At 41.9% G+C, this 113,933-nt stretch carries 103 protein-coding genes, 1 other RNA gene, 1 pseudogene and 1 riboswitch; of the genes and pseudogenes, 94 read left to right on the top strand and 11 right to left on the bottom strand.

Translation table 11 applies throughout. From position 1 onward, the window contains the following. On the bottom strand, window positions 1–728 hold a 728-nt coding region (locus A8805_RS22110; protein ID WP_330405915.1), incomplete at its 3' end, for a hypothetical protein. A gap of 243 nt (window positions 729–971) precedes the next feature. On the opposite strand from A8805_RS22110, the gene tadA reads away from it, so the two are divergent. Continuing rightward, window positions 972–1,445, top strand: a complete 474-nt coding sequence (gene tadA / locus A8805_RS10205) for a tRNA adenosine(34) deaminase TadA (RefSeq protein ID WP_109710746.1) — start codon at window positions 972–974, stop codon at window positions 1,443–1,445. 4 nt (window positions 1,446–1,449) lie between these two features. Here the strand turns inward: tadA and ffs are convergent. Continuing rightward, an RNA gene (gene ffs / locus A8805_RS10200) (signal recognition particle sRNA large type) lies at window positions 1,450–1,712 on the bottom strand. 98 nt (window positions 1,713–1,810) lie between these two features. Here ffs and A8805_RS10195 point away from each other — a divergent pair. The 16 genes from A8805_RS10195 to A8805_RS10120 all read left to right on the top strand — a co-directional run bounded on the left by A8805_RS10195 (window position 1,811) and on the right by A8805_RS10120 (window position 18,449). Further along, window positions 1,811–3,517, top strand: coding sequence for a B12-binding domain-containing radical SAM protein (locus A8805_RS10195; protein ID WP_109710744.1), 1,707 nt, complete (start codon window positions 1,811–1,813; stop codon window positions 3,515–3,517). Between the two features lie 19 nt (window positions 3,518–3,536). Next, window positions 3,537–4,241: an endonuclease III gene (gene nth, locus A8805_RS10190; RefSeq protein ID WP_109710741.1), complete on the top strand. Its 705-nt coding sequence runs from the start codon at window positions 3,537–3,539 to the stop codon at window positions 4,239–4,241. A gap of 98 nt (window positions 4,242–4,339) precedes the next feature. After that, a complete protein-coding gene (locus tag A8805_RS10185) occupies window positions 4,340–5,857 on the top strand; it encodes a VanW family protein (protein ID WP_109710739.1) in 1,518 nt (505 codons plus the stop codon). Window positions 5,858–5,887: 30 nt separating this feature from the next. After that, complete coding sequence (locus A8805_RS10180) at window positions 5,888–6,859, top strand: AIR synthase-related protein (RefSeq protein ID WP_109710737.1); 972 nt, start codon at window positions 5,888–5,890, stop codon at window positions 6,857–6,859. A gap of 52 nt (window positions 6,860–6,911) precedes the next feature. Further along, complete coding sequence (locus A8805_RS10175; protein ID WP_109710735.1) at window positions 6,912–7,403, top strand: Lrp/AsnC family transcriptional regulator; 492 nt, start codon at window positions 6,912–6,914, stop codon at window positions 7,401–7,403. Then, window positions 7,403–8,572: an aminotransferase class I/II-fold pyridoxal phosphate-dependent enzyme gene (locus A8805_RS10170; protein WP_109710733.1), complete on the top strand. Its 1,170-nt coding sequence runs from the start codon at window positions 7,403–7,405 to the stop codon at window positions 8,570–8,572. The genes A8805_RS10175 and A8805_RS10170 overlap by 1 nt, the downstream gene beginning before the upstream one ends. Before the next feature lie 5 nt (window positions 8,573–8,577). Beyond that, complete coding sequence (locus A8805_RS10165) at window positions 8,578–9,078, top strand: tRNA (cytidine(34)-2'-O)-methyltransferase (RefSeq protein ID WP_109710731.1); 501 nt, start codon at window positions 8,578–8,580, stop codon at window positions 9,076–9,078. 315 nt (window positions 9,079–9,393) lie between these two features. Then, window positions 9,394–9,702, top strand: a complete 309-nt coding sequence (locus A8805_RS10160) for an ATPase (RefSeq protein WP_109710729.1) — start codon at window positions 9,394–9,396, stop codon at window positions 9,700–9,702. A gap of 28 nt (window positions 9,703–9,730) precedes the next feature. Beyond that, entirely contained in the window at window positions 9,731–11,749 is a 2,019-nt protein-coding gene (locus A8805_RS10155) for a V-type ATP synthase subunit I (protein ID WP_109710727.1), read from the top strand. Further along, window positions 11,746–12,222 carry a V-type ATP synthase subunit K gene (locus tag A8805_RS10150; protein WP_109710725.1) on the top strand — a complete coding sequence of 159 codons (477 nt, stop codon included), beginning with the start codon at window positions 11,746–11,748 and terminating at the stop codon, window positions 12,220–12,222. Before A8805_RS10155 ends, A8805_RS10150 begins: the two co-directional genes overlap by 4 nt. 68 nt (window positions 12,223–12,290) lie before the next feature. Continuing rightward, window positions 12,291–12,881, top strand: a complete 591-nt coding sequence (locus A8805_RS10145; protein ID WP_109710723.1) for a V-type ATP synthase subunit E — start codon at window positions 12,291–12,293, stop codon at window positions 12,879–12,881. 56 nt (window positions 12,882–12,937) lie between these two features. Continuing rightward, the gene (locus A8805_RS10140; RefSeq protein ID WP_109710721.1) at window positions 12,938–13,909 is read left to right on the top strand and encodes a V0D/AC39 family V-type ATPase subunit; all 972 of its coding nucleotides are present in this window, start codon (window positions 12,938–12,940) and stop codon (window positions 13,907–13,909) included. Next, on the top strand, window positions 13,902–14,222 hold the full coding sequence (locus A8805_RS10135) for a V-type ATP synthase subunit F (RefSeq protein ID WP_109710719.1): 321 nt from the start codon (window positions 13,902–13,904) through the stop codon (window positions 14,220–14,222). The genes A8805_RS10140 and A8805_RS10135 overlap by 8 nt, the downstream gene beginning before the upstream one ends. A 259-nt stretch (window positions 14,223–14,481) precedes the next feature. Next, window positions 14,482–16,248, top strand: a complete 1,767-nt coding sequence (locus A8805_RS10130) for a V-type ATP synthase subunit A (protein ID WP_109710717.1) — start codon at window positions 14,482–14,484, stop codon at window positions 16,246–16,248. Continuing rightward, complete coding sequence (locus A8805_RS10125) at window positions 16,249–17,625, top strand: V-type ATP synthase subunit B (protein WP_109710715.1); 1,377 nt, start codon at window positions 16,249–16,251, stop codon at window positions 17,623–17,625. A 164-nt stretch (window positions 17,626–17,789) separates the two neighbouring features. Then, complete coding sequence (locus tag A8805_RS10120; protein WP_109710713.1) at window positions 17,790–18,449, top strand: V-type ATP synthase subunit D; 660 nt, start codon at window positions 17,790–17,792, stop codon at window positions 18,447–18,449. 116 nt (window positions 18,450–18,565) lie between these two features. Here the strand turns inward: A8805_RS10120 and A8805_RS10115 are convergent, their stop codons facing one another. From A8805_RS10115 to A8805_RS10090, 6 genes are all read right to left on the bottom strand, one after another. Then, window positions 18,566–20,056 (bottom strand): ABC transporter ATP-binding protein, encoded by a 1,491-nt coding sequence (locus tag A8805_RS10115; RefSeq protein ID WP_109710711.1) that lies wholly within the window; start codon window positions 20,054–20,056, stop codon window positions 18,566–18,568. Between the two features lie 13 nt (window positions 20,057–20,069). Next, window positions 20,070–20,783 (bottom strand): energy-coupling factor transporter transmembrane component T, encoded by a 714-nt coding sequence (locus A8805_RS10110; protein ID WP_109710709.1) that lies wholly within the window; start codon window positions 20,781–20,783, stop codon window positions 20,070–20,072. After that, the gene (locus tag A8805_RS10105; RefSeq protein WP_109710707.1) at window positions 20,783–21,367 is read right to left on the bottom strand and encodes an MptD family putative ECF transporter S component; all 585 of its coding nucleotides are present in this window, start codon (window positions 21,365–21,367) and stop codon (window positions 20,783–20,785) included. The genes A8805_RS10110 and A8805_RS10105 overlap by 1 nt, the downstream gene beginning before the upstream one ends. A gap of 62 nt (window positions 21,368–21,429) precedes the next feature. Next, window positions 21,430–23,169, bottom strand: coding sequence for an ABC transporter ATP-binding protein (locus A8805_RS10100; protein ID WP_109710705.1), 1,740 nt, complete (start codon window positions 23,167–23,169; stop codon window positions 21,430–21,432). A 14-nt stretch (window positions 23,170–23,183) separates the two neighbouring features. Beyond that, the gene (locus A8805_RS10095; protein WP_330405913.1) at window positions 23,184–24,929 is read right to left on the bottom strand and encodes an ABC transporter ATP-binding protein; all 1,746 of its coding nucleotides are present in this window, start codon (window positions 24,927–24,929) and stop codon (window positions 23,184–23,186) included. 111 nt (window positions 24,930–25,040) lie between these two features. Then, on the bottom strand, window positions 25,041–25,670 hold the full coding sequence (locus A8805_RS10090) for a TetR/AcrR family transcriptional regulator (protein WP_109710702.1): 630 nt from the start codon (window positions 25,668–25,670) through the stop codon (window positions 25,041–25,043). Between the two features lie 186 nt (window positions 25,671–25,856). Here A8805_RS10090 and A8805_RS23120 point away from each other — a divergent pair, with 186 nt between their 5' ends. The 52 genes from A8805_RS23120 (at window position 25,857) to A8805_RS09820 (ending at window position 87,814) form a co-directional block, all read left to right on the top strand. Then, on the top strand, window positions 25,857–26,438 hold the full coding sequence (locus A8805_RS23120; protein WP_109710701.1) for a hypothetical protein: 582 nt from the start codon (window positions 25,857–25,859) through the stop codon (window positions 26,436–26,438). 58 nt (window positions 26,439–26,496) lie between these two features. Beyond that, on the top strand, window positions 26,497–27,006 hold the full coding sequence (locus A8805_RS10080) for a shikimate kinase (protein WP_109710699.1): 510 nt from the start codon (window positions 26,497–26,499) through the stop codon (window positions 27,004–27,006). Between the two features lie 146 nt (window positions 27,007–27,152). Then, window positions 27,153–28,445, top strand: a complete 1,293-nt coding sequence (locus tag A8805_RS10075; protein ID WP_109710697.1) for a UDP-N-acetylglucosamine 1-carboxyvinyltransferase — start codon at window positions 27,153–27,155, stop codon at window positions 28,443–28,445. Between the two features lie 240 nt (window positions 28,446–28,685). Then, entirely contained in the window at window positions 28,686–30,800 is a 2,115-nt protein-coding gene (locus A8805_RS10070; protein ID WP_181392797.1) for an NAD-dependent epimerase/dehydratase family protein, read from the top strand. 15 nt (window positions 30,801–30,815) lie between these two features. After that, a complete protein-coding gene (locus A8805_RS10065) occupies window positions 30,816–31,709 on the top strand; it encodes a hypothetical protein (RefSeq protein ID WP_109710693.1) in 894 nt (297 codons plus the stop codon). A 1-nt stretch (window position 31,710) separates the two neighbouring features. Then, window positions 31,711–33,423 carry a DUF2194 domain-containing protein gene (locus A8805_RS10060; protein ID WP_109710690.1) on the top strand — a complete coding sequence of 571 codons (1,713 nt, stop codon included), beginning with the start codon at window positions 31,711–31,713 and terminating at the stop codon, window positions 33,421–33,423. Continuing rightward, window positions 33,423–34,841 carry a GT4 family glycosyltransferase PelF gene (gene pelF / locus A8805_RS10055; protein WP_109710688.1) on the top strand — a complete coding sequence of 473 codons (1,419 nt, stop codon included), beginning with the start codon at window positions 33,423–33,425 and terminating at the stop codon, window positions 34,839–34,841. The genes A8805_RS10060 and pelF overlap by 1 nt, the downstream gene beginning before the upstream one ends. Further along, window positions 34,841–36,220: an exopolysaccharide Pel transporter PelG gene (pelG, locus tag A8805_RS10050; protein WP_109710686.1), complete on the top strand. Its 1,380-nt coding sequence runs from the start codon at window positions 34,841–34,843 to the stop codon at window positions 36,218–36,220. Before pelF ends, pelG begins: the two co-directional genes overlap by 1 nt. Before the next feature lie 17 nt (window positions 36,221–36,237). Beyond that, complete coding sequence (locus A8805_RS10045; RefSeq protein ID WP_109710684.1) at window positions 36,238–37,986, top strand: CotH kinase family protein; 1,749 nt, start codon at window positions 36,238–36,240, stop codon at window positions 37,984–37,986. Window positions 37,987–37,996: 10 nt separating this feature from the next. Further along, window positions 37,997–38,707, top strand: coding sequence for a polyphosphate polymerase domain-containing protein (locus A8805_RS10040; RefSeq protein ID WP_109710682.1), 711 nt, complete (start codon window positions 37,997–37,999; stop codon window positions 38,705–38,707). Next, window positions 38,704–39,381, top strand: a complete 678-nt coding sequence (locus A8805_RS10035; protein WP_109710680.1) for a DUF4956 domain-containing protein — start codon at window positions 38,704–38,706, stop codon at window positions 39,379–39,381. The genes A8805_RS10040 and A8805_RS10035 overlap by 4 nt, the downstream gene beginning before the upstream one ends. A 73-nt stretch (window positions 39,382–39,454) precedes the next feature. Further along, window positions 39,455–40,750: a DUF4874 domain-containing protein gene (locus A8805_RS10030; RefSeq protein WP_146199440.1), complete on the top strand. Its 1,296-nt coding sequence runs from the start codon at window positions 39,455–39,457 to the stop codon at window positions 40,748–40,750. 229 nt (window positions 40,751–40,979) lie between these two features. Beyond that, window positions 40,980–42,491 (top strand): CapA family protein, encoded by a 1,512-nt coding sequence (locus tag A8805_RS10025; RefSeq protein ID WP_242992331.1) that lies wholly within the window; start codon window positions 40,980–40,982, stop codon window positions 42,489–42,491. A 4-nt stretch (window positions 42,492–42,495) separates the two neighbouring features. Next, window positions 42,496–43,065, top strand: a complete 570-nt coding sequence (locus A8805_RS10020; protein ID WP_109710676.1) for a GNAT family N-acetyltransferase — start codon at window positions 42,496–42,498, stop codon at window positions 43,063–43,065. Between the two features lie 90 nt (window positions 43,066–43,155). Next, a riboswitch (SAM riboswitch) is annotated at window positions 43,156–43,253 on the top strand. A gap of 148 nt (window positions 43,254–43,401) precedes the next feature. Continuing rightward, a complete protein-coding gene (gene metK, locus A8805_RS10015; protein ID WP_109710674.1) occupies window positions 43,402–44,589 on the top strand; it encodes a methionine adenosyltransferase in 1,188 nt (395 codons plus the stop codon). A 224-nt stretch (window positions 44,590–44,813) separates the two neighbouring features. Beyond that, window positions 44,814–45,869 (top strand): sensor histidine kinase, encoded by a 1,056-nt coding sequence (locus A8805_RS10010; RefSeq protein WP_109710672.1) that lies wholly within the window; start codon window positions 44,814–44,816, stop codon window positions 45,867–45,869. Next, complete coding sequence (locus A8805_RS10005) at window positions 45,862–46,554, top strand: response regulator transcription factor (RefSeq protein ID WP_109710670.1); 693 nt, start codon at window positions 45,862–45,864, stop codon at window positions 46,552–46,554. Before A8805_RS10010 ends, A8805_RS10005 begins: the two co-directional genes overlap by 8 nt. 25 nt (window positions 46,555–46,579) lie before the next feature. Then, window positions 46,580–47,356, top strand: coding sequence for a TrmH family RNA methyltransferase (locus A8805_RS10000; RefSeq protein WP_109710668.1), 777 nt, complete (start codon window positions 46,580–46,582; stop codon window positions 47,354–47,356). Window positions 47,357–47,542: 186 nt separating this feature from the next. Next, on the top strand, window positions 47,543–49,636 hold the full coding sequence (argF, locus tag A8805_RS22985; protein WP_109710665.1) for an ornithine carbamoyltransferase: 2,094 nt from the start codon (window positions 47,543–47,545) through the stop codon (window positions 49,634–49,636). Window positions 49,637–49,706: 70 nt separating this feature from the next. Continuing rightward, window positions 49,707–50,687 carry a biotin--[acetyl-CoA-carboxylase] ligase gene (locus tag A8805_RS09990; RefSeq protein ID WP_109710663.1) on the top strand — a complete coding sequence of 327 codons (981 nt, stop codon included), beginning with the start codon at window positions 49,707–49,709 and terminating at the stop codon, window positions 50,685–50,687. A gap of 139 nt (window positions 50,688–50,826) precedes the next feature. Then, complete coding sequence (locus tag A8805_RS09985; RefSeq protein WP_109710660.1) at window positions 50,827–51,168, top strand: DUF6145 family protein; 342 nt, start codon at window positions 50,827–50,829, stop codon at window positions 51,166–51,168. Next, complete coding sequence (locus A8805_RS09980; RefSeq protein WP_109710658.1) at window positions 51,152–51,922, top strand: type III pantothenate kinase; 771 nt, start codon at window positions 51,152–51,154, stop codon at window positions 51,920–51,922. Before A8805_RS09985 ends, A8805_RS09980 begins: the two co-directional genes overlap by 17 nt. Window positions 51,923–51,935: 13 nt before the next feature. Then, entirely contained in the window at window positions 51,936–52,895 is a 960-nt protein-coding gene (gene dusB / locus A8805_RS09975; RefSeq protein WP_109710655.1) for a tRNA dihydrouridine synthase DusB, read from the top strand. 156 nt (window positions 52,896–53,051) lie between these two features. Next, entirely contained in the window at window positions 53,052–53,537 is a 486-nt protein-coding gene (greA, locus tag A8805_RS09970) for a transcription elongation factor GreA (protein ID WP_109710653.1), read from the top strand. 127 nt (window positions 53,538–53,664) lie between these two features. After that, window positions 53,665–55,623 carry a lysine--tRNA ligase gene (gene lysS, locus A8805_RS09965; RefSeq protein WP_109711061.1) on the top strand — a complete coding sequence of 653 codons (1,959 nt, stop codon included), beginning with the start codon at window positions 53,665–53,667 and terminating at the stop codon, window positions 55,621–55,623. A gap of 507 nt (window positions 55,624–56,130) precedes the next feature. Beyond that, entirely contained in the window at window positions 56,131–56,847 is a 717-nt protein-coding gene (locus A8805_RS09950; RefSeq protein WP_109710650.1) for an AAA family ATPase, read from the top strand. Between the two features lie 159 nt (window positions 56,848–57,006). Further along, a complete protein-coding gene (locus A8805_RS09940) occupies window positions 57,007–58,392 on the top strand; it encodes a zinc-ribbon domain-containing protein (protein ID WP_109710646.1) in 1,386 nt (461 codons plus the stop codon). Continuing rightward, a complete protein-coding gene (locus A8805_RS09935; protein ID WP_002594660.1) occupies window positions 58,389–58,568 on the top strand; it encodes a hypothetical protein in 180 nt (59 codons plus the stop codon). Before A8805_RS09940 ends, A8805_RS09935 begins: the two co-directional genes overlap by 4 nt. A 535-nt stretch (window positions 58,569–59,103) precedes the next feature. Beyond that, on the top strand, window positions 59,104–59,928 hold the full coding sequence (locus A8805_RS09930) for a ParA family protein (RefSeq protein WP_109710644.1): 825 nt from the start codon (window positions 59,104–59,106) through the stop codon (window positions 59,926–59,928). After that, entirely contained in the window at window positions 59,885–60,832 is a 948-nt protein-coding gene (locus A8805_RS09925; RefSeq protein ID WP_055215103.1) for a ParB/RepB/Spo0J family partition protein, read from the top strand. The genes A8805_RS09930 and A8805_RS09925 overlap by 44 nt, the downstream gene beginning before the upstream one ends. Window positions 60,833–61,117: 285 nt before the next feature. After that, window positions 61,118–65,368, top strand: coding sequence for a SpaA isopeptide-forming pilin-related protein (locus A8805_RS09920; protein ID WP_109710641.1), 4,251 nt, complete (start codon window positions 61,118–61,120; stop codon window positions 65,366–65,368). Between the two features lie 160 nt (window positions 65,369–65,528). Beyond that, the gene (locus A8805_RS09915) at window positions 65,529–65,825 is read left to right on the top strand and encodes a hypothetical protein (protein WP_044682078.1); all 297 of its coding nucleotides are present in this window, start codon (window positions 65,529–65,531) and stop codon (window positions 65,823–65,825) included. Window positions 65,826–65,837: 12 nt separating this feature from the next. Beyond that, entirely contained in the window at window positions 65,838–66,098 is a 261-nt protein-coding gene (locus A8805_RS09910) for a hypothetical protein (protein ID WP_023920501.1), read from the top strand. Beyond that, window positions 66,079–66,378: a hypothetical protein gene (locus tag A8805_RS09905; protein ID WP_109710640.1), complete on the top strand. Its 300-nt coding sequence runs from the start codon at window positions 66,079–66,081 to the stop codon at window positions 66,376–66,378. Before A8805_RS09910 ends, A8805_RS09905 begins: the two co-directional genes overlap by 20 nt. A gap of 799 nt (window positions 66,379–67,177) precedes the next feature. Beyond that, complete coding sequence (locus A8805_RS22980; protein ID WP_308170312.1) at window positions 67,178–67,576, top strand: TnpV protein; 399 nt, start codon at window positions 67,178–67,180, stop codon at window positions 67,574–67,576. After that, the gene (locus A8805_RS22855; protein WP_334294049.1) at window positions 67,504–73,713 is read left to right on the top strand and encodes an N-6 DNA methylase; all 6,210 of its coding nucleotides are present in this window, start codon (window positions 67,504–67,506) and stop codon (window positions 73,711–73,713) included. The genes A8805_RS22980 and A8805_RS22855 overlap by 73 nt, the downstream gene beginning before the upstream one ends. A gap of 20 nt (window positions 73,714–73,733) precedes the next feature. Next, window positions 73,734–74,696, top strand: coding sequence for a DUF3991 and toprim domain-containing protein (locus tag A8805_RS09895; RefSeq protein WP_109710634.1), 963 nt, complete (start codon window positions 73,734–73,736; stop codon window positions 74,694–74,696). Then, window positions 74,693–75,112: a DUF3846 domain-containing protein gene (locus A8805_RS09890; protein WP_109710631.1), complete on the top strand. Its 420-nt coding sequence runs from the start codon at window positions 74,693–74,695 to the stop codon at window positions 75,110–75,112. The genes A8805_RS09895 and A8805_RS09890 overlap by 4 nt, the downstream gene beginning before the upstream one ends. A 135-nt stretch (window positions 75,113–75,247) precedes the next feature. After that, window positions 75,248–75,406, top strand: a complete 159-nt coding sequence (locus A8805_RS09885) for a DUF3789 domain-containing protein (RefSeq protein ID WP_109710627.1) — start codon at window positions 75,248–75,250, stop codon at window positions 75,404–75,406. Further along, window positions 75,369–75,710 carry a plasmid mobilization protein gene (locus A8805_RS09880; RefSeq protein ID WP_002594670.1) on the top strand — a complete coding sequence of 114 codons (342 nt, stop codon included), beginning with the start codon at window positions 75,369–75,371 and terminating at the stop codon, window positions 75,708–75,710. Before A8805_RS09885 ends, A8805_RS09880 begins: the two co-directional genes overlap by 38 nt. Beyond that, window positions 75,701–77,086, top strand: a complete 1,386-nt coding sequence (locus A8805_RS09875; protein WP_109710625.1) for a relaxase/mobilization nuclease domain-containing protein — start codon at window positions 75,701–75,703, stop codon at window positions 77,084–77,086. Before A8805_RS09880 ends, A8805_RS09875 begins: the two co-directional genes overlap by 10 nt. Next, window positions 77,070–77,864, top strand: coding sequence for a PcfB family protein (locus A8805_RS09870; protein ID WP_109710623.1), 795 nt, complete (start codon window positions 77,070–77,072; stop codon window positions 77,862–77,864). The genes A8805_RS09875 and A8805_RS09870 overlap by 17 nt, the downstream gene beginning before the upstream one ends. A gap of 6 nt (window positions 77,865–77,870) precedes the next feature. Continuing rightward, window positions 77,871–78,755, top strand: a complete 885-nt coding sequence (locus A8805_RS09865; RefSeq protein ID WP_109710621.1) for an LtrC-like protein — start codon at window positions 77,871–77,873, stop codon at window positions 78,753–78,755. A gap of 12 nt (window positions 78,756–78,767) precedes the next feature. Further along, the gene (locus A8805_RS09860; protein WP_008789327.1) at window positions 78,768–78,971 is read left to right on the top strand and encodes a hypothetical protein; all 204 of its coding nucleotides are present in this window, start codon (window positions 78,768–78,770) and stop codon (window positions 78,969–78,971) included. Beyond that, on the top strand, window positions 78,958–80,766 hold the full coding sequence (locus tag A8805_RS09855; protein WP_109710618.1) for a VirD4-like conjugal transfer protein, CD1115 family: 1,809 nt from the start codon (window positions 78,958–78,960) through the stop codon (window positions 80,764–80,766). Before A8805_RS09860 ends, A8805_RS09855 begins: the two co-directional genes overlap by 14 nt. Window positions 80,767–80,785: 19 nt before the next feature. Then, window positions 80,786–81,148, top strand: coding sequence for a glutamyl-tRNA amidotransferase (locus A8805_RS09850; protein ID WP_109710615.1), 363 nt, complete (start codon window positions 80,786–80,788; stop codon window positions 81,146–81,148). Window positions 81,149–81,221: 73 nt separating this feature from the next. Continuing rightward, the gene (locus A8805_RS09845) at window positions 81,222–82,058 is read left to right on the top strand and encodes a hypothetical protein (RefSeq protein ID WP_002594677.1); all 837 of its coding nucleotides are present in this window, start codon (window positions 81,222–81,224) and stop codon (window positions 82,056–82,058) included. A 135-nt stretch (window positions 82,059–82,193) separates the two neighbouring features. After that, the gene (locus A8805_RS09840; protein WP_109710612.1) at window positions 82,194–82,559 is read left to right on the top strand and encodes a PrgI family protein; all 366 of its coding nucleotides are present in this window, start codon (window positions 82,194–82,196) and stop codon (window positions 82,557–82,559) included. Next, window positions 82,552–84,882 carry a VirB4-like conjugal transfer ATPase, CD1110 family gene (locus tag A8805_RS09835; protein WP_055062744.1) on the top strand — a complete coding sequence of 777 codons (2,331 nt, stop codon included), beginning with the start codon at window positions 82,552–82,554 and terminating at the stop codon, window positions 84,880–84,882. Before A8805_RS09840 ends, A8805_RS09835 begins: the two co-directional genes overlap by 8 nt. Before the next feature lie 13 nt (window positions 84,883–84,895). Next, window positions 84,896–85,297 (top strand): DUF6075 family protein, encoded by a 402-nt coding sequence (locus A8805_RS09830; RefSeq protein WP_002594682.1) that lies wholly within the window; start codon window positions 84,896–84,898, stop codon window positions 85,295–85,297. Window positions 85,298–85,303: 6 nt separating this feature from the next. Next, a complete protein-coding gene (gene srtB, locus A8805_RS09825; RefSeq protein ID WP_109710610.1) occupies window positions 85,304–86,071 on the top strand; it encodes a class B sortase in 768 nt (255 codons plus the stop codon). Between the two features lie 39 nt (window positions 86,072–86,110). Continuing rightward, entirely contained in the window at window positions 86,111–87,814 is a 1,704-nt protein-coding gene (locus tag A8805_RS09820; RefSeq protein WP_109710607.1) for a lysozyme family protein, read from the top strand. A gap of 64 nt (window positions 87,815–87,878) precedes the next feature. Here A8805_RS09820 and A8805_RS09815 read toward each other — a convergent pair whose 3' ends face one another. Further along, on the bottom strand, window positions 87,879–88,331 hold the full coding sequence (locus A8805_RS09815; protein ID WP_109710604.1) for a hypothetical protein: 453 nt from the start codon (window positions 88,329–88,331) through the stop codon (window positions 87,879–87,881). Between the two features lie 226 nt (window positions 88,332–88,557). Between A8805_RS09815 and A8805_RS09810 the strand changes: the two genes are divergently transcribed. From A8805_RS09810 to A8805_RS09705, 22 genes are all read left to right on the top strand, one after another. Beyond that, complete coding sequence (locus tag A8805_RS09810; RefSeq protein ID WP_002594686.1) at window positions 88,558–88,893, top strand: helix-turn-helix domain-containing protein; 336 nt, start codon at window positions 88,558–88,560, stop codon at window positions 88,891–88,893. 155 nt (window positions 88,894–89,048) lie between these two features. Beyond that, window positions 89,049–89,264: a hypothetical protein gene (locus A8805_RS09805; RefSeq protein ID WP_002594687.1), complete on the top strand. Its 216-nt coding sequence runs from the start codon at window positions 89,049–89,051 to the stop codon at window positions 89,262–89,264. Between the two features lie 186 nt (window positions 89,265–89,450). After that, the gene (locus A8805_RS09800; protein ID WP_109710600.1) at window positions 89,451–89,657 is read left to right on the top strand and encodes a helix-turn-helix domain-containing protein; all 207 of its coding nucleotides are present in this window, start codon (window positions 89,451–89,453) and stop codon (window positions 89,655–89,657) included. 43 nt (window positions 89,658–89,700) lie between these two features. Continuing rightward, window positions 89,701–92,940: a helicase-related protein gene (locus A8805_RS09795; protein WP_109710598.1), complete on the top strand. Its 3,240-nt coding sequence runs from the start codon at window positions 89,701–89,703 to the stop codon at window positions 92,938–92,940. A 12-nt stretch (window positions 92,941–92,952) separates the two neighbouring features. Continuing rightward, on the top strand, window positions 92,953–93,564 hold the full coding sequence (locus tag A8805_RS09790) for a DUF4391 domain-containing protein (RefSeq protein WP_109710594.1): 612 nt from the start codon (window positions 92,953–92,955) through the stop codon (window positions 93,562–93,564). 2 nt (window positions 93,565–93,566) lie between these two features. After that, window positions 93,567–94,439, top strand: coding sequence for a toll/interleukin-1 receptor domain-containing protein (locus tag A8805_RS09785; RefSeq protein WP_109710590.1), 873 nt, complete (start codon window positions 93,567–93,569; stop codon window positions 94,437–94,439). Window positions 94,440–94,463: 24 nt separating this feature from the next. Next, window positions 94,464–96,416 carry a site-specific DNA-methyltransferase gene (locus tag A8805_RS09780; protein WP_109710588.1) on the top strand — a complete coding sequence of 651 codons (1,953 nt, stop codon included), beginning with the start codon at window positions 94,464–94,466 and terminating at the stop codon, window positions 96,414–96,416. Next, a complete protein-coding gene (locus tag A8805_RS09775; RefSeq protein WP_109710586.1) occupies window positions 96,416–96,772 on the top strand; it encodes a hypothetical protein in 357 nt (118 codons plus the stop codon). Before A8805_RS09780 ends, A8805_RS09775 begins: the two co-directional genes overlap by 1 nt. A gap of 16 nt (window positions 96,773–96,788) precedes the next feature. Continuing rightward, window positions 96,789–99,902 carry a type III restriction-modification system endonuclease gene (locus tag A8805_RS09770; protein WP_109710584.1) on the top strand — a complete coding sequence of 1,038 codons (3,114 nt, stop codon included), beginning with the start codon at window positions 96,789–96,791 and terminating at the stop codon, window positions 99,900–99,902. A 55-nt stretch (window positions 99,903–99,957) separates the two neighbouring features. Continuing rightward, the gene (locus tag A8805_RS09765; protein ID WP_109711059.1) at window positions 99,958–101,484 is read left to right on the top strand and encodes a DNA methylase; all 1,527 of its coding nucleotides are present in this window, start codon (window positions 99,958–99,960) and stop codon (window positions 101,482–101,484) included. A gap of 32 nt (window positions 101,485–101,516) precedes the next feature. Then, complete coding sequence (locus A8805_RS09760; protein ID WP_109710582.1) at window positions 101,517–101,726, top strand: hypothetical protein; 210 nt, start codon at window positions 101,517–101,519, stop codon at window positions 101,724–101,726. A gap of 12 nt (window positions 101,727–101,738) precedes the next feature. Continuing rightward, window positions 101,739–102,173: a hypothetical protein gene (locus A8805_RS09755; protein WP_109710579.1), complete on the top strand. Its 435-nt coding sequence runs from the start codon at window positions 101,739–101,741 to the stop codon at window positions 102,171–102,173. A gap of 18 nt (window positions 102,174–102,191) precedes the next feature. Then, entirely contained in the window at window positions 102,192–103,175 is a 984-nt protein-coding gene (locus tag A8805_RS09750; RefSeq protein ID WP_109710577.1) for a helix-turn-helix transcriptional regulator, read from the top strand. Window positions 103,176–103,364: 189 nt separating this feature from the next. Beyond that, entirely contained in the window at window positions 103,365–103,964 is a 600-nt protein-coding gene (lexA, locus tag A8805_RS09745; RefSeq protein ID WP_109710575.1) for a transcriptional repressor LexA, read from the top strand. 130 nt (window positions 103,965–104,094) lie between these two features. Next, window positions 104,095–104,820: an ImmA/IrrE family metallo-endopeptidase gene (locus A8805_RS09740; RefSeq protein ID WP_055057003.1), complete on the top strand. Its 726-nt coding sequence runs from the start codon at window positions 104,095–104,097 to the stop codon at window positions 104,818–104,820. Beyond that, window positions 104,817–105,065: a hypothetical protein gene (locus tag A8805_RS09735; RefSeq protein ID WP_109710573.1), complete on the top strand. Its 249-nt coding sequence runs from the start codon at window positions 104,817–104,819 to the stop codon at window positions 105,063–105,065. Before A8805_RS09740 ends, A8805_RS09735 begins: the two co-directional genes overlap by 4 nt. A 315-nt stretch (window positions 105,066–105,380) precedes the next feature. Further along, complete coding sequence (locus A8805_RS09730; RefSeq protein ID WP_109710571.1) at window positions 105,381–105,968, top strand: chromatin SPT2; 588 nt, start codon at window positions 105,381–105,383, stop codon at window positions 105,966–105,968. A 105-nt stretch (window positions 105,969–106,073) separates the two neighbouring features. Next, window positions 106,074–106,640 carry a type II toxin-antitoxin system PemK/MazF family toxin gene (locus tag A8805_RS09725; RefSeq protein WP_109710569.1) on the top strand — a complete coding sequence of 189 codons (567 nt, stop codon included), beginning with the start codon at window positions 106,074–106,076 and terminating at the stop codon, window positions 106,638–106,640. Beyond that, the gene (locus A8805_RS09720) at window positions 106,627–106,833 is read left to right on the top strand and encodes an excisionase (RefSeq protein WP_109710567.1); all 207 of its coding nucleotides are present in this window, start codon (window positions 106,627–106,629) and stop codon (window positions 106,831–106,833) included. The genes A8805_RS09725 and A8805_RS09720 overlap by 14 nt, the downstream gene beginning before the upstream one ends. Before the next feature lie 98 nt (window positions 106,834–106,931). Continuing rightward, window positions 106,932–107,159 (top strand): excisionase, encoded by a 228-nt coding sequence (locus tag A8805_RS09715; protein WP_109710564.1) that lies wholly within the window; start codon window positions 106,932–106,934, stop codon window positions 107,157–107,159. Beyond that, window positions 107,125–107,406: an excisionase gene (locus A8805_RS09710; RefSeq protein WP_109710562.1), complete on the top strand. Its 282-nt coding sequence runs from the start codon at window positions 107,125–107,127 to the stop codon at window positions 107,404–107,406. Before A8805_RS09715 ends, A8805_RS09710 begins: the two co-directional genes overlap by 35 nt. Before the next feature lie 9 nt (window positions 107,407–107,415). After that, complete coding sequence (locus tag A8805_RS09705; RefSeq protein WP_109710558.1) at window positions 107,416–108,645, top strand: site-specific integrase; 1,230 nt, start codon at window positions 107,416–107,418, stop codon at window positions 108,643–108,645. A gap of 810 nt (window positions 108,646–109,455) precedes the next feature. On the opposite strand, the gene A8805_RS09695 is transcribed toward A8805_RS09705, so the two are convergent. Continuing rightward, the gene (locus tag A8805_RS09695; RefSeq protein WP_109710555.1) at window positions 109,456–110,031 is read right to left on the bottom strand and encodes a TetR/AcrR family transcriptional regulator C-terminal domain-containing protein; all 576 of its coding nucleotides are present in this window, start codon (window positions 110,029–110,031) and stop codon (window positions 109,456–109,458) included. 185 nt (window positions 110,032–110,216) lie between these two features. Here A8805_RS09695 and A8805_RS09690 point away from each other — a divergent pair, with 185 nt between their 5' ends. Genes A8805_RS09690 through A8805_RS09680 form a run of 3 tightly spaced genes read left to right on the top strand, consistent with a single transcriptional unit; the run spans window position 110,217 to window position 113,572 of the window. Further along, window positions 110,217–110,549 carry a hypothetical protein gene (locus tag A8805_RS09690; RefSeq protein ID WP_109710554.1) on the top strand — a complete coding sequence of 111 codons (333 nt, stop codon included), beginning with the start codon at window positions 110,217–110,219 and terminating at the stop codon, window positions 110,547–110,549. Further along, window positions 110,533–112,611 carry an efflux RND transporter permease subunit gene (locus A8805_RS09685; protein ID WP_109710551.1) on the top strand — a complete coding sequence of 693 codons (2,079 nt, stop codon included), beginning with the start codon at window positions 110,533–110,535 and terminating at the stop codon, window positions 112,609–112,611. The genes A8805_RS09690 and A8805_RS09685 overlap by 17 nt, the downstream gene beginning before the upstream one ends. Window positions 112,612–112,624: 13 nt before the next feature. Further along, window positions 112,625–113,572, top strand: coding sequence for a hypothetical protein (locus A8805_RS09680; protein WP_109710549.1), 948 nt, complete (start codon window positions 112,625–112,627; stop codon window positions 113,570–113,572). A gap of 171 nt (window positions 113,573–113,743) precedes the next feature. On the opposite strand, the pseudogene A8805_RS09675 reads toward A8805_RS09680, so the two are convergent. Next, window positions 113,744–113,933, bottom strand: a pseudogene (locus A8805_RS09675) (IS256 family transposase); the annotation flags it as partial.

The raw sequence follows: 113,933 nt of genomic DNA, 5'->3' as shown, positions 1-113,933 counted from the left end.
GTGACCGGTGACACCCGATTGTTCATGGTAGGAGGAGCTCCGGTTCCAGGCGCTGATGACCTGCGATTGTTCATAGCCGGTGAAGCTCCGGTTCCAGGCGCTGATGACCTGCGATTGTTCATAGCCGGTGAAGCTCCGGTTCCAGTGGCTGGTGACCTTCGATTGTTCATGGTCGGCGAAGCTCCAGCTCCAGTAGCTGGTGGCATTTCATTGTCCGTGCCGGGCTGCTCCCCGGTTTCCGTTTCGGGCGGTATTTCAATTACCATGTGCTGGTGCCCTCTGTTTCTCGTTAGTGGATGGATGTCAGTTTCCATGTCAAATTCCATGCCGAACTCCTCGTCTGCTTCGGTGACATGCTGCCCCCAGGTTTCCGGAGCTGGCGGCATTCCAGTCTCCAGGGGCGGCTCGAATTCTGTGTCTATCGCAGGTTCAGTTTCCAGTTCTGTACCTAGTTCATTTTCTGTTTCTATACCGGTCTGCTCCGGTTCCTCCCAATTTCTTATTCTTCTTGTGTCAAAATTGGCTTCATTTGAAACTGCCCCATAAAATTGACCATCGCCCGTACGAAGGAAAAATCCGTCCATTGCCTCCAGTGTTTTACCTTCGGGAAACATGGAATCTGATACAGAAAGATTTACAGCAAAGTTTTCATCTTCAAAGGGGATTTCAGCTATTTCCCGGGAAACACTATCAGAATCCTCCCCATAAAACACAAAAAGTTTAATCATACCGTCTGATGGAATGGGAATTCTGCGGGCATTAATTTTTAGAGCATAAGTGTGATAGTGCTGTGTGATTTTAATGAAACCAACATTTCTCAACCTTTGTTCATTTTTATATTCATATAAATAATAGATGCCGGGGATCATGATATACCTCTGACCTTGTCTCTCTTTAATTCTAATCTATTCAGAGAATTTTTGAAAAAGAACAACATTTGTGGTAAATTAATAGGGAGGGGGGAGAGAAAGATGGATTTAGATATAAAATTTATGAAAGAAGCAATCAAACAGGCAAAGAAAGCATACGCCCTGGAGGAAGTACCAATAGGTTGTGTTATTACCTATCAGAATAAAATCATTGGAAGGGGATATAACAGGAGGACCACAGACAGGAATCCGCTGGCCCATGCCGAACTTCTGGCAATCAAGAAAGCCAGCAAAAAGATGAATGACTGGCGCCTTGAAGATTGTACGATGTATGTAACGCTGGAGCCATGTCAGATGTGTTCTGGAGCGATTATCCAGTCCAGGATAAAAAGAGTGGTAGTAGGCTGTATGAATCCGAAAGCGGGCTGTGCAGGTTCTATTTTAAATATGCTGGAAATGAAAGAGTTCAATCATCAGGCAGAGCTTACGACGGGAGTAGTGGAAGAAGAGTGCAGTATTATGATGAAGCAGTTTTTTAAAGAACTGCGGGAAAAGCAAAAGAAGAAAAAAGAATAATTTTATGTGCATTACGCTTCGAATGCATCTCCACAAACGTTACCTTGGTAGTTAGCTCAACCCAGGCACCCTTACGGCACCCGGAAGATTCTGCTTAGTGCTGCTTCGTTCCCGACCTGACACGATTCACAGATTTCCGTCGCGTAAGACCCGAATCTCAACGCCACTTTCCAAGGGCAGCTTTGCAAATCAGCACCCTCTGCGTAATATCACCCCTGCTATAGCGGATTGCAGGTACAAGGTACCGCTAGCACCCCGGCTGCACAGATATTAATTTTACATTGTTTTTATCCAAATGTCAACGGATAGAGGGAGTTTTTATTTACTATAAAGGAAAGTTATAGTAAAATTATGAAAGGAAACTTATGAAGGTTTTATTAATAGCAGTTAATGCAAAATATATACATTCTAATTTAGCAGTTTATAGCTTGAAAAGTTATGCATCAGCCTATGAACAGAATATCAGTATTGCAGAATATACCATAAACCAGGGAATAGACGATATCTTAGCTGATATATACAGACAAACCCCTGAGGTTTTGTGTTTTTCCAGTTATGTGTGGAATATTGTTTATGTAAAACAGTTAATCACCGAGGTAAAGAAGATTTTGCCTCACGTTCATATCTGGCTTGGAGGACCGGAAGTTTCCTATAATGCAGTGGAATTTTTAGAAAACTGTCCCCAGGCGGAAGGCATTATGCGGGGGGAAGGTGAGGAAACATTTCTGGAGCTGATGAATTACTACAGCGGAACATTACACGGCCTGGAAAATATAAAAGGAATTGTATACCGCAGAAGAGGATCTTCTGGTGGTTTGTCATCCATCGCTGAGAATCCATGGAGGCCGGCGGCTGATATGAACAAAATTCCCTTTGTGTATCATGATATGGAAAAGTTTCAAAATAAGATTATTTATTATGAATCCAGCAGAGGATGCCCGTTCTCATGCAGCTATTGTCTTTCCTCCATTGACAGGAGCCTGCGTTTCAGGGATTTGGAATTAGTAAAGAAAGAACTGCAGATTTTTATAGATGCGGAAGTTCCCCAGGTGAAGTTTGTGGACAGAACGTTTAACTGCAGACATGAGCATGCCATAGGAATATGGTCTTATATTGCCGAACATGACAAAGGGAAAACAAATTTTCATTTTGAAGTAGCAGCGGATTTGCTGAATGAGGAAGAAATGCGTCTGATGGAATCCATGCGTCCGGGACTGATTCAACTGGAAATAGGAGTGCAGTCCACAAACCCGGATACTATAAAAGAGATCCGCCGGGTTATGGAATTTGATGAAGTAAGAAAATGTGTAAGCCGTATCCGGGCAGGCGGGAATATACATCAGCACCTGGATTTAATAGCCGGACTCCCCTATGAGGGGTATGAAAGTTTCCGCCGGTCCTTCAACCATGTATATGCCCTGCAGCCTGAACAGCTTCAATTGGGATTTCTGAAAGTACTCAAAGGCTCTTATATGTATGAAAAGGCCGGGGAATATCAGCTTCAATACCAGGACAGGCCGCCTTTTGAGGTTCTGTCTACAAAATGGCTGTCCTACGGTGACATTATCCGTCTAAAAGGGATAGAGGAAATGGTGGAGGTATATTATAACAGCGGTCAGTTCACTAATACGTTACAGTTATTAGAAAAGGCATTTACGGATGCATTTTCTATGTATGAGGAGCTTGGCCGGTATTATGAAAAAAATGATTTGAATATGATAAGCCATTCCCGGATTACCAGATATGAAGTGCTGTTTGACTTTGCGGCAGAGTGGGATGATAAAAATAAAGAAGAATATAGAAAGCTGCTGATTGTAGACTTGTATTTGAGGGATAATGTGAAAAACAGGCCTGCCTTTGCAGGTGAGCCAGCCATAACAAAAGAAGAGTCAGCGCAATTTTACGATAAAGAAGCCGCCGGGTATTATTACCTGAAAGGATATGAGGAATACAATAAGCGGCAGATACGCAAGATGACACATTTGGAGAAGATTGGAGAAAAACTGGTACTGTTTGATTATAAAAACAGGGATGTACTGACAAATCAGGCAAATGTGTTTTATATAGACTGAAAGTGATTGGTGAGATTTTATGAAGAAACGCACGAAAGAGATTCTTTCAATTTTAGATGATCAATATGGACGGGAATATGTCTGTTATCTGGACTACGAGGCTCCCTGGCAGTTGCTGATTGCTACGATACTCAGTGCACAGTGTACGGATGCAAGGGTAAATATTGTAACCAAAGATTTGTTTCAGAAGTATGACACCGTGGAGAAGCTTGCCAATGCGGATTTGAAGGAGCTGGAGAAAGATATTAAATCTACCGGGTTCTATCACAATAAGGCAAAGAATATTATTTCCTGTGCGAAGGCACTAGTCACACAGTTTGACGGGGAGGTTCCCCGCAGTCTGGAAGAGTTGACTACTTTGGCCGGAGTAGGACGTAAGACGGCAAATGTAATCCGGGGAAACATTTACCACGAGCCAAGTATCGTGGTGGATACACATGTGAAACGTATTTCCAGGCGTCTTGGATTCACGAAAAGTGGGAATCCGGACAGGATAGAACAGGATTTGATGAAAGAACTTCCCAAAGACCACTGGATTTTGTATAATATACAGATTATTACTTTTGGGCGCTCCCTTTGTACAGCCCGCAGCCCTAAATGTGAGGAGTGCTTCTTGCAAAAATATTGCAAAGAGTATAAAATTACAGAAAGTGGGCCTGTCTCTAAGAGAAAGGAAAGCAGGAGCAAAATAAGCAGAAAGGCGAAAAAGAATGAATTTTTATAATAAAAAGGTGAGAAGAATTATTTCTATTGTAATTATGGTAATTATTTTAGCCATGGTTGCAACTATGATAATTCCATATATTGCGTAAGAGGAAGATTATGGGGAACAAAAGAAGAAAAGCCAGAAAAATAGGGCGGTCAGAGGGAAAAGTACTTCTGGGAGCTGCTTTTACTGTATTGTGTGCAGCAGCGGTGATTTTCGGTGTGCACATTTTCCTTAGGAGCTATATCAGGAAGTTTGACAGCCATATAATTATACAGGGGGTTTCCATTGGAACCACAGATGTATCTGGATTAACTAAGAAAAAGGCAAAAGAGAAGGTGGAGACAGAATTGTCCGCCTATGCAGGTGAGAAGGTCCTGCTTACTTTAGAGGATGGAAGAAAAAGTGAAGCATCCTTAGGCGATATGGGGCTTTCTGTAAAGAGTCTGGATGGTGTGATAAGGGATGCCCTTGACTATGGAAAAAAAGGAAGTGCGGTATCCTGTTATAAAATTCTTAAGAAGGCAGAAAAGAACCAAAATGAAAAAGTATTCCCGGTAAATTATGAAGTAGCGGAGGGACTTGCATCAGAAGTGCTGGAGAAAGCACTGGCAGGTGTGCTGAACATTCCTGAGAATGCCAGGGTAACACAGTCTGATTCCGGGGTAACCATCGTGAATGGAAAGCCAGGAGAAGTTTTGGATGTGAAAAAGACTATAAAGAGTGTTAACAGGCTGCTTGGCAGCGGCTGGGACGGAAAGAGTGTCAGCGTCAGGGCCGATGTGACATATGTGGAGCCCCAGGTGACTGAGGGAGATTTAGCAGAGGTTACAGATTTGCTGGGAAGTTACAGTACATTTTATGGAAGTGATGGTTCCGGACGGTCACAGAATATTGAGAGAGGGACACAGCTTATCAATGGAACATTTATGAAGCCAGGTGAGGAATATTCTGCTAATGCTGTCATGGAGCCTTATACAGAGGAAAATGGCTTTACAGAGGCGGCATCTTATGAGGATGATAAGGTAGTGCAGTCTATGGGCGGCGGCATTTGCCAGATATCTACAACACTGTATAATGCTGTGCTGTATGCAGAATTGGAAATAACAGAACGCTCTCCCCATACTATGCTGGTATCCTATGTTCAGCCATCTATGGACGCAGCAATTGCAGATGACGTAAAGGATTTAAAATTTCAGAATAACCAGAAGACACCTATTTATATAGAAGGAGTATTTGCAGAGGGGAGTCTTACTTTTAATATATATGGAAAAGAAACCCGGGATGCGGACAGGACCCTGGATTTTGTCAGTGAGACAACGGACGAGACAATTCCTGAGGGGAAACGATTTGTGGCAACAGAGGATTACATCGGCAGCTATTATGTGCTCAGCTATGCGGAGCCGGGAATATCGGCACAGTTGTGGAAGGTGATATATTTAAACGGTGAGGAACAAAGCCGGGATATTATAAATTACAGCCAGTATGTTCCCTCAAAGGAGACAATTGCAGTAGGCACAGCATCAGAAAATCGGGAATATGCAGATAAAATCAATAACGCGGTCCAGACGCAGGATGAGGCCAGGATTATGAAAGCAATTCAGGAGGCCACAGGGGCGGCTGAGCCTGAATAATTATAGAAACATCGGAGAAGGCGGAGAAGTATGAAAATCGGGAATCTATCGCAGACCGTCTGGAAGAGGTCGGTGCTTGGACAATTACATAACGTACAGGATAAGGCGCTCTTTTCTCCATCTATGGAAGAGATATATACCGACGCAGTTGTCTTTGGTGAAGCGAGAGATGCAGGGCGATTTGCTGTTGCAAGGGTGTTGAATGACTTAGCTGTCTGCGGCGCCGGTCCCGTAAATGTATCTCTTCAAATTCTTCTCACACCATCTGTTTCTGAGTCGGGGCTGAAAGAAATGATTGGATACATGGATGAGGTGTGCAGGACTGCAGGGGCTCAAATCACAAGGGTAAAGGCGGAAGTAAGTCCCTGTATAACTTATCCGGTTGTTTTTGCCTGTGCAGCAGGAGGTATACAGGAAGAAAATGGACCTTGCCCTTCCCGGGCGGTTCCAGGTCAGGACATCGTATTATGTGGATATGTGGGGCTGGAGGGTACCCTCAGAATTTTGTCAGAACGTAAAGAAGAGCTTGGCAGGCGTTTTGTTCCGGCATTTCTCAGACAGATGAAAGAACTTGAGAGCCAAATGCTGGCGGCGGATGCAATTGCAGCGGGCAGACGTGCAGGAGTGACATTCATGCACCAGATTGGCGGAGGCGGTGTATTTGCCGGATTATGGGAACTGGCGGAAGCTTCCGGCGTTGGTCTGGAGGTGGACAGAACAAAGATGCCTGTGAAACAGGAAACTATAGAAGTATGTGAATATTATGGTCTGAATCCTTATCAGATGACATCAGCCGGATGTATCCTTATGACAGCGGAAGATGGGGATGCTCTGGTCAGAGCCTTGGAGGGGGTGGGGGCTCGAGCCGCCAAGCTTGGGGTTGCCACGGAAAAGAATGCCAGGGTAATCGCAAGCGGAGAAGAAAAGCGGTATTTAGACAGGCCGGCACCGGATGAACTGATGCTCTGGTGGGAGCAGGGCGGGAGGCCCAGGCCGCGTTGACATTAATTAGAATACGAGATTAACAGAGCAGATGATATAAGGAGGAACAGAGATGGATGGATTAAGGATCGAAATATTAAAATACCTGGAAAAGAACAGCAGGGTAGACCTTGCAGAACTCGGAGTTCTGATGGGAGTGGATGAAGTAACGGTAGCAAATGAAATTGCCGATATGGAGAAGAAAAAAATCATCTGTGGATACCATACTCTGATTGATTGGGACAAGGCCGGAGTGGAGGCAGTGACTGCTCTGATTGAAGTGAAAGTGACCCCCCAGCGTAATCAGGGATTTGACAGGATTGCAGAGCGTATTTACAACTACGATGAAGTACGTTCCGTTTACCTGATATCCGGCGGCTATGATTTACTTGTAACACTGGAGGGAAAGACGTTAAAAGAGGTGTCTCATTTTGTGTCGGAAAGGTTATCCACCATTCAGGATGTAGTAGGCACGGCAACCTATTTTATTCTCAAGAAATATAAGGACCACGGGACAATCATGGTGCGCGGGAGAGAGGAAGAAAGGATATTGGTGACGCCATAATGAGAAATCCATTATCTAAAAAAATAGTAGAAATAGAGCCGTCCGGCATACGAAAATTTTTTGATTTGGTAAGCGAGATGAAAGATGCGATATCTCTTGGCGTGGGAGAACCTGACTTTGATACTCCGTGGAGAATACGGGAGGAAGGAATTTATTCCCTGGAAAAGGGACGTACTTTTTACACCTCAAATGCTGGATTGCAGGAATTGAGAGTAGAAATCTGTAAGTATCTGGATAGGAAAATACATGTAAAATATAACCCAGGTACAGAAACACTGGTTACTGTCGGCGGCAGCGAGGCGATAGATGTGGCTCTTCGCTGTATGCTGGATCCGGGAGATGAGGTACTGATACCGCAGCCCAGCTATGTGTCCTATCTTCCCTGTGCAGTTATGGCGGACGGAATTCCGGTTGTGATACCGCTTCAGCATGAAAATGAATTCAAATTGACTGTAGAAGAGCTGGAAAGATATACTTCCCCGAAAACAAAAATTTTAATCATGCCGTTTCCCAATAATCCAACAGGTTCTATCATGACGAAAGAGGAGCTGGAACCGGTGGCAGAATTTATAAAGGAGCACGACCTGTATGTTCTTTCAGATGAAATTTACTCTGAACTGACTTATAACGCAGAGCATGTTTCTATTGCAAGCCTGCCGGGAATGCGGGAAAGAACAATCGTTATCAATGGATTTTCCAAGGGGTTTGCCATGACGGGGTGGCGCCTGGGATATTGCTGCGGACCTGAGGCCATCATTGAGCAGATGATAAAGCTGCATCAATTTGCAATTATGTGTGCACCTACAAATAGCCAGTATGCAGCCATCCAGGGGTTAAAGAACTGTGATGAGGAAGTACAGGAAATGCGGAAGTCCTATAATCAGAGAAGACGTTTCCTGATGCATGAATTTTCCCGTATGGGATTAGAATGTTTCGAGCCGTTTGGAGCATTTTACGTGTTTCCAAGTATCCAGGAATTTAATATGACATCAGAGGAATTTGCCAACCGCCTGCTGCAGGAGGAGAAGGTGGCTGTAGTTCCGGGAACAGCGTTCGGGACGTGCGGAGAAGGTTTTTTAAGAATTTCTTATGCATATTCCCTGGAAAATCTGAAGGAAGCATTGGAGCGTATAGGACGCTTTATACAGAGACTGAGAAATGAGAGGTAGGACAAGTGTTGAACATTGTACTGTATGAACCGGAAATTCCGGCGAATACCGGAAATATCGGGCGTACTTGTGTAGCCACAAATACACGTCTTCACCTGATTGAACCATTGGGATTTAAGCTGAATGAAAAGGCATTAAGACGCGCCGGGATGGATTACTGGTCTGATCTGGATGTGGCAACTTACATTGATTTTCAGGATTTCCTGGAAAAAAATCCTGAAGCCAAGATTTATATGGCTACGACCAAGGCGGCAAAAGTCTATACGGAAGTTCAGTATGAGCCGGATTGTTATATCATGTTTGGAAAAGAAAGTGCCGGGATACCGGAGGAAATCCTGGTGGGGCATAAAGAGAATTGTGTCCGGATACCTATGGTAGGGGACATACGCTCCCTGAATCTGGGCAATTCTGTGTCAGTTATTCTGTATGAAGCATTGAGACAGAACCAGTTTGCAGGTATGAGTCTGGAAGGGCATCTGCATCATTTAAATTGGAATGAATTATAAGGGGGAAGGGCATTTTTTGCCCTTCCATTTTTATACAATAAAGAGCCTGGAGATAATTATAGCTGCTTAAAGGTTAAAAAGTATACAATATATACGTACATATTTGATATCTTATTGTAGACTATTGCCAATATATATGATAAGCTAAGATTGTGTTAAAATTTTACCCTGTAGGATTATGAAGTTTCCCCTAGGATAAAATCCCCGGAGGAGTGCAGAGGTGTGAGGATCTATTATGTCATGTAAACTATAACTCATGCCGCTTAGCAAGTACACCAGGGCATACTTTAAGTTAAGAAAGGCGGTGACTAACGTATGGTAGAAAAAACGATTCAAGTAATTCGAGAAACAGAGGCAAATGCCGGGGCTATCGTGAAGGATGCGGATGTACAGTGTAAGAAGATACTGGAGGATGCTGAAAGCGAGGCAAAACGGTTAAAGGCGGATCAAAGGGATGCAGTTCATAAAAAGGCGGAAGCCATATTGGAGGCTGCAAAGAAACAAGGAGAACAATCTCAGCGGGAGGCAATGTCTGATATCGAGAATGAAATTAAATCGTTGAAGGAAGCTGCATCAAAAAGAGAAGAAGAAACGGTAAATATTATAGTATCACAGTTAGTTTAGATTAGAAGCAGGAAAGGAGGGGAAGAATATGGCGGTATTGCAGATGCAGCGAATGAGTATCTGCGCATTGAAGAAAGACCGGAAAGCAATTTTGGAGAAATTGCAGAGTATGGGGGTCATGGAGATTAACCACATATTAGAGGAAGATGAAGATTTCCACAGGATGGATACGGCAAATGTAAGAAGCAGCTTCGAGAAAGCGGCAGTCTCAGCCGACCAGGCCTTGGACCTTCTGCAGCAGTACGCTCCGGTAAAGCAATCCATGCTGTCTTCTTTAGAAGGAAAAGCTCTTGTAGACAAGAGTAAGTACGATTCTGTGATAGAGGACAGAGATAATCTGCTAAAAGCTGCGGGAAGAATTCGGGCGCTGGATAAGGAAAGGGCAGAAAAAAGGGCCAATATCCTTAAGATTGAGAACAGCATTGAAAGCCTGACACCTTGGCTCCCCCTGGGAGTACCTCTCAATTTTGAAGGTACAGTACATGTAGCCATGATTCCGGGAATGATGTCCGGGATGCTCACATTGGACAGTATATACGGTATGGTGGCGGAACAAGCGCCGGATTTGGATGTAGATATTCATATTATTTCTACAGAACAGGACACGACTTATGTGATTGTATTCTGTCTTAAAGAAGCGGCAAAACAAGTGGAAGAAACACTCAGGAGCATTGGATTTGCCAGGCCATCTTATATAATAGACAAGGTCCCGGCAATTGCAAAATCAGAACTGGAGAAGGAGATTTCGGAAATCCAGTCCCGGATTGCCGAAATTGAGAAAGAAGTATCGGACCTGGCAGTATACCGGGAAGGTCTGGGATACCTATCTGATTACTACCGAGTTCGTGCAGATAAGTATGAGGTACTCGGGCAATTGCCCCAGTCGGAGAACACATTCCTGGTAAGCGGCTATGTGCCGGAACGGGAAGCGGAAAAGGTACAAAAGGCTTTGGCTGGTAAGTATCATTGTGTTGTAGACGTGGAAGGCTTGCAGGACGAAGAGGAAGCACCTGTACTCTTGAAAAATAATAAGTTTTCATCTGGTGCCGAGGGAATCCTGGAAGCATTTGGACTGCCTTCCAAAGGTGAGGTAGATCCGACGATGATTATGTCAGTTTTCTATGTATTCTTGTTTGGTATGATGCTTTCTGATGCGGCATATGGAGTGATTGTCTCTGCCGTATGCATGACCCTGTTACTGAAGTTCCCTAGAATGGGCAAGGACATAAAAAAATCCCTTCAGTTGTTCTTCTGGTGTGGTATTTCAACTTTGTTCTGGGGCATTATGTTCAGCGGATACTTCGGTGATGCGATTAATGTGATCTCAAGGACGTTTTTTGGACACGAGGTAGGCATACCTGCATTGTGGTTTGTTCCGTTAAATGACCCTATGAAACTGCTGATGTATTCCATGCTGTTTGGTGTAATTCATCTTTTTATGGGTCTGGGAATCAAAGGATATATGTGTCTGAGAGACAAAAAATACATGGATTTCTTTTGTGATGTGGTTTTGTGGTTTATGCTCTTGGTGGGACTGCTGATTATGCTGCTGCCGAGTGATATGTTCACATCCATTGCCCAGTTGTCGATTAATTTTGCCCCGGCAATAAGCGCGCTTGGCAAATGGCTGGCAATCCTGGGTGCAGTAGGAATCCTGGTGATGTCGGGGCGTGGGAACAAGAATATTGCACTGCGGCTTGCACTTGGAGCCTATGACCTTTACAACATTAGTGGATGGCTCAGTGATGTCTTATCTTATTCCAGACTGCTGGCACTTGGACTGGCCACTGGAGTAATTGCATCTGTAGTTAATCAGATGGGAAGTATGGGCGGCAAGAGCGTACTCGGTGTGATTATATTTATTATTGCCTTTGTAGTAGGTCACACATTTAATTTAGCAATTAACCTTTTGGGATCTTATGTACACACAAACCGTCTGCAGTTCGTGGAATTTTTTGGAAAATTTTATGACGGCGGCGGACGTGCATTTAATCCATTTCAACAAAATACAAAATATGCAGATGTTAAGGAGGAAACAGAATTATGAGCGAGTTAGGAATTGTTTATGCGCTTCTCGGCGCAGCAGCAGCAGTGTTTTTGTCAGGTGCAGGTTCAGCACTGGGAGTAGGGATTGCAGGTCAGGCTGCATCAGGAGTTGTATCAGAGGACCCGAGTAAATTTGCAAAAGTATTGATTCTTCAGCTTCTTCCTGGTACACAGGGATTGTATGGATTGATTATCGGTTTCGTTGCACTTTCTAAGATTGGTCTTTTGGGCGGGGGAGCTGTTGATGTTTCCGTGATGACAGGTCTTCTGATACTGGCGGCATGCCTCCCGGTTGGAATAGTAGGATTGATTTCAGGAAAATCACAGGGAATGACATCCGCAGCAGCAATCGGAATTATTGCAAAAAAACCGGAACAGTTTGGTAAAGCCATGCTTTTCCCTGCAATGGTTGAGACTTATGCAATTCTTGCACTTCTGATTTCATTCCTGGCAGTCAGTGCAATTCAGGTTTAATCAAGAAGATAAAAGTAATTGGAAACCAGTTGTAAAATTGCATTTACCAAGAAAGGGAGAGTTTATAAATGAGTGGATTGGACAAAATGAAAAGTCAAATTCTGGATGAGGCGAACCACTCAGCGGACAAGAAAATAGCGGAGGCCAAAGCAAAAGCAGAAAAGATTTTAAAAGAGGCAGAAGCAGAGGCTGCAGCGCAAGCTGAGATAATCTCCAATAAGGCTCAGGCAGATGCTGAAAATTATAAACAGCGGATTGAATCTTCCTGTGAGATGCAGCGCAAGCAGGCAATTCTGCGTGCAAAGCAGGATGTGATAGCAGCCGTACTGGATAAGGCATATAATAAAATTTTGAACCTGGAAACAGGAGAATACTTTGATATGATTCGCCGGATGTTGGATAAATATGTGCTTCCCGAGGAGGGTATGATTTGTTTTTCGGCAGAGGATTTGAAGCGTATGCCCGCAGGGTTTGAAGCGGAAATTCAAAAAACAGCCGTATCTAAGGGCGGTGCCCTAGAGCTTTCCAGAGAGGCAAAGGAGATGGAGGGCGGTTTTGTCCTGGTTTATGGCGGGATTGAAGAAAACTGTACGGTGAAAGCATTATTTGATGCCAAGAGGGATGAATTATCCGATAAGGTGCAGGGGCTATTATTTTAAGGTTTGAAAGAACCAACCCTGAGTCGATAGGATGTATAGCAGCAGGAGGGTTTGTTTTGAATGATTTAGAATATACTTATGCGGTTGCGCGTATACGTGCTTTGGAGAACTCTCTGTTTTCTAATTCTGAGATTGAGCGTTTGCTGGCGTGTCCGGATGAGGAACAGTGCCTGCAGCTTCTGAGTGAAAGAGGCTGGGGAGACGGAACTGGATCTATGGATGTTTCAGCAATGTTAAAAAGAGAAGAGGAAAAGACCTGGGAAGTGATCAGGGAGCTTGCACCGGATATGTCGGTGTTTGACGTACTTTCATATCCTAAGCTGTATCATAATTTGAAAGCAGCGGTTAAGCAGGTTTGCACCGAGGTAGAAAGTGAGAATATTTTCTATGAAGATTGCTCCATTCCAGGCCGGGAGATGCTTCAGATTGTGAAAAACAAGGAGTGGGCACGTCTTCCGGGAAATATGGGAGAGACGGCGGCAGAGGCTTATGATACACTGCTCCACACAAGAGACGGACAGTTGTGTGACGTGATTGTGGACCGGGCGGCGCTTGATGCGATTTATGAGGCAGGCAGGAGAGCAGAAGATGAGATTATCCAAAACTATGCTGAGTCTACTGTGGCAATTGCCAATATTAAAATTGCAGTGCGCTCACAGAAAACCGCAAAATCAGTTGATTTTATGAAACGTGCAATGGCTCCGTGCCAGAGCGTTAATGTAGAACAGTTAGCCAGGGCAGCAGCCGGAGGCATGGATGCAATCCGGGATTACCTTTCCGGGACGGCTTATGCCGAAGGGGCGAAAGCATTAGAGGAATCTTCATCTGCATTTGAACGATGGTGTGATAATCGTATGATGGAAACAATAAGACCGCAGAAATACAATTCTTTTTCTGTAGGTCCTCTGGTAGCCTATGTGCTGGCCAGAGAAAGTGAAATAAAGACGGTTCGGATTATTATAACCGGGAAACAGAATGGCTTTCCGGAGGAGTCAATCCGGGAAAGGATAAGGGAGATGTATGTATAAGATAGCAATAATCGGTGATTACGACAGTATTTATGGCTTCGCTACGCTGGGTCTTAGTATTTGTCCCGTCCGGACCCGTGAGGAGGCAAGTCAGAAGCTGCGGCAGCTTGCCCGGGGAAAGTATGGAATTATCTATATTACAGAAGCATTTGCTGCAGAGCTGGCTGATGTAATTGAAGAGTATAAGGAGCACACATTGCCCGCAATTATCCAGATACCGGGAGTGTCCGGTAATACTGGAGCAGGGGTGGAGAATGTGAAAAAGACCGTGGAACAGGCAGTCGGGTCAGATATTTTGTTTTCGCAAAAATAAGGTTCGAAAGGACTGAACCTAAGAAATGTAAATATGAAACAACCATGCTGCTAAGTTCGAAAGAACCTCACTAAGCCAGCAGGTTGTACTTCGCTACTAAGGTTCGAAAAGACCGAACCTAAGAAGCATAAGCAGGGAAACATCCATGTTACTAAGACGTGAAAGGATCCCGCCTAAGTCAACAGGATGTACTTTGCTACTAAGGTTCGAAAGGACCGAACCTAAGAAGCATAAGTAAGCAGGAGGTGGATTAATCAGAATGAGCACAGGCATAGTTAAGAAAGTAGCAGGCCCTCTGGTTATTGCAGAGGGAATGCGTGATGCGAACATGTTTGACGTAGTTCGTGTAAGTAACCAAAGATTGATTGGTGAAATTTTAGAGATACATGGGGACGAGGCTTCTATACAGGTTTATGAGGAGACATCCGGACTGGGACCAGGGGAACCGGTGGAGTCCATGAATGTGCCGATGTCCGTGGAGTTAGGGCCGGGACTTATTTCCAGTATCTATGATGGAATCCAGAGACCGCTGGACGATATCATGAAGATTTCGGGGAATAACCTGAAACGAGGGGTGGAGGTTCCATCTTTAAAAAGGGACATGAAATGGGAATTTGTTCCCACAGCCTCTGTTGGAGATGAAGTGGAGGCAGGGGATATCATTGGAACAGTTCAGGAAACCCCTGTTGTTCAGCAGAAAATTATGGTGCCATATGGTACAAAAGGCAAGATCAAAGAAATAAAGGCGGGAGAGTTTACCGTAGAAGAAACAATTGCGGTTGTGGAAACGGCCCAGGGAGACCAGAACCTTACAATGATGCAGAGATGGCCGGTCCGCAGGGGACGCCCGTATCAAAAGAAGCTTCCTCCTAAAATGCCCCTTATAACCGGACAGAGGGTTGTCGATACCTTCTTTCCGATTGCAAAAGGCGGCGTGGCGGCAGTTCCAGGCCCCTTCGGAAGTGGGAAGACGGTTATACAGCATCAGTTAGCCAAGTGGGCGGAGGCTGATATTGTTGTCTATATCGGATGCGGCGAGCGTGGAAATGAAATGACGGACGTTCTAAATGAATTTCCGGAATTGAAGGACCCAAAAACAGGCCAGTCACTGATGCAGAGAACGGTATTGATTGCAAATACATCGGATATGCCTGTTGCGGCCCGTGAGGCATCTATCTACACGGGTATTACAATTGCAGAGTATTTCCGTGATATGGGATATTCGGTTGCATTAATGGCAGACTCCACATCCCGCTGGGCAGAGGCTCTTAGAGAAATGTCAGGACGTTTGGAAGAGATGCCTGGTGAAGAAGGTTACCCTGCATACCTGGGGAGCCGTCTGGCACAGTTCTACGAGCGTGCAGGACAGGTGATTTCCCTTGGAAAAGAGGGGAGAGAAGGAGCATTGTCGGTAATCGGCGCGGTTTCCCCTCCGGGAGGAGATATTTCCGAACCGGTATCACAGGCTACCCTGCGTATCGTAAAGGTATTCTGGGGACTGGATTCTGCACTTGCTTATAAAAGACATTTTCCGGCTATTAACTGGCTGAACAGTTATTCTTTGTATCTGGACGACATGAAGAAATGGTTCAATGAAAAGGTTGCTTCTGACTGGATGGAAAACCGCCAGAAGATGATGAGCCTTTTACAGGAAGAGGCAGAACTGGAAGAAATCGTAAAAATGGTTGGTATGGATGCCCTTTCCGCGGGTGACAGGCTGAAGATGGAAGCAGCACGTTCTATCAGGGAAGATTTCCTGCATCAGAACTCTTTCCATGAAGTTGATACCTATACCTCATTGAAAAAACAGTATATGATGATGAACCTGGTTATGGCATTTTACGAGCAGGCAGTGGAAGCGCTGGGAGAAGGTGCATCCCTGCAGAAGCTGATAAGTATGCCTGTCCGGGAGCAGATTGGACGTTTTAAATATACGCTGGAAGACAATCTGGATGAAGCGTATGAAGAAGTAAAGAAAGAACTAAGTGTAGAGGTTGCAAATACACTGGGGAAGGAGGACTTCTAAATGCCAAAAGAGTATAGAACCATACAGGAAGTAGCCGGCCCTTTGATGTTAGTGCGCGGTGTTGAAAATGTTTCCTATGACGAGTTGGGAGAGATAGAGCTTGCAAGCGGTGAAATCCGCCGCTGTAAGGTACTGGAGATTGATGGTGGTGACGCTCTGGTACAGTTGTTTGAAAGTGCAACGGGGGTGAATCTTTCCAATAGTAAAGTACGTTTCCTGGGCCGAAGCATGGAGCTTGGTGTATCTGAAGATATGCTGGGCCGCGTTTTTGACGGTCTGGGACGTCCCATAGATGAGGGTCCGGAAATATTGCCGGATGCACGCATGGATACCAATGGACTGCCTATGAATCCGGCCGCAAGGAGTTATCCGGAAGAATTTATCCAGACAGGTGTTTCTGCCATCGATGGACTGAATACACTGGTCCGCGGACAGAAGCTGCCTATTTTCTCTGCATCAGGTCTGCCTCATGCACAGTTGGCGGCACAAATTGCAAGACAGGCAAAAGTATTAGGCAGTGGTGAGAACTTTGCCGTTGTGTTTGCGGCAATGGGAATTACATTTGAGGAGTCTAACTTCTTTATTGAAAGTTTCAAGGAAACAGGAGCTATCGACAGAACTGTCCTGTTTGTAAACCTGGCAAATGACCCTGCCATTGAGCGTATTGCAACGCCCCGTATGGCTTTGACAGCAGCAGAATATCTGGCGTTTGAAAAGGATATGCACGTTCTGGTTATTCTGACAGACATTACAAACTATGCGGATGCACTGCGTGAGGTTTCCGCAGCCCGAAAAGAAGTTCCGGGACGCCGTGGCTATCCGGGCTATATGTACACGGATCTTGCTTCACTGTATGAGAGAGCCGGACGCCAGAGGGGCAAGGCGGGAAGTATCACTATGATACCAATCCTGAGTATGCCTGAGGATGATAAGACGCATCCGATTCCTGATTTGACGGGATATATTACAGAGGGACAGATTATTCTGAGCCGTGATTTATACCGGAAGGGAGTTACTCCTCCTATTGATGTGCTTCCGTCCCTGTCGCGTCTTAAGGATAAAGGTATCGGTGCAGGAAAGACCCGTGAGGATCATTCTAACACCATGAACCAGCTATTCGCGGCATATGCGCGGGGGAAAGATGCGAAGGAACTGATGGTGATTCTTGGAGAAGCAGCATTGACAGAGATTGACTTGCTGTATGCGAAATTTGCAGATGCATTTGAGGCAGAATATGTGTCTCAGGGGTATACCTCAGACCGTAGTATACAAGAAACACTGGATATTGGATGGAAATTACTCTCCATGCTGCCAAGAGCGGAACTGAAACGTATTGACGACAAGTTCCTGGATATATACTACGGAAAGAAAGACTGAATCTAAGAAGCTAAGGTTCGAAAGGACCGGACCTAAGAAGCATAAGCGAGGAAACAACCATGCTGCTAAGTTCGAAAGGACCTCACTAAGCCAGCAGGTTGTACTTTGCTGCTAAGGTTCGAAAAGACCGAACCTAAGAAGCATAAGCAGGGAGGTGATGATATTTGGCATCAACACAGGTAAACCCCACCCGTATGGAACTGACCCGGCTGAAAAAGAAACGCATCACAGCAATCCGCGGCCATAAGCTGCTGAAAGACAAACGTGATGAGCTGATGCGCCAGTATCTGGATCTGGTCCGGGAAAACATGGAAGTACGTCTAAGGGTAGAGGCAGGGATTCTTTCTGCCAATAAGAACTTTGTCATTGCCAAAGCAGGCATGTCGGAGGCAGCACTTAATACTGCCCTTATGGCGCCAAAACAGGAAGTCAACTTGTCTGCCGGCAAGAAGAATGTTATGAGTGTAAATATACCGGCTTTCGATTATGAAACTAGGACTGCAGACGAGAACGATATCTATTCCTACGGTTTTGCGTTTACTTCCAGTGATCTGGATGGAGCCGTTAAGTCTCTGGCAGATGTCCTGCCGGATATGATAAGGCTTGCGGAGTGCGAAAAGGCATGTCAGCTTATGGCAGCAGAGATTGAAAAGACAAGAAGGCGCGTAAATGCGCTGGAGCATGTCATCATTCCGGAGACAGAGAAGAATATCAAGTATATTACCATGAAATTAGATGAAAATGAGAGAAGTACTCAGGTTCGTCTGATGAAGGTAAAAGATATGATGTTGGAAGAGACCTATCATTATAAAGAACAGGCCTGAGAGAAGAAACAAACAAAAAGGCATTTTTCATTAACAGTCCTCCAATAAGGATGTTTACAAAGACCATAGTTGTTGAGCGCATAGCCAAACAGCTGCTGGTGAATTGTAAAGAATCTTTATTGGAGGATTTTATTATTTGCAGGTACATGACCAAAGAATGATTTGAGCTTTTCACAGCCTTCAGAATTAAGGGGATAGTTCCCGATTGCTTCTCCATTTTCAAAATGTAACACATGGGTACAGCATTCCATAACAACCTCCAGGTCATGTGTAATCAGAAATACTGTTTTCCCCTGTGTTTTCAGGAGTTCTATATTTTGTGCGACCTCTTTCATGTGATATAGGTCGAGGCCACTTGTAGGCTCATCAAAAATAATAATGTTCCGCTGACTGGCAACAGCTCCGGCAATGGCTACCCTTTGCTTCTGCCCGCCGGAAAGCGACATGGGGTGCAGATCTTTCAAAGGAAGCAGATCGAGGCTGTCAAGAATCTGCCCGGCTGCTGCCTCCTCTGGGTTTTCCATACTAAGCAGTACTTCATCCAATACGCTCTCAGTAAAAAGCTGATGATTTACATCCTGCATGACCATATAAGATTTTTTAAGCAGCTGCCTTGTCCGCAGCGTTTGATTTCCCTTTTCTACTGCGCCGCCGAATTTTTTCTCCAACCCGCACAGACACCGGGCAAAAGTGGATTTTCCTGCTCCGTTTTTTCCGACAATGGCAATAACAGCGTTTCTGGGGATTGAAAAATTCTTCATATTGAGTGTAGGCCCGGCAGCATTCTTGTAAGTATAAGAAAACCCCGAAAGAGCCATAGCCTCGTTTGATTCAGGTAGTGTGCCGTGCTTTTTTTCGATGTCCGAAAGGGACAGCGGGCGCAGCCCCATCTCCGTGAGAACATCCGGTGAGAGAGATTGGAATGTCTCAGCGGTATATTCTCTGGCGATGATACCATCTTTCATATAAATCACCCGGTCAATTAACTCCCGAAGGTAATACAGCCGGTGTTCAGCGATGATGATGGTTTTGCCTTTCTTTTTCCACATTTCAATGAGCCTGCGCAAATCCTCCACCACATTTGTGTCCAGATTAGAAGATGGCTCATCCAGCACAAGAATTGGAGGATTGGACGCCGCAACGGATGCACAGGCGATTTTCTGCTTTTCGCCACCGGAGAGTTTAAAGATGCTCCGATTCATCAGGCTTTCGATATTGAACTCACGCACCGTTTGATCGAGCCGTGCAAAAATTTCAGGAACAGTCAGTGCCATGTTTTCACAGCCGAAGGCAATTTCGCTGGTAGTGCTGACGTTAAAGAATTGGGAACGAGGATTTTGAAAAACTGAACCCACCAGCCGGGATGTCTTATTCAGTGGCAGCTCATGGATTTTTTGTTCACCGATCAGAACCTCGCCGCTCATCTGCCCCTCGTAGTAATGGGGGATGAGGCCATTTATCAGCCGGGTCACCGTTGTTTTGCCGCAGCCGGACTCACCGCACAGCAGTACGACCTCACCTTCGCCGACGGCCAGATTAATATTTTTTATTCCACTCTCCCGTTCACTTCCCGCATAGGAAAAGGATACATCTTTCAGATTAATCATGGGAATACCCCCTTTATAGAATGAAAAACAGGATTGCGGCCGCCGTTGCCCAGAGGCCAAACACAGCATCCTGTACACCAAATCCGATTTTATATATATTAGTGCGCTCTCCTGTGATGCTTAAACCTCTTGTAAGTGCCGCAGCCGACAGCTCGTTGCCGATCCTGGCAATCGACATCATCAGGGGAACGAGACGGTATTCCAGCATAGCCAGTGGACTTCCCCGAAAACCAATGCCGCGCATGCGCATGGCGTCATTGATGGCGTGGTATTCCTCCCCAATGGTTGGGAAAAAGCGAAATATAACTGCAAGAGGGATAACGATTTTCCGTGTAATATGCATCCGTTCCATTGCTGCAATAAATGCGCTGACTTCCATCGTCCTGATTAAATAATAGGCCATGATGACGATTGGAACAAGCCTGTTAAGCATCTGCGCGGTAAAGCGCATCAGAAGTCCCCACAGTCCGGCGGCATATGCGGTAAGATAAGTTTCAGCCAATTGTCCCACCACATATAAAACGGCGTAGATAAAACTTTGTTTCCATTTCCCGGCACTGCACAGCAATGCAAAGGGGATGGCTGCCAGTGCTCCTTTTGCTATCAGCTGGAAGCCGCTGGGATTTGTAGCGAATATAACAATATTTATGAGCAGCAGAAGGTATACCGTGGTTCGCGGGTCAAGCTGTATACCTTCCGCTGTTTTAATTAGCAACCTCTCTGGCATTATGCAATCCCTGCCCTTACAAAGTGCCTTTTGAGCACAGCTTTGCCTAAATACGCTCCAATGACGGCTGCAACTGCCGTCAGAACGATAAGCAATATCAGCATCCAGCCCGTGATCAGAGACTCCAGAGATTCGGCGAAAGCGGCGCCCTGCATATCACGCATCATTTCAAAATAACTGTCTTTCATAATCCACATGGGGAGCATCGAGCCGATTACCCATTGGCTGAACATGCAAAAGCACACAACCATATACTTCCAGTTTTTATACTCTCCGGCCTTACATATCAGGTCGGCAAGCAGACCGCAGAGAAGGCCGGTGACAATTGCATACCATCCCTGTCCAAAGGCAAAGGTCAGAATACCCAAAAGCACGCCCATAATGGTAATCATGCCAAAGGTCTTTGTCTTAGTTAAAAAGAGAACAAATGGAATCCCGCAGAGAAGCGCAACCACAAGCGGAAACAGCACTGAGAAGATGGGAATGTACCCCAAAAAGCCAGCTGCGACCAGTAAGATATAATAAATTGCAGTGAAGATGCCTACATTAATCAAATCCTTGACATCCAGTTTTTTCTTACTCATTTCAATAACCTCCAATCTAAAAATTAGTAACAGTTCAGCCATAAGCCCGATTATGCACAGCTTTATTCGCTGGCGATTTTCCAGCCCACGGCCTTTTCGCGGACATGAATAAAGTCTGCGTAGAGCCCCTTTTCTGCGAACAACTTATCGTGTGTACCTGTTTGCACGATTTTCCCTGCATCCAGCACGATGATCTGGTCGGCATTTCGTACTGTTTTGAGACGGTGCGCAATCATAATAACAGTCTTGTCTCTGGTCAGGGACCCGATTGCCTGCTGCAGAGCATTCTCGTTTTCAGGATCTACATTGGCAGTTGCCTCATCAAATATAATGATGGGTGCATCCTTCAAAAGTGCACGTGCAATGGAGATGCGCTGCTTTTCCCCGCCAGAAAGCGTAGCACCGCCTTCGCCGATGACCGTGTCATAGCCTTTGGGCAGCAGGCTTATAAAATCATGGCAGCAGGCTTTTTTTGCGGCTTCTCTGACTTCTTCCGGGGTCGCCTCAGGCTTTCCCAGCCGGATATTATTGGCGATGGTATCATTGAACAAATATACCTGCTGAAAGACCATACTGATATTTTGCAGGAGGCCGTCCAGCTTGTATTGCCGGACATCTGTACCGCCCAGGGTAATACTGCCTTGGTCCACATCCCAGAAACGGGCGATCAAGCTGCACAGCGTGGTCTTTCCGCTGCCGGATGGCCCGACAATGGCTGTGGTGGTTTTTGCAGGTATCTTAAGGCTGACATGGTTGATAATGATTTTTTCGCCATAGGAGAAGGATACATCATTGAAAACAATATCCATACTTCCAGGGGGGTGCTGCGTTCCTTCAAGGTCCATGACAGGTGTTTTCTGTATTTCATTTACCCGGTCAATGGAGGCGTCAATCAGACGCAGGAAAGCTGACATACTGCCGCCGCTTTCCAGCTCACTGAACACAATGAAGCCGGAGAGAAGCATCAGCAGGCAGATGGAAAGATCCATGACCCCATAAAGATACAGTACTACCGACAGAGTGATTATAATTGTGCTGATAACGCGCAGGACAAGCTGCTGCACAGTCATAAAAGGGATGGTCTTTTTTTCGAGACCAATGTTCATGCGCTCGCTGTCGGCGATTGCCCGGCGGATTTTCTGTCCCGCCGATGCTTCGATTCCGAAGGATTTTACAACACTCATACCCTGTATGTATTCCAGTACCGCATCCACCAGCTCGGCCTGGGCCTCCTGCCTGATCTGTGATGCCTTGTGTGCGCGCTTGTGAAGCAATATATTAATGAGCAAAAACAATACCAGCCCAGTAATTGCAATCAGCCCAATCCGCCACTCAAAAATGGTCAGTGCAAGGGTCATGACAAATCCGTGGATTAGACCGTTGAGATAGTTAACGATAATACGGGGTGCGGTGTTTTCAATATCCTCCATAGTAGAGGTCGCCGCAGCAGTAATGTTGCCCAGACTGCGGCTGTTAAAATACCCCATAGGCATAAGCTTCAGGCGGTCACCAATATGTATGCGCTTATCCCCGCTCATGATATAGCATCCGGAAGACTGGCTGCTTTGGGCCAAATGCCGCATTACAATGGTGCCAACGACACTTACCAGCATGATTCCCAGAGCTGCCAGCGCTGTTGTGTGGGTCACGGAATCCGTTGCAACCCCACGCAGTACAATGGCAATGGCAAGAAGCTCAATAGATGCAAAAACGGACTTGAACAGGGTAAGGACAATGCTTTTCACCCATTTTGACTTCTGGCTGTCCGCGAACCGGAAGAACTTTTTCAAGATGTCAATCAAAGATATTCCTCCCCTCAAGATGCGTCGGCCGCTTCCATGTGTGCTGTAAACATACGGTGGTACAGTTTACATTCCTCCAGAAGCACGTTATGGGTTCCCTCCGCCAGAACCCTGCCGTTTTCAATGACTACAATTTTATCAGAATCGGTGATGGTGGACAGCCGGTGGGCAATGACTATCAGCGTTTTTCCGAGAATGAGCCTGGATACGGCCTCCTGGATTACAGCTTCATTTTCCGGGTCGGTGTAGGCGGTTGCCTCATCAAAAATAATAATGTTTGCGTCCTTGAGCATGGACCGGGCAATCGCAATTCGCTGCCGCTCTCCACCAGAAAGGTGGCCTCCGGCCCCACCGGCAATGGTCTCGTAGCCGTGTTCCAGCTTCATAATAAAGTCTTGACATCCGGACGCTTTCGCAGCAGCTTCGACCTCCTCGTCCGAGGCGCCTGGTTTTCCCATTCGGATATTGTTGCGGATGGTATCGTTAAATAAGTAGTTATCCTGGGACACATAGGAAATCTCGTTCATAATCTGTTCCAGTGGTATATCACGGACATCTATGCCGCCCAGAGTAATGCGCCCTTTGTTTACATCCCAGAAAGAGGCGATGAGTTTTGCAATGGTGGATTTTCCTCCCCCGGATGGCCCGACAAAGGCTGTAATGGAACCCTCCTTGATTTCCAGATTCACGTCCGATAGTATCTCTTCTTTCCCGTAGGAAAATCCGATATGTTCAAGAACAATATTCCGGTTCTCAAACTTTTTGTTTTCCTTCGGCCGGTTTAGTTCCGGCAAATCCAGCACCTGTCCCACTTCTGCTACAACAGCACCAATTTTTGCGATATCATCCGTATAAATCATGGCGGATAGAATTGGCGCGGAGATGCCAAGAGAAAGGATTGTAATTGTGATAAATTCCCCGCCCCCCAATGAGCCGTTTATGTAAAACAGGCACCCGACAGGCAGTACTCCCAGCAGCACAGCCGGCCAGACTCCCTGGGAAATGGCAGAATATACTTGTGTGGAGCGAATCCAGTCCAAAACTACGTTCACATTAGTTTTTACTGAATCTGTGAACTTCGCATAAGAATTTGCAGACTGATTAAAGGCTTTGATGACTTCAATACCGTTTATGTATTCCACCATGGTTCCGCTCATGTGCTTGCCTGCCCTCATAACGCTATCGTACTTTTCGCGGTAATCTCTCATCATCATCACGTAGAAGATAAACCCAATTGGAAGTGTGATAAGCGAGACTAACGCCATACGCCAGTCCAAAATAAACATGTACACGATAATACCCAGCGGAATCAAAAGATTGGAGGTCATTTCCGGCAGCACATGTGCCAGTGGCGTCTCCAGACTGTCTGCCTTTTCCACAATGATGTTCTTGAATTGGCCGGATGGCGTTTCAAGTACGCACCCCATGGGGACGCGGGCCAGTTTCCGGACCAGTTTGGTACGTACTTCCGCGATAACTGAAAATGTTGCCTCGTGGGACAGGGCAGTCGACCAGTTCATGCAAAGTGTTTTGATGATAAGGCCAACGCCTGAAATGCCACACCACATTAAATAAAATCCCACATCCTTTCTTGTCTCTGCCAGCAGGTTGATGATAATCTGGGACACGCCTGCATAGGGGACCAGTCCCCCGGAAACACCAATAACTGCGAGAAGCACCGAGGCAGCATATTTTCCCTTATGGTACGATGCAAAATCCATGAGCCTTTTCAATGGTTTTTTCTTTTTTTCTTTTTCCAAATGTGCTTACCCCTTTTCTTTTTAGCGAACAATTTTGGTTAGCGTTAACTAACTCATAAAATACAAAAATTCAGGGACGAATCCCCGAAGTTTTATCTTATTAGTTCAGTTTTAAACAATGCCTTCCATACCGAATGCCTTTATCCAGCCAGGATATAAAAAACTCATCAGCGTTTTAACATGTGTAATGGCTTTTTCACGTGGATAGTCATGAATGACTACTTCAAATATAGAAGTTACATAGCCGCTTATGAGCATATGAAGCTCATCCTGGGAAATATCTTTCACTGAAAAACCTCTGTTCCTCAGTTCGTCCATAAGTCGGGTCATTTCCTTGACTTCCATCTCAGAGACCTGGTGAACAAAGTTCTGGTACTTTGTACCATCTGAACGGGTTAGCAGGAGCTTGAATTCCTCAAAATGGTCGTAGATAAAGTTTACATACTGCAGGCCTTCCTCCTCGGAGATTACCCAGAATTTTTTGATTTCTTCCGTATCCAGAAGCGCATAGTTGCGCTGCATGGATTCCTCATAGTTGCGGAAATATGTATCCACGAGAGGAGCAACCAGTGCATCGAACATTGCTTCCTTACTTTCAAAATGACGATATAATCCTGCCGCGGACATGCCGGCATCAGCAGCAATCGTTCGGAGAGAAGCGCGTTCAAACCCCTTATCTAAAAATTCCTTTTTGGCGCACGGAATTATTTTTTCCAGCGTCAGGCTTTTATCCCTTGGCATTATTTCATCACTCCTGTTTGTAAACACTGTTAGCTAACGGTGTTTATGGTAACATATGGATTTCTGTTTGTCAAGAGAGTGAATGTTTATTTGTTCTAAAATTACATCAGGATACTGCGATTATTAACGATTATCCCCCCTTTGCATATATTAACCATATAATGTCTTGAAATGGAAGTGTGAATTATGAACCCAAAATTGCCGTATTACATGGCATATCCTATGCCGCTCGCGTATGATGATGAGAAGCTTGAACGCAGAGATTTTGAGTATATGAAGAGTCTATATTCAGATGTAGCAAAGAAAATCCTGCCGCATGTGGAAGGGGAATGTGACAGGATGGAGTACGACAACAGTATGATGTACGATGAGTATCCGGATAAGCTCCAGCTTAGAATTCTGAGCAGCAGGGTTTATGAGAGTGTGCAGAAAGATAAAAGACTTTTCTTCGGACTGCTGGAAGAATATGAGATGGAGGAAGAGGCTGCGGCAGAAGAGAACTCAGAGGAGCAGCAGGCAATGCAGGCTTCAAATTGTCCACCCCAGGTGCCGGATCGTCCGCTGCAGGCTACAAACTATCCCCAGCACTCCACAAACCGCCCGTTGTGGGGACAGGAGCGTTTCAGGCCTGAAAAGCGCCCTCATAACAGGAAGCCGAGAAGAAACCAAAATCCAGATTGGCTGCGCGAACTGATTGATGTAATGCTGTATCAGGAACTGTTCAAACGCAGATGTGATAACCGCCGCTGCAGGCGCAGATTTTACTAATTTAAAAAAGTATGATATAATACACACTATGAGTTAAGATAAAAGGGTGGATATACATATGAAAAGTAATCTTATTTTTATAGGCATGCCTGCAGTAGGAAAAAGTACGGTAGGCGTTGTCGTCGCGAAGCAGCTTGGGATGCAGTTTATTGATACGGACCTGCTGATTCAGAAACAGGAGAAGCGGCATCTGCGAGAGATTATTGCGGATGTTGGAGAAGAAGGTTTTTTGAAAATAGAAAATCAGGTGAACCAGGAGGTTGATGCGGAAAATGCAGTGATTTCACCTGGCGGAAGTATTGTTTACTGTGAAGAAGCAATGAAGCATTTTAAAGAAATCGGAACAGTTGTATATTTAAAGGCCTCTTACCAAACAATAAAAAAGCGGATTCGAAGTCCCAAGAAGCGGGGGGTTGTCTTGAAAGAAGGGCAGTCATTCCGTGACCTGTATAATGAGAGAGTAAAGCTTTTCGAGAAGTATGCGGATATAACCGTTTGTGAAGACGGCTGTGAGATTGAACAGACAATCGAGAATGTTCTGTCGGCAGTCAGGAAATATAACAAATAAGCGGGTTTACCATGGCATGTGAAAAAATGATTTTACAAATGCTAGTTTTATGGTATAATGTCTTAGCATATTGAAAATTAGACTTGAGGATGTAACAGGGGAATAATAAGGGATACGATAATAATATCGGATAATCGAGGTGCAATATGGAGCAATATATTATTAAAGGCGGCAGTCCGCTTGTAGGGGAAGTTGAGATAGGCGGAGCGAAGAATGCCGCGCTTGCTATTCTGGCAGCAGCGATTATGACGGACGAGACTGTCCTGATTGACAATCTGCCGGATGTGAATGATATCAATGTGATGTTGGAAGCCATAGCCGGAATTGGTGCCATGGTGCAGAGAATTGACAGGCATACAGTAAAGATTAACGGAAGCACAGTTGGTGATTTTAGTATAGAATATGATTATATTAAAAAAATTAGAGCGTCTTATTATCTGTTAGGAGCTCTTCTTGGGAAATATAAAAAATCAGAGGTGGCCCTTCCGGGCGGATGCAATATCGGCAGCCGGCCGATTGACCAGCATTTAAAAGGATTTCGTGCTCTTGGAGCCGATGTAGACATTGAACATGGCAAGATTGTGGCGGAGGCTGAGGTGCTCAAGGGAACGCATCTCTATTTTGACGTGGTCACAGTGGGGGCTACCATTAATGTCATGATGGCTGCGGCTATGGCAGAAGGTTTGACAATTATGGAAAATGTGGCAAAAGAGCCTCATGTAGTTGACATGGCTAATTTCCTGAACAGTATGGGTGCAAACATCAAAGGCGCCGGAACCGATGTTATCAAAATCCGCGGGGTAAAATCTCTTCATAAGACGGAATATTCCATCATTCCTGACCAGATTGAGGCAGGAACTTTTATGTTTGCAGCAGCAGCGACAAGAGGAGACGTAACGGTATTAAATGTCATACCAAAGCACTTGGATGCGACCATTTCCAAACTGGTAGATATTGGATGTGAGGTAGAGGAATTTGATGATGCAGTGCGCGTAGTGGCAAAAGGCAGGCTGAGTTCCACCCAGGTTAAGACACTGCCTTATCCCGGATATCCCACAGACATGCAGCCGCAGATAGGAGTGACTCTGGCACTGGCGAAAGGAACAAGTACGATTACAGAAAGTATTTTTGAAAATCGTTTTAAATACTTAGATGAGCTGGCAAGAATGGGTGCGGTGATTAAAGTAGAGGGAAATTCCGCAACAATCGAAGGTGTAGAGAAATTATCGGGCGCAAGAGTAAGTGCCCCTGATTTACGTGCAGGCGCAGCTCTTTGTATTGCCGGGCTGGCAACAGACGGAATCACCATTATTGATGATATTGTTTATATCCAGAGAGGATATGAGAGATTTGAGGATAAACTCCGTTCTTTGGGCGGCATGATTGAAAAGGTGTCCAGTGAAAAGGAGATACAGAAATTTAAGCTGAAGGTCGGTTGAAGTTCTTAAAATTAAAAACGGTTGTTAAACTAGAATCCTAGTTTAACAACCGTTTTTTTATTAAGAAATCTGATTCTTTTAAAAAGTCTTATAAAGAAATGTATTGACAATTCAATATACGGATTTTATAATAAATTATCTATATATTATAATATATAATATAAATAGACAGAATAGTGTTAAATGCTAATCAATTTAAACAAATTCGAATATGAGAGCGAATGGGAAGGAGGAGGGACCATGAAGATTTTATATATAGGAAGTGGCGATTACCTTGCGGCTGGTATTATGGAAAAGCTGGCAAAGGAAGAGCATGAGTTGTTTTTAATGTCTGATGAAGATATTAAAACAGAGGGAAGAAGGGCCTATCAGCACAAGTTTTTTAAGATTTCAGATAATCCTAAAATTATAGATGATATTTTTGCATCTGCTAACCCGGATGTGGCAGTGTTTACCGGGTTGACCTACATAGATAAGGACTGGAATCAAGGAAAGGGAGATTATTATTCTCTGTTATCTACTGTTTTAGAGTCAAGTGCTAAATTTGAAGTAGGACAATTTGTATATTTTTCATCTTTGGATGTTTATGGTAATCAGGCAGCCGATGATGACTCAGGAGCCTGCGGATTGTCCCCCCGGACAAAAAGAGGATTCTATCATGCTCAGGGAGAAGTTATGGTCGAGATGTACCGGGTCAAATATTCGATGTGTTGTACCATTCTCCGGTGTGCTGATGTTTTCTCAAATAAGCATATAATTGGCTCGGGAGAATTTCTGGGATGCATGGCAGAAGAAGTGAGGGAACAGGAACACATTGTTGTAAAAAAGGATAAGTTTCTGCAGCCGCTCTATATTGCAGACGTAGCAGAGGCGTTAAAACGGGTTCTCGATACAAAGGTTAATGCAGTATATCATTTATGCAGTTCATATGCATTTAAAAAATCTGAGATTTATGAAAGGCTTGCCCGTTCCCAGGGACTTGAAAGGGATATTATAGTAGAACAGGAAGCTGATGAAGGTTTGAGAGCAGAGAATAAAAAGCTTAAGAGCCAGCAGGAATGGACAGATTTCTGGCGTCTGGATAACATGCTTAACTCGAATGATATACAGTTTACAGCCAGAGAAGTAAAGGAACAAAAGCGTAGGAGAAAAGAAAACAAAGTATCAGAAGTACGCAGGACGATTGAGAATTTCATAGTATTTGGTGTGTTTTTGCTAATGTTCCACTTTACCAGTGAACATGCACTATTTTCCAAAATAGATTGGTTTTTAATTTATATTCTCCTGATTTCTTTGTTCTTCGGTATTAAACAGAGCGCATTGGCTGTTATATTATCTAGTGTGGCATATCTCAGTTATCAAAAGGTAAACTTAAGGGAAATTACTAATTTTGCATCTTATGTGCAATACATATTGATGATAGTCGAATTTATCTTCTTTGGAGTTGTTGTGGCATATGTGGTGGATTTCATTAAAGAAGAGCTTAGAATCCGCACACAGGACCTGCAGTTTATGAAAGCTGAATATGAAGAATTAAAAGAAATTAACAAAGATAATGTATTTATTAAAAATGAATATGAAAAACGGATTTTAGAATCTAAGACAGGATTGCCCAGGCTGTACTCTATGCTGAGCAGTTTGAATGTATTAGAACCTGAGAGGATTTTAATGCAGGTTATTCAAGTTGTAGGTGAACTTTTGAATACAGATACGGTGGCGGTATATAAAGTAAGTCAAAAGAGTTCCTATCTCAGGCTTGCAGCATCTATGAATCAGGAATCCACCATGGGTGGAAATTCATGGAATTTGGCCCAATATCCAAAGATTCAGGAAGCTCTGAAGAGCAATGACATTTATGAAGGAGATGTTTGGAATGGAGAACCGGCAGTTGTAGCAGCTATACGAAATAAAGAGGAATGTATTGCATTGATTGTGGTTAAGAAGCTTTCTATGGAACGAATGACGCTTTATCACATGAATATACTCAGAACCTTGGATAGTATGATTGCAGAAGCCATGAATAGAGCATTGGAGTTTGAAAATGTAGTTCAGGATTCCCGTTATATAGATAATACAAATATACTTAATACTGAGGAATTCAAAAAGATGATTGAAATTGCTGATGAAAAGTCACAGAAAAACCTGGCACCTTACAGCATTTTACGGGTAGGTCTTCCTACAGATAAGGCATATCCTATAGTAAAAAAATTACTGAGAGAAGTTGACTATGTGGGTATCAATGAACAGGGAATTCTGTATGTATTACTGAATAATGCATCAGCAAAAGATGCACGGTTTGTAATAAAGCGGTTTGAGGAGCAGGGCGTGCCGGCACAATTGATAGATGAATATTAGATAGGGGAAAAAGGTATGGATACTTTAATTTTAATTATATTATTCATAAATTTAATCAGTGCTATTCTGTTTTTTATATGGCACCTTGCCCACAGGCAGAAAAAAGCATGGATGGCTTTGTTTTTTCTGATTCTGCCGGTATTGGGATATATTGTTTATTATCTTCCGGCCTGGATTGCCCGTATCGTTGGTACCGGTAAGTACGACAGAGAATCTTTAATCAGGCGTCTGGAAATAGAAAAAGGTGTGCAAAAGCCTCAGGTAGCAAAAGAACTTAATATCATACCAGTGGAAGATGCTATGGCGGCCAGTACTAATCTGGAAAAGCGCTTATTGCTTCAGGAGCAGCTAAAAAAGGATATCTATAAGAATTACAAGGTGGTACTTCCGGCAGCCCAGGATGCAGATTCTGAATCGGCTCATTATGTAGCAGCAGCCAAGATGGAGGCATACCGCTACATGCATGAACGGATGAAAGAGAAGATAGATAAATTCGCAGAATATCCGGAGCGGGAAGATGTTTTTGACGATATGCTGAAGGTGCTTAATGAATATATTCAAAGTGATCTTTTGGCGGAGAAGGAAGCTGGGATTTATAAAAAAAGATATTGTGAGATTTTAGAGACAGCTAATCAGGAATTGAAAGCTCAGATAGATGCACCAGAATGGGCTTGCTATCTTTCTTATCTTGCCGGCAGCGGGAATTATGCACAGGCCGAAGAGACTTATGAGAAGCTGGAAGAAACCCAGAAAGATGAAAACGTCTACTTTGAGATGTTGGATATGTACTATTTTCGAAAGAACAAAGAAAAGTTTTATCAGTGTTTGGATGAATTGAAGTCATCATCAGTGTCACTGACAGCTGAAGGATTAAAGACGTTAAGGTACTGGGAGGAAAGGAGACGGTGATATGCTGTCTGTTAAACGTTTGTGTTATGTAATTCTGATTGTACTTGGTATATGTGCAATTTTCATGATATACAATCTGAATGAAAATAAGACTACGGCGGTTAGTGTGTGGAACGAAGTTGATTCGGTGGAGGAACTGATACAAGGCGAAAAAGTTGACAAATCACAAGAACCTATATTTTACATAATTGGTGACAGAGAAAAAAATGTTTATAAAGATATCTTTAAAAATGTAGAGAAGATGATGAAAGACATGAAAGTTTCTTATAGTATCAGGGATACCATCGGCACAGATGAAATGCGCGCCGGGGAGTCAGTACTTATTTTCTGTGATGATGTTATAAATACCCACGCCAACCTGCAGGAAGTATCAGCATTTCTTGAAAATGGAGGAAAAGCAGTATTTGCTGCAGGATTGGCAGAAGGATATGAAGATGCTTATTTAAATCCTGTATTAGGTATTGTAGAAAAATCGATAAAAGGAGCCCATACAGAATATGTGTTCCGTGATGGGTTTTTCCCGGTACAAAGAACAGAAATGACATACGATGGGTTTTCTGCTTCTTCATTTATCCGCATAAATGACCAGGCAGAGATTTATGTAAAAGAAAAAGAGAAAGGTGTGCCGATTGTATATTCCTATCCCTATGGAAAGGGGGAATCGCTGGTTATTAATGCAACACTTCTGGACCGGATAGAGAATATGGGATTTTTGACAAGCGGTCTTGGCCAATTGCTGGAAGATTTTATATATCCGGTAATCGGGACGAAAAGTGTTTATCTGGATAACTTCCCCATGGTTACTCATATTAATGACAAGGTTTCTATGGAACTATATGGAAGAAATACAGAATCCTTTGTACGGGATGTTATATGGCCTGTATTTCAGGGGATGGCATTGAGAAATGATGTGAAATATACCTCAAGTGTATTGGCATTATCATCCAAAGATGAATTCTTGGATATCAACCGTTCTCTATTCCAAATGATGGGGAGAGCAGCTCTGAAGTTTGACGGAGAACTGGCTTATGCATCAAACTATAAAGGATCAGGTTCATATTACCAGAATACACAGTTTATCGAAAGATTCAAAAAAAGTTTTGAGAATTATGATATCGTAAGCCTGGTTATGATGACGGACAGCGCGGTGCCGGATGCAGTTAAAGAATTGGGAGGCAGCGTACAGGCTGTCAGGGGTAATTTAAGTCAAGATAATGAGAACGAAAGGATGGCTATAGACACAGAGTTCTGGGTATTTCCAAAGGCGACCTCTGGTGCCGATATGGAAAATGGAGGACTGATGTCAATTACATCTGTTCTTGCATCCTATGGATATCTTTCACATGCAATAGATATCAACATGCTGGTAGATATGAATAAGAACAATCCGGTATGGGACGATTACCAAAAGCAATTAGGACTGTTTGAAACAGAAATATTGAGAAATACGGACTATTTGGAAGAGGCCGTATTAAAAGAGACTCAAAATATAATAAACAGTTATTTAAGTCTTACATATACTTGGAAAAAGACGGAAGATACTATTGTGATCCAGGCAGATTCTTTTCTGGATGGACAGACATTTCTGTACCAGACAAAAGGAAGGGTTAAAGAGATTGACGGAGCAGCATATGAAGAAATCAGCAAGGGATGGTATATGTTGAAGTTGCACGAAAAGGAAGCAATCATTCAATTGGAACATGAGGTGAGGTAATGAAAATATGTTTGATTTGTGAAGGCAGTTACCCTTATGTATCGGGCGGAGTATCTAGCTGGGTGCAAATGATATGTAAGGAATTTAAGGATATCGAATTTAGAATCTGGGCCATTGCAACAACCAGGGAAGAAATGTCGGAGTATAAATATCAGCTTTCAGCTAATATAAAGGAAGTAAAAACCATTTATTTAGGAGATGACACTTTTCAGGGTTCCTATAAAAAAGTAAAACTTCCCCCTCAGGAAAAGGAGATATTAAAAAACCTGATTACGGGAACAGTGGACCAGATTAACTGGAAACATACGCTGGAATTTATTAAGGCGTATAGAAAAAAGCTGATACCGATTTTGATGAGTGAAGATTTTCATAACATATGTCTGGAAGAATACGAGAGAAAGGATAGTAAGAAGGTATTCAGCCAGTATCTGTGGAGTTTTCGCAGTATGTACTTTCCTCTTATGGATATTCTCTCGGGAGACATCATCAAGGCAGATATCTACCATGCTGTATCTACCGGATACGCAGGGATTCTGGGAAGTGCGGCCTCTTACATCACAGGAAAACCATTTATTTTATCGGAGCATGGTATTTACACCCGGGAGCGGGAAGAAGACATTATCCGTTCTAACTGGGTGGAAGGTGATTTTAAAGAGTTGTGGATTGAGTTTTTTAAAAAGCTTTCTTTAATTTCCTATCATCAGGCCCAGTGCGTTACCAGCTTGTTTGATGTGAATAAGACATTACAGGTGGAGCTTGGATGCCCGGAAGAGAAGATTCGGATTATTCCCAACGGAGTGGATCCTGATGGGTTTGGAAATTTGAAGTCTAACCATCATTTTAACGAGAATGAATTTAATATAGCCGCGGTACTGCGGGTAGTGCCTATCAAGGATATAAAAACAATGATTCTTAGTTTTGACAATATAAGAGAACAGGTGCCAGAGGCAAGGCTTTATATTATGGGAAGCTATGACGAAAATAAGGAATATTATGAAGAGTGCCGTCAGTTGATTGAGCATCTGAATATCCAGGGAATTACATTTCTGGGGCAGGTAAATGTTAAGGAATATCTGGCAGAAGCAGATATCCTTCTTCTTACCAGCATTAGTGAGGGCCAGCCTTTAGCTGTGTTAGAGGGAATGGCAGCAGGAATACCATATGTATGCACCAATGTGGGGAACTGCAGAGGGCTGCTGGAAGGTGAGGATGATGATGACTTTGGAAGAGCTGGAATCGTTGTACCAATTATGGACTGTGATGCAATAGCAGATGCTGTTGTCTATTGTTATAATCATCCGGAAGCCAGAAGAAGGATGGGGAAGGCGGGAAAGGAGCGTATTAATACATATTACAGGAAAGTAGATTTTCTAAAAGAATATCGTGAACTATATGAAGAGATGGGAGGGGAACCGTAATGGCAGGTATAGGATTTGAATTAAGAAAAATATTTGGACGCCGGACACTTGCATCCCAGGTGTGGGGAAGCATTTATGCCACAATGACTACTATTGGTCCTTCTATAATATTTATTTTGCTACTGTTTGCAGTAAGATTTGCCTTGTCCCATTTTGGGGCAGGGGAACTGCAAAGCATGTTTTTTATCTCTTCTTTTACTTATGTATTTATGACCGCAATTTTGGCGGCGGCTCTTTTTAACACGATTTTATCCCGCTATATTTCGGATAAGGTGTTTGAAAAGAAGGAAGAGGATTTGGGAGCCGCATTGTTCGGAACTATGACAATGGGCAGTATTATTACCGGAATTGTAATGCTTGTATTTTGCATCCTGATGTATGTACGGGACGAAGTACCTTTGGAATTTCTATTGGTGTATTATCTTCTGGGAATTTTAGCTACCAATGCGTATAATATCATAACGTTTATATCGGCATTGAAACAATACAAAGAAATAACACTATCGTATTTTGTAGGACTGCTTATCTCCGTGCCATGTTTTCTTTTATTTTACAAGGTTTTTGAGATGCAGTTGATTATGGCAATATATACAGTACTGGTTATAGCATTCTTATTAACGAATGTCTTTTTAGTGTACTGGTGTATCAAGGCATTTGGAAAGCCAAGTGATAAATACTTTGAATTTTTAAGCTACTTCCGCAGATTTCCAAAACTGATGATAAGTGGTTTCACTTATATGCTTGGTTTTTATATTACTAATATTATCTACTGGGTATTGTCTGATTTAAGTATAAAGGTGAGTATTTTTAGGACGGCGCCAAATTATGATTTGGCAATGTTTCTTGCGATTCTTGTAAATTTATCTGCACTTGTTATTTTTGTTGTGAAGACGGAGTCAGCATTTTATGAGAAATATATTTCTTATCTGTCAGCTTTAAACCGGGGAACCTATGAGCTGATTGTAAAAGAAAAAGAGCGGATGGAAAATACGATTAAGCTTCAGTTGTTCTTTATTTATGAGGTCCAGCTTATTATTGTAATCGTATTGGTTTGTCTGGCAAATGTGTTCTTCCCTTATTTGGGAGTGAGCCTGCAGGTATTGAATATTTTCATGCTTCTGGCGATGGGACTTTATTGTGTGCTCTGTATGTATTTTACAGTGATTTTTCTGTACTATTTTGAAGATCACATGGGAGCCTGCATTCCACCGTGTGTGTTTCTTGGTATCGTAACCCTGGGAGCGTTCATATGTGCTGGAATCGGAGATCCTTTTTACCCGGTGCCGCTGATAGTGGGCGGAATCATTGGATGGATTTTAAGCTTCATCTTACTAAGGAAAAGGCTGAATAATCTGAATGCATACTTGCTCAGCCGCTAGAAAGGGGAACTTGAACTATGTTGAAAAAAAAGAATAGGGGACTTCTGGTGTTATATATATTGGTGGTTGCAGCGTTCCTTGTGTTTGCAGTACTTTATGTAAAATCCAGAATACCCGTGGAACAAAAGGTATCTAAAGCTAAAAACTCTCTGGAAGACTGGACTGTAGACGAAAGTGATATGAATGGACGTCCTATAGAGGAAGATAAATCTATTTACGGAGATGGACCGGATAATTCCATTCATGATGTGTATATCAGTGTCTTTCCCACAAAGGATGAAACTGGACAAATGATTGATTTCTCTGCATTTGGAAAACATGTTTCCAGGGATCATACTTATAACCCGACTCTGAACTGCAATATTCAGATTTTGAAAGAGAACGGACAACTAGATCCCCTTTTGAGTCTGGATCAGAGGAATGCTACAATTCGGGTGCGCGGAAATTCATCCCGGGGAGATTTGTATAAAAGCTATAAAATAAAAATGAATGAAGAGGCAACGGAGTTTGAGGGACAGTCCATTTTGAATTTGAACAAGCATTCAGAGGACATCAGCAAGGTGACTACTAAATTCTGCACAGATGTACTGGCAGAAATGGATAATATGGTAAGCTACCGGACAAACTTTATGCGAGTGTGGATTCGGGACACCTCAGTGCCGAAAGAAGAACAGAAGTTTGAATATTATGGACTATTTACCCATATTGAACAGCCAAATAAATCTTTTTTAGAGGCCAGAGGACTAAGCAGCGACGGTGAAATGTATAAGGCAAGAAATTTCAGTTTTAATTTGTCAGAGAATCTAAAGGATGTAGATGATCCTGAGTATTCACGGGAGTTATTTGAAGAAGTGCTGACAATTCGTGAAGGGACAAACCACAAGAAGATTATACAGATGGTAAAGGATGTCAATGATGAGACACAGGATTTTCAAACTATTTTTAATAAATATTTCAATGAGGAAAATTATTTGACATGGCTTGCATTTAACCTGCTGGTGGGAGCAGAAGATATTTTAAATCATAACTTCATCTTGTACAGTCCCACTAATTCAAATACCTGGTATTTTATACCCTGGGATTTTGACTCTAATATGGACTATATAGAAGAGCAGACCAACAGCGTTGTTATCAGTCAGCGGGGAGGCCAAAAACTAACTCAGGTAGTATTGCACCGCAGATATTTGAGGATTCCGGGTAATCTGGAAAAGTTACAGGCAAAAATGACGGAATTGATGGATACATATTTTACGGAAAATAAAGTAGCAGAATGGACCAACGGCTATATTCCTGTTGTAGAAAAGACCATGTGGATGAATCCAGATGTAGGATTACTCAGAAGCAAAGTACCGATTGATAAGTTAATTCCATATATCAATGGTTTTAATGATGCAATTGAAATAAATTACAATGAATTTGTTACGGCATTTCAATATCCATCTCCTATGTTCGTATCCCAGCCGACGAGAAACGAAGACGGCAGTATTCATTTAGCATGGGATATTTCCTATTCTTATCAGGGGCGTACGGTTACATATAAAGTACAACTGGCAAATGACTATTATATGAAGGACATTTTATATGAGGCTGATAATATTGTAGAAAATGGAATAGATGCTGACATTAATCTGGCGCCGGGTACGTATTATCTAAAAGTGTTTGCGGTAGATAGTGAAGGAAACGAACAGGTATCGCTGGAGCATTATGAATTTGCCGGAGCAACATTCATTTATGAACATGGTGTATTGGAATTTACAATAGAATAAGGAGGAGACTATGAGATATGACAATCAGCTGCTCCGTCATGAATTGAAGTATTATATTAACTATCATATATACCATGAATTGAGGCAGCGGCTAAAAACGGTAATACAAGTGGACCCTCATATGCCGGACGAAGAAGGGTATAAGATAAGCAGCTTGTACTTTGACGATATGTATAGTTCGGCAATGGAGCAGAAATTGGCTGGTGTCCGCTTTCGAAAAAAATTTCGTATCCGGTGTTATAATTCCAGCGACCGTGTAATACGGTTGGAATGTAAATACAAATACGATAATTACATAGCAAAGCAGGGAGCTGGACTTACACGGGCAGAATATGATTCCATTCTGTCAGGGGAGTATGGATTCCTGTTGAAAAGGCCTGAAAAGGTGTGTCAGGAATTATTCTGCTACAATCGGACAAGGCTGATGAAACCTACGGTAGTCGTAGACTATTTAAGAGAGGCATATATTTCGCCTTTAGGAAATGTACGGGTTACCTTTGATAAGGAATTGGAGGCATCTGCAGGGACGTTAGATATGTTCTCTGATGCATATGTTGCACACCGTGTCCTGCCCCAGGATTTACTGATTATGGAAGTGAAATATGATGACTATATTCCGGTGCATATTTTAAGCATAATTCAAACGGCAATGACGGATAGGTGTGCAATCTCCAAATACGTAATGTGCAGATTAAATAGAAAGATGGTGAAACACAAATGACAACTTTTTCAGATATTTTTAAAAAAGGATTTTTGCAGGAGACTGGGAACCTTACAACATCAGGATTTTTTATGTCTCTGATAGCCGCATTTTTATGCGGAATGATTGTGTATTTTATATACCGCAACTTTTACAAGGGAGTCATTTACAACAATAACTTCAATATTCTTCTTGTTATGACGAGTATGGTGACCTGTTTTATTGTAATTGTCATTAGCTCCAATGTAGTTCTTTCTTTGGGTATGGTAGGTGCGCTTTCTATCGTACGTTTCCGTTCCGCAGTGAAAGATCCCCTGGATGTGGGATTCCTGTTTTGGTCAGTTGCAGTTGGAGTTACCTGTGGTGCAGGGCTTTATTTGATATCACTGATTGCAACGTTGTCTATTGCATTAGTCTACATAGTGCTGGTAAAAATACGAAACAAAAAACGTGTATATTTGTTAATTATCAGATACCATCAGACGGAAGACGGAGAAGTGGTGAGTTCCATTGCACGTATTATTGACGGCTTACAAAAGGTGTTAAAAAACAGAACAACAACAAAAGATATTACAGAAGTTACCTATGAAGTCAGACTGAATGTAGATAACACAGCATTTGTCACAGATCTGGCTGCGACGGAAGGAGTAGACAGTGCAGTAGTAGTAGAGTTTACGGGAGATTATAGTGAATAAAAAGAAAGTTTCTGTAGTCATTTGTATTATTGGAGTTATACTATTCTTATTTTACATATTAGGTGTGGTCCAAATGAAAAAACAGTATACAAAACAGAAAGAAGATTTAAGGAATCCATCTCGTGGTTTTTATGTACAAATAAAAAGCAACAAGCTGGGGCGGGTGGAAGAACTCCATGAGGAGGGATACCGCCTTGTGCTGGTTGCTTATGATATTGCAGAATATACGGATGACAGGATTGATGATAAAAAGCTTAAGGAACTGGACGATGTGCTCGATGAAATCAGAAATTATCATATGAAGGCAATTGTAAGGCCGGCGTATGGGTTTGAAGATAGTGGGCACAACGATGCCGGTTCCTTTGTGCAGCTAGAAGAGCATGTAGAGCAGATTGCTGATGTCATCAATGCCAATAAAGATGTGATTTTATGTACACAGGCAGGATTTTTAGGTCCCTGGGGGGAGTGGCACAGCAGCATCTATTTGTCGGGAGAAGAGGAAGAAAAGAGGGAATACAGAAACAGGCTGCTTCAAAAGTTGTTGGAAGAGTATGATTCATCAATTATTATCAATGTAAGGCGGCCTAGATTTCTCAGGGATGCGCAGAAGGCCGGGCTTGATATTAGCCGGATGGGGTTTCATAATGATGGACTGCTTGCCTCGGAGTCAGATCTCGGAACTTATGATGATTTGGATTATACAAGGGAAGAAGAACTTCAATATATAAACAGCGCTATTAAAACAGGTATAAATGGGGGCGAGATGCCGGAGCTTAATTCCTTTTCAGGCGCCTCAAATGCTGCAAAAGAGTTTGGAGAATTAAAAGTTTCCTATCTGAATGCGAAGTATAATAAGGAAGTGCTGCAAAGTTGGAGAGAGGAGACTTTAGAAGGAGAAAACGGGTATACCTATATTGAAAAAAGATTAGGATACCGATACTTTGTTAAAGAGGTGAAAGTCCCTCGAAAGATAGGTGAATTACCGTTTCTTAAAGACCTTCAGCAGATAAAACTTAAAATAACAAACAAGGGATTTGCGCCCATTGAAGATGGTTATCAGGCTCAATGGGTTATAGAATACCGTGATGGGATGGTGGGGTACCAGCCTGTATTAGAAGAATTTCTATCCATGGGAAATACTGGGGAACAAGATTTGGTTTTCGATTTTAGAGATGTAAATAAGAATGATGTCTCAAGGATAGGGATTCAAATTTATGATGGCAGGCAGCAGTTCATTGCGCCGGAAGATTGTGTAGAAATTGCTAATTCGGACTTCTCTTTTGAAGAGGGGGTTAATTATATTTTAGTAATCGATGAGCAGGGCAGAATAGAATTCTTGACTCAGTTTAAAGACCATTTAAAGAAATAAAAGAATATGCTTTCTAAAGCCCGGTTCTGGCCGGGCTTATTATTTTTATTATATTGTTAAATAATCTGAAAAGGTTGTAGAAAATAGGCGAATTTAGGATTGACTTTTGGGATGAGGTGTGTAATGGTTTTGATATATGCTATACTTCTTCAACGGCTAATGTTAAAGAGGTGTGTGATGAGGTTCGTCTGATGGAATTGAGACATAGAGGGGCGAGGAGGTCGGGAGCTTGGAGACTAACAGATATGATGAGGAAATGCGCAGGCGGTTAATTGCGAGACGTAGAAGGCAGATGCGCCGCATTAGGCTGGTCCGGCGCAGGAGACGGATTGTACTGTGCATGTGCAGTGCAGTTTTTCTTGTTGTGCTTATAACAGGGCTCAGCGTCCGGGGGATTAAACAGCATGGAATCAGGAAGCAGCAGGAGGCGGAGTTAAAGCTTGGAGTAGAAGCTGTACAGGCTTGCTATGAGAATTTTTTGAAAGAGCGGGGAGGGACTTCCGATATTGTGGCCTCGAAAGGGGATACGGGCGGGGCGGCAATTGAGGCTTCCGCGGATATCGGGGAGAAAGAGGAGGGCTCTTTTGCTTCCTGGTTTATGAAGGCTTATCCTAAGGAGAAGAAGGTTATTTTGCGGGAGTCCAAAGACGGGAAGCTTTCGGCGGACGATATTTATGCAGCAGTCGGAGAGACGATGCATGTTGTTTATGACAGGTACAGAGGGTATCTGGATGATGCCGGGAAGGCTGAGGAGCAGGGAATTTACCTGAAAGACGGAAAGGCAGGTGAGCCTGCCGAAGTGGTGATTGCGGGAGATCTTTGCTTTGCGGAGGATGGATTTGTACTGGACCATTATGATACAGTGAATGATTTGTCGGAGTGTATTTCTCCGGAGGTTCTGAAAATGTCCAATGATGCAGATATCTTTTACCTAAATCATGAGTATTGTATCAGCGACAGGGGGGAACCTCTGGAAGGAAAGCTATATACATTCCGGGCAAAGCCGGAGCGGATGGGACTTTTGGAAGAAATGGGGACGGATTTAGTATCTCTGGCGAATAACCATGTTTATGATTATGGAGAGGATGCCATGATGGATACCATGGACCTTCTGGATGAGGCAAAGATCCCATATGTGGGAGGCGGACGGAATAGTGAAGAGGCGGAGCGTCCCATTTATTTTGTAGTGAACGGCATTAAGATTGGCTTTGTTGCGGCAACAAATGCGGAGATTGTATACTATACACCTAAGGCTGAGGAGGATTCTCCGGGGGTGCTGGAGGCTTATGATACTGCAGAGTATAATAAGGTGATTCAGGAAGCTGCAGGGCAGTGTGATTACCTGATTGCTTATATTCATTGGGGTGACGAAGATACAAATGATTATGCAGATTATCAGCACGATATGGGGAAGGAATTTCTGGAAGTTGGGGCCGATATTGTAGTTGGAGGCCATCCTCATGTGCTCCAGGGGATGGAATACATGGACGGTAAACCGGTTATTTACAGTATGGGAGATTTCTGGTTTAATGATGAGACAAAATATACGGGACTTTTGAAACTGGATATCAATACAAAGGGATTGGACGAGATGTCCTTTGTGCCCTGCCTGCAAACCGGATATACAACCCAGTATATCGAGGATAAGGAAGAACAGGCAGAATTTTACGAGTTTTTTGAAGAACTTTCACCCAACTTGAAAATTGACAGCAAGGGTGTATTTAAAGAAATTACGAGGTGAGAAGATGGAACACAACGAAGTTACAATCCGTATGGCAGTTTTGGAGGATGCAGAAGAAATATTGGATATTTATATACCTTATGTCACAGATTCAGCTATTTCATTTGAATATTGTCCCCCCAGTCTGGAGGAATTTCAGGACAGGATGCTCAGTATCATGAAACGGTTTCCCTATCTTGTGGCGGAAAGAGACGGGCAGATTGTGGGATATTGCTATGCTTCTGCATTTAAGAACCGGGATGCTTATGACTGGTCGGTGGAAACTACAATTTACCTGAGACGGGAATATAAGGGCGGCGGAATCGGAAGAAAATTGTATGAGAAGCTGGAGGGGATTCTTGAGGCACAGCATATTTTAAATCTGAATGCCTGCATTGCGTATCCTCATCCTGAAAGTATTGCTTTTCATGAAAAGCTGGGCTATAAAACAGTGGCTCATTTTCATAAATGCGGGTATAAATCAGGTGTATGGTATGATATGGTGTGGATGGAAAAGATGCTGGGCAGCCATGAGGTAGATCCGCTTCCGGTGATACCTGCCGGTAATCTGGACATGGAAAAGTTGTGGAATTAATTTCAAATGTGGCATGATGTATATTGACTTTTTTGATAATACAGTGTAAAGTTGCTAGTGAACTAAGAACAATTTAACAAAGCAAGCTTTCTCTTATTCAGAGCAGTGGAGGTACAAAGGACCTGTGAAGCTGCGGCAACCCCTACAAAGGAAGGTGCCAACCTGAGCGAGTAATCGAACGATAAGAGGATTGATTTATGATATATAAACAGTCCGCTTTTGTGGACTGTTTTCTTTATGTTTTTGTAGATTCATTATAGAAGACAGTTCCAGAGAGAAAGAGCTGATTTGGATTGCGGAAAAAAGCAATCCCGACATCTTAAAAGGAGAGATTGTATGGAAAAATTATTTTTTACATCAGAATCAGTAACAGAAGGACATCCGGATAAAATGTGCGATCAGATATCAGATGCTATTTTGGATGCACTGCTGGAAGAAGACCCTATGAGCCGTGTGGCATGTGAGACGTGCACAACAACTGGACTTGTGATGGTAATGGGAGAGATTACGACGAAAGCGTATGTGGATATTCAAAAAATTGTACGCAGCACAGTACGTGAGATAGGCTATACGAGAGGGAAATACGGATTTGATGCGGATACCTGTGGTGTGATTACTGCCATTGATGAGCAGTCTGTGGATATTGCATTGGGAGTTGATAAGGCTCTGGAAGCTAAGGAAAACAAAATGTCAGACCATGAGATAGAGTCTATTGGAGCCGGGGATCAGGGTATGATGTTTGGATATGCTTCCGACGAGACAGAAGAATATATGCCATACCCGGTTGCCATGGCTCATAAGCTTGCAAGACAGCTCACAAAAGTCAGAAAAGATGGAACATTATCTTACCTCCGTCCTGACGGAAAAACTCAGGTGACTGTGGAATATGATGAAAATGGAGTTCCGAAGAGACTGGAAGCAGTGGTGCTTTCCACACAGCACGACCCGGAGACAACTCAGGAACAGATCCACGCGGACATCAAAAAACATGTATTTGATGAAATCATACCGGCAGAGATGGTGGATAATAACACGAAATTTTTCATTAATCCCACAGGACGCTTCGTTATCGGCGGACCTCATGGTGACAGCGGACTTACAGGACGTAAGATTATCGTAGACACATACGGCGGAACCGCACGCCACGGCGGCGGCGCATTTTCTGGAAAAGACTGCACCAAGGTAGACCGCTCCGCAGCCTATGCGGCCCGCTATGCCGCAAAAAATATCGTAGCAGCAGGTCTGGCCCGAAAATGTGAAATACAATTATCCTATGCCATCGGAGTGGCACAGCCCACCTCTATCATGGTTGATACCTTCGGCACAGGGAAAATTTCAGAAGATAAACTGGTAGAAATCATCCGCGAGAACTTTGACCTGCGCCCGGCAGGCATTATAAAAATGCTGGATCTGCGCCGTCCCATTTACAAGCAAACAGCGGCATACGGACATTTTGGACGCAATGACTTAAATTTACCATGGGAAAAGTTAGATAAAGTTGACGCATTGAAAAAATATCTGTAAAATTAGGATGAAGCATTAAAGCGGATTCCGAGCATCTGCTTTAATACGATAGCAGGTGCGTTAATAAAAATAAAGACAGGCACCTGTTGGTGTCTGTCTTTTTTAGGAAATTCAAAAGATTCAGAAAATTCAGAAAAAGGAACGCAAAAGGGACAGTCCCCTTTGCGAAAGGGACTGTCCCTTTTGCGTTGTCTCTCGCGGCTCCTTTATGAAAGGAGTATATCATGAAGCTTAAAACGAAATTGGTGATTGCATTTATGGCGGTGATGATACTGCCCACAATTTTTACCACAATTGCAATGCATACCTTCGTCGGGCGGGGAGGCGGAGAGTTCCAGCAGTTATACCTGATGATTGTTTTCTTTACAGCAGCAATTCTAGTTTACTGGATTTACAGGACGGTGTCTGTGCCGCTGGCGAAGCTGCAAAGGGCAGCTAGGAATATTAAGGAGGGGAACCTTGATTTTGAGATAAAAAGTGAAACCGATGATGAGATTGGACAGCTTTGTCAGGACTTTGAGGAAATGCGTCTGCGGTTAAAAGCGAATGCGGAAGAAAAAATTGTATATGATAGAGAGAATAAGGAATTAATCAGTAATATTTCTCATGACCTGAAGACTCCGATTACTGCGATTAAAGGTTATGTAGAGGGAATCATGGACGGTGTTGCAGATACACCGGAAAAGATGGACAGATACATCAAAACAATATACAATAAGGCTAATGAGATGGATTTGCTCATTAATGAGCTGACGCTGTATTCTAAAATTGATACGAACCGTATTCCTTATAATTTTACAACCATTTCTGCAAAGCAGTATTTTGGGGATTGTGCGGAGGATTTATCTCTGGAGCTGGAGGCGAAGGGGGTAGAATTTGCATATCGCAATTATGTGGAGGCAGATTCAAAAGTAATCGTGGACCCGGAGCAGCTTAGGCGTGTGATCAACAATATTGTGACAAATTCCCTGAAATATATGGATAAACCAAAAGGGAAGGTTACAATGAATTTGAGAGATGTGGGGGATTTTATCCAGGTAGAGCTTGGAGATAATGGAAAAGGAATTAATGCAAAAGATTTGCCGTTTATTTTTGATCGGTTTTACCGAACGGATGCTTCACGAAATTCTTCAAAAGGCGGAAGTGGTATCGGGCTTTCTATCGTCAAGAAAATCGTTGAAGAACACGGAGGTAAGATTTGGGCGGCAAGTGAGGATGGGGCTGGAACAATAATGTATTTAGTAGTTAGAAAATATCAGGAGGTACCGTTGGATGAGTAAGAAAATCTTGATCATCGAAGATGAAGAAAGTATCGCTGACCTGGAAAAGGATTATTTGGAGCTCAGCGATTTTGTAGTGTCAGTGGCGAATGATGGGGAAATGGGGCTCAAGGAGGCTCTGGAAGAGGATTATGATCTGATTATTCTGGATCTAATGCTTCCGGGAGTTGATGGGTTTGATATTTGCCGTCAGGTGCGTGACCAGAAAAACACACCAATTATTATGGTTTCCGCGAAGAAGGATGATATTGATAAAATCCGGGGACTGGGATTAGGTGCAGATGACTATATGACAAAGCCATTCAGTCCAAGTGAACTTGTAGCACGTGTTAAAGCACATTTGGCAAGGTATGAGCGTCTGATTGGAAGTAATGTGGAAGAAAATGAAATTATAGAAATCCGGGGACTGAAAATAGATACCACAGCAAGGCGGGTATGGGTCAATGGAGAGGAGAGGTCATTTACCACCAAAGAGTTTGATTTGCTGACTTTTCTTGCAGGACACCCGAATCATGTATATACAAAGGAAGAGCTGTTCCAGGAAATCTGGGATATGGAATCTATTGGAGATATTGCGACTGTAACCGTTCATATTAAAAAGATCCGCGAGAAGATAGAATATGACACCTCTCATCCACAATATATTGAGACGATTTGGGGAGTGGGATACCGGTTTAAGGTATAAGTGAAGGAAACAGGGGTGTAGATGGATGATTACAAGTACCAGCAATCAAAAAGTAAAGGAACTGCTGCAGCTTCAGAAAAAAAGTAAGTCAAGAAACCAGGAGGGCCTCTTTATTGCTGAGGGAAGCCGCATGGTTGGAGAAACGCCGAAGGAAGCGCTGGTGAAGCTGTATGTATCCGAAACTTATTACAAGAAGCACAAGGAAGAGCTGCACAAGGCGGATATTCAGCCGGAGGTGCTGACGGACACTGTGTTTGCCTATGTATCCGATACAAAAACCCCTCAGGGAATTTTGGGCGTTATCCGGCAAATGAATTATAAGCTGGAGGATATAATAGAAAGGGAAAATCCGCATATACTGGTCTTAGATAATATACAGGACCCGGGAAATATGGGGACAATTTTCAGGACCGCGGAAACCGCAGGAGCCACCGGGATACTGATGAGTGGGGATTGTGTAGATTTATACAATCCTAAGACTATACGCTCCACTATGGGAGCAATCTACCGGATGCCTTTTCTCTATCAGGATAATTTGCCGGAGACAATCGGCATATTAAAAAAGAGCGGAATTCATGTCTATGCCGCCCATTTGGAAGGCAAGAATACCTATGACCAGGAAAATTACCTCCAGGGGACAGCGTTTTTAATTGGAAATGAAGGAAATGGTCTGCGCCCCGAGGTTGCAAAATGCGCTGATATCTGGGTTCGTATTCCCATGTCAGGGCAGGCTGAATCATTAAACGCGGCTATGGCTGCAGGGATATTGATGTTTGAGGTAAGCAGGCAGAGACGGCAGTAGATCAATTACAATAGCAGATAAAAGGAGAAGCTTCTTATACGGATCATGACCGTTATAGGAAGCTGTTTCTGTTTTTAGTTACAGTTCAGTCATGCAAATTTTTTAATAAATTCGGGCAGAAACGTTTTTATAAAGTTGCATTTTTATGCAGAAATATAGTATACTATCATAAATTGAGGTGAGTGTATGGAACCAGTACTGGACTTATCGAAAGAATATGGAATTGTATTGGATGGTGGAGGCGCCAGAGGCGCATATCAGATTGGTGCATGGAAGGCGCTGAAAGAAGCAGGGGTAAAGATCAATGCAGTAGCAGGAACCTCTGTAGGTGCTTTAAATGGGGCCCTTATTTGTATGGATGATGTGGAGAATGCGGAGAAGATCTGGAGTGAAATGACATTTTCCAAAGTTATGGATGTGGATGATGACTGGATGGAGCGTCTGTTCAACCGGGAAAATAAGTTCACGGAAGTAATTGCCGAGATCTGGAAGAAACTGTCCGACGGAGGCGTGGATATTACACCGCTGCGGGAAATGATTCACGAGGTGATTGATGAAGACAAAATCCGTTGTTCTGGAAAGGAACTCTGTCTTCTGACCTTTTCTCTGACAGATTTTAAAGAACTGGATTTAGGTCTAAATGACATTCCCGAGATGATGCTGGAAAATTTTCTGCTGGCAAGTTCCTATCTGCTGGGATTTAAAAATGAAAAACTGGATGGAAAACGCTACATTGACGGCGGTATATTTAATAATGTCCCGTTAAAGTCCCTGGTAAAGCGGGGATACACAGATATTATTGAGATCCGCATATACGGGCCGGGCAGAGAACCTCGTGTAAAGATGCCTGAAGGTGGAGTGAAGTACCAGATTGGCCCCAGGGTAGGACTGGGGAGTATTATTGAGTTTGAAGGCAAAAGAAGCCGGCAGAATTTGAAAATTGGATATTACGATGCTAAAAGAGTGATATATGGACTGGAAGGCTTTATTTATTATCTGGAACAGACGCACCATGAACCATGGTTCCAAGAGCAGTTAGCCGATGTTACTGATATAGAAAAAGCTGAGATGGCATTTGTCCTGAAGCTGCCGCTGACATTTACGGAAAAAGATTTGTATATGGCCATGCTGGAGGCCAGTGCGAAGCAGCTGCGTATTCCAAAGTATCAGATATATACAGTAGATGAATTAATAGACCTGACAACCGGGCGATATGAAGAACTGGCGGATAAAATCCATCTGCCCAGGTTTACACATATACTAATGAATATAGGAAGGGAAAACAACATGAACTTAAAAGGAAGAAACTTTTTGACACTGAAGGACTTTACACCGGAAGAAATTATGTATCTGCTTGATTTATCCGCAGAATTCAAGGAAAAAAAGAAAAACGGAGTGCCTGTAGATAACTACAGAGGTAAAAATGTGGCTCTTATTTTTGAGAAAGCAAGTACCAGAACACGCTGCGCATTTGAAGTAGCGGCACACGACCTGGGAATGGGAACCACATACCTGGATCCAAGCGGCTCCCAAATCGGAAAGAAAGAGAGTATTGAGGATACTGCGAGAGTATTGGGCAGGATGTACGATGGTATTGAATACCGTGGTTTTGGGCAGGAGATTGTGGAAGAGCTGGCTAAATATGCAGGTGTTCCCGTATGGAATGGTTTGACAAATGAGTATCATCCGACTCAGATGCTGGCAGACCTTCTCACAATCCGGGAACATTTCGGCAAATTAAAAGGCCTAAAATTAGTATATATGGGAGATGCGAGGTATAATATGGGTAACTCCCTGATGGTAGCATGCTCCAAGATGGGAATGCACTTTGTAGCATGTACAGTAGAAAAGTATTTTCCAAACAAAGAGCTTATAGAGACCTGTAAAGGATACGCAGAAAAATCCGGTGGAACAATCACATTAACAGAAGATGTAAAAGCAGGAACAAAGGATGCAGATGTCATTTGTACCGATGTATGGGTATCCATGGGTGAGCCGGATGAAGTATGGGAAAAACGAATTAAAGAACTCACTCCATATAAAGTGACAAAAGACATCATGGACAATGCAGGAGAAGATGCTATCTTCCTGCACTGCCTCCCTGCATTCCACGATTTAAAGACAACAATCGGGAAAGAGATGGGAGAAAGATTCGGAATTGAAGATATGGAAGTGACAGACGAAGTATTCGAGTCCGAACAGTCCAAAGTATTTGATGAAGCAGAAAACAGGATGCATACCATCAAGGCAGTGATGGCAGCAACTTTAGGGGAATTTTAAGAATATTCTGAAAACGATGTTCAAAAGGGTCTGACCCTTTTGAACGTTTTTCATGAGCTGAGGTGGTGAATTGAAGGCGGACATATTAAAGATGCTGCGGGAAAGTGACGGTTATGTATCCGGTCAGGAGTTATGTGAAAAACTGGGTGTCTCCAGAACAGCAGTATGGAAAGCAGTCAACGGGCTGAAAGAAAAAGGCTACCAGGTTGAGGCTGTGCGGAACCGGGGGTATCGCATTATAGAAAGTCCGGATATCCTGACGAAAGAGGAGCTGTCCAGCATGATAGATACGGCGTGGGCCGGTCAGACAATCTATTATTTTGATCAGATAGACTCTACGAATATCCGTGCAAAACAACTGGGAGAAGAAGGTGCCCCCCACGGAACTTTGATTGTCGCCGGACAGCAAAATGCAGGCCGGGGAAGACGGGGAAGAACATGGGAATCGCCCCCGGGTGTCAGCATATACATGTCCATTGTCCTCAGACCCGAAATGGCTCCTGTAAAAGCTCCCATGCTTACGCTGGTGATGGCATTAAGCGCGGCGGACAGCCTGAAAGAGTGTACAGGTCTGGACGTTCAGATAAAATGGCCAAATGATATTGTTCTGAACGGGAAAAAGCTGGCTGGTATTCTGACGGAAATGAGTACGGAAATGGACTATATAAATCACGTTGTAATAGGCGTGGGAATCAATGTAAATACAGAACGGCTGCCGGAAGAATTAAAGGAAAAAGCAACGTCCCTCCGTCTGGAGACAGGCCGTATCATAAGGCGGAGCGAAATTATTGCTTCTATTATGAAAGAGTTTGAAAAAAATTACCAATTATTTATAGAGACCCAGGGCCTGGGGCAGATGCAGGAGAAATACAACAGCCTGCTCATAAACCGGGAAAAAGAAGTACGGATACTAGGAGTGAAGGAAGGATATGCAGCCTATGCACTGGGAATCAATGAAAAAGGTGAATTACTGGTACGCCGGGACAATGGAGAAATCGAAGCAGTCCTCGCCGGTGAAGTTTCCGTGCGGGGAGTGTATGGGTATGTATAGTTTTAAGAATATTCAGAAAATGACATTCAAAAGGGACAGTCCCTTTTCAAAAGGGTCAGACCCCATTCAAAAGGGACTGTCCCCTTTGAAAAGTTCGTTTGGAAAACTGTTTGGAAGGTCTCTTTGGAAAGGATAATAAATGGAAGAGGAAGTTGTGCTTTGTGCCGCCAATTCTTATGAACAGAAATATTATTTAAATCCTGAGTTTGACATGCTCCCTGAGGGTATCAGGCAGGATCTGCAGATTATGTGTGTGTTATACACAGAAGATGTAGGGGGAGTGCTGATGGTGGTATATAATGAAGAAGGCGCTCTGGAGCTGCGGGTGGAACATGAGGAAGATGATTTTACCTTTGATGAGATTGGAAGTGTCCTGAAAATTAAGGAACTTCAGCGCACAAAGACGGAATTGTTTGAGGCGTTGGAATTGTTCTACAGAGCGTTTTATTTAGGGGAGGATATAGATGTTACTGACGATTGATGTTGGAAATACCAATATAACACTGGGTGTCTTCAATAAGGACAAGCTTGTCGGAACCTTCCGTATGACAACGAAGCAGCCGCGTACTTCGGATGAGTATGGCTTTGCCATCTGTGGAATTCTGGAACACCGTGACATACAAGCCTGTGATATGGATGCAGTGATTATAGCTTCTGTAGTGCCGGACATCATGCACTCTCTCATAAACGGGATTATCAAGTATGTGAAAGTGAATCCTCTTGTTGTGTCTTCCGGCATTAAAACCGGAATCCGGATTGTAACAGAGAATCCCAAGGAAATCGGTCCGGACCGTATTGTGGATGCTGTGGCAGGATATGAGCTTTATGGAGGTCCTGTGATTGTGGTAGATTTTGGAACCGCAACGACCTATGATTTAATCGGCCCCAATGGCACCTTTGAGGCAGGGATTACAGCACCCGGTATTGAGACTGCCGCCCGTTCCCTCTGGGGCGGAGCAGCCATGCTCCCGGCAATTCAGATTAAGAAGCCGAAATTCATACTTGCAAAAGAAACAGTATCCAGTATGCAGGCCGGACTTGTATATGGGGCGATAGGACAGACAGAATATATTGTGGGTAAAATGAAAGAAGAATCCGGCTATAAAAATGCTACTGTGGTAGCTACAGGCGGGCTTGGAAAGATTATTGCCCAGGAGACAAACAGTATTGATATATACAGACCAGACCTGACATTGGACGGACTTCGTCTGATTTATCATAAAAATAAAAAATAGTGAGATAATAGGCATGAAACGATTGAGAATTGGTAATATTGAACTTGAGAATTCTTATATACTAGGACCCATGGCAGGAGTAACAGACCTGCCATTTCGCTTGTTGTGTAAGGAGCAGGGAGCAGGACTTGTTTGCATGGAAATGGTCAGCGCCAAAGGAATTATGTATCATAATAAAAATACAGAAAGTCTTCTGAAAATTCATCCTGAGGAAATGCCCGCGTCGCTGCAGTTCTTTGGCTCTGAGCCGAAAATTCTCAGTGAAATGGCAAAAAGAATAGAAGAGCGCCCTTTCACATTTTTAGATATCAACATGGGATGTCCAGTCCCTAAAGTGGTGAGAAACGGTGAAGGCTCAGCACTTATGAAAAATCCCAGGCTGGTCTATGAATTGGTCAGTGCCGTAGTAAAAGCCATTGAAAAGCCCGTAACGGTAAAAATTAGAAAGGGTTTTAATGATGAGCAGGTCAATGCAGTAGAAATTGCTAAGATTATCGAAGAAGCTGGGGCGGCCGCCGTAGCAGTCCACGGGAGGACAAGAGAGCAGTATTATTCCGGCAGGGCGGATTGGGAGATTATCCGTCAGGTAAAGGAGGCGGTATCTATTCCGGTTATTGGAAATGGCGATGTGACATCCGGGGAAAGAGCAATTGCCATGCAGGAGCAGACCGGCTGTGATGGCGTTATGATAGCCCGGGGCGCCCAGGGAAACCCGTGGATTTTTTCTGAATTGACAGCATATGAACAGACAGGGGAGCTTCCGCCCAGGCCAACCCTCGAGGAGATTAAAAAAACCATGCTGCGGCATGCACGGCTCCAGCTTGAATATAAAGGCGAATATATGGGAATCCGGGAGATGAGAAAACATGTAGCGTGGTATGTAAAGGGACTTCATGGCGCTGCCCGGCTGAGGGATGAGATTAATAAGGTAGAGTCTTATGAAGGGCTTGAAAATATCTTGACATCATTATAGGTATTAGTTATAATATTGAAATTGTGAAATATAAATTTAAACAAGACGGAAACAGGGCTTACAGGCATTTATTAAGAGGAAAACTACTTGTTATTTATAGAAGGCTGAGATACGGGAGATAAGGGGAAGCAAAGAAAAGAAAAGGAGCAATTAATAATGGCAGAAGCAAAGAAAAGATTACTTACTTATGCAGGTTTGAAATCACTGGAAGATGAGTTAGAGAATCTGAAGGTAATCAAACGAAAAGAGGTCGCTGCGAAAATTAAGGAAGCGAGAGAACAAGGGGACTTATCAGAGAATGCAGAGTATGATGCAGCTAAGGATGAGCAGCGTGATATTGAGACCCGCATAGAAGAGCTGGAAAATATCCTTAAAAATGTAGAAGTAGTAGTTGAGGATGAAGTAGATTTTGATAAGATTAATGTGGGATGTAAAGTAAAGGTATTTGATGTAACATTTGATGAGGAAATGGAATTTAAAATTGTTGGCTCAACTGAGGCTAACAGCCTGGAAGGTAAGATTTCCAATGAATCTCCAGTAGGTCAGGCACTGCTTGGCAAAAAAACCGGAGAATTAGTAGATGTAGAAACACAGGCAGGGCAGATTCAGTATAAGGTGCTTGAAATCAGCCGTGCCATGTAATAATTGCAGAAATATCTATCATGTTACTTAGGCAGGAAAGAACTTTGCCAAAGGAGGCAGGATTACTTTGCAGCTAAGGTTTGGAAAATACCGGACCTTAGCTGTTAAAGCAGGAAGGAGAGAAATAGTGTCGGAGCAGCAGAAAAATAATGAGAAGAACACACAGCAGAAAAATACACAGGAACCAGATCTGAATCAGTTGAGAAAGGTCCGCCGTGAAAAGCTGGCAGAATTACAGAAAGACGGAAAAGATCCTTTTGTAATCACGAAGTATGAGCAGACACATCATAGCCAGGAACTGAAAGACCATTTTGAGGAACTGGAAGGAAAGGAAGTATCCATTGCCGGACGTATGATGTCCAAGCGTGTCATGGGAAAAGCATCCTTCTGTAATGTCCAGGACCTGAAAGGAAACATTCAGTCTTACGTGGCAAGGGACAGCATTGGAGAAGATGCCTACAAAGAATTCAAGAAAATGGACGTAGGAGATATTGTAGGAATTGTAGGTGAGGTATTCCGCACCAAGACGGGTGAGATGTCTATCCATGCAGCTTCTGTTAAATTGCTTTCCAAGAGCCTGCAGATACTGCCTGAGAAATTTCATGGGCTGACAAATACAGATATCCGTTACCGTCAGAGATATGTAGACTTGATTATGAATCCTGAAGTAAAGGATACATTTATCAAGCGTTCTAAAATCCTGAGTGCTATCAGAAGATATCTGGACAACGATGGATTTATGGAAGTCGAGACACCTATGCTGGTAAGTAATGCCGGCGGTGCTGCGGCAAGACCTTTTGAAACACATTTTAATGCCCTGGATGAAGACTTTAAGCTTCGCATCTCTTTGGAATTGTACCTGAAGAGACTGATTGTAGGCGGCATGGAACGTGTGTATGAAATTGGACGAGTATTCCGCAATGAGGGACTTGACACAAGACATAACCCAGAGTTCACATTAATGGAGCTGTATCAGGCATATACCGATTATCATGGCATGATGGATCTGACAGAGAACCTGTACCGCCATGTAGCTCAGGAAGTACTGGGAACTACTACGATTGTTTATAATGGTATTGAAATGGATTTAGGCAAACCATTTGAAAGAATTACAATGGTCGATGCCGTGAAAAAATATGCAGGTATTGATTTCAATGAAATTAAAACCACGGAAGAAGCAAAAGCACTGGCAAAGGAAAAAGGTGTTGAATTTGAAAAGAGACATGAAAAGGGAGATATCCTGAGCCTGTTCTTTGAAGAATATGTGGAGGAACACTTGATTCAGCCGACTTTTGTTATGGACCATCCTATAGAGATTTCTCCGCTGACAAAGAAAAAACCGGAGAATCCGGAATATGTAGAACGTTTCGAGTTCTTTATGAATGGCTGGGAGATGGCAAATGCTTACTCCGAGCTGAATGACCCCATTGACCAGAGAGAACGCTTTAAGGCACAGGAAGCACTGCTGGCACAGGGAGATGAAGAGGCAAACACAACAGATGAAGACTTCCTGAATGCACTGGAAGTTGGTATGCCCCCTACAGGCGGAATTGGATTTGGGATTGACAGAATGTGTATGCTGCTGACAGACTCGGCGGCTATTCGGGATGTATTGTTGTTCCCGACAATGAAGTCACTCGGTGATGTAAATAAGAAAAATGATGTAAAAAATCAGGCTGCCGAAGAAATGAAAGCAGAGCCGGAAAAAATTGATTTCTCTAATGTAAAGATTGAGCCTTTATTCGAGGAAGAAGTTGATTTTGATACATTCAGCAAGTCAGATTTCAGAGCTGTAAAGGTTAAAGAGTGTGTTGCAGTACCGAAGTCAAAGAAACTGTTACAGTTTACGCTTGATGACGGAACAGGCACAGACAGAACCATTTTAAGCGGTATTCATAGCTTTTATGAGCCGGAAGAACTGGTTGGAAAGACTCTTATTGCTATCACAAATCTTCCACCGAGAGCTATGATGGGCATTGACTCTTGCGGTATGCTCCTCAGTGCTATCCACGAAGAAGAAGGCGAAGAAAAGCTCCATCTTCTGATGGTTGATGACCACATTCCAGCAGGTGCAAAGCTCTATTAAGATGATGTAAAGATGTACCGTTTTACCGAATAGACGGGATGTACTTCATTTGATAAAAAACTAAAAAAACAGCGATTTACATCAAACTTACATCAATTGATGCAGAAATCGGTGCAAGCAAGAAAAAATCGCATAATTAGAGCAATGAGTGGGCAATTCCAATCGGAGTTGCCCATTTTTAAAACAAACAGAAATACAAATCGGAATTTGAAGGAGTGCACATGATGAAAAGAAACAAAATAACAGCATTATTATATTTTATAATGTCTTTGCTTTTCTACGTTAGTGCTATATTAAATTTTACTAGTGATGTTAGGATGGGTGTTATATATCTATGTCTAGGTTCAACCTCTTTGTGTTTTGGTGCTACATGGTTGAATAAAAATAAAAAAGATGATGATAACAAATAAATCGGAATTTGACCGATCTCTTTAGAGCGAGGGACGCTTCTTGTCCGTAAGACAAGAAGATATAGATTAGGTACTCTTTTTATAGGAAGGTGATTGAATGAACGAGCAATTCATACAAGGGGTAATATTCGATTGGAATAGAATTGACAACAACAGTTATTTAAAGAAAATAGAGGCTTTTAAAGGTGTTGAAAAACTTGATTTCAATAAATCAATCACTTTTTTTGTTGGAGAAAATGGCAGTGGTAAATCAACTTTGTTGGAGGCACTTGCTGTAGCACATGGTTTTAATCCTGAGGGGGGAACAAGAAACTATGTTTTTTCTACTCATGATACACATTCAGAATTGTGCAATGCGATAAGAATTTCCAAAGGATATCGAAAAGAAAAGTGGGGATATTTTCTTAGAGCTGAAAGCTTTTATAATGTTGCAACACAAGAAGAGGAATATGCAGATATGGCACATCCTTCGGCTAAATATCATGAAAAGTCACATGGAGAGAGTTTTTTAGCATTAGCACAGAATAATTTACAAGCTAATGGTTTATATCTTTTTGATGAGCCAGAAGCAGCATTGTCACCGCAGAGACAACTTACATTGTTAATGGAAATATATAAATGTGCAAAGAAAGGGGCACAGTTTTTTATAGTTACACATTCTCCTATTTTATTAGGTATTCCAGATGCAGATATATATTGTTTTGATGATGGAAGTATACATTTATGTGAGTATGAGGAAACGGAAAATTACCAAATTACAGAGATGTTTATAAACAATAGGAAGATATTGCTAGATAGATTACTAACAGATTAGGTATAAAGATATCGACAGATTCCAGTTTGCCAACCTGCCCTTTGAGAGAGGAGAAATCCTTTTCTCAAAGGGCTTTTTCTATTTACACGGATATTCGCAAACTACAAGATAAAGCTAAAACTTCATATACTCTAAACACAAGGAGGTTGAGGTTTGGCTATGAACAACAGTTTAGCAGAAGTACATCCGGGACTTGTTTTGGAGTGGTCAGAGAAGAATTTACCGCTTACACCTGATGATATTACCTTCGGCTCAAATAAAAAAGTATGGTGGAAAGGTGCTTGCGGTCACGAGTGGGAAACAAGCGTAAAGGCTCGTTCCAACGGCGAGAAATGCCCTATTTGTTCAGGTGCAAGAGTGATTGTAGGGATTAACGATTTGGCGACATTAGAGCCGCTACTGGCAAAGCAGTGGTCGGAAAAGAATAAGATAAAACCGACAGAGGTTTCTATTGGCTCTCATAAGAAAGTGATTTGGAGATGCGAGAAAGGTCACGAGTGGGAAGCAGCCGTTAAGAGCAGGACAATAAATAAAACAGGTTGCCCGTATTGCTCCCATAATAAAGTGTTGGTAGGATTTAATGACCTTGCAACGCTTCTGCCGGATATAGCAGCCGAGTGGTCGGACAGAAATTATCCGTTACTTCCAACTCAGGTTACGGTCTTTGCCAATCGTAAGGCTTGGTGGAAGTGTAAGGATTGCGGCAGAGAATGGAACACCCTTATTTCTACCCGTTCCGGTGGGAGTAAATGCCCGTATTGCAGTGGGTACATATTCCTGAAAGGGTTTAACGATTTGCAGACAACACACCCTGAAATTGCTTCTGAGTGGTCGGAGAAGAACTTGTCATTGAAGCCTGATGAAGTAAATGCAAAGTCGAGGAAAAATGCTTGGTGGAGATGCAGTAAATGCGGTAACGAGTGGAAATCAGTTATCAATGCCCGTGTGAAAGGTACGGTATGCCCTGTTTGTGCGGAGAGAGAAGTCCTTGCCGGATATAATGATTTGGCGACAACAGATAGTCAGCTTCTTGGCGAATGGGATTATGAACAGAATAAATGGAAACCGACAGAGGTATCACGAAATTCAGCAAAGAGAGCGTGGTGGAAATGCAGGCACGGTCATTCGTGGAGTATGAAGATAAATGAAAGAACGATATTGAATAAAGGCTGTCGAATTTGTGAGCAGGAGTATTTGTCATTGTTCCCTGCTTTGGCGGTCAGCTATTATTCTAATAAGAAAGGCTTGAAAGCAGAACTTGGTTCTGACCGATTGCTTGGAGTTCCGCTTGAAACATACATACCTTCAGAAAAGTTGGCTATTGAGTCGGGAAGTGCTGACGAGAATATAGAAATAATGAAAGCATATATGTGTAAGCAACGAGGGATAAGGCTGATTAAGCTGCCGATGAAAGGCACAGAACTGGATTATGCCAATAGCTTAAAGAAAGCTCTTCAGAGCGTACATATATTTATTTCTTCTGATACAGAGGAAGATGTGGAGATAATCAAAAATACATTTGAAAGATGGAGGGACAGCCAATGAGAGAGAAAACCTATCATCTATACTTAAATGAAGAAGAACGAAGCCGAGTGATACAATCGCTCATTGAACTGAAGAACAATTTAGCAGCTCAGGGACGATACACCGATGCAGTAGATGATGTCCTCTGCAAAGTGCTTGAAGCAAAGAAAAAGAAATTGAAAATTGAATACATTTAGAACGTGTTTTGCCGTCTGTTTCCTAACCGGAGCAGGCGGCTTTTTTAATTTCCAAAAATTTTTTTGAAATATTTTTGGAAAAGCGGAGATTTTGGGTGTGCATTTCATACCCCTTTGTCCAAATGAGTGAAGGGGTTCATTCCGGATAGCAAAAACGGAAGCCTTTTCGCTTGAAAATTGAATAAGTCATTCACTAAGACTTTATTTCTGATGATAGCCACTTTAGCAGGTACGCCGTAATTTCTGTATTTCAGAATAGCGAGAACTCCGGCTATAAGTATCAGGTTGCTCCTGATATGGCGATGACAGTCAGAATGATAATGATACTTCTCTACGGAGCTGGCGGAGTACCCGGCAGAGGTTAGAATCCTATGATACAGATAAGCAGTCTGTTCCTTAGTGACTTCCCATAAGCATTTTGCTTGGCAAGGGGTGTTGAGAACAAATATTGCCATGACCGATTAGGAAATGAGTCGGTCAGGTACATAGCCATAATGCGGTGGCTATGAATTTTCAGAAAGGAGGGCAAAAAGAAGTGTCAAACTGTAAAACGATTTCCGTATGTAACCAGAAAGGCGGAGTCGGAAAGACCACCACAACCGTTAATCTCGGAGTCGGGCTTGCAATGCAGGGAAAGAAAGTATTGCTCATAGACGCAGACCCGCAGGGAGATTTAACGACTTGTCTCGGTTGGCAGGATACAGACGGCTTGGGTATCACGCTTGCAACGAAACTCACAGATGTAATCAATGAAACGATGACAGACCCTATGGTTGGTATCCTGCACCACGAAGAAGGTGTTGACCTTGTCCCGGCAAACCTTGAGCTTTCAGCAATGGAATTTAACCTTATGAACGCAATGAGCAGAGAAACTACACTCAAGAACTATCTGAGGCAAGTGAAAAACAGATATGATTATGTAATTATAGACTGTATGCCTTCACTTGGTATGGTTACTCTCAATGCTTTATCGGCGGCAGACAGTGTTATCATTCCGGTTCAGGCTCAGTATTTGCCGGCAAAGGGTATGACACAGCTTGTGCAGACCATTTCAAAAGTAAAGAAGTATATCAATCCTGATATTAAGATAGACGGTATGCTGCTTACTTTGGTGGATAGCCGAACAAACCTTGCAAAGAGTACGGTGGAAGCACTCAGGGCAAACTTCGGTAATCAGATAAGAATGTATCGAACACAAATTCCGATTGCCGTGAAAGCTGCTGAAACTTCTTCCAAAGGTAAAAGCATTTATGCTTATGAGCCAAACAGCACAGTGTCAAAGGCATACGCTGAATTTACAAAGGAGGTGTTAGCTGATGGCAGGAAGAAAGAGCGACTTCACTCTCACGAAGCTCGATGATTTATTTACCACTCAGGCACAGAGAGATGAAGAACAGCTTTCAAAAATCCGAGATATTCCGTTGGAGCTGATTGATGATTTTCCCGACCACCCGTTTAAGGTCAGGGACGATGAGGATATGATGCAGCTTGTGGAGAGTGTCAAGGAAAGAGGAGTTATTACTCCGGCAACGGTAAGGCAGAAAGAGGACGGCAGATATGAACTTGTTTCAGGACACAGACGAAAGCGAGCGTGTGAACTGGCAGGATTTGAAACACTGCGAAGTGAGATTGTAGACCTGAACAGAGATGAAGCGACCATTTTAATGGTTGAAAGTAATTTCCAGAGGTCAGAGATATTGCCGAGTGAAAAAGCCTTTGCCTATAAAATGCGTTTGGAAGCAATGAAAAGACAAGCAGGCAGACCGAGCAAAGAAAATGGAGTCCCAGTGGGACACAATTCTATTGTGGGTAAATCAAGAGAGATTTTAGCTTCTGAGAGTCAGGACAGTAACACACAAATACAGCGTTATGTCCGCCTGACAAACCTTGTTCCCGAACTGCTTGAATTTGTTGACGAGGGGCGTATTAAAATGCGTCCTGCCGTAGAACTTTCCTATCTTGATGAAGATTGCCAGCGTGATGTGGTTGATGAAATCGACCTGAATGACGCTACCCCGTCACACGACCAGACAATCCGTATGCGAAAGTTATTCAACGAGGGCAACCTTACAACAGAAGCAATCCACGCTGTTATGTCTGAGGAAAAGCCGAACCAAAAGGAAAAAATCGTGTTGAGGGGCGACAGAGTAAGACAGCTTATCCCGAAAAATATTCCCGTCAGTCAGACGGAGGATTTTGTCTGCAAGGCATTGGAGCATTACAACAAGTTCTTGCGTAATCGTGCAGAGCGTGACAGCAGATAGCCTATTTTACAGTTCCCCTTTCTCACACTCTAACCCCTTAGTTATACTTTTACCTACCGAAAATGATATATACTATCTCACTTGAATATAACTATCTCAAAGTATATGTCTATCTCTAAGGGGCAATCGCACAGTATGAACGGACAGGAGGTGTATGGTAAAATGAAAAATTAACGAAAAATCCGCATTTGTTTTTCGGCAGGTAAATCTTGTCGTAAGAGAAAATCCACAAAGGCACATCGTAGAGATACGGTGTGTTTTTCAATTTTTACAGGAGGAAACGCAATGATAAAGTCAAAATTCAAAAGAGTCACGTCGCTTTTCTTGGCGACCCTTATGTGTGTGACCACTTTTGCAGGCATTGGCTCGACAACAGCATATGCTGCTTCGGGAGAAAAAGCCGATGTTTATATGGTCGATTTCCCTCGTGATGGCGATGCTAATTACGATGGGGTATGGGGACACAGTAATTTGACCTTGAAAAATGGTTGGCATACCGGACGTTCCAATTTTACCAATCTTAAGGCTATTGGCTCATACTCAGGCAATGTTGCATATTGTATTGAGCCGGGAATTTCACTCAAGGTTGGTCAGACAATGAATAAGTATGACGAAAATTATTTTAATAACCTTGCAGCCAATGGGGTTATTTCCGGAGATGAAATCCGTCTTTTCGTTGGTCGTATTTTACAGTATGGCTACCGTGGGACTATTTCGACATCTTGGAGGTCACAGAATGAAGCGGCAGCAAACAGCATTGCACAGGCTTATGCCACACAGCTTCTTATCTGGGAAACTGTTATCGGAGAGCGTGATGCGAATTTCAATCATGTAGCAGCCAGTGGTTGCAGCAATGTGAAAGATGTCATCAATGCAAAGCATCCGCTCCGCAATAAGATTTTCAGTTATTACAACAGTATGGTGCAGAGTGTACAGAACCATGCGACCATACCGAGCTTTTGTAATAAATCATCCGGTTCGGCAAAGACAATAGAATTTGAGTGGAACGGAAGTAAGTACACAACTACTCTGACAGACTCCAATAATGTGCTGTCCAAATATAATTTCAAAGCAAGTATCAGTGGAGTGAGCTTTTCAGTGAATGGTAACAAACTTACTGTTTCTATGGATACTGCACCGAGTAAGGAATTTACCATTACAGCAACGAAGAAAAATGCAGTCCGCAGAGGTGTGGTTGTATGGTCAGAGGGTAAACACGGTCAGAATTCCAGTGTGCAGGATGTTGTCAGCTATGCTCAGGAAGTAAGCGACAGTATCAACGGTTATGTGAAAATGAAAGTCAGCTATGGTTCTTGTCAGATTGTAAAGACCAGTGAGGACGGCAAGGTTGACGGTATCAACTTCACGATTACCGGAAACGGTATCAATCAGACGGTTACAACAGCCAATGGCGGTAAATTCCAGATTGATAACCTTATGCCGGGTATCTATACCGTAACCGAGCAGGCATACGATAAGTACGAGCCGCAGGAAACACATAGAGTTACGGTTGTGGCAGGGCAGGTTGCAAAGGTCAATTTCAATAACAAATTGAAGCGTGGCGACCTTCAGGTAGTGAAGTCCTCGGAAGATAACCTTGTTGAAGGTGTGAAGTTCCATCTTTTCGGTACTTCTCTTTCCGGTGATGCTGTTGACCAGTATGCAGTTACGGACAAAGACGGTGTGGCAACTTTCAACGATGTGCTTATCAGTGGTTCTGAACCATATACTCTTGAGGAAGTGGACACAGCTATCCGTTATGTTGTGCCAAAAAATCAGACTGCACCAGTGAAGTGGAAAGAAGTAACCACAAGAAACTTCAATAACATTTTGAAGAAATTTACTGTAACAGTAACAAAGAGCGACGCTGAGAAAGGCGAAGCACAGGGCAATGCCAAACTTTCGGGAGCAGTTTATGGTATCTATAAGGGAGAAACGCTTGTAGATAAGTATGTTACTGGTGAAAACGGTCAGTTCACTACTAAAGAATATGTTTGTGATACCGACTGGACAATCCGAGAAATCACACCGTCAGAGGGATATTTGCTTGATAAGACTATCCATAAAGTAGGTGCAGACCCGAAACTTTATGAGGTGGAACACAACCTTACTTCCAATGATGTAACCGAGCAGGTAATCAAAGGTAACGTGGCTATCATTAAACACACTGATGATGGAGAAACAAAGATTGAAACTCCTGAAAAGGGTGCTTCCTTTGAGATTTATTTGAAATCTGCCGGAAGCTATGACGCAGCCAATAAAGACGAGAGAGATACCATTGTTTGCGATGAAAATGGCTTCGGTCAGACAAAAGATATGCCGTATGGTATTTATACCGTACACCAGACTTCCGGTTGGGAAGGCAGAGAGATGATGGATGATTTTGATGTGTTCATTTCACAGAACGCACAGACCTACCGTTATCTCATCAATAACCGTAACTTTGAGAGCTTTGTCAATGTAGTCAAAGTGGACGCAGAAAGCGGAAAGAGTATTCCGTATGCAGGAGCAGGATTTAAGATTTACGACCCACAGGGCAATCAGGTCAAAATGACCTTTACTTATCCGACACCGACCACGATTGATGTGTTCTATACCGACGCAAATGGTTCCCTTGTAACACCTGAGAAACTGGATTATGGCAAGGGATATTCTATCGTAGAGGTACAAGCTCCATACGGATATGTACTTGATGATACTCCGGTATATTTTGATATTACCGAAGAAAATTCCACAGAGGAAGGCGGCGTAACTGTTGTGAAAGTCAATAAGCCGAATATGGCACAGAAAGGTACTATCACGGTTGAAAAGACCGGAGAAGTATTTAGCGGTGTCAATGTAAGTGGTTCTGAGGACAGTGATGTTATCTATCAGCCTGTTTATGAAGTGTCAGGACTTGAGGGTGCAGTTTATGAAGTCCGTGCTGCGGAAGATATTAGCACACCGGACGGTACACTCCGCTATTCAAAGGGCGAAGTGGTAGATACTATCACAACAAGCTCCGATGGATTTGTTAAGAGCAAAGAACTTTATCTCGGAAAATACGAGGTCAAGGAAATTACCGCACCTGATGGAATGGTAGTGAGTGGCGAAACACATACGGTTGAGCTTACTTATGCAGGTCAGGATATCTCTGTTACCGAAACTTCCACATCGTTCTATAACGATAGACAGAAAGTGCAGGTAAGCCTTGCAAAAGCCATTGAAAAGGATAAGACATTTGGTATTGGCGACAACGGAGAAATCAAAAACATCAGCTTTGGTCTTTATGCCGCAGAAGATATTGTATCTGCAAGCGGTACAGTTATTCCGGCTGATGGACTGATTGAGATTGTCAGCGTAAATGAAAATGGAACTGCTGTTATGAAGTCAGACCTTCCGTTTGGCAAATACTATGTCAAAGAGATTGCAACCGATGAGCATTATATTCTCTCTGATACGAAGTATCCGGTTGTATTTGAATACGCAGGTCAGGATACCGCAACGGTTGAAATCAAAGTGAATGACGGAAAAGAAATCAAGAATGAACTTTTCTATGGTTCTGTATCAGGTAAGAAGATTGACGAGAATGGAGAAGCACTTGAGGGTGCTGTTATCGGTATCTTCAAAGCCGAAGAAACAGAATTTACAAAGGATACTGCACTTATGACGACTACCTCTGCAAAAGACGGTAGTTTTTCTTTTGCAAAAGTTCCTTATGGCAAATGGATTGTAAGAGAAATCGAGCAGCCAAAGGGATTTGTTCTTGATGAAAAAGCGTATGAGGTCAATATCAGCAAAGCCGAGCAGGTAGTTGAAATTGAGATTATCAATGAGTATGTTCACGGCAATATCATACTCACGAAGGTGGATGCTGAATATCCGGATAACAAGCTTACGGGTGCAACCTTTGAGGTATATAAGGACACCAATGAGAACGGAAAGATTGATGATGGAGATGAACTTATCGGAAATCTTGAAGAAACTGAAACCGGAATTTATGAGATGAAAGAGCTGCTTTACGGAAAATATATTGTCCGTGAAACAAAAGCACCGGAGGGCTTCCTGCTTGATAAGGGAGAATACTCTGTTTTCATTGAGAAAGACGAAACAACTTATTCCGTTGAGAATAAGGCTGGAGTTGGATTTATCAATGAAGCTATGCGTGGAACACTGAAAATCGTCAAGACATCTTCAGACGGTAAGGTCAAAGGTTTTGCGTTCAGAGTAACCGGAGCAAACGGGTATGATATGACATTTGAAACAGATATGAATGGCGAAATCGTGATTGAGGGACTTCGTATTGGCGAATATACCGTATCAGAAGTGGCAAACAATGCGTCTGCCGCATATATCACACCTGCCGACCAGAATGTTACTATCAAACTTGATGAAACAGCCGTTGTAAAAATGCACAATGAGTTAAGAGATACGCCGAAAACAGGAGATGATACCAATATGAAACTTTGGTATGTCCTTGCCGGACTTTCTGCTGTCGGTATCGCTATAACTTCTGTTGTTGCACACAAAAAGAAGAAAAAGGAGAGTAACGAGTAATGGAAGCAAAGACAATTATCGCTATCGCATTAGTTGCCGTTATTGTCGGCGGCTTTATCTTTCTTCAGGTTAAAAACCGTAAGAAGTAAGTAACAAGCGAACATTAACCAGTCGGGGCAGAGCGTAAAAACTCTGTCCCTTTAATTTTTGGAGGAACATTATGAAACAACAGAAAACGGTGGAGAGCCGAGTGCTTGAAATCTTAAAGGAATGCCCGATGTCGAGGTATGATGATATGCTTCTCATTCTGCATTATTACAATCGGTACGGATATATACCTGCCGGAAATCTTCCGCTTGAGGATATTGTATTTAATTACCGAGCATACGGACTTCCTTGTTTTGAAACCATACGCAGGGCAAGGCAGAGAGTACAGTCCCTTTTTCCTGAGTATTCACGTAATCCGCAGAAAGAAGAACAGAGCGGCAGTATTTCTATTGTAATCAACATTAACTAAGGAGGTGTTTTCGTGAAAGACAAAGCAACTTTTCAGAATAAGGTCAAGGTGCTGAATAAACTCTTTGACTCCGGTTGTGATACGGAGAAAAAGTTGCAGCAGCTTGATATGGAAGCAATCCTGAAAATCCCGAATATCACGATTCCTGATATGGGGGTGATTATGGAGCTTCAGAAGAATACAAAGTCCGGTAAACTCTTTTCGTATTTGGGCGGCGGTTCTGATGAAGCAACAAAAATGAGAGGTAAGGAAAATGAAGCAACAGGAGAATAGAGCAGAGCCGCAGGAAAAGCAAATTCGATTTATAGACAGTCATTACAATTTAAAATTCTATATTCCCGATGGTGGAAAAATCAGGATTACTTTTCGTGATGGACACACAACAGACAGAGTGTGCAAGTATATTGATGACTACCATTTGTACGTTGGGAATTGCTGCTATCATATATGCGAGTTTGCTGAAAAAATGGAGCTTAATGGAAGCAAAGTTGAACCTATCAATCAATCCGAACCGTCAAAAAACAAGACCAGAAACAGAGAAAAACAGCGATAAGGAGGTGCAAGAGTAATGGCACGAAAATATGACCTTATTTCTGAGCTTTACAACCGCACCTGCAAAACGGTTGTGTCAAATCCTCAGAACTGGCAGGCATTCTTAGCTTCGGCTTGCCGAAATTATAAGTTACGTTATGACGAACAGCTTCTTGTATATGCACAGCGACCTGATGCAACAGCGGTTCTTGAGATAGAGCAGTGGAACAAAATTTTTGGCAGATGGGTCAACCGAGGTGCAAGAGGTATTGCTGTTTTTGCTGATGAAAACCGTTCACGGCAAAGACTGACACATTACTTTGACATTTCAGATACTCACGAAAGCAGATATTCAAGAACAGTCCCGATTTGGGATATGCGTCAGGAATACGAAGCTGATGTGATTGAAACATTGGAAAGCACTTTCGGAGAGATTGAGAATAAGAGCAGTCTTGCCGAAACAATTATGGGAGCAGCAAGAAATGCGGCAGAGGATAATATCCCTGATTATCTGCAAGACCTTTACTATACAACCGAGGGCAGTTCCTTTGAGGAAGTGGAAGAGGATATTGTAGCTTCCATTTATAAAAATGTTGTAGCAAACAGTGTGGCATATATGATGATGTCAAGGCTTGGCATCGATACGGATGGTTATTTTGAACTTGATGATTTCAGAGATGTTACCAATTTCAATACGCAGGAAACACTCAATGCACTTGGATTTGCTACCAGTGATATTGCAGAAATGGGATTGACGGAAGTATCTAAAACAATTACTGCACTCAACCGTCAAAATCGCATAATTGTCGGTCAGGACAGAAATGAATACAATAAGGTTGAAAATAACGACGAAAGGAGTTTGGACAATGAACGAACTGACCTACACGATGGTGGGCGATTACAGCCTTCCGAACCTGAAACTTCCACAGCAGCCGGAAGTGACTTTGGGCAGATACGCTCAGATGAGGAGAGAGTTTCTGAAGGAACATCACAGAGTCCTTTACTACAATCTCCTGACGAGGGGAGAACTGACACAGCACTTGGCGGAAGTGGAACAGAGAGCCAGCAAGATGGAGGAAACAATCCTGAGCCAGATGGCACAGAAAGAGGGAGTGACCGAACAGATGAAAGCAGAGGATATGATGAAATGGGTTCGTCTGATGAACTCCCTTCGCAGCTCGGCACAGGAAATCGTGAAAGCGGAAGTGATATTCGCTTAGAGTATTACGACAGAACGCACGAGGATAAGAGCCTTCCGTTCTTTGGACGTGATGAGGTAATCAATGAAATTCTCAGAACGACACCACATTTGTCAGCAAGTCTGGAAGAAATCAAAGATTATTATGAACGTAATCCTGATAACAAAGACCGCACAGAGTATGTAAAGAGTATTTTCAATAATGATTATACCGAACTTACTTTAGAGGACGGCAGGACAGTAGGGTACAAGACCTTTGAAAACGTTCTGCATTTGTGGGAGGGCAAATACGACAGCAGAACCGCACAGAGCTTTTATGATTGGGCTGTTATTGCCCGTCATTTTGAAGCTATGCGATTACTGGGAGAATTAAGTGACAGCATAAAACCATTACCGTCAATGGACGGTCAGATGATATTCATATTAGACGGTCGGGCAGAGGAAAAGAAAACCTCTGCCTTTGTTTTTTCTCAGGAGATTATCAACGCTGTTCTTGCGAATGGAAGCGGATTTTCTGAGGGGAAAATGCGTATCTATGAGCAGTTTGAAAAAAGTCTTTCTGCAAAAGAAAATGCCGACTTCTTGAAAAATGAATACGGTTGGGGCGGTTCTTATCCCGTTATAATCGGGGCAGGCATTGATGAGAGCCACGACGGAAAAGGTATTACGATTACGAAAGGCATCGGTAAAGAGAAGCCACATATCACGCTTTCGTGGTCGCAGGTGGAGAAACGTATCGGGGAACTTATCCGAATGGACAGATACTTAAATCCAAAGGAAAAAGAACGCTATCCTCAGTGGCTTGAAAGTCAAGAGGAACGCAGAGCCAAAATCGAGGAAACGAAAAGAAACCGAGAGATACTCTCTAATGCACCACCGGAGCAGGAGGTCGAACCAGCCGAAAAAGAACCTGAAGAAGCAGAACAGCTACAAGATGTGCAGTATGAATATCATCTTGGCGATAAGGTGTATATCGGTGCTTCTGAGTACGAAATCTTATCTGTTGATGATGAGAGAGTAATGCTCTATGACTATGATATGCCACTGTTTAATAAGGAATTTTCACGCACAGAGTTTGACAGAAAAGTGCGAGAGAATCCGATGAATGAGCATTTGATTGTAAAGGAAGAACCTGCCGAAGAAAGAAATGAAACGGAAGAAGTTCAGACCAATATGGGCAGTATGCCGATTGAAGATTATCGAGAGATAGTAGCTTCGCAGTCTGGTTTTGACAGTTATGATGAGATGTATCATCAGGGATATCGCATAGGAAACGGTTATGATAAAGAGCCTGAGCCGGTAGTTCCCGCTTGGGAGCAGAAGAAAAAAGTCAAAGGCTTTGACTTGCACCCTGATGTGCCTATGGCAGACCGTCACACCTTTAATCTTAGAGAAAATGAGGTTGAAACGGTTGGTAAAAAGGAACGCTTCCGCAGAAATATTATGGCAATACAGCTTCTCAAAAAATGTCAGGAAGAAAACAGATTTGCCACGCCTGAAGAACAGATTGTTTTATCAAAGTATGTCGGTTGGGGTGGGCTTTCAGAAGCCTTTGATGAAAATAATTCAGCGTGGGCAACGGAATATCTGGAACTTTCTTCGGTATTAACACCGGAGGAATATGCTTCGGCAAGAGAAAGCACATTGACTGCGTTCTACACGCCGCCTGAAGTTATCACAGCCATTTATAAGGCAATGGAGCAGATGGGCTTTCAGGAGGGCAACTTGTTAGAACCGTCCTGCGGTATCGGCAATTTTATCGGTATGCTGCCGGACGTAATGCAGAACAGTAAGATTTACGGTGTGGAACTTGATACAATTTCCGCAGGGATTGCACAGCAGCTTTACCAGAAAACAACCATTGCGGCACAAGGATTTGAAGAAACAAATCTGCCGGACAGCTTCTTTGATGGAGTGGTTGGAAATGTACCTTTTGGAGATTTTAAGGTATCGGATAAAAGGTATGACAAGCATAAGTTCCTGATACACGATTACTTTTTTGCCAAGTCCCTTGATAAGTTAAGACCCGGCGGTGTAATGGCTCTTGTAACGAGCAAAGGCACAATGGATAAGGAAAACTCGGCGGTACGAAAGTATATTGCACAGAGAGCAGAGCTTCTTGGAGCAATCCGATTGCCGAATAACACCTTTAAGGGTAATGCAGGAACGGAAGTCGTTTCAGATATTCTTATCCTGCAAAAACGTGACAGACTGATAGATATTGAGCCGGATTGGGTTCATCTTGATACCGATGAGAACGGAATTAAGATGAACTCTTATTTTGTGCAGCACCCTGAAATGATACTCGGAGAAATGAAGATGGTATCGGGGCGTTTCGGTATGGAAGCAACTTGTGTGCCGTATGAAAATGCAGACCTTGCAGCACAGCTTGATGAAGTGGTAGCAAACATTCACGGAGAAATCACGGAATACGAAGCCGAGGAAGAACTGGAGGAAGAAGATAATTCTATTCCAGCAGACCCGACAGTGAGAAACTTTTCTTATACGGTGGTAGACGATAAAATCTACTATCGTGAAAATTCCCGTATGACTCCGGTGGAAGTGTCGGCAACCGCAGAGAACCGAATTAAAGGTATGATTGCTATTAGAAATTCCGTCAGAACGCTGATTGAATTGCAGACAGAAGATTACCCTGACAGCGAAATCAAAGCGGAGCAGGAGCGATTAAACAGACTTTATGATACCTTTTCAGGTAAGTACGGACTCATTAACAGCCGAGCAAATACTTCTGCTTTTTCGCAGGACAGTTCATTCTCTTTGCTTTCCGCATTGGAGATAATCGGAGAGGATGGAGAACTGGAGCGTAAAGCTGATATGTTTTCTAAGAGGACAATTAAACCGCATACTCCGGTTACTTCTGTTGATACGGCAAGCGAAGCGTTGGCGGTATCTCTTGGAGAAAAAGCCACGATTGATATGGACTATATGATGGAGCTTTCCGGTAAATCGGAGAATGAAATCTTTGAGGACTTAAAGGGCGTTATCTTCCTAAATCCGCTTTATGAGTATGGAAATTCTTACGAACCGAAGTATCTGATGGCTGATGAATACCTTTCGGGTAATGTCAGAGAGAAGCTGAAGATTGCAAAGAACTCGGCAGAACTCTATCCGGAAGATTATAAGGTCAATGTAGAAGCACTTCAAAAGGTGCAGCCGAAAGACCTGACTGCAAGTGAAATTTCCGTGCGACTTGGTGCAACTTGGCTGCCGCCGGACGATGTGCAGGAGTTTATCTTTCATTTGCTTGAAACACCACGCTATGCACAGTGGAATATCAAAGTTCACTTCTCTCCATTTACGAGTGAGTGGAATATTGAGGGCAAATCTTACGACAAAGGAAATGTAAGGGCATATAACACTTACGGAACTTCCCGCATCAATGCCTATAAGATTATCGAGGAAACGCTGAACTTAAAAGATGTGCGTATCTTTGATTATATCGAAGATGATGAGGGCAGGAAAAAGGCTGTCCTGAATAAAAAGGAAACAGCGATTGCTCAGTCGAAGCAGGAAATGATTAAGCAGGAATTTCAGGACTGGATATGGTCTGACCCTGAACGAAGGGAAAGGCTTTGCAAATCCTACAATGAGAAATTCAACAGTGTCAGACCTCGTGAGTATGACGGAAGCCATATTATTTTCAATGGTATGAATCCTGAAATTGAACTCAGAGAACATCAGAAAAATGCAGTTGCTCATATCCTTTACGGAGGAAATACGCTTCTTGCACACGCAGTCGGAGCAGGAAAAACTTTTGAAATGGTAGCGGCAGCACAGGAGTCAAAAAGGCTTGGACTTTGTAATAAGTCACTGTTTGTTGTACCAAATCATTTGATCGAACAATGGGCGGCTGAGTATTTGCAGCTCTATCCGGCGGCGAATATCCTCGTCGCAACAAAGAAAGATTTTGAAACCAAGAACCGTAAAAAGTTCTGCGGCAGGATTGCAACCGGAGATTATGATGCAGTTATTATCGGACATTCACAGTTTGAAAAAATCCCGATGTCCATTGAAAGACAGAGGGCAATCTTAGAACAGCAGCTTGAGGAGATAACCGGAGGAATAGCGGAACTCAAGCGAAACCGAGGAGAAAACTTCTCCATAAAACAGCTTGAAAAGTCAAAGAAATCTATCAAGCAGAAACTTGATAAACTCAATGACCAGACGAAAAAAGATGATGTTGTAACATTTGAGGAACTTGGTGTAGACAGGCTTTTTGTTGATGAAAGCCATTATTACAAGAACCTTTATCTTTATACAAAAATGCGTAATGTGGGCGGTATCGCACAGACAGAAGCACAGAAATCTTCTGACCTCTTTATGAAGTGTCGTTACCTTGACGAGATTACCGGAGGACGAGGAACCGTATTCGCAACGGGTACACCTATCTCAAACAGTATGGTGGAACTCTATACGATACAGCGATATTTGCAGTACAACACGCTTGTGAAAAATGGGTTGCAGCACTTTGACGCCTGGGCTTCCACTTTCGGAGAAACCATTACAGCAGTGGAACTTACACCGGAAGGAACGGGATACAGAGCAAAGACAAGGTTCGCAAAATTCTATAACTTGCCTGAACTAATGGCGATGTTCAAGGAGATAGCGGACATTAAAACAGCAGATATGTTGAACCTGCCAGTACCGGAAGCAAAGTACCATAACATTGCAGTAAAGCCGTCGGAAATGCAGAAAGAAATGGTTGCTTCCCTTGCGGAGAGAGCCGAGCAGGTGCGTGGTGGCGGTGTGGATTCAAGCGTAGATAATATGCTGAAAATCACAAATGACGGAAGAAAACTGGCTCTTGACCAGCGTATGCTAAACGATATGCTGCCTGATTTTGAGGGCAGTAAAATTAATGCCTGCGTCGATAACATCTATCGGATATGGAAAGAAAATGCCGACAAGAAATCAGCACAGCTTGTGTTTTGTGACCTTTCCACGCCGAAGAATGATGGCACATTTTCCGTCTATAACGACATCAGAAAGAAGCTGATTGAGAGAGGTATTCCTGAAAGTGAAGTGAAGTTCATACACGAAGCCGACACGGATATGAAGAAAAAAGAACTGTTCCAAAAGACCCGCAAGGGAGAAGTCAGGGTGCTTCTCGGCTCTACTCAGAAGATGGGAGCAGGAACGAATGTGCAGGATAAACTTATCGCACTTCACGATGTGGATTGTCCGTGGCGACCTTCAGATTTGGAGCAGCGTTCCGGTAGAATTGTCCGTCAGGGCAATGAAAATCCGCAGGTAAATATTTACCGCTATGTAACAGAGCAGACCTTTGATGCATACCTCTATCAGCTTGTGGAAGGTAAGCAGAAGTTCGCAAGTCAGATTATGACGAGCAAATCTCCGGTCAGGTCGGCAGAGGATATTGATGAAACCGCACTGTCCTATGCGGAGATAAAAATGCTTGCAACAGGCAATCCGTATATCAAAGAAAAGATGGACTTAGACATTCAGGTACAGAAGCTAAAGATGTTAAAATCCAATTTCTTATCAGAGAAATACGGACTGGAGGATAAGGTCATCAAGTTCTACCCACAACAGATTGCTTACTTGAAATCCCGTGTAGAGGGACTTACAAAAGATGTTGAAACAGCAAAATTACACCCGAAACCGATAGACGAGCAGCCGCTTGGAATGATGGTATCGGGTGTTTCTTATTCCGAAAAAGCCGAAGCAGGTCAGGCAATCATCAATGCCTGCAAGTCAATGAACAGTCCCGATGCGATACCACTTGGCGAGTACCGTGGCTTTCAAATGGAACTGTATTTTGATACGGTGCAGCGTAATTATGTTGTGAAATTAAAAGGCGAAACAAGCAGAGATGTACCGCTTGGCGATGATGCTCATGGTAATATCGTGAGAATAGATAACGGCATAGAACGCTTTGAGGAAGCACTTGCTGATACGAAAAACAGCCTTGAAAATACGGAGAAGCAGTTTGAAACAGCGAAGCAGGAAATCGAAAAGCCGTTTGCAAAGGAGGACGAATTGAGGGCAAAAACTGCCAGACTTGATGAGCTGAATATCCTGCTCAATATGGATAAAAAGGAAAATGAGATTGTCGGCGGAGAGCCTGATGAGGGCGAAGCAGTCGGCGGCAGAAAGGAGAAATCGTATGAGAGATAAACAGGAAGGCGGTGGTCGATATGCCATTTATCGCACCTGAGTTAATCATTCAGGCGAAGCAGATGGACTTATTAACCTACCTGAGAAATTATGAACCGTATGAGCTGGTTAAGTTTTCAGGTAACACCTATTGCACCAGAACCCACGACAGTTTGAAGATTTCAAACGGGAAATGGATATGGTGGTCGAGAGGTATTGGCGGCAGGAGTGCTTTGGATTATCTGATTAAGGTCAAAGGTTACAGCTTCCTTGAAGCGGTGGAAACCATTATCGGACACACAGCGATTCAGGCTCCGGTCTATGAAAAGCCACAGCCAAAAGAGGAAAACAAACCACTTCTTCTCCCTGAAAAATGTGCTTCCAACATAGTGATTACAGAGTATCTTTTCGGGAGAGGAATAGATTTTGAAATCATCAATTACTGTATTTCCAATGACCTTATCTTTGAGAGTCTGCCGTATCACAATGTTGTGTTTGTAGGCTATGACGAGAAGAAAGAACCGAAATATGCAGCCTACCGTTCCACGAATAAGCGTAGGATTATGGGCGATTGCAGTGGCAGTAAAAAAGATTATTCTTTTCGGCTTGGTAAGGAAAACTTGGAGGAAGTACACCTCTTTGAGTGTGCCATAGACCTGTTATCCTATGCCACGCTTGCGAAGCTGAACGGGCAGGATTGGAAAGAAATGAGCTTTGTTTCGCTGTCCGGGGTGTATTCTCCGGCAAAGAAAATTGAGGACAGTAAAGTGCCGATTGCACTGGAAAAGTATCTTGGCAGTAACCCATCTGTCAGGAAAATCCGTATCCATTTTGACAATGATATAGCGGGCAGAAAGGCAGCACAGACCTTAAAAACCATTCTGCCGGATAAGTATGAAATCGTTGATGAGCCACCAAAAGCAGGTAAGGACTTCAACGATTTTCTTTGTATGCGGATGGGAATTTACAATAAAAAAACACACGAAAGGAATGAAGAACGATGAATGATTCTAAGATTAAAGTTCTCTTGGTAGAACCGGAAAAGTACCCGAAGGAAATTGTAATCGACGACAGTCTGGAAGCAATGCAGGAGGTTGTCGGCGGGGATATTGAGGAATATATGCCCTATGACGATGACGTTGCAATCATCTGTAATGAGGAAGGAAAGGTAAGAGGACTTCCGCTTAACCGTGCAGTTTATGTGCAGGACAATGATAAGAAAGAGATGGTAGATATTATCTGCGGCAAATTCTTTATCTGTTATGCACCGCCTGAGAGTGAGAGTTTTCAGAGCTTGCCGGACGATATGATGAAGAAATACAAGGAACAGTTCAAGTATCCTGAACGCTTTTCTAAGGAAGTGGGCGGCAATATCGTGGCTGAACCTTTTAAGCCGAAATCAAAGGATTATGAGAGATAGTAGACTGAGAACGGGGCAACCCGGAGGAGATGTTTATTCTTAGCGAGCAGACCATTTGGATAAACACAGTTTCCCAAACGGTAAAAGGCTCGTTAGGGGTTGCCCCTAATACCCCGTGAGAAAGGAGAACTTGATTTGAGAGAGTTATTACTTATCGCCGCTGGAACACTGCTCGGCAGTTGTCTTGGCGTTACGATGATGTGCTTATTCCAGATTAACAAAGATTGCAGAGTAATGAGAAAGGAAGATACCGATTATGAGAAAGAGAAACATTCAGAAGATTGTACGCTTTAACCGCAAGGAAGCACAGGATTTGGCAGCAAAGGCAAAGAAGGCTTGTCTTTCCGAAGCCGGACTTATCCGTTTGCTTATCAGAGGTTACGAACCGAAAGAGAAACCCGATGACCGCTTCTATGATGTGATGAGGGAACTTTCCTCTATCGGTAATAACATCAATCAGCTTGCTGCCAAAGCCAATACGCTTGGTTTCATTGACGCACCTATGCTGAAGAATGAAGCTGCAAAGTGGAATAAGTTCCAGTCAGAGATTGAGAGGACATATCTTCGTCCAAATCAGAGCGAAATGAAATGGCAGTAACAAAGTTGTGGTCGGTAACAGAAAGGCTCGGTCAGGTCATTGACTATGCGACCAATCCCGAAAAGACTTCTGCGAAAATCAAAAGGGAGTTTTCGCCGGAACAGTATCAGGCTCTTGCAGATGTTATTGCTTATGCAAAGGACGAAGAAAAAACAGAGCGAGAATTTTATGTTGAGGGTATCAACTGTAATGTGGCGATTGCCCGTGACCAATTCATAACGGTTAAGGAGCAGTACCAAAAGACAGACGGTATCCAAGCCTATCACGGATATTTGAGTTTCAAGGAAACAGATATATCTCCTGAGATGACACAGAAAATCGGAATGGAATTTGCAAATGAAGTGTGGGGGAAAAGATTTCAGGTTGTTGTGACAACCCATCTGAACACAAAGCACCTGCACTGTCATTTTGTCATCAACTCTATTTCTTTTGTCGATGGCAAACATTTGTGGGGAGAGGAAAAAGCGTGGTTCAAATTCCGAAAAGTTGCAGACAGAATTTGTGAGAAGTACGGACTTTACTATGACCCGAATCCGAACCGCAGTAAGCAGTCGGATTATCTGACGATGAAAGAAAAGGCAGGTATGCCGACACGCTACTCGGTTGCAAAAGAAGCCATTGATTATGCTATCGACCACAGCAAGACCCTGAAAGAATTTCAGTTTGCTCTCAAGGAAATGGGATATGCCTATAACCTAAGTCCAAGCCGAAAATACTGGACAGTCATTCCAAAGGGATACGATAAGCCGATACGACTGAAAAATCTCGGAGCAGATTATACTAATGACCGGATTGTAGAGCGTATCAAAGAAAATCGTGACAGATGGGCAGAGATTGAGCCGTTCCAGAGGGCAACTAATAAACCAAGACAGTACCGTATGCAGACCAGAGGGCAGAAGCTGAAAAAGAAAGGCGGACTTTACGGGCTGTATCTGTATTACTGTTACAGACTCGGTTATCTGCCAAGGTATAAGAAACAGAATAACGCAAGGCTTCATTATCTCTTGAAAGATGATTTGATGAAGCTCGATAAGATTACTGATGAAGTAAGGCTGCTCGGACGAGAAAATATTTCCACGGACGAACAGCTTTTTTCATATAAGACTTCCTTAGAGGAGCAGATGAAAAATCTGATTGCCGGAAGAACACATCTCCGAAAAAAGATAAGAACAAATATTGATGATGGTCAGCTTCAGGCGGCAAAAGATGAAATCGCTTCTATCAATGGAGAATTGAAAAAACTCCGACGGGAAGTAAAACTCTGCGAGGATATTGCGGAGAGGTCAAAGGTTATGGAAGAAAACCTTGAGCATATCGAAACAGAGGAACAAAAACAGCAGAGAAAGGAGAAATCACGCTATGAACAACGGTGGTGACGCAGCAGAGCAGGTCGTTAGGCTTTCGCTTGAAGGATTTGAAGTTGCTGCAAGATTAAGCGGTTCGGCGGCGAAGAATATCGCATTGCTTTTGGTATCGGTTCTGAAACAGGAACAAAAGACGAAGGGCAAAGCAAGACTTACCAATATGATTAAGTCAGGCAAGGAGCTGAAAGTCTTTTCCATTCCGCAAAAGGATTTGAAGAAGTTTACCGAACAGGCAAAACGCTATGGCGTTCTTTATTGTGTCCTCAGAGATAAGAACACAAAGGGAGAGAACGCTCCGGTAGACATTATCGCAAGAGCAGAGGACGCTTCTAAAATTCAGCGTATCGTTGAAAGATTTGAACTTGGCAAGGTGGATAAGGCTTCGATTGTCAGTGAAGCAGAGAAAGCTATCGCAGACCGTGAAGCAGTTGAAAAAGAAAAGCCGACCAAATCCAAGAGTGAAATCATTATGGAAGAAGCGGTCAGAAATCCAATGCAGAAAGAGGAGCGAGCAAACGCAAACCCCTCAGTCGCCAAAACAGACAAAAGCCCTCTGTCAAGGCAAAACTCAGAGCCGGTAGAAATGCAATCTGATAAGGGTGTTGCAAAGCCAGTGGAAAAGCCATCGGTCAAAGAGAAACTTGACCGTTACAAGGCACAGGCAAAACAGCAAAAAGAAGCAGAGCGTAAAGAGCCGGAGATTAAGAAAGACGGCAAGAAGCCGCAGCAGAAAAATGGTCAGACGGTACACCGTCAGCCGAAAAAGAAACCCAAAACGAAAGAGAGGTAATTTGCTATGACAAATGATTTCAAACCCGCAAAGGCTGGCTGCAATCAGCCGAGATTATCCAAAGAGGAGTATGCGGAAAAGAAACGAGCTGAAAAAGAAAAGGTCTATCAGATGATTGATGACGCTGCCCGTGAGATTGTGAGTGACCCTGAGAAGTTCAAGAGCTTTCTTGATACGCAGAGTCGAATGGATAGATATTCCGCAGCAAATGCTCTCCTTATTTACAGTCAGTATCCGCAGGCGACACAGCTTAAAGATTTTGATGATTGGGGTAAGGACAATGTGAAGATTACCAAAGGGGCAAAGAGTATTTCTATCCTTGAACCAGTGGAATACACAAGAGCAGATGGCTCTCTGGGTATTTCCTACAATGTCAAAAAGGTATTTGATGTTACGCAGACAAATGGAAGAAAAGCTCCGGCAGTGTCAGCAAACCGTGACCCGAAAGCACTTATCACGACAATGCTTGATGTATCTCCGGTGGAGGTTGCGGCAACCGATGAACTTCCGTATCCGAATATGGCAGCTTTCTATAATAATGAAAAGCAGACCTTGTATGTGAAGCGTAATGTGGGCGACAGCGTAGCAGTTGCTCAGTGTGTCGCTCAGGAACTTGGACACGCACAGCTTTCCATCAACAGCGAAAGTTACAGCCGCAGGGATATGGGCTTTCAGGCAGTGTGTATCGGATATATGATTTGCAAGAAGTATGGCGTAGATACACAGAATTTTGCAATTAACCGCATTCCGGAGGGACTGGCTTCCAAAGAGCCGAAAGAAATCCGTGCGGAGCTTTCCAAGACCCGAAATGCAATGGCAGAAATTCACAGTCATATCTCTGATGAAATGTTCCGCAAGAAGCAGGAGCGTTCAAAGGACTATGAGAGATAATGGAGGGCAGATATGGAAAAAGAAAAACTCTACCACATTGCTTTGGACGATTATGAACACGGTGTTGTCATTCGCTCCTTAAACGATGAGAAAACAAAGTTGATGGAGGAAGGCAAGTCCGCAGATGCAGTAGACGACCTGCTTGTAAAAGTCGGAAATGCCCCATTGAAAAAGTTCAAAGTAATTGAAAGGAAACGCTCAGATGAAGCGAGATAATGACAGGCAGACTGCCATTATTTTATCCATTGTCGGTATCGTTCCGGTCATATGGCTGTCACTTCTGATTGCACCTTCCATAAGCGGAGGACTGCCGGAAATAGCAGCCAATCTTGCGACACTTTTTGATAATCCATTTTCCATAAAATTATGTGGGGACAGCCTGAAAACTGTCCTCATTTTGCTTTTGTGCTATGGAATGGGTATCGGGATTTATTTCTCAACAAGAAAGAATTACCGCAGACGAGAAGAACACGGTTCTGCCAAATGGGGCAATGTCAGAGCCATTGATAAAAAGTACCGACAAAAGCCACTGTCAGAAAATAAGCTGATGACTCAGAATGTGTGCATTGGACTTAATGCAAAGAAACACAGACGAAATCTGAATACGCTTGTGTGCGGTGGCTCCGGTGCAGGTAAGACGAGGTTTTATGCAAAGCCTAATATTATGAATGCTGCCAGAAACAGCTATGTGATATTAGACCCGAAAGGGGAAATCCTGCGAGATACGGGACATCTTCTTGAGAAGAAAGGTTACGAAGTGCGGGTGCTTGATTTGATTTCAATGGAGAAAAGCCATTGTTACAATCCATTTGTTTATTTGCAGAATGACAATGATGTGCAGAAACTTGTGACAAATCTTTTCAAGAGTACCACTCCGAAAGGTTCACAGAGCAATGACCCGTTTTGGGATACGGCAGCGTCAATGCTTCTGCTTGCACTTGTATTTTATCTGCACTATGAAGCACCGCCGGAAGAACAGAATTTTGCAATGGTAATGGAAATGCTAAGAGCCGGGGCGATTGAGGACGAGGACGACCCAAGTCCTTCCCCGCTTGATAATCTATTTTCGGATTTGATGATAGATAATCCTGACCACATTGCTTTGAAGTATTACCACTCTTATCATTCCGGTTCTTCCAAAACATTAAAATCCATACAGATAACCCTTGCAGCAAGGCTTGAAAAGTTCAACTTGGAGAGTCTTGCTGCTCTTACTTCTGCCGATGAACTGGATTTACAGTCACTCGGAGAGAAAAAGGTGGCACTGTTTGCACTGATACCGGATAACGACTCCAGTTTCAACTTCTTGGTATCCATTCTTTACACACAGCTCTTTCAGCAGTTGTTTTATGCAGCCGACCATATCCACGGTGGCTGTCTGCCGATGCCTGTTCATTTTATGATGGACGAATTTGCCAATGTTTCACTGCCGGACGACTTCGACAAGATACTGTCGGTTATGCGTTCTCGTGGGGTATCGGTAAGTATCATCTTACAGAACTTGGCACAGCTTAAAGCCTTGTTTGAAAAACAGTGGGAGAGCATTGTGGGTAACTGCGATGAATTTCTTTACCTTGGTGGAAATGAGCAGTCAACCCATAAATATGTGTCGGAGCTGTTGGGTAAGGAAACCATAGATACCAATACGTTCGGAAAAAGTACCGGAAGAAGCGGGAACTATTCCACCAACTATCAGATTAGCGGCAGAGAGTTACTTACCCCTGATGAGGTGCGTATGCTCGATAATCAGTACGCTATTTTATTTATCCGTGGGGAAAGACCCATTATGGATTTTAAATATGACATTATGAAACACCCGAATGTGGCACTTACCACAGACGGAAAGGCAAGTCCTTATAGGCACGGAGAAGTCACAAAAGATATTGCTTCGATTGCCATTTGGGACATTGACCCTGCAACACTTCCTGAAAAGGAAATGGAGGAAACGAACTGGGAACTTCTTTCTGATGAGGAGATGGAAGCTCTGTTCATAAACAATCAAACAAATTAAATTTTGGAGGTATTCAACTATGACTATTTTTAAGAAAAAAACAACTGACATTCAGGAAACAAAGAAACTGCCTATGACCGGAAAGGTTAGGAAAGGCTTCCGTGCTTATTGCACAATGGTCATTGTCGGTGCGTTGGCACTTGGAATGACAACCACTGCATTTGCAGCGAATGACCCGCTTACCGTAGTCAACAATCTGTCTGACTTTATCTTCGGACTTATCCGTGCCATCGGTATGATTTTGCTTGGCTTTGGTATCGTGCAGGTCGGTCTTTCGCTCAAATCTCACGACCCTTCTCAGAGAGCCAATGGCTTCCTGACTCTTGCGGGTGGTGTCATTATCACTTTTGCGAAAGAAATCCTTACTCTTATCACAGGCTAAGATAAGAGTTACACAGTTATCGAGGGGTGTGCCAAGTTAAGGAACACCCCTTAATTGTAAGGAGGTGCTTTGAATGAGTGATAACTGGGTAGTTCAAAATCTTGAAAATGCCCTTGAAACTTGGAATGAAAAACTGTCGGAAATATGGACGCTCATCACAACTACACCGCAGAACTTTAAGGGCGGGAATATCTGGAAGGTTATCGTTGACATCAACGGTGCAGTTCAGGCTATCGGGCTTGCATTGCTTGTATTGTTTTTTGTGATAGGTATGGTAAAGACCTGCGGAAGTTTTACAGATGTGAAGAAACCGGAACACGCACTGAAACTCTTTGTTCGTTTTGCACTGGCGAAAGGTGTTATCACATACGGAATGGAGCTTATGCTTGCATTATTTAATATCGTGCAAGGGACAATTTCAACCATTATGAATGCTGCCGGATTTGGAACTCCGGAACAGACGACCTTGCCCGCAGAGATGGTAACGACCATAGAGGATTGCGGATTTTTTGAGAGTATCCCTTTGTGGGCGGTAACACTTATCGGAGGATTATTTATTACGGTGCTGTCGTTTATTCTGATAATGACGGTGTACGGAAGATTTTTTAAGTTGTATATGTACACAGCACTTGCACCGATACCGCTTTCCACATTTGCAGGAGAACCGACACAGAATGTCGGCAAGAGTTTTATCAAGAGCTATTGTGCAGTTCTGCTTGAAGGGGCAGTCATTGTACTTGCTTGTATTATTTTCTCTGTATTTGCTTCTTCGCCGCCAGTAGTGAATCCTGATGCAGCGGCAGTTACGCAGGTGTGGGCATATATCGGGGAACTGGTATTTAATATGCTTGTTCTTGTCGGTGCAGTAAAAATGTCTGACCGTATTATCCGAGAGATGATGGGACTTTAAGGAGAGATTTTGAGATGAACCAAAGAGATTGTAAGAAATGTGTTTACTATGGCGGTAAACGGAAAGGCAAAGTCTTTTGCCTGAATGATAAATGCGTGAGGGAGAAAGACCGAAACCGCAGGAAAGGAAACAGATATGGAAGTAAAAATTAACCGAGAAATCAGAAATTATACAGAGTCAATGTTTTTTGGACTGTCGCTCAGACAGTTCATTTTTTCTGTTCTCGCTTGTGGCGTTGCAGTAGGACTGTATTTCTTGCTCAGACCGTATGTTGGCACAGAAACCGTATCGTGGGTGTGCATTTTGGGTGCTGCCCCGTTTGCGGCACTTGGCTTTGTGAAGTACAACGGTATGACCGCAGAAAAAGCAATCTATGCGTGGATAAAATCGGAGTTTTTGATGCCGAAGAAGCTGGTGTTTCACTCCATCAATGTGTATTACGAACTGATGAAGCCAAGCATTGAACAGAAGCAGAAGGAGGTATTGAAGTCAAATGATTAAGACTCTTACGAACCTGTTTAAGCAGGATAAAGAAAAATTTGTTGTACCGAAAGGGGTGCAGGACGTGATTCCCGTGGCAGCTATCTTTGATGATGGCATTTTCAAAGTGGGAAAGGATAAATATTCAAAGACCTACCGCTTTACGGATATTAACTATGCAGTGGCGAGCCGTGAGGATAAGGAAGCGATGTTCCTTGAATATTCCGAACTTCTGAACTCACTTGACAGTGGTGCAACGACAAAAATCACAATCAATAACCGTCGGCTCAACAGACTGGATTTTGAGCAGACAATTCTGATTCCGACAACCGGAGATAATCTGGACGAGTATCGAGAGGAATATAACAAAATGCTTCTTGATAAGGCAACGGGTGCAAACTCCATTGTTCAGGATAAGTATATTACCATTTCCATCAATAAAAAGAGTGTGGAGGACGCAAGAACTTATTTTGCCCGTGTCGGTGCAGATTTGATTGCTCACTTCGGCAGACTTGGAAGTAAGTGCGTGGAACTGGAAACAGATGAAAGACTTCGTATTTTTCACGACTTTTATCGTGTGGGAGAGGAAAGCTCTTTCCATTTTGATATTAAGGAAACAAGAAAAAAGGGACACGATTTCAAGGATTATATCTGCCCTGACACAATGGAATTTGAAAAGGACTATTTCAAGATGGGAAACCGTTATGGAAGAGTCCTTTTTCTTCGTGAATATGCGTCCTATATCAAGGACAGTATGGTAGCGGAACTTACGGATATGAACAGAAATCTGATGATGTCCATTGATATTGTTCCCGTTCCGACTGATGAAGCAGTAAAAGAAGCAGAGAACCGTTTGCTTGGTGTGGAAACCAATATCACGAACTGGCAGCGTAGGCAGAATGCCAATAATAACTTCTCTGCAACCGTTCCGTATGATATGGAGCAGCAGAAGAAAGAAATGAAAGAGTTCCTCGATGACCTTACGACCCGTGACCAGAGAATGATGTTTGCTGTTATCACAATGGTTATTACGGCAGACAGTAAGGAACAGCTTGAGAATGATACGGAAGCATTGCTTACCACGGCAAGAAAACATCTTTGCCAGTTCGCAACACTGAGATTTCAGCAGGTAGATGGACTCAACACGGTAATGCCGTTTGGAACAAGAAAGATTGATGCGTTCAGAACACTTACCACGGAAAGCCTTTCGGTATTCATTCCGTTCAGGGTGCAGGATATTTTCCACGAGAACGGTATCTATTACGGTCAGAATGTTATCAGCAAAAATATGATTATCGCAGACCGTAAGCAGCTTTTGAATGGTAATTCTTTTATTCTTGGTGTATCCGGTGGCGGTAAGTCATTTGCGGCAAAGGGAGAAATCATCAATCAGGTGCTTTCTTCGGACGCAGATATTATCATCATCGACCCTGAGCGAGAGTATTCACAGCTTGTCAATGCGATGGGCGGAGAAGTAATCAATATTTCTGCTACTTCCGACAATCACATCAATGCAATGGATATGAATAAAGATTATGGCGACGGTGCAAACCCTGTCATTTTGAAATCTGAGTTCATTATGTCCCTTTGTGAACAGCTTATCGGCGGAACAAATCTCGGAGCAAAGCAGAAGTCTATCATCGACCGTTGCACGGCAAGCGTGTACCGCAGTTATCAGCAGAATGACTATCAGGGACATATACCGACCTTGCAGGATTTCAGGGCAGAACTTTTACAGCAGGACGAACCGGAAGCAAAGGAACTGGCACTTGCCATTGAGCTTTTTACGCATGGTTCTCTGAACACTTTTGCAAAGCAGACGAATGTGGATACCAATAACCGTCTTATCTGCTATGACATTCTTGACTTGGGTAAACAGCTTATGCCGATTGGTATGCTTGTTGTCCTTGACTCTATTTTGAACCGTATCACACAGAACCGTGCAAAGGGTAAGAATACTTTTATCTTTATTGATGAGATTTATCTTCTGTTCCAGCACGAATACTCTGCAAACTTCCTCTTTACCTTGTGGAAGCGTGTGAGAAAATACGGTGCATACGCAAGTGGAATCACTCAGAATGTCGATGACCTTTTGCAGAGCCACACAGCGAGAACAATGCTTGCAAACTCAGAGTTCATTATTATGCTGAATCAGGCTTCCACAGACAGGCTTGAGCTTGCAAAACTTCTGAATATTTCCGACCTTCAGATGTCCTATATTACGAATGTGGAAGCAGGACACGGACTTATCAAGGTGGGAAGTTCGCTTGTACCGTTTGCAAACAAATTCCCTAAGAACACGAAACTTTATAAACTGATGACGACCAAGCCGGGCGAAGCATAAGGAGGGATTTATAATGTCTAAAATTCAATTTCGCAATGCTGCACACAGAGATTTTGTATTGGAAAATCTGGATAAGTGTAAAGTCAATGACTGCTATCACAGAGCATTTTTCTATGTGATGGGGATTTCAGAAGAAACGAGAATGAACATCGGAAAGATGTTTGATTTCAAGAGGGACTGTATCATACCGGAAGGTATGCACGGCGGTTGGCAGACAAGTGGCACAGTCAAGGTCTGCCACCTTGCCTTTAATCTCTGGAATGGATTTACGGAAGAAGGCAGGGAAAATCTCTATACACCGGAGGAATTGTTCTGTTGCGGATATGCGCCGTATTTTATGGAGGGTATCAAGCTGAGGTATCCGGAGTATTGCAGGGATTTGACTCCGCCTAAGAGAAACGATATGGAAAGGTAAGAGAAAATGAGCAGAAAAATCTATATTATTATTGCGGTGGTGCTTACGGTATTGTTGTCTGTAAGCACCTTCTTTATTATCCGTAATCACATTGACTCTGCCAAGCAGAATGAAGTCTATGATAACCTTGCGGAGATTGTGGAGGACGAGCCGCCAAAGGAAAATGAGGGCGTGACGTTTTCGGAAGATAAGGACTATCTTGCAGAATATCTTGAACTCTATCGGCAGAATGAGGATATGGTTGGTTGGATAAAGGTTGAAGATACCAATATCAATTATCCGGTCGTGCAGTCTGTAAATGAGCCGAACTTCTATCTGAAGCACAAGTTTGATAAGACCTATTCCGCTTATGGCTGTCCATATGTGCAGGAAAATTGTGATGTGCAGAAACCTTCAGATAACATCATTATATACGGACACCATATGAATGACGGTTCTATGTTTACGGGACTGATGAAGTACAGAAATAAAAGCTTTTGGGAAGAACATAAGGATATTACTTTTGATACACTGACGGACAGACACCAGTATGAAGTGATTGCAGTCTTTAAGACGGTTGTTTATACAAACAGCTCCGACAGCTTTAAGTATTATGAGTTTACGGACGCAGAAAATGCGGCAGAGTTTGATGCGTATGTTGCCAAGTGCAAGGAACTTTCTCTGTATGATACCGGAGTATCGGTAGAGTATGGCGACAAGCTGATTTCTCTTTCTACTTGTGAATATTCAAGAAACAATGGCAGGCTTGTTGTTGTCGCTAAGAGAGTGGATTAAACCCCACTCTCTATTATTTTTCGAGAAAGGAGGAAACCGATGGCTGATATAAAAACAAGAGATACAAGCAAAGGTACAATCAAGACCATAAAAAAGGCAGCAGTTGCCACGGAGCGAATGAAGAAAGCCTATGTGATGACGAAAGATAAGGCAGAACATTCTACCAATGCTTCGGAAAATTCCGCAGAGGAATATGCTTCCGATAAAATCGAAGCGGCAACGGATAGGGCTGTTCACGAAACCGCATATCGTGCGGATAAAGTCGGCAGATGGGGTGTGCGTGAAACAAGACAGAATTATCAGAAAGCCAAAACGGGAATTGAGAATTTCAAGACCAAGCGTGCAGAGAAGCAGCTTCAAAAACAATCGGTCAATCCTGTCGGAAAACAGAGCATCCGAACTCTGGAGCGTACGGAGAAAACAATTAAACAGTCTGCAAGGTCGGCAGGAAATACGACAGTCAAGACCATATCGAAAGGTGCAACCAATACTGTTCAAAGGTCTGTTAAGACCGCAGAACAAACGGCAAAGACTTCTATTAAGACCACAAAAGAAGCTGCCATTATAGCACAGAAAACAGCAAAAACAACAGCCAAAGCAACACAGAAAGCGGCTCAGACGGCAAAGAAAGCGGCGAAAGCCACAGCAGATACCGTCAAAGCCACAGCGAAAGCTACTGTTGCGACAGTCAAAGCGATTATTGCAGGGACAAAAGCACTTGTAGCAGCAATCGCAGCAGGCGGTTGGATAGCGGTGCTGATTATTATGATTGTCGTGTTGTTTGGTGCTGCCGTAGCAATGTTCGGAGGAGGGAGTGACAGTAATTCCTATACTCCAGTAAGTGCAGAGGTAGAAGCCTACGAACCCATCATACAGAAATATGCCAAAGAGTACGGCATTCCTGAGTATGTAGAACTTATCAAGGCGGTTATGATGCAGGAAAGCGGCGGCAGAGGACTTGACCCTATGCAGGCAGCAGAAGGAAGTTTCAATACGAAGTATCCGCACGAACCTAATGGAATTAAAGACCCTGAGTATTCTATCCAGTGTGGTGTTCAGGAATTGAAAGCGGCTCTTACTTCGGCAGAAGTGGAAAGTCCGATAGATATGGAGCATATCAAACTTGCCCTGCAAGGCTACAACTTCGGTAATGGGTATATTTCTTGGGCAAAAACCAATTATGGTGGATATTCCTATGCCAATGCAGTAGAATTTTCGACAATGCAGGCTTCCAGACTTGGATGGAGCAGTTATGGAGATACGCAGTATGTCGCTCACGTTCTGAGGTACTATCCGTATGGGCGTGCTTTTACTGCTGGAGGTAATCAGGCGATTGTTGAGGTTGCTTTGACGCAGCTAGGCAATCAGGGAGGACAACCTTACTGGAGTTGGTACGGTTTTGACAGCCGAGTGGAATGGTGTGCCTGCTTCGTATCTTGGTGTGCTGACCAATGCGGGTATATTGAAAGCGGACTTGTTCCTAAATTTGCAGGTTGCGTAGACGGTGCAAACTGGTTTAAGTCAAACGGGAAATGGCAAAACCGCACTTATGAACCAAAGACGGGAGATATTATTTTCTTCGATTGGGAGGGCGACGGTACAACAGACCACGTTGGTATCGTAGAGAAGTGTGAGAATGGTACAGTTTATACCGTAGAGGGCAACTCAGGCGACGCCTGCAAGCAAAGACAGTACACAGTCGGAAGCAGCAATATCTATGGATACGGTATTCCGGCATATTAAAAATTCCAGACAGTGTCTGGAAAATCGAAAAGATGGCTGCTCAGTTGAGTAGCCATCGGGTACATTATGAGAAATCGGTTGTTTCTCTGTTATTCAGGAAAATATGGTGTGTGTGATAAGTGAAGCTGAAAAGCATATCGGCATTTTCTTTACTGCCGTCTAAAAAGGAAATATCATCGGCAAGGATAAAAAGAATTGCTAACAGCTTCTTGATATATCCAGTGTAGCAGGTATAATCTACATAGATGTTGGCGATATATCCCTCGGCAAATTCTATCAGGTCAGCGTCAATTTCAAAGCTATTGGATAGTTCGTAAACGGTCTTGATGAATTTGTCCTTGTCAGCAATTCGCTCTTTACTTGGAACACTTTTGCGGTTCTTCTGTATAAATTTCAAAAAATCATCAGCTTCCGTAAAGTCGGGAGTGATTGCGTTGCCAGTTCGCAAATCTGTTTTGTAATCCTCAAATTTCTCTTTTTCAAACCGATTACTGAATATTATCTTTTGTTCGTCCATTCCTTTTTACCCCTAAGTTTATTCTATGGAGATTGTTTAACTTGGCTCTTGGGTTGTGATTTGTCTTTCGCCATTAACAATCGTGAATTACTACTTTTATAGTATAACATAAAAATAGTTGGGAATCATCACTAATAGTTGGTTTGACTTCCTTTGGGTGCGTGTGATTTGAAATTGACTTAACCTATACTATTAGTTATGAAAACACACTGAGGGAGGTGATGTGATGAAGCTCGATACAATCGGCAAGAATATAAGAAAGTTCCGACTTGCGAGGAAATTACGCCAAGAAGATTTGGCTGAGAAAACAGATTTGACAACAAATTATATTGGGATGGTTGAGCGTGGAGAGAAAATTCCGTCACTCGAAACTTTCATAAAGATAGTAAATGCTTTAGGTGTATCATCGGATATGGTTCTTACAGATGTCCTGGAAACGGGATATACGGTCAAGAACTCTATGCTGAATGAGAAGCTTGAAAAACTTGCTCCTGAAGATAGAAACAGAATTTATGAAGTCATAGATACACTTGTGAAGCAGTCAAAGCAAATACTTCCATAAAACACAGAAGTTCGTCCTAATCGACGAGCTTTCTTTTTTTCAGTATAAAAAATTTCTGCTATCGACAAATTTTTCGGGACTTCGACAGAGCAAATATGCTATAACAACAACTGTCAGTGATAGACACATACTAATAGACATAGGAGGAAGTAGAAGTGAACGACATTTTCAGACAAATAGCGAAAGAAAATGGAACAACCGAAAAAGCAGTAAAAGAGGAAATGCAGTTTGCAATTCGGGAAGCAATGAAAAGTGCCGAACCGGAAGCAATCGCTTTTTGGAAAGCAGTTGCACCGGACGGAAAAGAGCCGCCGATAGAAAAGGTCATAGCAATGATTGCATTGAATGTTAATAATAGAATGTATAATTGAGGTGCTTCGGCATCTCTTTTTTATTATTCTTTAAAAGAGTCGTATTAGGTGTTTGTAAAAAGTGACACCTTAGTGCCTGAAAGGTTACATTTCTGTCCGAAATCTTGAAATGCTTGAAAATTTAATATATAATGTTAAATGACTAACTGTAACGAAGAAGAATTATAAGATGAAGAGGTGTTACTGATGAAGATATGCTATAACAAACTTCAAAAACTTATGATTGATAATCAGATGAAAAGACAGGATTTAATGCGTGCAGCTCAAATTACATCATATGCTGCAACGAAGATAAATAAGAATGAGCCGGTATCTCTTGAAGTACTGATGAGGATATGTCAGGTGTTTCACTGCGACATCGGAGATATATGCGAAGTTATTTTAGATGAGTAGAAGCTCGATAGGGTCATAAGTACAAGAGGCGGGAGAATTTACAATGGAATTGATAAATAATACAACAAAAACATTAAGAGATGATTTATCAGTTGAAATCAAGGAGGGAAGCAAGCTGTCAATTGCGGCGGCATGCTTCTCTATTTATGCTTTTCAGGAATTAAAAAAACAATTATTAGACATAGATGAATTACGATTTATATTTACCTCTCCGACTTTTATAACAGAAAAGGCAAAAAAGGAAAAACGAGAATTTTATATTCCACGACTGAATCGTGAGCGTAGTTTGTATGGTACGGAATTTGAAATAAAACTTAGGAATGAACTTACGCAGAAAGCAATAGCAAAGGAATGTGCAGAATGGATTAAAAAGAAGGTCAGCTTCAAATCTAATATAAGTGATAAGACAATTCAGGGTAGCATTGTTGTAGATGATGTAGGCTATACTCCGATTAACAATTTTACAACAATTGAACTAGGCTGCGAAAAGGGTAATGTAATCAGTACAACCATTGTTAAGGACAATTCCTTGGCAAAGACCTTACTTGCAGATTTTAATGAGATTTGGAACGATAATAAGGTATTGCAAGAAGTTACCGATGAGGTAATTGACAGCATTACAGCAGCATATAATGAGAATTCTCCGGACTTTATCTATTTTGTGACATTGTACAATATTTTTAATGAATTTCTGGAAGATGTTTCAGAAGATGTGTTGCCTAATGAAGCAACGGGATTTAAAGATAGCAAAATTTGGAGTATGTTGTATAACTTCCAAAAAGACGCAGCTCTTGCTATCATCAATAAACTTGAAAAATACAACGGATGTATTCTTGCAGACAGTGTAGGTCTTGGTAAAACATTTACGGCACTTGCTGTTATTAAATATTATGAAAACAGAAATAAATCTGTACTTGTACTTTGCCCTAAAAAGCTGACGAATAACTGGAATACATATAAAGATAATTATGTCAATAATCCGATTGCTTCTGACCGTTTGAGATACGATGTGCTTTATCATACCGACCTTAACAGAATACACGGAAAATCCAACGGTCTTGACCTCGACAGATTAAATTGGGGTAACTATGACCTTGTCGTTATTGATGAATCACATAATTTCCGTAACGGAGGAAAAATAGTCGAAAATCCAGATGAAAATGATAAAGAAAATAGATATGTAAAACTCCTAAAAAAAGTTATTCGTGCAGGCGTAAAAACAAAAGTGCTTATGCTTTCAGCTACACCAGTAAATAACCGTTTTAATGATTTGAAAAACCAGCTGGCACTTGCGTATGAAGGTCATACGGAGTACATAGATGATAAATTAAATACAACACGTTCCATTGACGATATATTTAAAAATGCACAAAGAGCATTTAATACTTGGAGTAAATGGGAGCCTTGCGATAGAACGACAGAGAACTTGCTTAAAATGCTTGATTTTGATTTTTTTGAAGTGTTGGACAGCGTTACGATTGCCCGTTCAAGAAAGCATATTCAGAAGTATTATGATACGTCTGATATAGGTACATTTCCGACAAGGTTAAAACCTATATCACTAAGACCGCATTTGACTGACCTTAAATCAGCAATTACATATAATCAGATATTTGAACAACTTATGCTGCTGACGTTAACTATATATACACCGACACATTTTATTCTTCCGAGTAAGATGGAAAAGTATGCTCAAATATATGAGGACAATAAAGTAAATGTCGGATTTACGCAGGCAAATCGTGAACAGGGTATCCGTAGACTTACTGCAATCAATTTAATGAAGCGTATGGAAAGCTCTGTTTATTCTTTCAATTTAACGCTTACTCGAATTAAGGAGTTGATTGAAAGCACCATTAAGACAATCGAGGAATTTGATAAATATTCTGATACAAGTCTTGAGCTTACCGATATTTCAGATATAAATGAGTTTGACGATGAAGACCAGAATACAGATGACTTATTCTCTTTTGGGAAAAAGGTAAAAATCAGTCTTGCGGATATGGATTATGTATCATGGCGAGATAGCCTGAAAAAAGACCAAGATACACTGGAGCTTCTTACTCTTATGGTCGGGGATATAACGCCGGAACATGATTTGAAACTGCAAGAATTGATGAAGATAATTGACAATAAGTTAAGTCATCCAATAAACGAGGGAAACAAAAAGGTCATTGTATTTACAGCTTTTGCTGATACAGCAAGATACCTTTACGACAATGTAAGTACTTATGTGAAAGAAAAATATGGATTGAATACAGCTATGGTATCCGGTTCAGTTGAGGGACGCACAACTTGTCCAAAATTAAAAAATGACCTGAATACGGTATTGACTTGCTTTTCGCCAATCTCAAAGGACAAAAAACTGTTAATGCCGAATGATAATACAGAAATTGATTTCCTTATTGCTACCGACTGTATTTCAGAAGGTCAGAACTTGCAGGATTGCGACTATCTGATAAATTATGATATACATTGGAATCCGGTTCGTATTATCCAGCGTTTCGGACGTATTGACCGTATCGGAAGTAAAAATAAAGTTATTCAGCTTGTAAACTTTTGGCCTGATGTAACTCTTGACGAGTACATCAATCTAAAAGCAAAAGTTGAAACCCGTATGAAGATTGTAGATATGACGGCAACGGGCGACGACAATCTTCTGAGTGATGAAGAAAAGACAGACCTTGAATATAGAAAAGCACAGCTTAGACGATTGCAGGATGAAGTTGTAGATATTGAGGATATGACAACTGGAATATCAATAATGGATTTAGGACTTAATGAATTCCGACTTGATTTGCTTGACTACATTAAGCATCATCCGGATATAGATAAATCTCCGTTTGGACTTCATGCAGTGGCTAGGTCAACTGATGATACTCCGGCAGGGGTAATCTATGTACTGAAAAATCGCTCTAATAGCGTGAATATTGATAATCAGAACAGACTTCACCCATTCTATATGGTGTATATCAGTAATGATGGAGAAGTTATTTGCGACCATTTGTCTCCAAAGGAAATGCTTGATAAAATGCGTTATCTTTGTAAAGGAAAAACAGAAGCGGACGCAGAACTTTGTAAACAATTCAATAAAGAAACACGTGATGGAAGAAATATGTCGCAGTATTCTAACTTGCTTGGAGATGCTATTGCTTCCATTATCGAAGTGAAAGATGAGAGTGATATAGACAGCTTCTTAGGTGGCGGTCAGATTAGTTTCCTGAGTAGTGAGATAAAAGGATTGAATGACTTTGAACTAATATGTTTTTTAGTTGTGAAATAAGAGGAGGACGAAATGCTCGGATTGCCAAAAACAACGGAAATGAGTAAGCAGCTTCCGAAAAAAGCAATTTATACGAAATTTCAAATGAATACAGTAGCAAAAGAAAAAATTGATGCTGATATTTCAAGAATCACGATAGTAAATGAGATTGCTCCCAATAAGGTCAATATTCCTTCCGGAGAGGACGTAAAAAGCTTTTTTGTTTTGCTCGTTTCTCTTAAAAAGAAAGAATATGACGAAAAAACGATAGCGACGCTTTCTAAGTTGATACCGCAAAATATTTTATTTGTTCTTGAATATGAGGATGAAAGTAGACTTGCTATTTACCATACAAAGGTAATGCAGACAGCGTGGATGCCGACAGAAGAACAAAAGGTTGAACTTAAAGGGTTAAATCTCGATACTGTCTGGGAGAATATCGTTATTGCTGTCGGCGGAGTGAATATAGAAAAAGGGAATTCGCTTGATGAACAGATAGAGATAAATGAAAAAAAGCAGAAGCTCGAAAAAGAGATTGCAAAACTTGAAAAGCAGGCAAGGGCAGAGAAGCAGCCTAAAAAGAAGTTTGAATTAGTGCAAGCAGAAAAGAGACTTAAAGAGAAGCTTAAATTATTGGAGGGATAAGGATGTCAGTTGACCAGTATCAGAGGGCTGTAAATGGGTTAGATAAAGAAATTGCAGACCTTGAAAAAAAGAAAGCTGCAAAAGATAAAGATATAGCGTCTTTACAGAATAAAATTGTTTCGACACAAAAATCTATTAATAAGAATACATCACAAAGCTCTCTCAATAGTAAGAGAAGACAGATTGCTTCTTGTGAATCAGATATAGCAAAAAAGAGTAAGGATAGTGCAGACCTTGGCAAGAAGATAGCTGAGAAGAGAAAGAAACGTTCAGATGCGTACTTGAAACTTCAAAAAGAACAGCAGAATGAACAGAAGAAACAGGACAGGGCAAGTCAGCGTTTGCAGGCATCTTATGAAAATCGTATAGATGAACTTCAACAGCAATTAGCAAATTCTGTTGTACTTCCTCAACAGAATAATGGTGAAAGAGAAGAGGCATATGATGTATTTGTTTCTCATGCATGGGAAGATAAAGAAGATTTTGTCGATGAATTTGTCGATGAATTGAAAAAGCAGGGACTTAAAGTCTGGTATGATACAAATAAGCTTAAATGGGGCGACTCCATGAGAGAAAAAATTGACAAAGGATTGGCTAAATCCAGATATGGTGTTGTCGTTTTATCTCCCAATTATATTGCAGAACACAAATATTGGACGAAGGCTGAACTGAATGGTTTGTTTCAGGTTGAGAGTATCAATGGGAAAGTAATTCTTCCGATATGGCACAATTTGACCAAGAAGCAGGTTGTAGAATACAGCCCAATTATTGCAGACCGTAAGGCAATGACGACTGCTTCAATGACAGCAGAAGAAATAGCAGTTCAATTGAAAGAATTATTTATGCCTGAAGCTACAGAAAAAACTATATCATAAACCATAAATCGGAGGAAAAAGAAAATGGACAAACTCAAGATGCAGACTGTTAATAAGGCTGATGAGAATTTTAAGAAGTTAGCGGCAATGTTCCCTAATGCCGTCACAGAAACAATTGATGAAAACGGCGAAGCGGTTCGTGCTATTGATAAGGACGTACTTATGCAGGAAATTTCTTGCAAGGTTGTTGATGGAAATGAGGAACGCTATCAGTTTACTTGGCCTGACAAGAAGAAGTCGGTTCTTCTTGCCAATGCACCGATAAACAAAACATTGCGTCCTGTTCGAGATAATGAAACAATCCCGACTGGAGCAGACAGTGGGGGAAACCCATATTGCAGTAGTGGTAGTGTGGATTTTGATAATACAGAAAACCTTTATATTGAGGGAGATAATCTTGAAGTATTAAAACTCTTGCAGGAAACATATCTCGGGAAAATTAAAATGATATATATAGACCCTCCGTATAATACGGGACATGATTTTGTTTATTCAGACACTTTTACTCAGTCAATAGACGATTATGTTAATAATAGCGGTCAAATCGATGAAGAGGGAAATGTGTTGTTTCAAAATATGGAGAGCAATGGACGTTTTCATACTGACTGGTTAAATATGATTTATCCACGCCTAAAACTTGCAAAAACACTTTTGTCAGAAGATGGCTTGATTTTTATTTCTATCGACGAAAATGAAGTTGAGAATCTCAAAAAAATGTGCAATGAAGTATTAGGCGAGAGTAATTTTTTAACTTGTGTTACTCGAGCTACTGGAACCCCAACGGGTGGTGGATTTGATGGACTTGTTAATGAGCTGGATTATATGTTGATTTATGCAAAAAATGCTACTGAAGCAACTATAAACGGATTGGAAATGAGTGAAGAAGACTCCAAAATATATGACCAAGTGGACGAACAGGGGCGTTATCTAATTAGACCATTGCGTCGTACAGGAGGCGAAGATAGAAGAGAAGATAGACCTACTATGTATTTTCCGATTATTGCACCAGATGGAACAGAAGTGTATCCAATCGGTCCAACAGGATATGAAAGTAGGTGGATTTGTTCTCCTGATACAGCAAAAAAATTGGCAGATAATAATATGCTTGCGTGGAAACAGGTGAATAAAAATGGGGAAACGAAATGGCAAGTATACCAAAAATTTTATTTAGAAAATAGAAAAAAAGCTCCCGGAAATTTATGGACTGATGTTGAGGGCAATAAAAAAGCTACAAGAGATGTAAGAGACATATTTGATAGTAAAAAAATCTTTGATTTTCCGAAGCCAGTTGGGTTTTTGAAGAAAGCTATTTCTATCGGTGCTAATGATGATTCAATTATCATGGATTTCTTTTCAGGTTCAGCAACAATTGCACAAGCAATAATGCAACTTAATGCCGAAGATGGAGGTGGCAGGAAGTTTGTGATAATACAGTTACCAGAAATACCAGACGAAAAATCTGAAGCACATAAGGCGGGATATAAGAACATTTGCGAAATCGGAAAAGAGCGTATTCGTCGTGTAGGTGTAAAAATCAAGGAAGAGGCTGGATTTGTATCATCGAAACTCGATGTGGGATTCCGTGTATTGAAGTGCGACAGCTCCAATATGAAAGATGTGTATTATAATCCTGCGGAGTATGAACCATCACTGTTTACAAGACTTGAGGATAATATCAAAGAGGACAGAACACCAGAAGATTTACTGTTCCAAGTTATGCTTGATTTAGGTGTACTTCTTTCGAGCAAAATTGAGGAAACTACTATTGCTGGAAAGAGAGTGTTCAATGTTGAAGAGAATTACTTGATTGCTTGCTTTGATGACAACGTAACTGAAGAAGCGATTACAGAGATTGCAAAACAGAAACCATACTATTTTGTTATGCGTGACAGCTCAATGGCAAACGATAGTGTCGCAACTAATTTTGAGCAGATTTTTGCTGCATACAGTCCTGACACAGTAAGGAAGGTGCTGTAATGGATTTTAGCGGTTTTACATTACCCGATTTAACCCCAAGAATAGATACATCGTTTATTGAAGAAATGAATAGGCGAAATCAAGAAATGCTTGATAACATTACACCGTTAAATGAGGTTCTTGCTGAGGAAATCAAGCCGATACTTGAAGGAAATCAGAAAGTGGTAGAGGGGCTTAATGATAACTACTCAAAACTTAACGATTTGTATCTATTGAAAGAGAAAGAACTGGAAGAAAGCAAACAGGAAGCGGAAAAAGCAAAAAAGTATAATACAAAGATGTTGGTTATTGCACTTGTTTCTGCTGGTATTGCATTGGCTTCTCTTGTTGCCAGTATTCTTATCGCTGTTCTATAAGGGAGGTGCATCATAATTGAAATTTAATTTTAAGATACAACAATATCAAACCGACGCTGTTGACGCAGTTATCAAAGTTTTTGCAGGTCAGGGATTTCACGATAAGACTAAATTTATTCGTGACCTCGGAAAAATGAAATCTGATAGCGGACAGATGGTTTTTGGCTTCTCTGACGAAGAAATGGAACTATACGACCCGGCAAACGATACCGGATATAAAAATGAATTGGTTGAATTGACTGATGAGCAGCTTCTCCAAAACATTCAAACAATTCAAAAGCAGAATAACATAAAGACATCGGCTTCTCTGATAAAGGATTTAGGCAGATGTAGTCTTGATATTGAAATGGAGACCGGTACAGGTAAAACCTATGTATATATCAAGACAATGTTTGAGCTGAACAAGAAATATGGTTGGAGCAAATTTATTGTAGTTGTGCCGAGTATTGCTATTCGTGAGGGTGTAAGGAAATCCTTTGAAATTACCGCCGACCATTTTATGGAGCATTATGGTAAAAAGGCTCGCTTCTTTATCTACAACAGTTCCAATCTGAATCAGCTTGACAACTTTTCAAGCGGTTCAGGTATCAATGTAATGATAATCAATACACAGGCATTTGCAGCTTCCCTAAAGGAAGGCGGACGAAGCAAGGAGTCCCGTATCATTTATTCAAAGCGTGATGAGTTCGCTTCTCGTCGCCCGATTGATGTTATCAAGGCAAACAGACCAATTATCATTTTGGATGAGCCGCAGAAGATGGGTGGAGATGTAACGCAGAAAGCACTTAAAAACTTTAATCCGTTATTCACGTTGAACTATTCTGCAACTCATAAGAAACAGCACAATCTTGTCTATGTTCTTGACGCACTTGACGCTTTTAATAAGAAACTGGTTAAGAAGATTGAAGTTAAAGGATTTGAGGTTAAGAATTTTAGAGGTACTGACAGTTATCTTTACCTTGAACAGATTGTGCTTTCAAGCAAAAAGCCACCAATGGCAAAGATTGAGTTAGAGATTGGATATAACAAATCCATTAACCGTGAACCCCGTATTCTCGGTGTCGGAGATGATTTATATTATGTTTCTCAGGAAATGGAGCAGTACAAGGGTTACACCATATCAGAGATTGACCCGTTAAGAGGTACTGTAACCTTTACAAACGGAGAGGTTATCAAAGCCGGAGATGTGGTTGGCGATGTGTCCGAAAACGATATGCGTCGTATTCAGATTAGAGAAACAATCTTGTCCCACTTTGAGAAAGAAGAAAAACTCTTTAATATGGGTATCAAGTGCCTGTCTTTATTCTTTATTGATGAGGTTGCAAAGTATCGTCAGTATGATGAGAATGGCGATGAAGTGCTTGGCGAATACGGTCAGATGTTTGAGCAGGAATACATCAATGTGTTGAACGACTATGTAACCTTGCTTGATACACCGTATCAGAGATACTTGAAATCTACTTGCAGTGAAGTAAGCGAAGTGCATAAGGGATATTTCAGTATTGATAAAAAAGGACACGCTATCGACAGTAAATTAAAGCGTGGAAGTGAATTCTCCGATGATATTTCAGCATACGATTTGATATTGAAGAACAAGGAACGCTTATTATCCTTTGATGAACCGACGAGATTTATCTTTTCACACTCAGCACTTCGTGAAGGTTGGGATAACCCGAATGTATTTCAAATTTGTACGCTTAAACATTCCGACAGCAATACTGCAAAGCGTCAGGAGGTAGGTCGTGGACTTCGACTTTGTGTAAATCAAAGCGGTAATCGAATGGATTTGCAGACACTTGGAGAAAATGTACATGACATTAACTCTTTAACAGTTGTTGCAAGCGAAAGTTACAAGACATTTGTCGGCGATTTGCAGTCCGATATTAAGACTGTGCTTTATGATAGACCGACAGTTGCTACAAGCGAATACTTCAAAGGAAAGTATGTTAAGGTGGATGATGTACCGACGCTTATTGATGACAGCACCGCAAACAACATAGAATTTTATCTTATTCAGAATGGCTATGTTGATATGGACAGAAAGGTTACTGACAAGTACCGTGAAGAAGTTAAGAACGGTACGGTTGCCGAACTGCCGGAAGCACTCAAACCGATGGCAGACGGTATCCATACTCTTATTCAGGCTGTTTATGATGACAGTGTGCTTAAAGATATGTTCAGTGACGGTCACGAAACAAAGGTTAAGGATAATCCGCTTAATGAGAACTTTGCCAAGAAAGAATTTCAGGCATTGTGGCGTGAGATTAACCATAAATATGCTTATACAGTTGACTTTGACAGTGAGGAGCTTATAAGGAAATCCATTGCTCATATTGATGAAAAACTCTTTGTATCAGAACTTCAATATACAACAACCATAGGACGTCAAAAGGACGAAATGAATGAGTACGAGGTTGAGCGTGGAGCGTCATTTACAGGCGAAAAGACAAGAACACAGACACTTAAACACGCTGAAACAAGTCAGATTAAATATGACCTTATCGGCAAAGTAGCAGAAGGTACTACGCTTACCCGCAGGACGGTATCAGCCATCTTGCAAGGTATTAGGGCAGACAAGCTTTATATGTTCAAGAATAATCCGGAGGAATTTATCACAAAGGTTATCAGGCTTATCAATGAGCAAAAGGCAACAATGATTGTGGAGCATATTTCATATGATACTATTGAGGGCGAATATGACAGCACTATCTTTACTGCCGAAAAGAACACGCAGAGTTTTGATAAAGCATTCCTTGCAAAGAAAGCAATTCAGGACTATGTGTTTACTGATGGTTCTGCTGATAAGAGCATAGAAAGAAAATTTGCAGAGGATTTGGACGCAGCAGATGAAGTATGCGTATACGCAAAACTGCCGAGAACATTCCAAATTCCTACTCCGGTGGGTAACTATTCTCCGGACTGGGCAATCGCTTTCTATGAGGGAAAAGTTAAACATATCTTCTTTGTAGCTGAAACGAAAGGTACAATGGAGAGTCTTGAACTCAGACCGATAGAGCAGGCGAAGATTTCTTGTGCTAAAAAGCTGTTTAATGAAATGTCGAATAGCAAAGTGGTTTACCACGATGTTGATAGTTATCAGAGTTTGTTGAATATTATGAACTCTATTTAAAAAGGCAACGATAGCATAATTTACTCAAAAGAATTTTAGAAGGGGGCATAGAATGATGACAAAGCAAAAGACCTATATCGCAATCGACCTTAAATCATTCTATGCTTCTGTGGAGTGTAAAGAACGAAATCGTGACCCATTGACAACAAATCTTGTGGTTGCAGATAAGAGCAGGACAGAGAAAACAATCTGCCTTGCGGTATCTCCGTCATTAAAAAGTTATGGGATACCCGGCAGACCACGCTTGTTTGAGGTCGTGCAAAAGGTAAAAGAAGTTAATAATACACGAAGGTGGAAAGCACCAAATCATACATTTGCGGGTTCATCTGATGACAGTACAGAATTAAATGCGAATCCAGCATTAGAGATTGGTTATATCGTTGCATCACCTCGTATGGCATACTATCTGGAGTACAGTACCAAGATTTACAGTGTTTACTTGAAATACATTGCTCCGGAAGATATTTTCCCTTACTCGATTGATGAAGTATTTATAGATGCAACAAATTATCTGAATACCTATCAGATGACCGCAAGGGAACTTGCCATGACGATGATACAGGATGTTTTGAAAACGACTGGAATCACAGCAACAGCCGGAATCGGCACGAATATGTACTTGTGTAAGATTGCGATGGATATTGTGGCAAAGCATATTGAGCCGGACAAGGACGGTGTGCGAATTGCCGAATTGGATGAAATGTCTTACCGCAGACAGCTATGGAATCATAGACCACTTACAGATTTCTGGAGAGTAGGTAAAGGTTATGCAAAGAAACTGGAAGAACATGGGCTTTTTACTATGGGAGATATTGCAAGATGTTCCATTGGTAAGCCGAATGAACTGCATAACGAAGAACTGCTCTATAAGTTGTTTGGAATCAATGCGGAATTGCTAATTGACCATGCTTGGGGATATGAGCCTTGCACTATGGAGAATGTCAAATCATATAAGCCGGAAACCAACAGCGTAAGTTCTGGGCAGGTACTTCACTGCCCGTATGATTTTGATAAAGCAAAATTAGTTGTAAAAGAAATGACTGACCTTATGGTACTCGATTTAGTAGACAAGGGACTTGTTACTGACCAGATTGTATTGACGATAGGGTATGATATAGAAAATCTGACAGACCCAGACCGAAACAGAAAATACAAGGGAGATGTCACAATTGACAGATATGGAAGAAGAGTTCCTAAACACGCTCACGGAACAACAAACCTGAAAAGGCAGACATCATCAACAATGCTGATAACCGATGCTGTGATGGAACTGTATGACAGAATCGTGGATGAAAATCTGCTTATCAGAAGAATTAACATTACAGCGAACAGACTTGTAGACGAGAACTCAGCAAAGAAAGAAGAGAAGTATGAACAGCTTGACCTTTTTACGGATTATAAGGCAAAAGAGCAGGAGCAAGTCAAAGAAGAAGCGGCTTTAGAGCGTGAAAAGCGTATGCAGCAGACAATGCTTACGATAAAAAAGAAGTTTGGAAAGAATGCCATCTTGAAAGGAATGAATCTTCAGGAGGGAGCGACAGCCAAAGACCGTAATGAACAGATAGGTGGACACAAGGCATAGAAAAACAAAGTATAGGATTAAGGAAACAAAATATGAGATGGATATATGAACTTTCGTGGCTATGGAAGTCAATAGGGATATTTATTCTTATCGTTGCCATATGTGAGTGGTGTGCAGCTTTGATTTACAAAAGAATGAAGAAGCATTACGGAGTGAAAGCTGTAATATATATTGCATTCGTAGCGGCTATTCTATCTGCCATTTGCATTTTTATGCTCGCACAGACCCCTATGCCACTGTAATGGAGGGCGATTATGGAGAATCAAGACAATCACAGATATGATGATATTATCAATTTGCCAAATCCAACTTCAAAGAAACACCCTCGTATGTCCCTTTATGACAGAGCAGCACAGTTTTCGCCTTTTGCGGCACTTACTGGACACGAAGCAGCTATTAAGGAAACTGCAAGACAGACGGATGAAAAATTGATGCTGAGTGATGAAGTCATAGCAGAATTGAATGAAAAGTTAAATCTGATTGCTGAAACCATCGGTACACTACAAAGGGTTAGAATCACTTATTTCGTACCGGATAATAAAAAAGCTGGGGGAGCATACATTAACTGCGCCGGTTACGTAAAGAAGTTTGATGAATATGAACATACAGTTATTATGGAAGATAAGACAGTCATTCCGATTGAGCAGATAAGTGATATAGATGGAGAAATGTTTGGAGATATGTATTAGTAGTTGGGAAGGACAACAATGGAAACAAAGCCAAGGATTTTATACCTACAAAAGATTTTACTGGAAAGAACCGATGAAGAAAATCCTCTTTCCACAACACAGTTAATCAATATATTGAATGATGAATACGGAATATCTGCACATAGAACGACGGTTACAAAAGATATTGCTGCACTTCAGGAGTTTGGAATGGACATTGTTACTATCCATTCTACTCAGAGCAAATACTTTGTAGCTAGTCGTAAGTTTGAATTGCCGGAACTAAAACTGCTGATAGACGCAGTGGAGTCGTCGAAGTTCATTACGAAGAAGAAAAGCGAAACTCTGATTGAGAAGATACATACGATGACCAGTCCGGGGCAGGTGGCAAAGCTGAAGCGTAATAACTATGTGGTCAATCGAATTAAGCCGGATAATGAACAGATATATTACATCATCGACGCTATAAATGACGCCATCAACGCAAGTAAACAGATTTCTTTCCAGTATTACGATTATACCGGATTAAAGAAAAAGGTTCTGAAGAACAAGGGCGAAGTGTATAAGCTCAGTCCGTATAAACTTCTCTGGTGTGGGGACTATTATTATGTTCTCGGATATTCAGAGAAGAAAAGCAAAGTTATCAATTTCAGGGTAGACCGTATTGCTTCAAAGCCGGAGATATTGGATAAGGACATTATTCCTATGCCTGATGATTTTGATATTGAGAATTACACAAAGGAAGTATTCTTTATGTTCTCAGGCGAGAAAGTTTTGGTGGATTTACGGTGTGATAACAGCCTGATGAAAACAATGGTTGACCGCTTCGGAGAAAATGTGACAACCCTTGCGTATGATATGACGTCTTTCAGAGTACAGACCGAAGTATCAGCCAGTCCTACCTTTTTCGGTTGGGTGTTTGGCTTTAATGGCAAGGTACAGATACTTGCACCGGAAAGTGTGAAGGAACAGTACAGACAGATGATTGCAAAAGCTGATGAGGATATGCAGGAAAGCGAATAGTGCAGATTTGAATTTGTGCAGACGGTCTGCATGAAGCGTAAAGTCAATATTAAAGAATGGAGAGGTGTTAGCAAATTGCGACACCTCTTTTCTTTTGCGAAAAACTTACTTGAAAAATTTTTCGTATTAGGTATAATAAAACTATCGAAAGCAAACTGCTTCCGATAGGAAAGAAAGCGAGGTGCAGGTATGAGAAGCAAGAGTCCTGAACTTATGAGTGAGATAAAAAAGTATATTGAGGATTATTACCTGCAAAACAGACACTCCCCATCGACTACGAAGATTGCTGAATCTGTTGGCATTGCCAGAGGTACAGCATATAAATACTTGGTAGAGATGGCTGAAAAGAATATGATTGAGTACGACGGGCAGGAGATTCGTACAAATGTGACCCGTAAGTACAGTGGCGAACAGACACAGACACCGATTGTAGGTTCTATTCCTTGTGGCAGTCCTCAGTATGAGGAAGAAAATATTGAAGAATATGTATCACTTCCTACTGCTATTTTCGGCAAAGGAGATTTCTTCATATTAAGAGCAAGCGGTCAGTCTATGATTGAAGCAGGGATAGATGACGGCGACCTTGTGGTTGTCAAAAAGCAGGTAGAAGCCAATGAGGGCGATATAGTAGTTGCGCTTGTGGATAATCAGAATACATTGAAACGCTACTTCCGAGATGATGAGAATAAGAAAATCATTCTCCACCCGGAAAATAAGAAGATGAAAGACATCATTGTAGATGAGTGCTGCATTCAGGGTGTGGCTTGTCACATCATCAAAGAACTATAACAGAGGACAGACGAATGAGAACACTTGAAGGAATTCGCTATCTAATCAATTTGGATAGTGCGGAAATACAACAGAACTTTGCCGGAGGAGTTGCACCGCCGGACAAGGTGGAGTCGGAGGTGGACACAACTTGAGTATTTATATGTCAAGAGCCGAGTTGGAAGAAATCAGCGAAGGCTTGATAACAGCTTATGCTAATAAGTTTAGCAATCGAGTGATTCAATCCATCGACATAGAACATTTCATTACAGAATTTCTTATGTTACGAATTGAATACGCTTCTTTCGCAGAAGATGATGCAGGCAGGATTGGCTTTCTGGCAGATGGAGCAACACCACTGCTGGTACATCAGGACGGAAAAATTATTCCCTTTGTTTTCCCGAAAGATACTATCGTACTTGATAAATTTCTTCTTGCCGAAAAGGAGCAGGGACGTCGCAGGTTTACAATGGCACACGAAGCGTCACATCATATCTTGAGTAAGATGTATGCAATGCCGAGCGAAGGACGCTTTCATGCAGAGTATGACAGTGAGCGTAGTTATTCCAAAGAGGAACTGGCTCAGATGTTTGCGTCTGTTGAGTGGCAGGCAGATACAATGGGAGCTTCGCTTCTTATGCCGAGAAGAATTATCGAAAATGCCTTGGCGAAATATAATCAGTCAAACCCGATAAAAGTTTATGGCGATAATACCATTACTTCAAAGGAAAAAGCAGTTATCCGTAGAATGGCAGCTTATATCGGAGTATCTTATACAGCCTTGGTTATCAGATTGAGAGATATGGGACTATTTGAGTATCACAATATCCTTGAGTACATTTCCAATGAGCTAAATCTGGGAGGTGTTTCACAATGAGGTTACAGACTCAGGTAGCACCTGAAATACAAAAGAGATTGCTTCTGTCAAGAGTAGAAGCAGAAAGTCTGAAAGAGCGTGATATTCTCTGCCCGACTTGCGGGTTCAGGATACAAAGAGTTTTTTCAGACGCAACCGGACATTTGAGTGTGAAGTGTCAGAAGTGTAAGAATGTCCACATCTTAAATCTCGCTTACTTCCGCAGAATCCGTAGGAATGGATATGGCAGGGATTGCAGGCGATGAGGATTACAAGTAAATATCGAAACGATTTCTAATCGAGTAAGCGGAGATAAGCAATTTATTTGCTAAACTACCAAGCACCGTACGAAGCCGGATAAGTGAAGAATAGAAGTATTCTTTGCTGTCCAGATTCGACGGTGCTTTTTTTGTTGCTGTTTTATTCGATTATGCTTCGTGCAGTATTAGGTCTTTTCCCTTACTTGGGAAAGGACTTTTATGTTTTATAACGCATGGCAGTGCCAGATAGCTGAGTACCCGTAATCTCCGAATTTTCTATATAAAAAAGCAATTTTAGAAAATTCAAAGGAGATTACGAAAATGACAAACAAACTTACATTAGCAGAACAAGAAGAATTATTTGCAAAGGATTGTAAACTGATAAACCTTAAATACGAATATAACGGTTATACCGGAGATGAGAAATGGGCGATTATTACGGAATTATCTGTAAAAGAGCTTTGGGAGAGGTATCCCCTTGTTATAGAAAGATATTCTCCGTTTGTTCATCTTTCCATTGCACAGGGAGAGGTAATTGACGATGCAAACCGAAATGAGGACAAGTATGCAAAGAGAAGCAGTCGCACACTTGACTGCTATGGATATGACGATGAAATGTCCTCACAGTTTCATAAAGAGCTTGCCATTATGTTTGACGACCCGTTTGAAAGAGCAGAGGAAGAAAGACTTGAACTGGAAAGAGAAGAATTGCGTCAGTGTGAAATCAGGAAAGCAAGAATAGCACTTTCAATGTTGCAGCCACTTCAAAGGGAACGTCTTATGAAGAATGTGTGTTGCGGTATGAGTTCCAGAGCGATTGCAAAGCAGGAGGGAGTATATTACAGCTCCGTGGATAAGTCCATTGCTGCGGCAAAGAAAAACTTTATCAAATTTTATGAAAAGCTCTGATTTTGGGTGTGCATTTCAGCACCCTTTGTCCAAATGAGTGAAGGGGTTATTTCATTCCGGATACGAATGACACTTTAAAAATTAGATTCTTGTGAGGTTATGTATATGAAAGAAAAAACGATTTGTCGTGGGGATTTATTCTACTATGACTTTGGAGATAACAGTGGTTCAGTACAAAGTGGAGAGCGTCCGGTACTTGTCGTTCAGGCAGACGATTATAACCAGAATGCTCCGACGATTATTGTTGCAGCGGTTACAAGTGTAATCAAGAAAAGATATTTGCCATCGCACATTATTCTTGGCGAGGAGTTTGGACTGAAGAAACCGTCAATGGTTCTTTTGGAACAGATACGGACAGTCAATAGAGAAGATTTGCGTGAATACATAGGGACGGTAGATGACGATAAACTTTTCAGACAGATAAATGCAACTTTGAAAAAGACTTTTGGACTTTGGGTTTACAAGCCGGAGGGGAAAGAAAATATTCGCTGCCTATGCCCGAAGTGCCTGAATGATTACATTCACAATCCAGACTATATTGTAAGGCGACTCGACCCATTTGCAAAGCGAAAAGACAGATGTGATAAGTGTGATGGAGATGGTTGGGATTATGTTGTTACCGACAGATATTCGTCAAAGAAAGAAAAGAGGGGGAGCAATGGCAGAAAATAAAATCATTATTCCTATCTGGAAGAAGTCCAATCTTACAGTAGAAGAAGCCGCAGCTTATTGTGGTATTGGTTCAAGAAAATTAAGAGAAATGTCCGACTCGGAGTTTTGCCCTTTTGTTCTTTGGAATGGAAGTAAAAGACTGATTAAGAGAAGAAAACTGGACGAATATCTTGATAATGCGTATTCGATATAGCTGATTTGTAAAGTGTGCGATGGGTCGGTTCGCATAATAGGCTCATCGCCATTTTTTAATTATCATAAGGGCAGAAAAAACAAGGAGGTGCTTCCGTAATGGCAGATAGAGAAAAGATTATCCGAAAAAAATATGATGTGCCGATATGGCATAAGTCTAATTTGACGATTGATGAAGCAGTTGAATATTCTGGCATAGGCAGAGAAAGACTGAGAAAACTAACAAGCCAAGAAGAATGCCCATTTGTTCTTCATATAGGAAATCGTCGAATGATTAAGAGGAGGATTTTTGATGAATACATTGAAAAACTTACTTTCCTTGAATGATGATGAACGCTTACTTGCCGAAGTAAGAACATATCAGGAAAAACTCATAAGCAATGCTGAAGAACCGATATGGGAAAAAAAGTGGCTGACAATCGAGGAAGCCGCAGCATATTCCGGTATAGGAAGAACGAAGTTGCGTGAGTTGTCTAATCAGGCAGGTTGTCCCTTTGCAATATGGATAGGCAATAAAATCCATATTGTGAGGGAACGACTGGACAAATATATAGATAAGCAGTTTAAGATTTAGGAGGATACAATGGCAACAAAAAGAAAAGATAAAGCAAGAGTCGTTCTGAAAACCGGAGAGGTTCAGAGAAAAGACGGTACTTATCAATTTAGCTGGCAGGACAGCCAGATGAAAAGAAGATTTGTTTACGCAAGAACTTTAGATGACCTGAGAGAAAAAGAGAAGCGTATTCAGAAAGATAAATGTGATGGTATTAAGACCGAAGCACGATACACAACCATTGATGAATTATTTGACCTTTGGGCAAATATGAAAAGAGGGCTGAAGAATAATACCTTTGAAAATTACAAATATATGTACAATACCTTTGTGCGACCAGTGATTGGAAGTAAAAGAATATCAACGCTGAAGAAATCGGATATTAAGAAATACTACAATTACCTTGTTGATGAAAGAAATTTGAAGCCTTCAACGATTGATAATATACATACGGTTCTTCATCAGATTTTACAGATTGCTGTCGATGATGACTTTATCAGAAATAACCCGTCAGATAATGTGTTGAGAGAATTGAAAAAAGCACATTGTTTTCAGTCGGAAAAGCGTAGAGCGTTGACGAAACCGGAGCAGGAGCTATTTCTGAATTTCTTGAAAACCCACCCTGTATATGAACACTGGTATCCGGTCTTTGCAGTAATGATAGGAACTGGACTTCGTGTGGGAGAAGTGACCGGATTGAGATGGTGTGATATTGATATGGAAAGTGGAATGATTGATGTTAATCATACTCTTGTATATTATGACCACAGAACTGAGGGAAGTAAAAGCGGCTGTTATTTCAATGTAAATACAACTAAGACTCCGGCGAGTATGAGGCAGGTTCCAATGCTCGGTTTTGTGAAAGAAGCATTTGAACAGGAGAAACAGAAACAGGAAGATTTAGGACTTCATTGCGAGGTCACAATTGATGGATATACAGATTTTATTTTCATCAATCGTTTTGGTCAGGCACAGCACCAAGCCACACTCAACAAAGCAATCCGAAGAATTATCCGTGATTGCAATGATGAGCAGTTTTTGCACAGTGATGAACCTGATGTATTACTTCCTCATTTTAGCTGTCACTCGCTTAGACATACATTTACAACAAGAATGTGTGAAGCTGGAGTAAATATAAAGGTCATTCAAGACGCACTCGGACATTCAGATATTTCAACTACACTGAACATCTATGCTGATGTTACAAAGGAAATGAAAACGGCAGAGTTCAAAGGATTGGATAGCTACTTCATAGTATAATATTGGACTTCACATACGGAAAGAGAACATACAGATTGTTGTATGTTCTTTTTTCTTGTCTTGAAGAAAGAAAAGATAAGATTGCGCTACTTTGATGTGGATTGACATTGTAAATAAGAGAAGTTATAATTTCTTGTATATAACTATGCTCTTGCATATACTACTATCGCCCTACATCATTTACATCATATTTTACATCATTTGCCCGCAAAGTGACTCAAAGTAGAGCAAAAATATGAAGTATGGGGGATAATTGGAATATGGAGAATTTAATAGTATTAACACCAGCTTGGTCGAGTATGAAAGAACCACAAAAAGGGTCCCGACGATGAAATCATTAGATAAATAATTACAGTAAAATCAATGGTTTGCGAGCTGTAAAGTTATATGGTACGACAGGAGTAGGACAAATTAACCCGTCTTAAAGGGTTAAAATAAACGATTTTAAATTAAAATCGTGTCAGTTCAAATTCATATTTCGTATTATTAAGGACATTTTTCTAAAAGAAAATTTTAGAGAAATGTCCTTTTTGTTATGGTCAACAAATAAAAGACTGGAGGAAATGAATATGAGTGAGAACACAGCGTTAGGTTACATAGATATAACCATACAAAATAAGCGTGTGTAGGAATGCAGATTTGCTTTTCATGCCAGACAGTTCAAATTTTTTATTGAGAATATATTGTTCCTCATTACTAAGGTAAAACTCATTACGATTGATGCGTATTCTGCTCGCCATGCATATACTCCTTTCTTAAATTTGGGCACAAAAAAACTGTTGCAAAATAGGTAATATTTTTGATCTTGTTTTATTGTTTCTGAGAAATAATTACAGCAGGAATGGAATTATGCATAACAATAGTGAAGTAATCAATTAAGTCTTCTTTTGTATATTTATCTGGATGCTGAAATAAATTAATGATCATGCCCGCAATACCTTCGGTATATAGATCGCATAGAAAGAACCGGAAACCATCAGAAATGGTAGTTCCCACCTTTTTTTCGTTTTTACTGATGATTGTTTCGACAAGACCGATAAAATCCTGATAAAAGAATCGCTTCAATTCATCACGACCAACAGAGTTATAGATGCAATTGAGAAAATAAGAATTCGCTTCTACATAATCGATTACGAATACAAAAGCATCCTGGAAATCTATAAGAAGATCAAACTGTTTTACAACGTCAATTGCTTCCTGCTCCAGCATCCATTTAAGTAATCCAAAAATATCTTCAAAATGATAATAAAATGTTTTTCGGTTTATATCGCAGTCACGAATTAATTCGCTGACGGTTATTTTAGAAAAAGCCTTATGTCTCATTAATTCTTTCAAAGAGGCGCACAAGGCTTTTTTTGTGCGTAAAGATGTTTCTTTATGGGTCATAAGAATTAGCTCCTTTCTTAGTTTATTATACAACTGACCATCAAAATATCAACATATTTATTTCTGCATTTGACCATCAAATATGTTCAATTTGTCCGTATTTACACAACTAGTGTGTATTTGACCGTGGAAACTAGTATATATGTTTTTTACAATCAATTTGTACAGAAATGAGGTGAAAGTATATGGAAAACATGTATGCAATTCAATTAGAAGTACCGCTTGGAATTAGAGAAGGAAGAATGACGTTTCAAATAGTAAACAGAAGAATTACTGGAGAAATGGAATTACTTGGAAATGTAGAGAAATTTGAAGGGAATATTTTGAGTGATGGAACTATTCAAATTGAGGGATTTCTTACATCATCTGTGAGACGCATTCCATATGAGGGATTTGGAAAAATTCAGGATGGAAAGATTCAAATGCAGCTAGACAATAATAGGGAGAGTTATAAATTAACGGGTTACCTGTGCAATCTTAGTCAGAAAGGAAGAGAAACGAATGAAGCAAATTTATAAGTGGATTGTGAACCATCCCAAAATAATCATAACTGGATTTGCAATCTTTTTTATTATCGGTACATTGTGTAAGCAGATGATTTCAGTTAATTATGATATGAATGATTATCTGCCGAAAGATAGTGCATCTACGGTAGCTTTAGATTTTATGAATGAAGAGTTTGGAAGTGGAATCCCAAATGCCAGAGTTATGGTGGGGAATATATCAATCCCAGAGGCTTTGGTCTATAAAGCAAAGATTGAAGCAATTGATGGCGTAACAGATGTTACATGGCTGGATGATGGGGGGGCGATTGAGAAACCATTGGAAACAATGGAGCTTGATACAGTTGAAACGTATTACAAGCAAGGAAATGCTCTATTTTCAGTTACGATTGATAGCGAAAAAGGAATTGAGGCAGTGAATACTTTGCGAGATCTGATTGGTGACGAAAATGCAATGACCGGAAGTATAGTATCCACCGTCACAGCTACACAGAGTACCATAAAAGAGGTATCTAAAATTGCAGTATTTGGCATATTATTTGTGATGCTGGTTCTTTTGCTAACGACAACATCGTGGATGGAACCAGTAATTATTATGGTAGGGCTAGGAGTAGCAGTAATTATTAATGCTGGATCAAATCTGATGTTTGGAGAAATATCATTTGTAACAAATGCGGCTGGGAATATCTTGCAGCTTGCAGTTTCGCTAGATTATTCAGTATTCCTGCTTCATCGTTTTACCGAATGTAGAAAGACGAAAGAGAATCCGAAGGAAGCTATGGTGGAGGCGCTTACAATGTCGACATCATCTATTTTATCTAGTGGATTGACAACGGTTATTGGATTTCTCGCATTATGTCTGATGCGATTTATGATTGGACCTGATTTAGGAAGGGCATTGGCAAAGGGAATTGCAATTAGCCTAATGACAGTATTTGTGCTTATGCCAGTTCTTATTTTATCTACTTATAAATGGATTGATAAATTTGAACACAAACCATTGCTACCATCTTTCCAAAAGTTTGGAAAGGTAGTTCAGAAGGTAATGATGCCAATGGTTATTCTTTTTTTAGTAGTTCTTGTACCAGCATATCTCGCTTCCAATTCAAACAGCTTCCATTATGGAGCGTCAAAAATATTTGGATCGAGTACACAGCTGGGAGCAGATACAGAAAAAATACAGAATATTTTTGGGAAAAGTGACACATATGTGTTGCTTGTACCAAAGGATGATAAAGTAACACAGAAAAAACTTTCCGATGAGTTACACGATATTCCGCAAGTGAACAGTATTATTTCTTATGTTGATACAGTGGGAATGGAGATTCCTGAGAGCTACTTAGATAAGGAAACATATGCAAAACTAAGCTCGGATTATTACACAAGATTGGTTATTTCAGTAGATGCAGAATATGAAGGCGAGAAGACATTTGATTTAGTGGAGAAAGTAAGAAACACTGCTCAAGAATATTATTCAGGCGAATGGTATCTGGCAGGGGAAGGCGTTTCCACATATGACTTGATGGACACCATTACATCAGATATGGTGAAAGTAAACCTTGTAGCAATTGGAGCAGTATTTCTTGTTCTGCTTTTGACCCTTCATTCGATTATATTACCAGTGATTCTTGTACTAAGTATAGAGACTGCAATCTGGATTAATCTGTCAATTCCATACTTTGCTGATTCGACAATCTTTTATATTGCATATCTGATTATTAGTTCAATTCAGCTGGGGGCAACTGTTGACTATGCAATTCTTTTAACGGATCGCTACAAGGAATATAGAGAAATAATGAACAAGAAGGATGCAATTATAAATACAATATCAACAGTGGCCGTATCCATTCTTACATCAGGCAGCGTATTAACTGTAGTCGGATTTCTGCTTGGAATTATTTCGACCCATGGATTGTTATCCCAGTTAGGATATTTTCTTGGAAAAGGGACTATATGTTCCCTACTAATTGTATTATTTGTACTTCCAGGATTACTTTATATCTTTGACAGATTTTTTATAAAACAGGGAAGCGGAAAAACCCAAAAAGAACATATTAGAAAAGCACATAGAAAGTAGGAGGTATTAGATAATGAATAAAAGAAGGCTAATGGCAAAAGCGTTAGTTCTCTCAATTGCAGTTACAAATGTATTGGCTGGTACAACAGTTTTTGCTTCTGCTGCTTCAGAAGGGCAGAAGGAGGAAGTTGTGTATATTATGACAGATGCTCAAGGAAAAGTGAACAATGTCAATGTAGTTAATATTTTTGGAAAAGGGAATGTTACAGATTATGGAGATTATAGTTCGGTAAAAATGCTTACATCAACAAACCCGATTACCCAGAACGGTGATGTGATTACTTTTAGTACCAATCAGGATAAAGTATATTATCAGGGAACAATGGAAAATGTAGAGATTCCATGGAGTATTTCCGTTACTTACACAATAGATGGAAAAGAGGTTTTACCTGAAAAGGTGGCAGGTCAGTCAGGTGCACTGGGAATTCATATTCGCATTATGGAAAATACAAAATGCAGGAATGATTATTTCGACTATTATGCTCTACAGGTTACTCTAGCTTTGGACACAGCGCAGTGCAAAAATATATTAGCAGAGCAAGCAACACTTGCAAATGTTGGAGCAGACAAGCAAATCAGCTATACGGTTCTTCCTGGAAAGGGGCTGGATGCAGATATTACGGCGGATGTTACGGATTTTGAAATGGATGCTATTACAATAAATGGTATTAAGCTAAATTTGAATGTGGAAATTGATGATGCAGAATTAATGGATAAAGTAATTGAAATCATGGATGCCACAAAAGAATTGAATGACGGAGCAATTGAACTGTCAGATGGAGCAAATAAGTTAAGTGATGGTGGAAACAATCTTAATGAAGGAGCCAATTCATTATATAAGGGAGCTGGAACTTTAGATGATGGAATCGTTACCTTAAGCAGGGGGATAACAACAATGCAAGCAGGATTGAATACATTGAATTCAAAATCGGGTTTGTCAAGTAAAATGTGTAAATTTTGATTTTTTATGGGTTTGTCAAGTAAAATGTGTAAATTTTGATTTTTTATAATACCGGTGTTCATGCACCGGTATTTTCATGAGTTCAGCCTTGCTTTCTCCCCGTCAACGGGGGCGGCCCATTTTAGGGTACCACAATCAGACCATCCGTATATGATGGTGGTTGTTAGATTCTTAGACTCTTTCATATTTTCGAATTCTTGGCTGGATTTTCGGATCTACATCCAACTGGTTTCTCACCAGTGCCCAGCTATGTACATGACCTCCTTCCCATTTCTTATATAGCTCTGTTATTCGCAGATACAGCAGTTTTAGCAATGCGTTCTCGTTCGGAAATGCTCCCTGTTTTGTTACCTTGCGGAAA

The sequence above is a fragment of the Faecalicatena contorta genome (genome assembly GCF_003149105.1).
Taxonomy (GTDB): domain Bacteria; phylum Bacillota; class Clostridia; order Lachnospirales; family Lachnospiraceae; genus Muricomes; species Muricomes contortus_C.
This window is presented reverse-complemented; position numbering and strand designations above follow the sequence as displayed.

Excerpts from the sequence above, each read along its gene's own strand:
- tadA (WP_109710746.1), top strand. The coding sequence starts at position 972 with ATGGATTTAGATATAAAATTTATGAAAGAAGCAATCAAACAGGCAAAG.
- A8805_RS10195 (WP_109710744.1), top strand. The coding sequence starts at position 1,811 with ATGAAGGTTTTATTAATAGCAGTTAATGCAAAATATATACATTCTAAT.
- nth (WP_109710741.1), top strand. The coding sequence starts at position 3,537 with ATGAAGAAACGCACGAAAGAGATTCTTTCAATTTTAGATGATCAATAT.
- A8805_RS10185 (WP_109710739.1), top strand. The coding sequence starts at position 4,340 with ATGGGGAACAAAAGAAGAAAAGCCAGAAAAATAGGGCGGTCAGAGGGA.
- A8805_RS10180 (WP_109710737.1), top strand. The coding sequence starts at position 5,888 with ATGAAAATCGGGAATCTATCGCAGACCGTCTGGAAGAGGTCGGTGCTT.
- A8805_RS10175 (WP_109710735.1), top strand. The coding sequence starts at position 6,912 with ATGGATGGATTAAGGATCGAAATATTAAAATACCTGGAAAAGAACAGC.
- A8805_RS10170 (WP_109710733.1), top strand. The coding sequence starts at position 7,403 with ATGAGAAATCCATTATCTAAAAAAATAGTAGAAATAGAGCCGTCCGGC.
- A8805_RS10160 (WP_109710729.1), top strand. The coding sequence starts at position 9,394 with ATGGTAGAAAAAACGATTCAAGTAATTCGAGAAACAGAGGCAAATGCC.
- A8805_RS10155 (WP_109710727.1), top strand. The coding sequence starts at position 9,731 with ATGGCGGTATTGCAGATGCAGCGAATGAGTATCTGCGCATTGAAGAAA.
- A8805_RS10150 (WP_109710725.1), top strand. The coding sequence starts at position 11,746 with ATGAGCGAGTTAGGAATTGTTTATGCGCTTCTCGGCGCAGCAGCAGCA.
- A8805_RS10145 (WP_109710723.1), top strand. The coding sequence starts at position 12,291 with ATGAGTGGATTGGACAAAATGAAAAGTCAAATTCTGGATGAGGCGAAC.
- A8805_RS10135 (WP_109710719.1), top strand. The coding sequence starts at position 13,902 with ATGTATAAGATAGCAATAATCGGTGATTACGACAGTATTTATGGCTTC.
- A8805_RS10130 (WP_109710717.1), top strand. The coding sequence starts at position 14,482 with ATGAGCACAGGCATAGTTAAGAAAGTAGCAGGCCCTCTGGTTATTGCA.
- A8805_RS10125 (WP_109710715.1), top strand. The coding sequence starts at position 16,249 with ATGCCAAAAGAGTATAGAACCATACAGGAAGTAGCCGGCCCTTTGATG.
- A8805_RS10115 (WP_109710711.1), bottom strand. The coding sequence starts at position 20,056 with ATGATTAATCTGAAAGATGTATCCTTTTCCTATGCGGGAAGTGAACGG.
- A8805_RS10110 (WP_109710709.1), bottom strand. The coding sequence starts at position 20,783 with ATGCCAGAGAGGTTGCTAATTAAAACAGCGGAAGGTATACAGCTTGAC.
- A8805_RS10105 (WP_109710707.1), bottom strand. The coding sequence starts at position 21,367 with ATGAGTAAGAAAAAACTGGATGTCAAGGATTTGATTAATGTAGGCATC.
- A8805_RS10090 (WP_109710702.1), bottom strand. The coding sequence starts at position 25,670 with ATGCCAAGGGATAAAAGCCTGACGCTGGAAAAAATAATTCCGTGCGCC.
- A8805_RS23120 (WP_109710701.1), top strand. The coding sequence starts at position 25,857 with ATGAACCCAAAATTGCCGTATTACATGGCATATCCTATGCCGCTCGCG.
- A8805_RS10080 (WP_109710699.1), top strand. The coding sequence starts at position 26,497 with ATGAAAAGTAATCTTATTTTTATAGGCATGCCTGCAGTAGGAAAAAGT.
- A8805_RS10075 (WP_109710697.1), top strand. The coding sequence starts at position 27,153 with ATGGAGCAATATATTATTAAAGGCGGCAGTCCGCTTGTAGGGGAAGTT.
- A8805_RS10070 (WP_181392797.1), top strand. The coding sequence starts at position 28,686 with ATGAAGATTTTATATATAGGAAGTGGCGATTACCTTGCGGCTGGTATT.
- A8805_RS10065 (WP_109710693.1), top strand. The coding sequence starts at position 30,816 with ATGGATACTTTAATTTTAATTATATTATTCATAAATTTAATCAGTGCT.
- A8805_RS10060 (WP_109710690.1), top strand. The coding sequence starts at position 31,711 with ATGCTGTCTGTTAAACGTTTGTGTTATGTAATTCTGATTGTACTTGGT.
- pelF (WP_109710688.1), top strand. The coding sequence starts at position 33,423 with ATGAAAATATGTTTGATTTGTGAAGGCAGTTACCCTTATGTATCGGGC.
- pelG (WP_109710686.1), top strand. The coding sequence starts at position 34,841 with ATGGCAGGTATAGGATTTGAATTAAGAAAAATATTTGGACGCCGGACA.
- A8805_RS10045 (WP_109710684.1), top strand. The coding sequence starts at position 36,238 with ATGTTGAAAAAAAAGAATAGGGGACTTCTGGTGTTATATATATTGGTG.
- A8805_RS10040 (WP_109710682.1), top strand. The coding sequence starts at position 37,997 with ATGAGATATGACAATCAGCTGCTCCGTCATGAATTGAAGTATTATATT.
- A8805_RS10035 (WP_109710680.1), top strand. The coding sequence starts at position 38,704 with ATGACAACTTTTTCAGATATTTTTAAAAAAGGATTTTTGCAGGAGACT.
- A8805_RS10030 (WP_146199440.1), top strand. The coding sequence starts at position 39,455 with ATGAAAAAACAGTATACAAAACAGAAAGAAGATTTAAGGAATCCATCT.
- A8805_RS10020 (WP_109710676.1), top strand. The coding sequence starts at position 42,496 with ATGGAACACAACGAAGTTACAATCCGTATGGCAGTTTTGGAGGATGCA.
- metK (WP_109710674.1), top strand. The coding sequence starts at position 43,402 with ATGGAAAAATTATTTTTTACATCAGAATCAGTAACAGAAGGACATCCG.
- A8805_RS10010 (WP_109710672.1), top strand. The coding sequence starts at position 44,814 with ATGAAGCTTAAAACGAAATTGGTGATTGCATTTATGGCGGTGATGATA.
- A8805_RS10005 (WP_109710670.1), top strand. The coding sequence starts at position 45,862 with ATGAGTAAGAAAATCTTGATCATCGAAGATGAAGAAAGTATCGCTGAC.
- A8805_RS10000 (WP_109710668.1), top strand. The coding sequence starts at position 46,580 with ATGATTACAAGTACCAGCAATCAAAAAGTAAAGGAACTGCTGCAGCTT.
- argF (WP_109710665.1), top strand. The coding sequence starts at position 47,543 with ATGGAACCAGTACTGGACTTATCGAAAGAATATGGAATTGTATTGGAT.
- A8805_RS09985 (WP_109710660.1), top strand. The coding sequence starts at position 50,827 with ATGGAAGAGGAAGTTGTGCTTTGTGCCGCCAATTCTTATGAACAGAAA.
- A8805_RS09980 (WP_109710658.1), top strand. The coding sequence starts at position 51,152 with ATGTTACTGACGATTGATGTTGGAAATACCAATATAACACTGGGTGTC.
- dusB (WP_109710655.1), top strand. The coding sequence starts at position 51,936 with ATGAAACGATTGAGAATTGGTAATATTGAACTTGAGAATTCTTATATA.
- greA (WP_109710653.1), top strand. The coding sequence starts at position 53,052 with ATGGCAGAAGCAAAGAAAAGATTACTTACTTATGCAGGTTTGAAATCA.
- A8805_RS09950 (WP_109710650.1), top strand. The coding sequence starts at position 56,131 with ATGAACGAGCAATTCATACAAGGGGTAATATTCGATTGGAATAGAATT.
- A8805_RS09940 (WP_109710646.1), top strand. The coding sequence starts at position 57,007 with ATGAACAACAGTTTAGCAGAAGTACATCCGGGACTTGTTTTGGAGTGG.
- A8805_RS09935 (WP_002594660.1), top strand. The coding sequence starts at position 58,389 with ATGAGAGAGAAAACCTATCATCTATACTTAAATGAAGAAGAACGAAGC.
- A8805_RS09925 (WP_055215103.1), top strand. The coding sequence starts at position 59,885 with ATGGCAGGAAGAAAGAGCGACTTCACTCTCACGAAGCTCGATGATTTA.
- A8805_RS09920 (WP_109710641.1), top strand. The coding sequence starts at position 61,118 with ATGATAAAGTCAAAATTCAAAAGAGTCACGTCGCTTTTCTTGGCGACC.
- A8805_RS09915 (WP_044682078.1), top strand. The coding sequence starts at position 65,529 with ATGAAACAACAGAAAACGGTGGAGAGCCGAGTGCTTGAAATCTTAAAG.
- A8805_RS09905 (WP_109710640.1), top strand. The coding sequence starts at position 66,079 with ATGAAGCAACAGGAGAATAGAGCAGAGCCGCAGGAAAAGCAAATTCGA.
- A8805_RS22980 (WP_308170312.1), top strand. The coding sequence starts at position 67,178 with ATGAATACAATAAGGTTGAAAATAACGACGAAAGGAGTTTGGACAATG.
- A8805_RS22855 (WP_334294049.1), top strand. The coding sequence starts at position 67,504 with ATGGGTTCGTCTGATGAACTCCCTTCGCAGCTCGGCACAGGAAATCGT.
- A8805_RS09895 (WP_109710634.1), top strand. The coding sequence starts at position 73,734 with ATGCCATTTATCGCACCTGAGTTAATCATTCAGGCGAAGCAGATGGAC.
- A8805_RS09890 (WP_109710631.1), top strand. The coding sequence starts at position 74,693 with ATGAATGATTCTAAGATTAAAGTTCTCTTGGTAGAACCGGAAAAGTAC.
- A8805_RS09880 (WP_002594670.1), top strand. The coding sequence starts at position 75,369 with ATGAGAAAGAGAAACATTCAGAAGATTGTACGCTTTAACCGCAAGGAA.
- A8805_RS09875 (WP_109710625.1), top strand. The coding sequence starts at position 75,701 with ATGGCAGTAACAAAGTTGTGGTCGGTAACAGAAAGGCTCGGTCAGGTC.
- A8805_RS09870 (WP_109710623.1), top strand. The coding sequence starts at position 77,070 with ATGAACAACGGTGGTGACGCAGCAGAGCAGGTCGTTAGGCTTTCGCTT.
- A8805_RS09865 (WP_109710621.1), top strand. The coding sequence starts at position 77,871 with ATGACAAATGATTTCAAACCCGCAAAGGCTGGCTGCAATCAGCCGAGA.
- A8805_RS09860 (WP_008789327.1), top strand. The coding sequence starts at position 78,768 with ATGGAAAAAGAAAAACTCTACCACATTGCTTTGGACGATTATGAACAC.
- A8805_RS09855 (WP_109710618.1), top strand. The coding sequence starts at position 78,958 with ATGAAGCGAGATAATGACAGGCAGACTGCCATTATTTTATCCATTGTC.
- A8805_RS09850 (WP_109710615.1), top strand. The coding sequence starts at position 80,786 with ATGACTATTTTTAAGAAAAAAACAACTGACATTCAGGAAACAAAGAAA.
- A8805_RS09845 (WP_002594677.1), top strand. The coding sequence starts at position 81,222 with ATGAGTGATAACTGGGTAGTTCAAAATCTTGAAAATGCCCTTGAAACT.
- A8805_RS09840 (WP_109710612.1), top strand. The coding sequence starts at position 82,194 with ATGGAAGTAAAAATTAACCGAGAAATCAGAAATTATACAGAGTCAATG.
- A8805_RS09835 (WP_055062744.1), top strand. The coding sequence starts at position 82,552 with ATGATTAAGACTCTTACGAACCTGTTTAAGCAGGATAAAGAAAAATTT.
- A8805_RS09830 (WP_002594682.1), top strand. The coding sequence starts at position 84,896 with ATGTCTAAAATTCAATTTCGCAATGCTGCACACAGAGATTTTGTATTG.
- srtB (WP_109710610.1), top strand. The coding sequence starts at position 85,304 with ATGAGCAGAAAAATCTATATTATTATTGCGGTGGTGCTTACGGTATTG.
- A8805_RS09820 (WP_109710607.1), top strand. The coding sequence starts at position 86,111 with ATGGCTGATATAAAAACAAGAGATACAAGCAAAGGTACAATCAAGACC.
- A8805_RS09815 (WP_109710604.1), bottom strand. The coding sequence starts at position 88,331 with ATGGACGAACAAAAGATAATATTCAGTAATCGGTTTGAAAAAGAGAAA.
- A8805_RS09810 (WP_002594686.1), top strand. The coding sequence starts at position 88,558 with ATGAAGCTCGATACAATCGGCAAGAATATAAGAAAGTTCCGACTTGCG.
- A8805_RS09800 (WP_109710600.1), top strand. The coding sequence starts at position 89,451 with ATGAAGATATGCTATAACAAACTTCAAAAACTTATGATTGATAATCAG.
- A8805_RS09795 (WP_109710598.1), top strand. The coding sequence starts at position 89,701 with ATGGAATTGATAAATAATACAACAAAAACATTAAGAGATGATTTATCA.
- A8805_RS09790 (WP_109710594.1), top strand. The coding sequence starts at position 92,953 with ATGCTCGGATTGCCAAAAACAACGGAAATGAGTAAGCAGCTTCCGAAA.
- A8805_RS09785 (WP_109710590.1), top strand. The coding sequence starts at position 93,567 with ATGTCAGTTGACCAGTATCAGAGGGCTGTAAATGGGTTAGATAAAGAA.
- A8805_RS09780 (WP_109710588.1), top strand. The coding sequence starts at position 94,464 with ATGGACAAACTCAAGATGCAGACTGTTAATAAGGCTGATGAGAATTTT.
- A8805_RS09775 (WP_109710586.1), top strand. The coding sequence starts at position 96,416 with ATGGATTTTAGCGGTTTTACATTACCCGATTTAACCCCAAGAATAGAT.
- A8805_RS09765 (WP_109711059.1), top strand. The coding sequence starts at position 99,958 with ATGACAAAGCAAAAGACCTATATCGCAATCGACCTTAAATCATTCTAT.
- A8805_RS09760 (WP_109710582.1), top strand. The coding sequence starts at position 101,517 with ATGAGATGGATATATGAACTTTCGTGGCTATGGAAGTCAATAGGGATA.
- A8805_RS09755 (WP_109710579.1), top strand. The coding sequence starts at position 101,739 with ATGGAGAATCAAGACAATCACAGATATGATGATATTATCAATTTGCCA.
- A8805_RS09750 (WP_109710577.1), top strand. The coding sequence starts at position 102,192 with ATGGAAACAAAGCCAAGGATTTTATACCTACAAAAGATTTTACTGGAA.
- lexA (WP_109710575.1), top strand. The coding sequence starts at position 103,365 with ATGAGAAGCAAGAGTCCTGAACTTATGAGTGAGATAAAAAAGTATATT.
- A8805_RS09735 (WP_109710573.1), top strand. The coding sequence starts at position 104,817 with ATGAGGTTACAGACTCAGGTAGCACCTGAAATACAAAAGAGATTGCTT.
- A8805_RS09730 (WP_109710571.1), top strand. The coding sequence starts at position 105,381 with ATGACAAACAAACTTACATTAGCAGAACAAGAAGAATTATTTGCAAAG.
- A8805_RS09725 (WP_109710569.1), top strand. The coding sequence starts at position 106,074 with ATGAAAGAAAAAACGATTTGTCGTGGGGATTTATTCTACTATGACTTT.
- A8805_RS09720 (WP_109710567.1), top strand. The coding sequence starts at position 106,627 with ATGGCAGAAAATAAAATCATTATTCCTATCTGGAAGAAGTCCAATCTT.
- A8805_RS09715 (WP_109710564.1), top strand. The coding sequence starts at position 106,932 with ATGGCAGATAGAGAAAAGATTATCCGAAAAAAATATGATGTGCCGATA.
- A8805_RS09710 (WP_109710562.1), top strand. The coding sequence starts at position 107,125 with ATGAATACATTGAAAAACTTACTTTCCTTGAATGATGATGAACGCTTA.
- A8805_RS09705 (WP_109710558.1), top strand. The coding sequence starts at position 107,416 with ATGGCAACAAAAAGAAAAGATAAAGCAAGAGTCGTTCTGAAAACCGGA.
- A8805_RS09695 (WP_109710555.1), bottom strand. The coding sequence starts at position 110,031 with ATGACCCATAAAGAAACATCTTTACGCACAAAAAAAGCCTTGTGCGCC.
- A8805_RS09690 (WP_109710554.1), top strand. The coding sequence starts at position 110,217 with ATGGAAAACATGTATGCAATTCAATTAGAAGTACCGCTTGGAATTAGA.
- A8805_RS09685 (WP_109710551.1), top strand. The coding sequence starts at position 110,533 with ATGAAGCAAATTTATAAGTGGATTGTGAACCATCCCAAAATAATCATA.
- A8805_RS09680 (WP_109710549.1), top strand. The coding sequence starts at position 112,625 with ATGAATAAAAGAAGGCTAATGGCAAAAGCGTTAGTTCTCTCAATTGCA.